This is a genomic window from Marinobacter halodurans (assembly GCF_004327985.1).
Lineage (GTDB): Bacteria > Pseudomonadota > Gammaproteobacteria > Pseudomonadales > Oleiphilaceae > Marinobacter_A > Marinobacter_A halodurans.
Genome location: NZ_SJDL01000002.1, coordinates 57672 through 170407, shown reverse-complemented (window position 1 = coordinate 170407; position 112736 = coordinate 57672). Strand labels below are relative to the sequence as shown.

Annotated in this window: 107 protein-coding genes and 3 tRNA genes (2 of these 110 cut by a window edge); 69 read left to right on the top strand and 41 right to left on the bottom strand. The window is 61.0% G+C overall.

What is annotated here, in order from left to right; translation table 11 throughout:
* A protein-coding gene (locus EZI54_RS02185; protein ID WP_131478657.1) for a hybrid sensor histidine kinase/response regulator crosses the window boundary here: on the bottom strand, nt 1-731 show its start. The gene continues 1531 nt to the left of window position 1, outside the view; the window shows 731 of its 2262 coding nt (coding positions 1-731); its start codon is at nt 729-731; its stop codon lies off the left edge, out of view.
* Nucleotides 732-837: 106 nt separating this feature from the next.
* Nucleotides 838-1614, bottom strand: a complete 777-nt coding sequence (locus EZI54_RS02180; RefSeq protein ID WP_131478570.1) for a hypothetical protein — start codon at nt 1612-1614, stop codon at nt 838-840.
* Nucleotides 1615-1830: 216 nt separating this feature from the next.
* On the opposite strand from EZI54_RS02180, the gene EZI54_RS02175 reads away from it, so the two are divergent.
* Nucleotides 1831-2841: a LysR family transcriptional regulator gene (locus tag EZI54_RS02175; protein ID WP_131478568.1), complete on the top strand. Its 1011-nt coding sequence runs from the start codon at nt 1831-1833 to the stop codon at nt 2839-2841.
* Here the strand turns inward: EZI54_RS02175 and EZI54_RS02170 are convergent.
* From EZI54_RS02170 to cspD, 8 genes are all read right to left on the bottom strand, one after another.
* Complete coding sequence (locus EZI54_RS02170; RefSeq protein WP_131478566.1) at nt 2830-3795, bottom strand: GNAT family N-acetyltransferase; 966 nt, start codon at nt 3793-3795, stop codon at nt 2830-2832. The genes EZI54_RS02175 and EZI54_RS02170 overlap by 12 nt on opposite strands.
* Complete coding sequence (locus tag EZI54_RS02165; protein WP_131478564.1) at nt 3786-4943, bottom strand: cupin domain-containing protein; 1158 nt, start codon at nt 4941-4943, stop codon at nt 3786-3788. Before EZI54_RS02165 ends, EZI54_RS02170 begins: the two co-directional genes overlap by 10 nt.
* Nucleotides 4943-6310 (bottom strand): adenylosuccinate lyase, encoded by a 1368-nt coding sequence (gene purB / locus EZI54_RS02160; protein WP_131478562.1) that lies wholly within the window; start codon nt 6308-6310, stop codon nt 4943-4945. Before purB ends, EZI54_RS02165 begins: the two co-directional genes overlap by 1 nt.
* A 105-nt stretch (nt 6311-6415) precedes the next feature.
* Entirely contained in the window at nt 6416-7057 is a 642-nt protein-coding gene (gene hflD / locus EZI54_RS02155) for a high frequency lysogenization protein HflD (RefSeq protein WP_131478560.1), read from the bottom strand.
* A gap of 83 nt (nt 7058-7140) precedes the next feature.
* Nucleotides 7141-8286: a tRNA 2-thiouridine(34) synthase MnmA gene (gene mnmA, locus EZI54_RS02150; RefSeq protein WP_131478655.1), complete on the bottom strand. Its 1146-nt coding sequence runs from the start codon at nt 8284-8286 to the stop codon at nt 7141-7143.
* 120 nt (nt 8287-8406) lie between these two features.
* On the bottom strand, nt 8407-8853 hold the full coding sequence (locus EZI54_RS02145) for an NUDIX hydrolase (RefSeq protein ID WP_131478558.1): 447 nt from the start codon (nt 8851-8853) through the stop codon (nt 8407-8409).
* Nucleotides 8854-9462: a pseudouridine synthase gene (locus tag EZI54_RS02140; protein ID WP_131478556.1), complete on the bottom strand. Its 609-nt coding sequence runs from the start codon at nt 9460-9462 to the stop codon at nt 8854-8856.
* A gap of 298 nt (nt 9463-9760) precedes the next feature.
* Nucleotides 9761-10081, bottom strand: coding sequence for a cold shock domain-containing protein CspD (cspD, locus tag EZI54_RS25255; RefSeq protein ID WP_131478554.1), 321 nt, complete (start codon nt 10079-10081; stop codon nt 9761-9763).
* Between the two features lie 509 nt (nt 10082-10590).
* Between cspD and clpS the strand changes: the two genes are divergently transcribed.
* Nucleotides 10591-10953 (top strand): ATP-dependent Clp protease adapter ClpS, encoded by a 363-nt coding sequence (gene clpS / locus EZI54_RS02130; protein WP_131478552.1) that lies wholly within the window; start codon nt 10591-10593, stop codon nt 10951-10953.
* Nucleotides 10954-10971: 18 nt separating this feature from the next.
* A complete protein-coding gene (clpA, locus tag EZI54_RS02125) occupies nt 10972-13239 on the top strand; it encodes an ATP-dependent Clp protease ATP-binding subunit ClpA (protein WP_131478550.1) in 2268 nt (755 codons plus the stop codon).
* A gap of 130 nt (nt 13240-13369) precedes the next feature.
* Here clpA and infA read toward each other — a convergent pair whose 3' ends face one another.
* The 9 genes from infA to EZI54_RS02080 all read right to left on the bottom strand — a co-directional run bounded on the left by infA (nt 13370) and on the right by EZI54_RS02080 (nt 20715).
* Entirely contained in the window at nt 13370-13588 is a 219-nt protein-coding gene (gene infA, locus EZI54_RS02120) for a translation initiation factor IF-1 (RefSeq protein WP_014421226.1), read from the bottom strand.
* 199 nt (nt 13589-13787) lie between these two features.
* Nucleotides 13788-14504: an arginyltransferase gene (locus EZI54_RS02115; protein WP_131478549.1), complete on the bottom strand. Its 717-nt coding sequence runs from the start codon at nt 14502-14504 to the stop codon at nt 13788-13790.
* Nucleotides 14505-14515: 11 nt separating this feature from the next.
* Nucleotides 14516-15229 (bottom strand): leucyl/phenylalanyl-tRNA--protein transferase, encoded by a 714-nt coding sequence (gene aat, locus EZI54_RS02110; RefSeq protein ID WP_131478547.1) that lies wholly within the window; start codon nt 15227-15229, stop codon nt 14516-14518.
* 140 nt (nt 15230-15369) lie between these two features.
* The gene (gene trxB / locus EZI54_RS02105) at nt 15370-16326 is read right to left on the bottom strand and encodes a thioredoxin-disulfide reductase (protein ID WP_131478545.1); all 957 of its coding nucleotides are present in this window, start codon (nt 16324-16326) and stop codon (nt 15370-15372) included.
* Between the two features lie 182 nt (nt 16327-16508).
* Nucleotides 16509-17420: an AAA family ATPase gene (locus tag EZI54_RS02100; RefSeq protein ID WP_131478543.1), complete on the bottom strand. Its 912-nt coding sequence runs from the start codon at nt 17418-17420 to the stop codon at nt 16509-16511.
* Between the two features lie 8 nt (nt 17421-17428).
* Nucleotides 17429-18343 (bottom strand): carbon-nitrogen hydrolase, encoded by a 915-nt coding sequence (locus EZI54_RS02095; RefSeq protein WP_131478542.1) that lies wholly within the window; start codon nt 18341-18343, stop codon nt 17429-17431.
* A complete protein-coding gene (locus tag EZI54_RS02090; RefSeq protein ID WP_278248696.1) occupies nt 18340-19383 on the bottom strand; it encodes an agmatine deiminase family protein in 1044 nt (347 codons plus the stop codon). Before EZI54_RS02090 ends, EZI54_RS02095 begins: the two co-directional genes overlap by 4 nt.
* A gap of 152 nt (nt 19384-19535) precedes the next feature.
* The gene (locus EZI54_RS02085) at nt 19536-19790 is read right to left on the bottom strand and encodes a hypothetical protein (protein ID WP_131478540.1); all 255 of its coding nucleotides are present in this window, start codon (nt 19788-19790) and stop codon (nt 19536-19538) included.
* Between the two features lie 352 nt (nt 19791-20142).
* Nucleotides 20143-20715: a PilZ domain-containing protein gene (locus tag EZI54_RS02080; protein ID WP_131478538.1), complete on the bottom strand. Its 573-nt coding sequence runs from the start codon at nt 20713-20715 to the stop codon at nt 20143-20145.
* Between the two features lie 205 nt (nt 20716-20920).
* On the opposite strand from EZI54_RS02080, the gene EZI54_RS02075 reads away from it, so the two are divergent.
* Complete coding sequence (locus EZI54_RS02075) at nt 20921-22162, top strand: lipoprotein-releasing ABC transporter permease subunit (RefSeq protein ID WP_131478536.1); 1242 nt, start codon at nt 20921-20923, stop codon at nt 22160-22162.
* The gene (locus EZI54_RS02070) at nt 22155-22874 is read left to right on the top strand and encodes an ABC transporter ATP-binding protein (RefSeq protein ID WP_131478534.1); all 720 of its coding nucleotides are present in this window, start codon (nt 22155-22157) and stop codon (nt 22872-22874) included. Before EZI54_RS02075 ends, EZI54_RS02070 begins: the two co-directional genes overlap by 8 nt.
* A gap of 64 nt (nt 22875-22938) precedes the next feature.
* On the opposite strand, the gene EZI54_RS02065 is transcribed toward EZI54_RS02070, so the two are convergent.
* A complete protein-coding gene (locus tag EZI54_RS02065) occupies nt 22939-23463 on the bottom strand; it encodes a DUF2062 domain-containing protein (protein WP_131478532.1) in 525 nt (174 codons plus the stop codon).
* 102 nt (nt 23464-23565) lie between these two features.
* Between EZI54_RS02065 and EZI54_RS02060 the strand changes: the two genes are divergently transcribed.
* The 9 genes from EZI54_RS02060 to murB all read left to right on the top strand — a co-directional run bounded on the left by EZI54_RS02060 (nt 23566) and on the right by murB (nt 32470).
* A complete protein-coding gene (locus EZI54_RS02060; RefSeq protein WP_278248695.1) occupies nt 23566-25911 on the top strand; it encodes a DNA internalization-related competence protein ComEC/Rec2 in 2346 nt (781 codons plus the stop codon).
* Between the two features lie 83 nt (nt 25912-25994).
* Nucleotides 25995-26627, top strand: coding sequence for a MotA/TolQ/ExbB proton channel family protein (locus EZI54_RS02055; protein WP_131478528.1), 633 nt, complete (start codon nt 25995-25997; stop codon nt 26625-26627).
* Nucleotides 26628-26632: 5 nt separating this feature from the next.
* Nucleotides 26633-27055 (top strand): ExbD/TolR family protein, encoded by a 423-nt coding sequence (locus tag EZI54_RS02050; RefSeq protein ID WP_131478526.1) that lies wholly within the window; start codon nt 26633-26635, stop codon nt 27053-27055.
* Between the two features lie 66 nt (nt 27056-27121).
* Entirely contained in the window at nt 27122-28870 is a 1749-nt protein-coding gene (gene msbA, locus EZI54_RS02045) for a lipid A export permease/ATP-binding protein MsbA (RefSeq protein WP_131478524.1), read from the top strand.
* Between the two features lie 5 nt (nt 28871-28875).
* Nucleotides 28876-29871 (top strand): tetraacyldisaccharide 4'-kinase, encoded by a 996-nt coding sequence (gene lpxK / locus EZI54_RS02040; protein ID WP_131478522.1) that lies wholly within the window; start codon nt 28876-28878, stop codon nt 29869-29871.
* An 18-nt stretch (nt 29872-29889) separates the two neighbouring features.
* Nucleotides 29890-30078, top strand: coding sequence for a Trm112 family protein (locus EZI54_RS02035; protein ID WP_131478520.1), 189 nt, complete (start codon nt 29890-29892; stop codon nt 30076-30078).
* A 73-nt stretch (nt 30079-30151) separates the two neighbouring features.
* Nucleotides 30152-30949 carry a 3-deoxy-manno-octulosonate cytidylyltransferase gene (kdsB, locus tag EZI54_RS02030; protein WP_131478518.1) on the top strand — a complete coding sequence of 266 codons (798 nt, stop codon included), beginning with the start codon at nt 30152-30154 and terminating at the stop codon, nt 30947-30949.
* Nucleotides 30942-31415, top strand: coding sequence for a low molecular weight protein-tyrosine-phosphatase (locus tag EZI54_RS02025; RefSeq protein WP_131478516.1), 474 nt, complete (start codon nt 30942-30944; stop codon nt 31413-31415). The genes kdsB and EZI54_RS02025 overlap by 8 nt, the downstream gene beginning before the upstream one ends.
* Entirely contained in the window at nt 31412-32470 is a 1059-nt protein-coding gene (gene murB / locus EZI54_RS02020; RefSeq protein WP_131478514.1) for a UDP-N-acetylmuramate dehydrogenase, read from the top strand. Before EZI54_RS02025 ends, murB begins: the two co-directional genes overlap by 4 nt.
* A gap of 102 nt (nt 32471-32572) precedes the next feature.
* Here the strand turns inward: murB and EZI54_RS02015 are convergent, their stop codons facing one another.
* Nucleotides 32573-33265: a TSCPD domain-containing protein gene (locus EZI54_RS02015; protein ID WP_131478512.1), complete on the bottom strand. Its 693-nt coding sequence runs from the start codon at nt 33263-33265 to the stop codon at nt 32573-32575.
* 31 nt (nt 33266-33296) lie between these two features.
* A complete protein-coding gene (locus EZI54_RS02010) occupies nt 33297-35438 on the bottom strand; it encodes an adenosylcobalamin-dependent ribonucleoside-diphosphate reductase (protein ID WP_131478510.1) in 2142 nt (713 codons plus the stop codon).
* Between the two features lie 589 nt (nt 35439-36027).
* Here EZI54_RS02010 and EZI54_RS02005 point away from each other — a divergent pair.
* Nucleotides 36028-36840: a DUF6160 family protein gene (locus tag EZI54_RS02005; RefSeq protein WP_131478508.1), complete on the top strand. Its 813-nt coding sequence runs from the start codon at nt 36028-36030 to the stop codon at nt 36838-36840.
* Between the two features lie 361 nt (nt 36841-37201).
* On the opposite strand, the gene EZI54_RS02000 is transcribed toward EZI54_RS02005, so the two are convergent.
* From EZI54_RS02000 to EZI54_RS01985, 4 genes are all read right to left on the bottom strand, one after another.
* Nucleotides 37202-37996: an ABC transporter ATP-binding protein gene (locus EZI54_RS02000; RefSeq protein WP_131478506.1), complete on the bottom strand. Its 795-nt coding sequence runs from the start codon at nt 37994-37996 to the stop codon at nt 37202-37204.
* A 3-nt stretch (nt 37997-37999) separates the two neighbouring features.
* Nucleotides 38000-38896 (bottom strand): ABC transporter permease, encoded by an 897-nt coding sequence (locus EZI54_RS01995; protein WP_131478505.1) that lies wholly within the window; start codon nt 38894-38896, stop codon nt 38000-38002.
* A gap of 22 nt (nt 38897-38918) precedes the next feature.
* Nucleotides 38919-39884, bottom strand: coding sequence for an ABC transporter substrate-binding protein (locus tag EZI54_RS01990; protein WP_131478504.1), 966 nt, complete (start codon nt 39882-39884; stop codon nt 38919-38921).
* Nucleotides 39885-40099: 215 nt separating this feature from the next.
* Nucleotides 40100-40468, bottom strand: a complete 369-nt coding sequence (locus EZI54_RS01985; protein WP_131478503.1) for a hypothetical protein — start codon at nt 40466-40468, stop codon at nt 40100-40102.
* Nucleotides 40469-40792: 324 nt separating this feature from the next.
* Between EZI54_RS01985 and EZI54_RS01980 the strand changes: the two genes are divergently transcribed.
* Together EZI54_RS01980 and EZI54_RS01975 are read left to right on the top strand one after the other, a co-directional pair.
* Complete coding sequence (locus tag EZI54_RS01980) at nt 40793-42460, top strand: AMP-binding protein (RefSeq protein ID WP_131478502.1); 1668 nt, start codon at nt 40793-40795, stop codon at nt 42458-42460.
* 147 nt (nt 42461-42607) lie between these two features.
* Nucleotides 42608-43066 (top strand): thioesterase domain-containing protein, encoded by a 459-nt coding sequence (locus tag EZI54_RS01975; protein ID WP_131478501.1) that lies wholly within the window; start codon nt 42608-42610, stop codon nt 43064-43066.
* A gap of 8 nt (nt 43067-43074) precedes the next feature.
* Here EZI54_RS01975 and EZI54_RS01970 read toward each other — a convergent pair whose 3' ends face one another.
* Together EZI54_RS01970 and EZI54_RS01965 are read right to left on the bottom strand one after the other, a co-directional pair.
* A complete protein-coding gene (locus tag EZI54_RS01970; RefSeq protein ID WP_131478499.1) occupies nt 43075-44763 on the bottom strand; it encodes an ABC transporter permease in 1689 nt (562 codons plus the stop codon).
* A 58-nt stretch (nt 44764-44821) separates the two neighbouring features.
* On the bottom strand, nt 44822-45838 hold the full coding sequence (locus EZI54_RS01965) for a Fe(3+) ABC transporter substrate-binding protein (RefSeq protein ID WP_131478498.1): 1017 nt from the start codon (nt 45836-45838) through the stop codon (nt 44822-44824).
* 282 nt (nt 45839-46120) lie between these two features.
* Here EZI54_RS01965 and EZI54_RS01960 point away from each other — a divergent pair, with 282 nt between their 5' ends.
* The 3 genes from EZI54_RS01960 to EZI54_RS01950 all read left to right on the top strand — a co-directional run bounded on the left by EZI54_RS01960 (nt 46121) and on the right by EZI54_RS01950 (nt 48530).
* Nucleotides 46121-46387 carry a PilZ domain-containing protein gene (locus EZI54_RS01960; protein WP_131478496.1) on the top strand — a complete coding sequence of 89 codons (267 nt, stop codon included), beginning with the start codon at nt 46121-46123 and terminating at the stop codon, nt 46385-46387.
* Between the two features lie 85 nt (nt 46388-46472).
* A complete protein-coding gene (locus EZI54_RS01955) occupies nt 46473-47039 on the top strand; it encodes a hypothetical protein (RefSeq protein ID WP_131478494.1) in 567 nt (188 codons plus the stop codon).
* A 189-nt stretch (nt 47040-47228) separates the two neighbouring features.
* Nucleotides 47229-48530: an HD-GYP domain-containing protein gene (locus tag EZI54_RS01950; protein WP_131478492.1), complete on the top strand. Its 1302-nt coding sequence runs from the start codon at nt 47229-47231 to the stop codon at nt 48528-48530.
* A gap of 33 nt (nt 48531-48563) precedes the next feature.
* Here EZI54_RS01950 and EZI54_RS01945 read toward each other — a convergent pair whose 3' ends face one another.
* Complete coding sequence (locus EZI54_RS01945) at nt 48564-49691, bottom strand: organic solvent ABC transporter permease (RefSeq protein ID WP_131478491.1); 1128 nt, start codon at nt 49689-49691, stop codon at nt 48564-48566.
* 237 nt (nt 49692-49928) lie between these two features.
* Here EZI54_RS01945 and EZI54_RS01940 point away from each other — a divergent pair, with 237 nt between their 5' ends.
* Genes EZI54_RS01940 through queF form a run of 3 tightly spaced genes read left to right on the top strand, consistent with a single transcriptional unit; the run spans nt 49929 to nt 52465 of the window.
* A complete protein-coding gene (locus EZI54_RS01940) occupies nt 49929-50864 on the top strand; it encodes an ABC transporter ATP-binding protein (RefSeq protein ID WP_131478489.1) in 936 nt (311 codons plus the stop codon).
* Nucleotides 50861-51634 (top strand): ABC transporter permease, encoded by a 774-nt coding sequence (locus EZI54_RS01935; RefSeq protein ID WP_131478487.1) that lies wholly within the window; start codon nt 50861-50863, stop codon nt 51632-51634. Before EZI54_RS01940 ends, EZI54_RS01935 begins: the two co-directional genes overlap by 4 nt.
* 12 nt (nt 51635-51646) lie before the next feature.
* Complete coding sequence (gene queF, locus EZI54_RS01930) at nt 51647-52465, top strand: NADPH-dependent 7-cyano-7-deazaguanine reductase QueF (RefSeq protein WP_131478485.1); 819 nt, start codon at nt 51647-51649, stop codon at nt 52463-52465.
* Between the two features lie 7 nt (nt 52466-52472).
* On the opposite strand, the gene EZI54_RS01925 is transcribed toward queF, so the two are convergent.
* Both EZI54_RS01925 and EZI54_RS01920 read right to left on the bottom strand, forming a co-directional pair.
* Complete coding sequence (locus EZI54_RS01925) at nt 52473-53885, bottom strand: adenylate/guanylate cyclase domain-containing protein (RefSeq protein WP_423226977.1); 1413 nt, start codon at nt 53883-53885, stop codon at nt 52473-52475.
* The gene (locus EZI54_RS01920; protein ID WP_131478483.1) at nt 53886-54197 is read right to left on the bottom strand and encodes an Mpo1-like protein; all 312 of its coding nucleotides are present in this window, start codon (nt 54195-54197) and stop codon (nt 53886-53888) included.
* Between the two features lie 267 nt (nt 54198-54464).
* Here EZI54_RS01920 and EZI54_RS01915 point away from each other — a divergent pair, with 267 nt between their 5' ends.
* The 18 genes from EZI54_RS01915 (at nt 54465) to secF (ending at nt 72839) form a co-directional block, all read left to right on the top strand.
* Nucleotides 54465-55022 (top strand): nitroreductase family protein, encoded by a 558-nt coding sequence (locus tag EZI54_RS01915; RefSeq protein WP_131478481.1) that lies wholly within the window; start codon nt 54465-54467, stop codon nt 55020-55022.
* Nucleotides 55023-55176: 154 nt separating this feature from the next.
* Entirely contained in the window at nt 55177-55596 is a 420-nt protein-coding gene (flgB, locus tag EZI54_RS01910; RefSeq protein ID WP_423226976.1) for a flagellar basal body rod protein FlgB, read from the top strand.
* Between the two features lie 28 nt (nt 55597-55624).
* A complete protein-coding gene (flgC, locus tag EZI54_RS01905) occupies nt 55625-56074 on the top strand; it encodes a flagellar basal body rod protein FlgC (protein ID WP_131478477.1) in 450 nt (149 codons plus the stop codon).
* Between the two features lie 21 nt (nt 56075-56095).
* Complete coding sequence (locus tag EZI54_RS01900) at nt 56096-56773, top strand: flagellar hook assembly protein FlgD (protein ID WP_131478476.1); 678 nt, start codon at nt 56096-56098, stop codon at nt 56771-56773.
* A 21-nt stretch (nt 56774-56794) separates the two neighbouring features.
* A complete protein-coding gene (locus tag EZI54_RS01895) occupies nt 56795-58750 on the top strand; it encodes a flagellar hook protein FlgE (protein WP_131478474.1) in 1956 nt (651 codons plus the stop codon).
* Between the two features lie 119 nt (nt 58751-58869).
* Entirely contained in the window at nt 58870-59625 is a 756-nt protein-coding gene (gene flgF, locus EZI54_RS01890) for a flagellar basal-body rod protein FlgF (RefSeq protein ID WP_131478472.1), read from the top strand.
* Nucleotides 59626-59706: 81 nt separating this feature from the next.
* Nucleotides 59707-60495 (top strand): flagellar basal-body rod protein FlgG, encoded by a 789-nt coding sequence (gene flgG / locus EZI54_RS01885; RefSeq protein ID WP_131478470.1) that lies wholly within the window; start codon nt 59707-59709, stop codon nt 60493-60495.
* 32 nt (nt 60496-60527) lie between these two features.
* A complete protein-coding gene (gene flgH / locus EZI54_RS01880; protein WP_131478468.1) occupies nt 60528-61202 on the top strand; it encodes a flagellar basal body L-ring protein FlgH in 675 nt (224 codons plus the stop codon).
* A complete protein-coding gene (locus EZI54_RS01875; protein WP_131478466.1) occupies nt 61199-62296 on the top strand; it encodes a flagellar basal body P-ring protein FlgI in 1098 nt (365 codons plus the stop codon). Before flgH ends, EZI54_RS01875 begins: the two co-directional genes overlap by 4 nt.
* Nucleotides 62297-62305: 9 nt before the next feature.
* The gene (gene flgJ, locus EZI54_RS01870; RefSeq protein WP_131478464.1) at nt 62306-63319 is read left to right on the top strand and encodes a flagellar assembly peptidoglycan hydrolase FlgJ; all 1014 of its coding nucleotides are present in this window, start codon (nt 62306-62308) and stop codon (nt 63317-63319) included.
* 5 nt (nt 63320-63324) lie between these two features.
* Entirely contained in the window at nt 63325-65358 is a 2034-nt protein-coding gene (flgK, locus tag EZI54_RS01865; protein ID WP_131478462.1) for a flagellar hook-associated protein FlgK, read from the top strand.
* 23 nt (nt 65359-65381) lie between these two features.
* Entirely contained in the window at nt 65382-66929 is a 1548-nt protein-coding gene (gene flgL, locus EZI54_RS01860) for a flagellar hook-associated protein FlgL (RefSeq protein WP_131478460.1), read from the top strand.
* Nucleotides 66930-67030: 101 nt separating this feature from the next.
* A tRNA-Leu gene (locus EZI54_RS01855) sits at nt 67031-67117 on the top strand.
* 80 nt (nt 67118-67197) lie between these two features.
* A complete protein-coding gene (gene queA / locus EZI54_RS01850) occupies nt 67198-68271 on the top strand; it encodes a tRNA preQ1(34) S-adenosylmethionine ribosyltransferase-isomerase QueA (protein WP_131478458.1) in 1074 nt (357 codons plus the stop codon).
* Between the two features lie 14 nt (nt 68272-68285).
* A complete protein-coding gene (gene tgt, locus EZI54_RS01845; protein WP_131478649.1) occupies nt 68286-69410 on the top strand; it encodes a tRNA guanosine(34) transglycosylase Tgt in 1125 nt (374 codons plus the stop codon).
* Between the two features lie 77 nt (nt 69411-69487).
* Nucleotides 69488-69856 carry a preprotein translocase subunit YajC gene (gene yajC / locus EZI54_RS01840; RefSeq protein ID WP_131478456.1) on the top strand — a complete coding sequence of 123 codons (369 nt, stop codon included), beginning with the start codon at nt 69488-69490 and terminating at the stop codon, nt 69854-69856.
* A gap of 156 nt (nt 69857-70012) precedes the next feature.
* Nucleotides 70013-71890 (top strand): protein translocase subunit SecD, encoded by a 1878-nt coding sequence (gene secD / locus EZI54_RS01835; RefSeq protein WP_131478454.1) that lies wholly within the window; start codon nt 70013-70015, stop codon nt 71888-71890.
* Entirely contained in the window at nt 71883-72839 is a 957-nt protein-coding gene (gene secF, locus EZI54_RS01830; RefSeq protein WP_131478452.1) for a protein translocase subunit SecF, read from the top strand. The genes secD and secF overlap by 8 nt, the downstream gene beginning before the upstream one ends.
* Nucleotides 72840-72937: 98 nt before the next feature.
* On the opposite strand, the gene EZI54_RS01825 is transcribed toward secF, so the two are convergent.
* Nucleotides 72938-73738 carry an inositol monophosphatase family protein gene (locus EZI54_RS01825; RefSeq protein ID WP_131478450.1) on the bottom strand — a complete coding sequence of 267 codons (801 nt, stop codon included), beginning with the start codon at nt 73736-73738 and terminating at the stop codon, nt 72938-72940.
* 187 nt (nt 73739-73925) lie between these two features.
* Between EZI54_RS01825 and trmJ the strand changes: the two genes are divergently transcribed.
* From trmJ to der, 13 genes are all read left to right on the top strand, one after another.
* The gene (gene trmJ, locus EZI54_RS01820) at nt 73926-74738 is read left to right on the top strand and encodes a tRNA (cytosine(32)/uridine(32)-2'-O)-methyltransferase TrmJ (protein ID WP_131478448.1); all 813 of its coding nucleotides are present in this window, start codon (nt 73926-73928) and stop codon (nt 74736-74738) included.
* Nucleotides 74739-74741: 3 nt separating this feature from the next.
* Nucleotides 74742-75515, top strand: coding sequence for a serine O-acetyltransferase (gene cysE, locus EZI54_RS01815; protein WP_131478446.1), 774 nt, complete (start codon nt 74742-74744; stop codon nt 75513-75515).
* A 127-nt stretch (nt 75516-75642) separates the two neighbouring features.
* On the top strand, nt 75643-76128 hold the full coding sequence (gene iscR, locus EZI54_RS01810; protein WP_131478444.1) for a Fe-S cluster assembly transcriptional regulator IscR: 486 nt from the start codon (nt 75643-75645) through the stop codon (nt 76126-76128).
* A gap of 52 nt (nt 76129-76180) precedes the next feature.
* Nucleotides 76181-77350: an IscS subfamily cysteine desulfurase gene (locus EZI54_RS01805; RefSeq protein ID WP_131478442.1), complete on the top strand. Its 1170-nt coding sequence runs from the start codon at nt 76181-76183 to the stop codon at nt 77348-77350.
* 128 nt (nt 77351-77478) lie between these two features.
* Nucleotides 77479-77907, top strand: coding sequence for a nucleoside-diphosphate kinase (ndk, locus tag EZI54_RS01800; RefSeq protein ID WP_131478440.1), 429 nt, complete (start codon nt 77479-77481; stop codon nt 77905-77907).
* Between the two features lie 62 nt (nt 77908-77969).
* A complete protein-coding gene (rlmN, locus tag EZI54_RS01795) occupies nt 77970-79082 on the top strand; it encodes a dual-specificity RNA methyltransferase RlmN (protein ID WP_131478438.1) in 1113 nt (370 codons plus the stop codon).
* A gap of 37 nt (nt 79083-79119) precedes the next feature.
* Complete coding sequence (pilW, locus tag EZI54_RS01790; protein ID WP_131478436.1) at nt 79120-79923, top strand: type IV pilus biogenesis/stability protein PilW; 804 nt, start codon at nt 79120-79122, stop codon at nt 79921-79923.
* Nucleotides 79916-80968, top strand: coding sequence for a RodZ domain-containing protein (locus EZI54_RS01785; protein ID WP_131478434.1), 1053 nt, complete (start codon nt 79916-79918; stop codon nt 80966-80968). The genes pilW and EZI54_RS01785 overlap by 8 nt, the downstream gene beginning before the upstream one ends.
* Nucleotides 80969-80992: 24 nt before the next feature.
* A complete protein-coding gene (gene ispG, locus EZI54_RS01780; RefSeq protein ID WP_131478432.1) occupies nt 80993-82111 on the top strand; it encodes a flavodoxin-dependent (E)-4-hydroxy-3-methylbut-2-enyl-diphosphate synthase in 1119 nt (372 codons plus the stop codon).
* Nucleotides 82112-82244: 133 nt separating this feature from the next.
* The gene (gene hisS, locus EZI54_RS01775; protein ID WP_423226975.1) at nt 82245-83498 is read left to right on the top strand and encodes a histidine--tRNA ligase; all 1254 of its coding nucleotides are present in this window, start codon (nt 82245-82247) and stop codon (nt 83496-83498) included.
* Nucleotides 83499-83543: 45 nt separating this feature from the next.
* The gene (locus tag EZI54_RS01770) at nt 83544-84194 is read left to right on the top strand and encodes a YfgM family protein (RefSeq protein WP_131478428.1); all 651 of its coding nucleotides are present in this window, start codon (nt 83544-83546) and stop codon (nt 84192-84194) included.
* The gene (gene bamB / locus EZI54_RS01765; RefSeq protein ID WP_131478426.1) at nt 84194-85357 is read left to right on the top strand and encodes an outer membrane protein assembly factor BamB; all 1164 of its coding nucleotides are present in this window, start codon (nt 84194-84196) and stop codon (nt 85355-85357) included. Before EZI54_RS01770 ends, bamB begins: the two co-directional genes overlap by 1 nt.
* A 54-nt stretch (nt 85358-85411) precedes the next feature.
* Nucleotides 85412-86830, top strand: a complete 1419-nt coding sequence (der, locus tag EZI54_RS01760; RefSeq protein WP_131478424.1) for a ribosome biogenesis GTPase Der — start codon at nt 85412-85414, stop codon at nt 86828-86830.
* A 73-nt stretch (nt 86831-86903) separates the two neighbouring features.
* On the opposite strand, the gene EZI54_RS01755 is transcribed toward der, so the two are convergent.
* Nucleotides 86904-89324 carry a bifunctional diguanylate cyclase/phosphodiesterase gene (locus tag EZI54_RS01755; protein ID WP_131478422.1) on the bottom strand — a complete coding sequence of 807 codons (2421 nt, stop codon included), beginning with the start codon at nt 89322-89324 and terminating at the stop codon, nt 86904-86906.
* Between the two features lie 392 nt (nt 89325-89716).
* On the opposite strand from EZI54_RS01755, the gene ald reads away from it, so the two are divergent.
* Nucleotides 89717-90844, top strand: a complete 1128-nt coding sequence (gene ald / locus EZI54_RS01750) for an alanine dehydrogenase (RefSeq protein WP_131478420.1) — start codon at nt 89717-89719, stop codon at nt 90842-90844.
* Nucleotides 90845-90876: 32 nt separating this feature from the next.
* Here ald and EZI54_RS01745 read toward each other — a convergent pair.
* The 4 genes from EZI54_RS01745 to EZI54_RS01730 form a co-directional block, all read right to left on the bottom strand.
* Nucleotides 90877-90952, bottom strand: a tRNA-Glu gene (locus EZI54_RS01745).
* Between the two features lie 108 nt (nt 90953-91060).
* A complete protein-coding gene (locus tag EZI54_RS01740) occupies nt 91061-91621 on the bottom strand; it encodes a hypothetical protein (RefSeq protein ID WP_131478418.1) in 561 nt (186 codons plus the stop codon).
* An 89-nt stretch (nt 91622-91710) separates the two neighbouring features.
* On the bottom strand, nt 91711-92616 hold the full coding sequence (locus EZI54_RS01735) for a TIGR01777 family oxidoreductase (protein ID WP_131478416.1): 906 nt from the start codon (nt 92614-92616) through the stop codon (nt 91711-91713).
* A 17-nt stretch (nt 92617-92633) separates the two neighbouring features.
* Nucleotides 92634-93011, bottom strand: a complete 378-nt coding sequence (locus tag EZI54_RS01730; RefSeq protein WP_131478414.1) for a sirohydrochlorin chelatase — start codon at nt 93009-93011, stop codon at nt 92634-92636.
* Between the two features lie 132 nt (nt 93012-93143).
* Between EZI54_RS01730 and EZI54_RS01725 the strand changes: the two genes are divergently transcribed.
* The 7 genes from EZI54_RS01725 to EZI54_RS01700 all read left to right on the top strand — a co-directional run bounded on the left by EZI54_RS01725 (nt 93144) and on the right by EZI54_RS01700 (nt 98811).
* Nucleotides 93144-93749, top strand: coding sequence for a DUF924 family protein (locus EZI54_RS01725; RefSeq protein WP_131478412.1), 606 nt, complete (start codon nt 93144-93146; stop codon nt 93747-93749).
* 203 nt (nt 93750-93952) lie between these two features.
* The gene (locus tag EZI54_RS01720) at nt 93953-94714 is read left to right on the top strand and encodes a TetR/AcrR family transcriptional regulator (protein WP_131478410.1); all 762 of its coding nucleotides are present in this window, start codon (nt 93953-93955) and stop codon (nt 94712-94714) included.
* Between the two features lie 10 nt (nt 94715-94724).
* On the top strand, nt 94725-94850 hold the full coding sequence (locus EZI54_RS25250; protein WP_278248694.1) for a hypothetical protein: 126 nt from the start codon (nt 94725-94727) through the stop codon (nt 94848-94850).
* A gap of 228 nt (nt 94851-95078) precedes the next feature.
* Nucleotides 95079-95154 (top strand) — tRNA-Gly (locus EZI54_RS01715).
* Nucleotides 95155-95256: 102 nt separating this feature from the next.
* The gene (locus EZI54_RS01710; protein WP_242674316.1) at nt 95257-96069 is read left to right on the top strand and encodes an MOSC domain-containing protein; all 813 of its coding nucleotides are present in this window, start codon (nt 95257-95259) and stop codon (nt 96067-96069) included.
* Nucleotides 96070-96072: 3 nt separating this feature from the next.
* The gene (locus tag EZI54_RS01705) at nt 96073-97977 is read left to right on the top strand and encodes an ATP-binding cassette domain-containing protein (protein ID WP_131478409.1); all 1905 of its coding nucleotides are present in this window, start codon (nt 96073-96075) and stop codon (nt 97975-97977) included.
* Between the two features lie 147 nt (nt 97978-98124).
* On the top strand, nt 98125-98811 hold the full coding sequence (locus EZI54_RS01700) for a DUF6901 family protein (RefSeq protein WP_131478407.1): 687 nt from the start codon (nt 98125-98127) through the stop codon (nt 98809-98811).
* 27 nt (nt 98812-98838) lie between these two features.
* On the opposite strand, the gene EZI54_RS01695 is transcribed toward EZI54_RS01700, so the two are convergent.
* Nucleotides 98839-99270 (bottom strand): universal stress protein, encoded by a 432-nt coding sequence (locus EZI54_RS01695; RefSeq protein ID WP_131478405.1) that lies wholly within the window; start codon nt 99268-99270, stop codon nt 98839-98841.
* Nucleotides 99271-99379: 109 nt separating this feature from the next.
* Here EZI54_RS01695 and EZI54_RS01690 point away from each other — a divergent pair, with 109 nt between their 5' ends.
* Nucleotides 99380-99829 carry a hypothetical protein gene (locus EZI54_RS01690; protein ID WP_131478403.1) on the top strand — a complete coding sequence of 150 codons (450 nt, stop codon included), beginning with the start codon at nt 99380-99382 and terminating at the stop codon, nt 99827-99829.
* Nucleotides 99830-99846: 17 nt separating this feature from the next.
* Here the strand turns inward: EZI54_RS01690 and EZI54_RS01685 are convergent, their stop codons facing one another.
* The gene (locus tag EZI54_RS01685) at nt 99847-100665 is read right to left on the bottom strand and encodes a hypothetical protein (protein WP_242674315.1); all 819 of its coding nucleotides are present in this window, start codon (nt 100663-100665) and stop codon (nt 99847-99849) included.
* 580 nt (nt 100666-101245) lie between these two features.
* On the opposite strand from EZI54_RS01685, the gene fadB reads away from it, so the two are divergent.
* From fadB to topA, 3 genes are all read left to right on the top strand, one after another.
* Nucleotides 101246-103393: a fatty acid oxidation complex subunit alpha FadB gene (gene fadB, locus EZI54_RS01680; protein ID WP_131478399.1), complete on the top strand. Its 2148-nt coding sequence runs from the start codon at nt 101246-101248 to the stop codon at nt 103391-103393.
* Between the two features lie 33 nt (nt 103394-103426).
* Entirely contained in the window at nt 103427-104602 is a 1176-nt protein-coding gene (gene fadA, locus EZI54_RS01675; RefSeq protein WP_131478397.1) for an acetyl-CoA C-acyltransferase FadA, read from the top strand.
* Between the two features lie 337 nt (nt 104603-104939).
* Nucleotides 104940-107588: a type I DNA topoisomerase gene (topA, locus tag EZI54_RS01670; RefSeq protein ID WP_131478395.1), complete on the top strand. Its 2649-nt coding sequence runs from the start codon at nt 104940-104942 to the stop codon at nt 107586-107588.
* Nucleotides 107589-107643: 55 nt separating this feature from the next.
* Here topA and EZI54_RS01665 read toward each other — a convergent pair whose 3' ends face one another.
* Both EZI54_RS01665 and gltA read right to left on the bottom strand, forming a co-directional pair.
* Nucleotides 107644-108528: an NAD(P)-dependent oxidoreductase gene (locus EZI54_RS01665; protein ID WP_131478393.1), complete on the bottom strand. Its 885-nt coding sequence runs from the start codon at nt 108526-108528 to the stop codon at nt 107644-107646.
* 121 nt (nt 108529-108649) lie between these two features.
* Nucleotides 108650-109924 (bottom strand): citrate synthase, encoded by a 1275-nt coding sequence (gltA, locus tag EZI54_RS01660; protein ID WP_131478391.1) that lies wholly within the window; start codon nt 109922-109924, stop codon nt 108650-108652.
* A 704-nt stretch (nt 109925-110628) separates the two neighbouring features.
* Here gltA and sdhC point away from each other — a divergent pair.
* The 3 genes in view from sdhC to sdhA are tightly spaced (at most 3 nt apart) and all read left to right on the top strand, a layout consistent with a single transcriptional unit that may run on beyond the window.
* Nucleotides 110629-111003 (top strand): succinate dehydrogenase, cytochrome b556 subunit, encoded by a 375-nt coding sequence (sdhC, locus tag EZI54_RS01655; protein ID WP_131478645.1) that lies wholly within the window; start codon nt 110629-110631, stop codon nt 111001-111003.
* The gene (gene sdhD, locus EZI54_RS01650; protein ID WP_131478389.1) at nt 110997-111341 is read left to right on the top strand and encodes a succinate dehydrogenase, hydrophobic membrane anchor protein; all 345 of its coding nucleotides are present in this window, start codon (nt 110997-110999) and stop codon (nt 111339-111341) included. Before sdhC ends, sdhD begins: the two co-directional genes overlap by 7 nt.
* Before the next feature lie 3 nt (nt 111342-111344).
* Nucleotides 111345-112736: the 5' portion of a succinate dehydrogenase flavoprotein subunit gene (gene sdhA / locus EZI54_RS01645; RefSeq protein WP_131478387.1), read on the top strand. The gene runs 381 nt beyond the window's last position; 1392 of the gene's 1773 nt are visible here — the first part of the coding sequence; its start codon is at nt 111345-111347; the stop codon falls past the right edge of the window.

The following is a 112736-nucleotide window of genomic DNA, read 5'->3' as shown; positions in this document are numbered from 1 at the left end:
GAGATTTCCCGCGTGCGGTCCTCGACTTCCCGTTCCAGTTTGGACGAGTAGTGCTTCATCTTGCTTTCGGCCAGGCGGACCTGATCGAGACTGCTGTCGATGGTGTCGAGGTGCTGGTTGATGATGCCAACCATCTGGCCGATTTCGTCGGAGCTGTGATTCCGGGGTACCGGCAGGCGGATTTTCTCGGGGGTTTTCGGATCCACTTCATGCAGCGCCTGGATCACCCGCATCAACGGCTTGGTCAGGATGAAATAGAAAATGAACAGCAGGATGACGCTGAGAATCAGGCTTTTCAGGAACCCGCTGACCAGGGTGTAGGCCGCCCGGCTCAGGAAGGCCGTGCCATAGTGGTAGGTATCGATGCGCACTTCCAACTGGCCCAGCGGGATTTCCTCGAGCTGGGGGACCCGCAGGTTCTCGCTGTACTCCCGGTTGGGTCCGAACAGGAAATCACTGAGGAAGCGGTATGCGGAGTCGGTCGATGGACGCGTGGAAGCCGCCAGGATGCGGCCATCCGGGTCGACGATGCGCGCGTCGACGATGGCCGGATGGCGCAGGAGGCCGTCGAGCAGCTCCTTGGCCAGCCGGGTATCGATGTTATAGGCAATTTGCGAAGCGGGACTGAAGCTGATGTCCATCAACGCCCGGATCTCTTCGTCCATGCTCTCCCGGGCGCTGAAATAGTCCAGGGTCACCTGGATCATGTTGAGCAGGATACCCAGTGCCATGGCCAGCAGGACCGTGTTGCGGGTCAGCCGGAATGACAGGCGTTTGGTGAAGGGCGTACTCACAGCTTAAACAATCCCTGTTGCACTGATGACGGAGGCCGGTGCACTAATCGTCGTAATCGGCCTTTTTTTTCCATTCTTCTTCGTGCAGGAAAGAATCCCATTCCTTGTCGAGGCGATGCTTTTCCTGGTCCTTGCCCGGGTCGCCTTCCTGGGCGCTGGCCATGGCTTCCAGCTCCTTGATACGGGTGCGGAAGCTCTTGATGGCCTTGACCGCCATCGGGTTGTCCTTGGCCTTGCCCAGTTCGGTGGACGCGAGGTGGTAGGCGTGAATCGCCTTTCGGACCTGATTCTGCCGGATCATCTCACGAGCTTGTGAGACGTGGTAGTCAGCCTGGGTCTTGTGGACCAGGAACAGGACAAGTTTCAGGTTCTTGCGGGCGACTGTCGACTCGATCCGGTTGCGTTGCTGCATGCCCTCGATCAGCCGGAACAGGGATTGCAGCAGGCCTTTCACCTCGGCCGCTCGACCGGGCGTGTCGATGCGCTGGGGAGAGCGCTCGTCGGCGCCATCTTCCAGGCGCTGGCGGCGAGTCCTGGTCTCGTCCGCCCATTGCTTGACCGGCAGGTCGGTCTTCAGGTCGGCCAGACTGCGGCAGACTTCGTCGGCCCGCATCAGCATGATGGATTTCAGGTCCTGGGTCAGATACTGGGGCGGCAACTCGTCCAGCAGGCGCTGGGTCAGCCGGAATGTGTCTTCAAGCGTCTTGGCCCGTCTTGCCCGTTCTATCCTGGCCTTTTCCCGGATTTGCACGAAGACAATAACGGCGATGGAAAGAAGGACGATAACTGCGAAAAAGATGACGATGGTGGTTGTATCCATGTTTCAGACTGCCGTCTCTCTATGATTCTGATACGCGCCGATTATGCCGCTTTCGAGTATAGCGCAATACGCACTTTCAAAGGGTTAAGTTATGTGTGCGAGCAACCTGCCTGATTTGGGGCGGGAAGCTTTGATTTATCAGGGTAATGAAGTCTGGGTTTTGCATTTTTTGCATGAATGGTACTCTGGCTCTCAAACCGGTGACTGGATGACTTCATGGACATTTCGCGCGTTGATCTCAACCTGTTGGTCTACCTGGATGTGTTGCTCCGGGAAAAGAACGTGACCAAGGCGGCCAACCACCTGGGCATCACGCAACCGGCGATGAGCAATGGCCTGCGCCGCCTCCGGGACCTGTTCGGTGACCCGCTGCTGGTGCGCACCAGCGAAGGCATGACCGCAACCGAGCGCGCCCGTGAACTCAAGCCCCTGGTACGCAACGTGCTGGCGGATATCGAGCGGGCGGTCCAGGCCAAATCGGAATTTGATGCGGCCCAGAGTAACCGGGTTTTCCGGATCATGGCCAGTGACTATGCGGAATCCTGCCTGATTCCCCGGGTGCTGCGCCGCATCCGCCAGGAAGCCCCCCATGTCACGCTGGATGTGTTGACGCCCAGTGATGTCAGTTTTCCGGATGTGGAGCAGGGGCGCCTGGACATGGCGATCAACCGATTCGACAAGCTACCCCAGTCGTTTCACCAGAAAACGCTCTGGACCGAATACTTTGCCTGCCTGATGAACGCCAAGAACCCGATCCTGCGCGAGCCGTTTACGCTGGACACCTACCTGGACGCCAGCCATATCTGGGTGAGCAAGACCGGGTTCGGTGTCGGCGTCGGGGTGAACCCCCAGGACGTGCAGCGCCTGGGCTGGGTGGATGAGGCCCTGTCCCTGATGGGCCGCAAGCGCCGTATCTCGGTTTTCACCCGGCACTACCAGGTGGCGATGCTGCTGGCGGAGCAGCACGACCTGATTGCCACCCTGCCCAGCCGGGCCGCCTGGCTACAGCGGGAAAACGCCAACCTCGTGGTGAAGGTGCCGCCGTTCACCATTCCGCCGTTCGAACTGAAGATGGCCTGGAGCCCCTTGCTCCAGCACAATCCGGACCACCAGTGGCTGCGTCGGCTGATCGCCGAGGTGGCGGCTGAAGTCGATGTGGAGTTTGCCGACTTTGGTCGTCCGTTCGAGGATCAGGGCGTTAGACCCAGTATGCAGTCAGAGCGGTAGCTCGCGCAGCTCCAGGGAGGGTCTGGCGGTATCCCACATGCGCTGGAAGGCCTCGGCCTGGAGCTTGACCCGGCCGGAATCGGCGAACCGGGCCCAACCCTCGAGACTGTCGAACCGGTGCCGGTAGGCCAGGGCGTCCCGGTCGGCGAGCAGGAACGCCTGTTCCTCGCTGGGGTAATCCGGGTTCACCAGCCGCAGTTCGATCTTGCTGGGAAGCCGCTTCATCAGTTGGACAAGCTGGTGCCGGCGCTGGACCAGCGGCTTGTCGTCGTGGACCAGCAGGCGGATCTCGCAGACGCGATGGCGGCGCGCCATCTCCGAGAAGATGTCGCGCAGGCGCTGGCGGTCATAGAGGTCATGCTCCAGCAGCCGGTCATAGAGCCAGATGCGCTGGCTGGCCTGGCCTGCGACCGTATCCAGCAGGTTGTGGTACTCACCTTCCTGGGCAAAGTGCCAGGTGCTGTCATCCCGGCCGAGAATGGTTGGGTTATGCGTTCTGCTTCCGCCGGCCAGGATCTGGGGGGCGGCCAGGCAGCGCATATCCAGGTGAGGAATGCCGGCATCGTCGTAGGGTGTGGAGCAGACGTGGAAGCCCAGCTTTTCGTAGAACGGCACCGCGTATTGCTGGGCGCTCAGGTGTAACTGGTCGAACTGGCTGGCGGCCTCCTGCATGATGTGCCGAAGCATCTGCTCGCCATAGCCCCGGCCCCGGTGCTCCCTGAGGATCGCCATGCGGCCGATGTGCCCGACATCCGTTACCGATGGCACAAGCCGTGCCACGGCGACCGGGGTATTGTCCGGAAGTACACCGATGAAGTGGTCTGAGATCTCGTCCGTCTCGTCCCACTCCAGGTCCGCCGGCACGCCCTGCTCGTCAATGAAGACGGTCTGGCGAATGTCGCGGATGGCCGACGGGGCCAGTTGCCAGCTGTACTTGCGGATTTTCAGTTCCATTCGAGATAAAGACTGCCCTGGTTGATCAGTGTCGTGAGCAGACCGCCCAGAGCCTCATCCCGGGCCAGTTCGGCCATCCGCTCCGGATCCGGCCGATGGCCGGCGCAGAGGAGGGGGGCGATGCCGCGGGCATCGCCGCTCAGCATGTAGCGTTCCCCGTCGACGAACAGCGCCGTCTGCTCTTCCAGATTATGGTAAGCAAAACGGGAGCCTTCGTTCCAGCGCAGCCAGGCGCCGTTGTCCAGGGCGCTGCAGAGGCTGTCGGCATCCACCGGCTCCTCGGGTGGCACCACGATGTGGGCGTTCTTGGGCGCGGTCGTATACTGACCCAGCCAGAGGGCCAGGAGGTCCCGGCGTTCCAGCGCCGACTCGACGATGCGGCTGACGCCGTCGATGGCGGCCGGCGTGATTTCGCCCGGATTGTCCTGGGTTGTCAGGTCCGGGTCCCGCAGCAGCTGTTCGGCACCGGGCTGGTTGCACAGGAAGTCGCTGAAGCCGGTCAGGATATCGTCGTAACTGGGTGCGCGGAAGCCGACCGACAGGGTGATGCAGTCGCCGCGGGCAATGCCGTGATGGCCGATGCCCGGTGGCAGGTAGAGCATGTCGCCGGGTTCAAGGACAACGGTTTCCTCGCCGCGCCAGTCGCTCAGGATGCGCAGCGGCGTGCCTTCGACCCGGGGTGACGTTTCATCACAGGGGCCGCCGAAGTGCCACTCGCGACTGCCTTCCGCCTGCAGCAGGAACACATCGTACTGATCGTAATGCGGGCCTACGCTGCCGCCTTCGGGGGCATAGCTGGCCATGATGTCGTCCAGCCGCCAGTTGGGCACGAAGCGAAAACGGTCCAGCAGTGGCGCCAGCTCCGGCACCCAATGGTCCAGCCCCTGGACCAGCAGGGTCCAGTGGGTGGCCGGCAGCGATTCGAAACGCTCCGGCGCGAACGGACCGTTTTCCAGTTGCCAGGGGCGGCCGCCGTCGTCCTCGATCACGATGCGCGACTCCACCGCTTCCTCGCAGGCCAGGCCGGCTAGCTCGTCGGCGGAGACCGGTGAGGTCAGGTCCGGAAAGGCCTGACGGATCACCAGTGGCTTCTTCTGCCAGTAGTCACGCAGGAAAACGTCGGCATCGAGTCCACCGGGGATCTGCATCAGATCGCCTTGGCCTGGTCGGCCGCATTGCCGGTGTAGGTGGCCGGTGTCAGGGCCAGCAGTTCATCCTTCGCCGCCTGGGGGATGTCCAGGTTGCGTACGAACTCCTGGATCAGCTCCGGCGTCATCGCCTTGCCCCGGGTCAGCTCCTTGAGCTTCTCGTAGGGCTTCTCGATGTTGTAGCGGCGCATCACGGTCTGGATCGGCTCGGCCAGGACTTCCCAGGCGTGATCGAGATCGTCGTCCAGGCGGCCGGGATTCACTTCCAGCTTGCCCAGGCCTTTCAGGGTCGCTTCATAGGCGATCAGGCTGTGGGCGAAGCCAACCCCCAGGTTGCGCAGCACGGTGGAGTCGGTCAGGTCACGCTGCCAGCGGGAAACGGGCAGCTTGGCCGACAGGTGACTCAACAGGGCGTTGGCGATGCCCAGGTTGCCTTCGGAGTTTTCGAAGTCGATCGGGTTGACCTTGTGCGGCATGGTGGACGAGCCCACTTCGCCGGCGACGGTCTTCTGCTTGAAGTAGCCCAGGGAGATGTAGCCCCAGATGTCCCGGTCCAGGTCGATCAGGATGGTGTTGAAACGGGCCACGGCATCGAACAGCTCGGCGATGTAGTCGTGGGGCTCGATCTGGGTGGTGTACGGATTCCAGTTCAGGCCCAGGGAGGTGACGAAGGATTCGGCATTGGCCGCCCAGTCCACACTCGGGTAAGCGGACAGGTGGGCGTTGTAGTTGCCCACGGCGCCGTTGATCTTGCCCAGGATTTCCACGGTCTTGACCTGGTCCAGCTGGCGGCGCAGGCGGTAGACCACATTGGCCAGTTCCTTGCCGACCGTGGAGGGGGAGGCGGTCTGGCCGTGGGTGCGGGACAGCATGGGCTGGTCGGCGTGTTCGCGGGCCAGCTCCGTCAGACGGTCGATGACTTTCTGCATCGCCGGCACCAGGCCCAGGTCGAGCCCCTCGCGCAGCATCAGGCCGTGGGACAGGTTGTTGATGTCCTCGGAGGTGCAGGCGAAGTGCACGAACTCGGTGATGGCGTGCAGCTCGGGCGTGCCGGCGATCTTTTCCTTGATGAAGTACTCCACGGCCTTGACGTCGTGGTTCGTGGTACGTTCGATCGCCTTGATGCTCTCGGCGTCGGCCAGGCTGAATTCGCTGACCAGCTTGTCCAGCACGGCGTTGGCGCTGTCGGACAGGGCCGGGACTTCGGTAATGTCCGGATGGGCGGCCAGTTGCTGCAGCCAGCGGATCTCCACGGTGACGCGGTTCCTGATCAGGCCGTATTCGCTGAAAATCTCGCGAAAGACACGGACTTTTTCGCCATACCGGCCGTCCACCGGTGAAATAGCGGTCAGGGCAGTCAATTCCATCAGAAACCTCTCAACTCGATCAGATGCTGTCAGCGGCTTGTGCCGGGCCGGTCAAATCGCCGCGTGGGAAAATGGCGCCTATGATACACCACCCGGCGCCGGGAATCAGTGGAAAACGGCCTGGTTGGCCTGCTCCGAAAGCCGCTGCGCCACCTCGATGACCCGCTTGCGGAAGAACACCAGGTGCCAGCGGCGCCCGCCCAGCTGACGCCAGAGGACCGCAGAGCGGATGCCGGCCAGCAGCAGTGCGCGGATACGGGCGGCATTTTCCGGGACCTGCAACTGGTTGGGGTCGCCGGTGACCTGGATGCGCAGGCGGAAGGTGCTGATGGTGTCGGTGTAGATGGAGGCGAGGTTGTTGATCAGGTTGACGTGGTTGTAGCCAAAATGATCGGCAGTGTGCCGGGCCTGATCGATGCGGCTGCCGATAATCTCCATCATATCGGGACGTTTGCGCAGGCGGGCTTCCAGGTGCACGAGGTTGAGGGCATAACGCAGGATTTCCACATCCTGCTGACCGTCCTGCTTCTTCAGCAGGCCGCAGAGCACCGCCAGTCCTTCCCGCAAATCCCGCAACTCGCCGTAGACGCTGAGCGTGTCCGGCGGATCGGTGATGAACAGGGAGCGGATACAGGTTTCGAACGTGGACGGCGCGCACTGGCCCCGATGGGCAATCTGCTGAACCAGTTCGGCAGCCTGGAATACGCCTGCCAGGGCTTGTGTCTGTTCTTCCAGGGATCGGCTCAAGGTGACCTCACAGCGTTATCAGATGGCCGGTTTGTTGTTGGAAAGTCTTGCACGGGAATGGTTCGCGACCGGTGGACCGACGGTCAGGAAGCCGAGCGATCCAGGGCCGGGGACTGGTCTCGCCAGGTGGTTTCGATCACCCCGCCGCCCAGGCAAACGTCGCCGTCGTAGAACACCACGGATTGTCCGGGCGTGACGGCTCGCTGGGCGTCGTCGAAGACGACCCGGCAGCCTTTGCCCGTGACGGTGACGGTGCAGGCCTGGTCGGGCTGACGGTAGCGCGTCTTGGCGTGACAGCGGAATTCGCTGGCCGGCGCGTGCCCGGCCACCCAGTCGATGGGGCCGCTGGTCAGCCCACGGGAGAACAGCAGGGGATGCTGTTTGCCCTGGACCGCGATCAGCACGTTGCGGTCCAGGTCCTTTTCCGCCACATACCAGGGGTCGTCGCTGTAATGGCTCAGGCCGCCAATACCCAGTCCCTGACGCTGGCCGATGGTGTGGTACATCAGGCCCTGATGGCGACCGATGACATCGCCGTCCGGTGTTTCGATATCGCCCGGTTGGGCCGGGATATACTGCTTGAGGAAATCGCGGAACTTACGCTCGCCAATGAAGCAGATCCCGGTGGAGTCCTTCTTGTCGTGCGTCACCAGACCGGCTCTCTCGGCAATCCGGCGCACTTCCGGCTTTTCGATTTCGCCCACGGGGAACAGCGTGCGGGCGATACGTTCACCGGAAACGGCATGCAGGAAATAGCTCTGGTCTTTGTTGTCGTCCAGGCCCTTGATCAACTGCGCGACACCATCGCCGTCCACCCGGCGGCGGGCGTAATGGCCGGTGGCGATGTAGTCGGCGCCCAGGGTAATGGCATAGTCCAGAAAGGCGCGGAATTTGACTTCCTTGTTGCACAGGATGTCCGGGTTCGGTGTGCGGCCGGCCTTGTACTCCGACAGGAAGTGCTCAAACACGCGGTCCCAGTATTCCGCGGCAAAGCTGGCGGTGTGCAGCTTGATGCCAATGCTGTCGGCAACCGCCTGCGCGTCCGCGAGGTCCGTCATCGCGGTGCAGTACTCGGTGCCGTCGTCCTCGTCCCAGTTCTTCATGAACAGGCCTTCGACCGCGTAGCCCTGTTCCTTCAGCAGCAGGGCGGCGACGGACGAATCAACACCGCCGGACATGCCGACGATGACGCGGGTGTTCTGGTTGTCTCTGGTTGTGGACTCGGTCATGGCGCAGACGAACCGTGTTTCATGGGACATGTACCGGGCCTTGCTGGCCCACGAATGTCGCGCATTCTAACAGGTTTGCCGCGCCAGCGTGATCCGTAGATGCCGGGAGACCGGGCCGGCTCAGGCGGCCGGATCGACAATCACCGACAGCGGGAAGCGCCGGCCGGCCAGGTAGTCCTCGACACAGCGCAGGACCAGCGGACTGCGCAGGGATTCCTGGCGTTCCCGCAGCTCGTCGTAGGTCAGCCAGTGCGCGGCGATGATGTCGTCGTCCAGCTCCTCGGTTTTGTGCTGGAGGGCTTCGGCGACGAAGCACATGCGGTAGTAGGTGCGACCGTTGGCCGGCGCGAGATAGGTATACAGGCCCAGGAAGTGGCGGGGTTCAACGCTCCAGCCGGTTTCCTCGAGGGCTTCGCGGCGTGCCGCGTCGAGGATCGTCTCGTGCTCCTCGACATGGCCGGCCGGCTGATTGAAGACGATGCGGCCATTGCTGCGCTCCTCCACCATCAGGAAACGGCCATCCTTTTCGGTAATCACGGCGACGGTAGCGTGGGGTTTCCAGGTCATTTATCGGTTCCTTTTCTTGGCTCTGGGCCTGCCCTGGCCACGAGAGGTTTTTGCTGCCGCGGCAGGCAGGTGAATGCTGAGTGAGCGACTTTCCCCGGGGGCCAGGTTATCGATGCTCCAGTCACCGACAGCACGGCGGATCAGCCGCAGCGTCGGGAAGCCGACGGCAGCGGTCATCCGTCTGACCTGCCGGTTGCGGCCCTCGGTAATGGTCAGCTCGATCCAGCTCGTCGGTACATTGGCCCGGTAACGCACGGGCGGATGGCGCGGCCAGATCTCGGGTTCGCCCAGGTGTCGGGCCGTAGCGGGGCGTGTCGGACCATCCTTCAGGTCAACACCTTTCTCAAGCCGCTCCAGTGCCGCGTCGTCGATCTCGCCGTCGACCTGCACCCAATAGGTCTTCGGCATTTTCTGCCGGGGAGAGGCGATGCGGTGCTGCAGCTGCCCGTCGTCGGTCAGCAGGACCAGCCCCTCGGAGTCATAATCCAGGCGGCCAGCGGGATAGACGCTGGATTGCCCGACGAAATCAGCCAGGGTCGAGCGTCCCTCATTGTCGGTGAACTGACATAGCACATTAAAGGGCTTGTTGAGCAGGATCAGAGTGGCCATGGGATGACGTTCCGGCATTAAAGGGTAATTCTGGAGTAGGTACCGATATACGCCAGGATGTTACAGGAGCCGGATCGCGACCACTATGACGGGATCGTTAGTAAGCCAGGATGGCCGTCGGACCGCGCGGGGCAATAAAAAAGCCGACGCCCCCAGACCGTCGGCTTTTTATGGGAATTTATAGGCTTCCTGTGCCCCGTTCAGTACGGGGCGTGGCACAAACGGCCACACTGACCTGCCTTTGGCAGGCCCCGAAGACCACCCCAGCCCATTCGTGAGGTGGTTATGCTGCGCTCCGTCAGGCGTGGGCTGTCCGGAGCGGATTGTCCTGGGTGGCGTCGGAGGTTTCCGAGCCGGCCTCATCGTGTTCTGCGTTGGCGGCCTTTTTCGGAGGCGCGTCACGTTTTTCGAGGCGATCCAGGGGAACGATATTAACGGCATGCGTTCCCTTGTCGCTTGGCTTCTTCTCGAAGCTGACGGTCTGGCCGGCCTTGAGCGTTTTGTAGCCATCCATCTGTACAGCTGAGAAGTGAGCGAACAGGTCTTCGCTGCCCCCGTCTTCTATGATAAAGCCGTAACCCTTGGCATTATTGAACCACTTCACTTTGCCTTGAGGCATGATTCACTCCCTTGTTTTCCTGCTCGTCTTATTATTGATTTTCATTAACTTAAAAATCCCGATCCAGAACAATACAGTCCTGGTAACGGCTCCGGACCAGGTTCTATCCTGGCTTTACATAATTTTACATTGCCAAATCTACTGTTGACCAATATTCGCACAGAGTCAATAGGCAAAGTGCTGGTTGACCGGGCATCGTAAGCGTTAATATGAAACGGGTCGTGGGTGGAGCCGATCGGGGCTGGACAAGGTCCCGGTGGACGGGTTGAAAGTGGTGCTCCAGAGCCTGCATATCCGTGTGTTACCGATTCCGGTAACGTCTTTTTGCAGGGCATTGTAGGGTAGCCAGCCTTCCATTTTATGCGGGAAACTGCACATTCAATGCGGAATACTCCAAAAGATACCGCTTTATAACCGCAGCGTCTTGAAAAGGCGCCGGTCGGCATCCACCTTGAGTGAAGGAGCGGAACTCGGCAACGTCCCGAGTATCTAAAATCCGGTAAAGAACCATGCGGAACATCGAAAATTCTCGACTAATATTGAATCAGGGGGACAGTGATCAGGACCCGGATCGCGAAGACGGTCTGGCTGTATCCCCTGAGAAGCCAGCCCTCAAGCGCCCGGCGCGATACCGGGTGGTGCTTCTCAACGACGATTACACACCGATGGACTTCGTCGTTGATGTCCTGATGAAATTCTTCGGTATGAACGAAGAAAAGGCGACGCAGGTGATGCTGCTCGTCCATACGCAGGGAAAAGCCGTATGTGGGGTATACACCCGTGACATCGCGGAGACCAAAGCAGCCCAGGTGAACCAGTATTCCTCGGAGTGCGAACACCCACTGCTTTGCGAGATTGAACGTGCGGACTGATAGACCTTGGGGTGGCCCATGCTTAGTAAAGATCTCGAAATCACGCTGAACACTGCGTTCAAGAACGCCCGGGACAAGCGTCACGAGTTCATGACCGTAGAGCACCTGTTGTTGGCTCTGCTGGACAATGACTCGGCCGTTGGCGTCCTCAAGGCGTGCGGCGCGGATCTTCAGCGGCTCCAGGAAGAGCTCCTGGAGTTCGTGGATTCAACCACGCCCCTCATCCCCCACAACGACAGCGAGCGCGAAACCCAGCCGACACTGGGCTTCCAGCGTGTGTTGCAGCGGGCCGTCTTCCATGTGCAGTCCTCCGGCAAGAAGGAAGTCACCGGAGCCAACGTGCTGGTTGCTATCTTCAGCGAACAGGAAAGCCAGGCGGTTTACGTCCTGAAGAAGCAGAACATTGCCCGTATCGACGTGGTGAACTACGTCTCCCACGGCATTTCCCGCGTCCAGGGCAGCGAGGATCAGGAGGGTGCCGACCACACCCAGGAAGAGGTCGGTGAGGACGGTACATCCTCCAAACCTCTGGAAAGCTATGCCACGAACCTGAACGAACAGGCTCGTCTGGGACGGATCGATCCGCTGATCGGCCGCGAGCATGAAGTCGAGCGGGTGGTCCAGATCCTGGTGCGCCGCCGCAAGAACAACCCGCTGCTGGTCGGGGAGGCCGGCGTCGGCAAGACCGCCATCGCCGAAGGGCTGGCGAAGCGCATCGTCGACGGCCAGGTGCCGGATGTGATTTCCGACGCCGTGGTCTATTCCCTGGATCTTGGCGCGCTGTTGGCCGGTACCAAGTATCGCGGCGATTTCGAGAAGCGGTTCAAGGGATTGCTGGCGGAGCTCAAGAAAGAGGATCACGCGATCCTGTTTATTGACGAGATCCATACCATCATCGGGGCGGGGTCGGCTTCCGGTGGCGTGATGGACGCCTCCAACCTGCTCAAGCCGTTGCTGAGTTCCGGTGAAATCCGCTGCATCGGCTCAACGACCTTCTCCGAGTTCCGTGGCATTTTCGAGAAGGACAGCGCGCTGGCCCGTCGCTTCCAGAAAATCGACGTCAATGAGCCCAGCGTGGATGACACCTATCAGATCCTGCGGGGCCTGAAGTCGCACTTCGAGAAGCACCATGATCTCAAGTACACCGACAAGGCCCTGCGTGTGGCGGCGGAACTGGCGGATCGGTACATTACCGACCGGCACCTGCCGGACAAGGCGATCGATGTGATCGACGAGGCCGGCGCCCGTCAGCGTTTGTTGCCGGCCAACAAGCGTCGCAAGGTGATCGGTGTGTCGTCCATCGAGGACGTGGTCGCCACGATCGCGCGGATTCCGCCGAAGAACGTGTCCACCAGCGACAAGGACCTGCTGCGCAACCTGGAGCGGGATCTCAAGATGGTGGTCTTCGGTCAGGATCGCGCCATCGAGAGCCTGTCCACCGCCATCAAGCTGGCCCGTGCCGGCCTGAAAGCGCCGGAGAAGCCGGAAGGGGCCTTCCTGTTCGCCGGTCCGACCGGTGTGGGCAAGACCGAGGTGACCCGCCAGTTGGCGAAGATCCTGGGGATCGAACTGGTTCGCTTCGACATGTCCGAGTACATGGAGCGCCATACCGTGTCGCGGTTGATCGGCGCGCCTCCGGGCTATGTCGGGTTCGACCAGGGTGGTTTGCTGACCGAGGCGGTCAACAAGCAGCCGCACTGCGTGCTGCTGCTGGATGAGATCGAGAAGGCGCATCCGGAAGTGTTCAACCTGCTGCTGCAGGTGATGGACCACGGTACGCTGACCGACAACAACGGCCGCAAGGCGGACTTCCGCCACGTGATCCTGGTGATGACCACCAACGCGGGTGCGGAAACCATGACCCGCCGGTCCATCGGCTTCAGCGAGCAGGACCACAGCACGGATGGTATGGAAGTCATTACCAAAACCTTCACGCCGGAATTCCGCAACCGCCTGGACGGCATCATCCAGTTTGCCGACCTGCAGCGCGATACGATCACGCATGTGGTCGACAAGTTCCTGACGGAACTGCAGGCGCAGCTGGACGAGAAGCGGGTTGTCCTGCATGTGGATGATGAGGCCAAACTCTGGCTCGCCGACAAGGGTTATGATGTGACCATGGGCGCTCGTCCGATGTCACGCCTGATCCAGGACAAGATCAAACGGCCGCTGGCCGAGCAGATCCTGTTTGGCGCCCTCGCCGAGAGTGGGGGTGAGGTTCACGTTCACCTCAAGGACGACGAGCTGGTCTTCGAATACGAGAACGAGCCGGCCGAAGCCGTGTAAGTCCCCCAGCCCTGAAAACCCGCTTCCGCGGAAGCGGGTTTCCTATGTGACCAGCAATAAAAAAACCCGTGCCTATACGGGGTTTTTTATTGGCGCACGAACGACCTGGTGCGTTCGGCGTCGGAGCGTGTTAGCGGGCGCGGTATACGATGCGGCCTTTGCTCAGGTCGTAGGGAGTCAGCTCAACCTTGACCTTGTCGCCGGTCAGGATACGGATATAGTTTTTCCGCATCTTGCCGGAGATGTGTGCAGTGACAACATGGCCGTTGCTCAATTCGACACGGAACATGGTGTTCGGAAGGGTGTCGATGATGACGCCTTCCATTTCAATGACATCAGATTTTGCCATTCAGTAGAAACCTCACAATCATTAACGTATGGGGTGCGATTCAGTAACGTCGGGTCGATACGGAAAAAATCAAGGGTACCCCGACGCCCGTCGCCATAAATGTGCGCAATTCTGCCTGAATTATGAACGTATGGCAAAAATCGCGCGTCTGCCGCGGCAAATCCTGCCTTGCCGGCTGGAGCGGCCCCGCGGGCCGGGATCAGCCAGTGGCTATCAGCTCCTGCCAGTGGCCGCCGATCAGGGCCTCCAGTGGCTTGAAGCGTGCCTTGTAGTTCATCTTGCGGCACTCGCGTATCCAGTATCCCAGGTAAAGGAAGGGAAGTCGCCGCCTGCGGGTTTCTTCGATCTGCCAGAGAATCGCCAGGGTGCCCAGGCTGCGGTCCTCTTCCTGGGGGTCGAACAGGGTGTAAATGGCCGACAGACCGTCATCGAGGGCATCGACAACGGCCAGTCCAACCAGCGTGTCGTCCCGCCACATTTCCAGGAATTCGCTCTGGTTGGCACCTTCTACCAGGAACGATGTGAACTGTTCCCGGGATGGCGGGTACATGTCGCCATCGTAATGCCGCTGCTCAATATAGCGCGCATATAGGCGGTAGTAATTTTCCTGGAAGCGGGCCGGTGCCAGCCGGAACGTAATGTCTTCGTTACGCTTCCAGACCCGTCTTTGGGAGCGGTTGGCCCGGAACGCCTCGGTATTGAGCCGTACCGGGATACAGGCATTGCAGCTTTCACAATGCGGGCGGTAATAGTGGGATCCGCTTCGCCGGAAGCCGAGTGCCGTCAGTTGGCTGTACAGCCGCTTGTCGACGCGCGCCCGGGGGTCGACGAACATCGTCGTTGCTTCGCGGTCAGACAGGTAGCTGCAGTCGTGGGGGGGCGTTGCGAAGAATACCAGTGTTTTGAGGCTGCTCATCACACCTCCTGCTACCGATCGCTTCGAGTCCAGTGCCATTCCAGGTTCCACTGGCGATGACCGGGCGTTTGATCGATGTTTTCCCCCAGTATAGATAAAAATCGGGAACGCGGGATACATCGTGCCCCGAGGCTGATCAAGTGATTGTTCTCCACCTGGCAATCCATCATGGCGTAGCCCCACTGCTCGAGTTGGCGCGCGACGTGAACGAAGACGATCTTGGAGGCGTCGGTTTCTCGCGTGAACATGGATTCACCGAAGAAGCAGCGACCGATGGCGACGCCGTAGAGTCCGGCAACCAGCTCGCTGTTGTCGTTCCAGGCTTCGAAGGAATGGGCCAGGCCCCGGCGGAAAAGCCGCTTGTAGGCCTGCTCCATTTCGTCTGTAATCCAGGTTCCTTCGTCCCTGACGTCGGCGCAGCCGCGGATGACCCCGGAAAAGTTGCGGTCGATGGTAATCCGGTAGCGCTCCTGGTTCAGTGTCCGTCGCAGGCGACGGGCGATATGCACTTCGCCGGGGAAGAGCACGCAGCGGGGATTGGGCGACCACCAGAGGATCGGTTGCTCGTCGCTGAACCAGGGAAAAATGCCTTTGCGATACGCCAGTTCCAGACGTTCGGGCGCAAGATCCCCTCCGATGGCCAGCAGGCCATCCGGTTCGTCCAGCGCTTCGTCTGGAGACGGGAACCAGAGTTCATCGGGATCAAGCCAGGGCAATGAGGTCATCTTGGGATCGGCTGCTCCAGGGAATGCCGGGGGCTCCTTGATTCAAGCGTAGCATGGGCTCGATGCGGCGACACGGTAAAGCGGCAAGCTCAGGGGAGACCGGGGCAGGCCCGTTCGGCTTACCCCGGTGTTGATGGCGATCAGTCGCCCAACTGGTCCAGGAAGCGCTCCGCGTCGAGCGCGGCCATGCAACCGAAGCCGGCGGAAGTGACGGCCTGGCGATAGACGTGGTCGGCCACGTCGCCGGCGGCAAAGACGCCTGGCACGCTGGTCTGTGTGGCCATACCCTCCAGGCCGGAGCGGATGCGCAGGTAGCCGTTCTCCATGTCCAACTGGCCCTGGAACAGGTCGGTGTTGGGCTTGTGGCCAATCGCGATGAAGACGCCAGCGAGTTCCATCTCCTGGGTATCGCCGGTCTTGGTGTTCCTGATCCGCATGCCGGTGACGCCGGTGGCATCGCCCAGCACCTCATCCAGGGTATGGTCCCAGACAATGCGAACGTTGCCGTTCTTTTCCTTCTCGAACAGCTTGTCCTGCAGGATCTTCTCGGCCCGCAGTTTGTCGCGGCGGTGCACCAGGGTGACTTCGTCGGCAATGTTGGACAGGTACAGCGCCTCCTCGACGGCCGTGTTGCCGCCGCCGATCACGGCGACTTTCTGCTTGCGATAGAAAAAACCATCGCAGGTGGCGCAGGCGGAGACGCCCTGGCCCTTGAACTTCTCCTCGGAATCCAGGCCCAGGTACATGGCGGACGCACCGGTGGCGATGATCAGGGCATCGCAGGTGTACTCGCCGCTGTCGCCCTTCAGTCGGAAGGGGCGCTGATTCAGGTCGGCCTCGTTGATGGTGTCGTAGACCACCTGGGTTTCAAAGCGCTCCGCGTGTTTCAGCATCCGCTGCATCAGTTCCGGGCCCTGGACGCCGTCGTTGTCGCCGGGCCAGTTGTCCACGTCGGTGGTGGTGGTGAGCTGGCCACCCACTTCGATGCCGGTGATCAGGGTCGGCTTCAGGTTGGCGCGGGCTGCATAGACCGCTGCGGTGTAGCCCGCCGGGCCCGAACCCAGGATGATCAGTCGGGAGTGCTTAACGTCGCTCATGATGCCTTCTCTCTTGAAACGTGACTCACGGGGTTCATGACCCGTTCAGTAAATGGGGGCGAGAATAGCACGAATGCAAGGCTCGCCTGAATTGATTGCCCCAATACGGATTATTGCGCCGGGCTATGGTCCTGGCACGGCGGAGTCGCCCGACAGGATATCCGCGCCGGGGCATAGACTTGTCAGGCCAGGACCGGCACCAGCTCGAGCAGTTGCCGGACCCGCTGGCGGCTCTGGGCGGGATCGCCCTGTTCCAGGCGGTGCCGGGCAACGGCCGGGAAGACCGCCTGGACGTCGTCCGGCAACACATGGTGGCGCCCATCCATCAGCGCCCAGGCGCGGGCTGCACGGATCATGCCCAGCCCGGCGCGGGGCGAAAGACCGTAGAGCAGGCCGGGCATCTGCCGGCTCTGCTGAAGGATGCGCTGGACGTAGTCCAGCAGCGGACCGCTGGTTTTGACCCGGTCGACCGCCTGTTGCAGGACCTGCAGGTCGTCGCGGCTGACAATGGGCCGGAGTTTTTCGGTCAATTCCCGGCGGTCGGAACCTTCCAGTAACGCCCGCTCGGCTCGCGGGTCAGGGTAACCGAGTTCGATACGCATCAGGAAACGGTCCAGTTGCGACTCCGGCAACGGGAACGTGCCTCCCTGTTCCAGCGGGTTCTGGGTGGCGATGACGAAGAACGGATCCGGCAGCGGCCGGGTCTCTCCCTCGATCGAAACCTGGCGTTCTTCCATCGCCTCCAGCAGTGCGCTCTGGGTCCTCGGTGATGCCCGGTTGATCTCGTCGGCGAGGACCACCTGTGTGAAGATCGGGCCCGGGTGAAAGACCAGGCTGCCGGCTTCCCTGTCGTACATGGAAAAGCCCAGGACGTCGGCCGGAAGCAGGTCGTTGGTGAACTGGATGCGGGTGTAGCTGAGATCCATTGCCCGGGCCATGGCGTGAGACAGGGTGGTCTTGCCCATGCCGGGGATGTCCTCGATCAGCAGGTGCCCGCGGGCAAGCAGGCAGCAAACGGCCAGGCGGACCTGGTGATCCTTGCCCAGGAGGATGCCGTTGAGTTGCCCGACCGTGGCATCGATCAGCTTCTTCATGGGAGCCCTCAGTCCCGCACGCGCTGCATGATGTCACCGTAGGCGTCGATGCGCCGATCCCGCAGATAGGGCCAGATCCGACGGATGGACTCGCTGCGGTCACGGTCGATCGTGGCATGCAATATGGTTTCTTCGGTGTCGTCGGCTCGCGCCAGGAATTCGCCTTGCGGACCACAGATAAAACTGTTGCCCCAGAAGCGGATACCGCCGCCGACCCCTTCCGGGTGGGGCTCGGTGCCGACACGGTTGGGTGCGATGACCGGCAGGTTGTTGGCCACAGCGTGGCCCCGCTGTACCGTGACCCAGGCCTCCAGTTGGCGCTGCTGCTCGGCGGGCTCGTCGGTCACGTCCCAGCCAATGGCGGTGGGATAGATCAGGATTTCCGCGCCGGCCAGGGCCATCAGGCGCGCGGCCTCGGGATACCACTGGTCCCAGCAGACCAGCACGCCCAGCTTGCCCACGGACGTCTGGATGGGGGTGAAGCCGCTCCGGCCGTCGTTGAAAGTGGCGTCCCCCGGCGTGAAGTAGAATTTCTCGTAGAAGCCCGGGTCGTCGGGAATGTGCATCTTGCGATACAGGCCGGCGAGGGCGCCGTCCGTATCGAACACGACGGCCGTGTTGTGGTACACGCCGTTCATGCGCCGCTCGAATATCGAACCCACCAGAACGATGCCCAGTTCCCGGGCCAGGCCGGCCAGTCGCTCGGAGGTCGGGCCGGGAATGGGCTCGGCCAGGTCGAAGGTGTCCGTGTCCTCGTTCTGGCAGAAGTAAAGTGTGGCGTGCAGTTCCTGCAGGACAACCAGTTGCGCCCCGTCGGCTGCCGCCTGGCGAACCCGCTTTTCCGAAGTGGCCAGGCTTACGTTCTTGTCGTTGCTGCAGGTCTGCTGGATAGCGGCGACCTGTAGCTGGCGTTGTGCGCTCATGGGCGGACGACTCCCTCGGGCAATTGCATGGTGACGCAGTGGAGGCTGCCATGCTGGTGAATCAGGGGCTGGCAGTCGATGGCGATGACCTCCCGGTCGGGGAACAGTTCCTGCAGCACGCGGCAGGCCTCGTCATCCCCTGGAACACCATAGACCGGCAGCAGAACGGCACCGTTGATGATCAGGAAGTTGGCGTAGGTGGCCGGCAGGCGCTCGCCCTCATCGCCGTAACAGGCCTGCGGCCAGGGCAGGGCGGTCAGGGTGTAGGGGCGGCCATCCGCGGTGCGGAACTGGCGGAGTTCGTCTTCCATGGCGGTCAGTGCGGCATAATGCTCGTCGCTTTCGTCATCGCACCGGACGTAGCAGATGTGATCGGGGGCCACGAAACGCGCCAGGGTGTCGATATGGCTGTCGGTATCGTCACCGGCCAGATAGCCGTGGTTGAGCCATAGAACCCGCTCCGCACCGAGGGTATCGCGCAGGATGCCTTCGATCTGGTTGCGGTCATAGTCCGGATTGCGGCTGGGGGAGAGCAGGCATTCGCTGGTCGTCAGGATCGTGCCCTGGCCATCGGATTCGATCGAACCGCCTTCCAGCACGAAGTCGATCGCTTCCAGCGGTGTGCGGCCGAACAGACCCGCTTCGCACAGGGCGCGGTTGAGCGCATCGTCCTTGTCCCAGGGAAACTTGTCGCCCCAGGCGTTGAAGCGGAAATCCAGCAGTCTCAGCCCGTCGTCAACAACCGCGATGGGGCCATGATCCCGGGCCCAGGTGTCGTTGGCGGGCAGCGTGCTGGCCAGCACCTGTCCGGGCAGTCCATGGCGACGGGCCCAGTCGTTCAGGGACTCGGCCAGAGTCCGGAGCCTTTCCGGATCCTCGCAGCTGATAACCAGGTGTTCAAAGCGCAGGACGGCCTTCGCGATGGCTTCGAAAACGGGGTCGACCAGGCCAAGCCGGTCCTGCCAGTCGGTACCGGCATGGGGCCAGGTCAGCATGACGGCGCTTTGGGGCGCCCACTCGGCGGGCATACGGCGGGACATACTCAAGATTCTGCTCACTCTGTCCAGTCGGGGCGGCCGCTCCAGTGGTGTCAGACCCGGTCTCGGGCCGCCTGAAAAGTCGCTATTCTACCGGGTACGAACCTGTACGCCAGCGTGCTGGATCCGTATTCGGATATTACTGACGAGCGCTGCTATTTCGACGCCGGTTTCCTGACCGAATGGATGACGTGGTCGTATTCGAAGTAGACGGTGAAGTCGTCGTAGATCCACTGGGTAATGGGTGGATCGCCAACCGGTCCCTTGATGGCCTGGGGCTGTCCGTAGTGCTGACGGACCTGGTCCTGGAGCTGGCCATGCCTGGGCATGTCAACCGTTCCGCGCTCGGTACCCTGTTGCATCACCGGGGTCTTGAGTTCGTCGGCGCTTGTGACCAGGGGCGCTGTCATCAGCAGACCACCCAAGATCAGGCCAAGTACTGTCCGACTGGCCAGATGGCGCCAGGAAGTGCTGGAAGTAACGGTGTTCATCGATCGGATTACCTTATGGTTACTGCATGGAAGGCGGCCCTTCGCCACGCTCAGGACGCCCGGGAACCAGGGGGCATTCGTCCTGTCCTGAGGGGTAATGCTACCGCTGATAAGGGGCGTGTCGTTCCTCATTGACAGTCCGGGCTTGGCCGGCAGTTCCCTGAATTACGTAAATTTATTATCAGTCCAACAGTACTACAGGTTATGGTCCAGAGAAACTTTTTGGTGCCCGGTTGGATAACCATGACGATGAGCGGTGATGGTCGGCGGCTCAGGCCTGGTCCCGCTGGCGTTGACGGATCTGCCAGCGCATGACATGACGGGCGATCATCTGGCGGTCGGCATCGTCCAGCCTGGTGAATTCGGCGTGGAGCCAGCGTTCCCCGTCATCGTCTTCACTGATTGAAACGATGGTGGCCGTGCCGCGGGGCATGAACAGTTCCGGCGGCAGGGTGAGGCGGACAGCCAGCCGGTCCCCCTCGTGCAGGGTGGGATCCGGGGCGGGGAAGGCGATGCCGCCTTCGCTGAGCGTTACCTTGGTCCATCGCTCCGGTTGCAACGGATTTTGCTCAAAGGCCATAATGCGCGCCAACGTGTCGACCTTGGAATTAAAGGATTTCATCAGGTTGGCCAACAGGCGGTCCTTTTCGGCAAGTCCGGCGAGCTGGTTGCGGATGTCCACGTCGATTCGGCGCAGCTCTTCGTGCAGCGGCTCCAGGATGTCGTCGCCGAAAGGGTGGCCCGGGTCCCCGTCGGTCCCGGAATCCAGGCGCTTTATCTCGAGACCGACATGATCGTGGATCCTGAAGTAGTCACGCCGGTCCTCGTCGAGAGGTGGAACCATAGCTAACCTCGCTGAGTGCCTTGAACAGGCTGGTGTTGTTTTGAGTCTGCGCCTTTTCCAGCATTCCTGCATCACTTGCTGCGACACCATCGAACAACGGGAAGGGTGCCGGCGAGATCGCCCGGTGCCCTTCAAGTTTAACAGCTCGGCGCGCCCCATGTGGCGAGCGTCGACACAGACTCCAGGGAAGTGGTAGGCCCTCTACATGTTCAAACCCTTATCTTTCTCGATTGGCATGCGGTACACCGCGGCCAAACGTCGCAACCACTTTATTTCCTTTATTTCGTTGATGTCGATGCTGGGCCTGATGCTGGGCGTGGCGCTGCTCATCATCGTGCTGTCCGTCATGAACGGTTTCGACCGGGAGTTGCAGACCCGCATCCTGGGTATGGTGCCGCACGCCACTATCCAGGGGCAGAACACCATCGATGACTGGCAGCGCATCGATCGCCTGGCGACACAGGATCCGGAGGTGATTGCCGCCGCACCCTACATCCAGGGGCAGGGCATGATGACCGGGCGGGGCAATGTCCACGGCATCCTGCTCAACGGCATCCTGCCGGACCAGGAGCGGGAGGTGTCCATCATCGACAAGCATATGGTTCAGGGCTCGCTGGATGATCTCAAGTCCGGCGAATTCGGCATCATTATCGGCCGGTTGCTGGCGGCCAGCCTGAGGGTCCAGGTCGGCGACAAGGTGACTGTGGTCATGCCGGAGGCCTCCATTACGCCGGCGGGTGTGTTGCCGCGACTCAAGCGTTTTACCGTCAAGGGCATCTTCAAGGTGGGCGCCGAGCTGGACGCCAACTACACCCTGATCCACATGGACGACGCCGCCAAGCTGATGCGCACCAATGGCAAGGCTCAGGGTGTCCGGCTGCTGGTGAAAGACCTGTTCAAGGCACCCAGCGTTGCGGAGCGGGTGGCCCGCAGCCTCGGCGGCCGTTACTACGTGTCCGACTGGACGCGGACCCACGGCAACCTGTTCCAGGCCATCCGCATGGAAAAGACCATGATCGGCCTGCTGCTGATGTTCATCGTAGCGGTGGCCGCCTTCAACGTGGTGTCCACGCTGGTGATGGTGGTCACCGACAAGACGGCCGACATCGCCATCCTGCGCACCATGGGCGCGACGCCCGGGCGGATCATGCGGATCTTTATCGTGCAGGGTGCCATCATCGGCGTGATCGGTGTTCTGGTAGGGACGCTGCTGGGGATACTTGGCGCGGAAAACGTCAGTGCCGTGATTGCCTGGCTTGAGCACGTGACCGGGCACCAGTTCCTGAGCCCGGATGTGTACTTCATCAGTTACCTGCCGTCGGAGCTGCAGTGGGAAGACGTGTTTATCATCAGTGGTGCCGGTCTGGCCATGAGCCTGCTGGCGACAATCTACCCGGCATGGCGTGCATCCCGTGTCGATCCGGCGGAGGCCCTGCGCTATGAGTGAAGTAGCTGAGAATATTCAACGTGCGGAGGATCGACCGCTGGTGATCGACTGTCGTGCCCTGACCCGGATCTATAAGCAGGGGCCGGTCGAGCTTACCATTTTCTCCGATATCTCCCTGGCTGTCGGTGCCGGGGAAACCGTGGCGATCGTGGGCAGCAGCGGCGCTGGCAAGACCACCCTGCTCAATCTGCTCGGCGGGCTGGACAAACCCTCCGGTGGTCACATCGAGATCTGCGGTGTGGATATCCACGGCCTGAACGAGAAGGGGCGTGCCCGCTTCCGCAACCGGCAATTGGGGTTCGTTTACCAGTTCCATCATCTTCTGCCGGAATTCACGGCCCTGGAAAATGTAATGATGCCCGGCGCTCTGGGCGGCCTTTCCATGGCGGAGGCCAAGGAGAAGTCGCGCCTGATCCTCGACAAGGTCCGCCTGGGTAAACGCCTGAATCATAAGCCGGGGGAACTGTCCGGCGGCGAGCGCCAGCGGGTGGCCATCGCCCGCGCCCTGGTCAACGAACCGGAGTGCGTGCTGATGGATGAACCCACCGGCAATCTCGATGAACATACCGGTCGTGAGGTGCAGGGGTTGATTGAATCGCTGCGCGACGAGCTGGGTACCGCCTTTGTCGTGGTGACCCATGACATGGGAATGGCGCGCCGACTGGGGCGGGTGCTGCACCTGGAGGAAGGCCAGCTCTTCGAGGATCGTTGATCGCCTGGGAGTCGGGTCTACGGCGGTGGGCGGCTCGTTCAGGGCGCCCGCCGCCCCTGATCGATCAGGCCGATTGCTGTCGCAGCATCCGCCGCTTGCGCCAGTCACTGCGGACCTTGCGGCGCCACAGGTACTGGATGATCAGATAGCTGATGCAGGCGCCGACCACGCCGACGACGACTGAGCCGAAATAGAGTGGTACGCCGATATCGATCAGCTGTTCGCTGAGCCAGTGCCAGGACAGGTGAAACTCGAAGTCCAGCACGGGTCTCCCCAGCAGCCAGGCGCCAACCTTGTAATTGAAATAGAAGATGGGCGGCATGGTCAGCGGGTTGCTGATCCAGACCAGGGCAACGGACACCGGCAGGTTGGCGTTGAACCAGATCGCAAAGAAACCCGCAGCCAGCATCTGGAACGGCATCGGTATGAAGCAGAAGAAGACGCCGATCAGGAATGCCCGGCACACGGCGTGACGGTTAATGTGCCAAAGGTTGGGCTCATGCAGGACGTCGCCGAGGAAGTGCAGGGCTTTCATTTCCCTGATTCGCTCCGGTGTCGGCATGTGACGCTTGATGAACCGTTTGGGCATAGCGTTCCGGTCGGTTGTCCGTCCTGTTCGGCGTCAAGGCGATAAGTGCCGACTGTGCCGTAATTATGGTTGAAGGGGCAAGGATTGCCCGGGAGTTATACTGTGCGAGCAGGGATCGCTGCATTCGCGGGCGGCGTAATCTTACTGTATTGCGTCGGCGAAATACCACCGTGGCCCATACCCGTAATTGCCCTGATCATGGGCTTTTTTCTCGCCCGGCGTCGATCGGTGTTGCTTCGGCGCGCCGGCGTTCTCCTCTTCGGGCTGTCAACAGGATTGACCTGGGCGGCCTGGATGTCCAGTGATCGTCTTGCCACCCGCCTGCCTCACGCCCTCGAGCCAGGGACCCACCTCGTTGAAGGATATCGCTGCAGTCTGGTGGCTCCCGGCGCGTATCACAGCCTGCGGTTCGATTTCTGTGTGACGCGCTGGCCGGAGGCCGTGCCCGGCCACCCCATAGCCGCCCGTCGTTTGCGATTGGCTTTGTATGGCGCCGAACCATCGCTTGCCCTGCCGCGCCAGTTGCGTTTGAAGGTGCGCCTCAAGGTGCCTCACGGCTCAGTCAATCCCGCTGGCTTTCGTTACGAAACCTGGTTGTTCCGGCACGGCTTTGATGCGACAGGAAGTGTTCGGGACTGGTCCCCCCAGCGGGTGCCCTGTGGCTTGGGATGTCACTATCATGCCTGGCGCGAGCAGGTGGCGGGGATCCTGGCCGGCGCCTTTGGCAGGCTGGACAGCTATCCGTTGATCGAGGCGTTGCTGATGGGGGAGCGCCGACTGTTGAGCGCGGACGACTGGACGGTCTTCCGCAAGACCGGTACGTCCCACCTGATTGCCATCTCCGGTCTGCACATCGGGTTGGTCGGTGTGTTTGTCGGAGGCCTTGTTGGTGGATTGCTGAGGCGGTGGCCGGGTGGCCCGGGCGCACGCTGGCGACGGCGCCTGGTGTTTGGCGCGAGCCTGGGCGCCTGCGCGGTATATGCGTTGCTGGCCGGGTTCACCGTGCCCACCCAGAGGGCGCTGGTGATGGTGGCTGTCAGTGGGCTGGTCTACATGCGGGGTCGGCAGTCCGGTTACTGGACGGCCTGGCTGGCGGCACTGGCCCTGGTCCTGCTGCTGGATCCGTTCGCGCCCCTGGATGGCGGCTTCTGGCTGTCGTTCGGGGCCGTCGCCGGTTTGATCCTGATCTTCTCGACGCGGCTCAGGCCGCCCGGGCGGATCGGTACATTGCTGCTTGCCCAGTTGGGCGTGATGGCCGGACTGCTGCCGATCCTGATGGTGCTGGGGCTGCCTTTCTCGGTGACCGGATGGCTGGTCAACCTGGTGGCGATTCCGCTGATGTCGTTCCTGCTACTCCCTGGCATGTTCCTCCTGGTGCCGTTGGGTCTGCTGGTTCCGGGGAGCCAGCCGGTGGTGGATCGGTTGCTGGATTGGGGACTGGGCGGTTTCATGACCGGGCTGGGTTTTATCGCGGACCGGTCGCCGGAAGGGCTGGCGCTGCCGGCTTCATTGGCCGGACTGGTGGGTGGCATGGTGCTGGTGATGCTGTTCCCGGTTCGCTGGTGGACGCGGGCAGGTCTGTTGCTGGCGGCGGCCGGGCTGCTGTGTGGCCAGGTGACGGCTTTTGCCGGACCGGGCAGGGCAGCGAACGATGCGGTAACGGTTCCGGAACTCTGGATCTGGGACGTCGGTCAGGGGTTGGCGGTGACCTATCGTGATGGCAATAAAGTGTTGCAGTACGACACCGGACCAGGTTCGCCGGCCGGCTACACGGCGGTCAAGGAGGCTCTGCTGCCGGGGTTCCGGTCCACCGGTATCCGCGACCTGAACTGGCTCATGATCAGCCATGGCGATGCCGATCACGCCAGCGGGCTGGACGAGTTGCTCGCTCATATCCCGGTTGAGCGGCAAGGCAGCGGCGAGCCCCGGAGGGTGGAACAGCGTGCCGGACCCGGTGCGCGGGGCACGTTCTCTCCCTGCCGTAAAGGTGGCTGGCTCGGGGCGTCGTGGATCGATGTCTGGCAGGATGCCGGGGCCGGGCCGGGTAATGCCGCATCCTGCGTGCTGCGAATTCGTCGCAATGGCTACGCCATCATTCTGCCCGGCGACATTACCGAAGAACAGGAGCATCGGTGGTTGCGTTCGCATCCGCCCCTATCTGGTCTGCGTCGCATCGTGGTGGCGCCACACCATGGCAGTAGAACATCGTCCAGCCCGGACTGGGTGCGACAACTGGCCCCCGAGCTTGTCGTCTTCTCGGCCGGCTACCGTCATCCCTACGGCCATCCGGCACCGGAGGTCCGTCGACGCTATCGCGCCGTCGGCGCCCGGACCGTCAATACTGCGACGTCCGGGGCGGTGCACGTACGTTTGGAAAATGACGCGCCCAGTCTCCATGTCGAGCGGGCCGACGCCCCGTTCTGGATTGAATCGCCGCCGGATCAGTGACCTGGAGCCGGTTTCAGGGTGTGGCGAGCAGGGCCGGCTGTGCTAAAGTAGCGCGCGGCTGTTCATTATCAGGGAGACAAAGCGTGTTAGAGCTTCTAAAGGCGGGTGGCATCATCATGGTGCCGATCATTGCGTGTTCGATCCTCGCCCTGGCTATCATCCTCGAACGTTTCTGGTCACTGCGGGTGTCCCGCGTGGCGCCGGAAAGCACGATCAACGAGCTGTGGCGCTGGATCAAGAAAAAGGACCTGAATGCCCGCAAGATCAAGGCTCTGCAGTCTTCCTCGCCGTTGGGTCGTGTCCTGGCCGGGGGGCTGATGAACGCCAAGCATGGCCGGGAGATCATGAAGGAGAGCATCGAGCAGGAGGCCAGTCAGGTCATCCATGAACTTGAACGTTTCCTCAATCCGCTGGGTACCGTGGCCACCATTACTCCGCTGCTGGGCCTGCTCGGTACCGTCATCGGTATGATCAAGGTATTCGCCGAGATTCAGCTGGCCGGCGTCGGCAATGCGGGCAACCTGGCCGGTGGTATTTCCGAAGCCCTGATGACGACAGCGGCGGGCCTCAGCGTCGCTATCCCGGCGCTGATCTGCCATCGCTATTTCATCCGGCGCGTTGACGAGCTCGTTGTCAGCATGGAGCAGGAAGCCATCAAGCTGGTCGAAGTGGTTCACGGCGATCGTGAAATCGATGTAGACGCAGAGGGAGCCTGAGCGCCGTGAAGTTCAAGCGCCAGAGAAGTCAGGAAGTCAGCGTCGATCTTACCCCGCTGATCGATGTGGTTTTCCTGCTGTTGATTTTCTTCATGGTCTCGACCACCTTCACTCGGGAAAGTCACCTCAAGGTGGATTTGCCCGAAGCGAAAGGCGATGTGTCCGAAGCGCAGGCGAAGCAGGTGGATGTGGTGATTACGGCGGAAGGCCAGTACTCGGTCAACGACCGGCCGCTGGTCAACAATCAGCGGGCGACGCTGCAGAAAGCCGTGCAGGATGTGTCCGGTGGCAATACCCAACTGCCGTATATCATTACCGCGGACGCACAGACACCGCATGAGTATGTGGTGCGGGCGATGGATGTTGCCGGCCGGCTGGGTTTCGTCAAACTCAGTATCACCACCCAGCGCGAATCCGAGGGTGACTGACCGAACCTGCCCCGGTGGCTTCGGGGCAGGCGCAGTAACCGACCGATCATCGACCGGAACGGAATTATGAGTGCGGAGTCCGCGACCAACTGGCAGACCTACAGGCGTCTGCTGTCTTACGTCAGGCCTTTCTGGCTGGCGTTCCTGCTCGCTGTGGTGGGCAATATCATCTACGCCGCTGCCTCGACGGGCATGGCCGCGGCGATGGAATACGTCATCAAGGCGATCGAAAACCCCACCGACCAGAACCGGCTGATGCTGACCGGAATGATCGTTGGCGTGTTCGCCATGCGGGGGCTGGGTACCTTCCTGGGGCAGTACTTCATCAACTATGTCGGACGTCACGTGGTCAATGCCCTGAGAAACCAGGTGTTTGACCGCCTGCTGCGTTTGCCTTCCCGTTTCTATGACGACCACTCCAGTGGCCATCTGGTATCGAAGCTCACCTTCAATGTCGAACAGGTTGCCGACGCCACCACCAATGCGGTGACCATCACGCTGCGTGAAGGGCTCACGATCGTCGGCCTGATGGGCTTCATGCTGTACACGAACTGGAAGCTGACGCTGATCTTCCTGGCCTTGGGGCCGGTGATCGGGTTTGTCGTCAGCTACGCCAGCAAGCGCTTTCGCAAGCTCAGCCGGCGCATCCAGGGCTCCATGGGCGATATCACCCATGTGTCCTCGGAGACGATCAGCGGTTACCGCGTGGTGCGGATCTTCGGTGGTGAGCAATACGAGCGGGACCGCTTCCATGAGGTCAGCGGCCGTAACCTGACCCAGAGCCTGAAGATGGCTTCCACCCAGGCGATCAGCGTACCGGTCATCCAGATCCTGGTGGCGTTGTCCATTGCCGCCCTGGTGTGGGTGATGCTGGCGCCGGAAATCCGTGGCGGGATGACCACCGGACAGTTGGTGGCCTTTATTACGGCGGCGACCACCATGGCGAAGCCGATCCGTCAGGTGACCTCCGTGCATGCCAAGATCCAGAAGGGCGTTGCCGCGGCGCACGATGTCTTCGAGACCATCGATGAGGCGCCGGAAGAGGACTCGGGGACGTTTGCCCCGGAACGGGTAAAGGGCAACATCAGCTTCAGACAGGTGCGTTTCCATTACCGTGATCAACTGGACGATGTCCTCAAGGGTATCGACCTGGAGATCCCGCAGGGCCAGAGTGTGGCGCTGGTTGGCCGCTCGGGCAGCGGCAAATCCACGCTGGTCAGCCTGTTGCCCCGTTTCTACGACTACACCGACGGCGAGGTGCTGATTGACGGGGTGGCCCTGCCGGAATACACGCTGGCGGCCCTGCGCCGACAGATCGCCCTGGTCACGCAGAACGTGGTGCTCTTCAACGACACCATTGCAGCCAATATCGCCTATGGCGCCCTGCGCGAGTATTCCCGCGAGGAAATCCGCGAAGCGGCGGCCAAGGCCCATGCCCTGGAATTCATCGACCGCATGCCGAAAGGCATGGATACGCTGATCGGCGACAACGGGGTGATGCTGTCTGGCGGGCAGCGACAGCGCCTGGCGATTGCCCGGGCACTGCTCAAGGATGCCCCGATCCTGATCCTGGACGAAGCCACCTCAGCGCTGGACACCGAGTCGGAGCGGCACATACAGGACGCGCTGGACCTGGTCATGAAAGGTCGCACCACCCTGGTGATCGCCCATCGCCTGTCGACCATCGAGAAGGCCGACCGTATCCTGGTGATGGATGGCGGCCAGATTGTCGAAGCCGGTCGCCACGAGGACCTGTTGGGGCAGGGCGGTATCTACGCCCAACTGCACCAGACCAACTTCAGCGAGGCAGGCTAACGGCCATGGTGGATCGCCTCTGGTACGGTTCCGGCCGGCCGCTGTGGCCGCTGTGGCCGTTGGCCTGGCTGTACCGGTTTATCACGCGCCGCCGGCGTCAGGCGTTCCTGGGCGGTCGCCGGGTGGCAACACGGCCGCCGGTGCCGGTGATCGTGGCGGGCAACATAACCGCCGGCGGTACCGGCAAGTCCCCGTTAACCCTGGCGATCGTCGAGCACCTCAAGGCAAGTGGCTGGCGTCCGGCCATCGTCAGCCGGGGATACGGCGGTAAGGCCGATCATTACCCACTGCGGGTTCGCAACGATACCCCCGCCAATATCTGCGGTGACGAGCCGCGCATGCTGGCCGATCAGGCGCAGGTGCCGGTGATTGTGGACCCGATGCGTGCCAGGGGCGCGATCTGGGCGTACGATGAGGGTCTGGCGGATGTGCTGGTGTGCGATGATGGCATGCAGCATTACGCTCTGGGCCGGGATATCGAGATTGCCGTCTTTGATGGCGAGCGCGGCTTGGGCAACGGGGCTCCGATTCCGGTGGGTCCGCTGCGCGAGGACGCTTCCCGCCTGGGAGCGGTCGACGCGGTGGTATTCAATGGCCGGGGCATTGCGAATATCGACCACCGGCATACGGCGGTGATGCAGCTTGAGCCCGTCGGGCTCGCGAACGTGGTTTCCGGGGAGCGGCAACCGGTTGCGTGGCTGTCCGGACGAACCGTGAGTGCCATCGCCGGGATCGGTAACCCCGAGCGGTTTTTCCGCACGCTCCGACAACTGGGGGCCGAAGTATCGGCCAGGGCCTTGCCGGATCATCATGAGATCCAACAGGGCGACCTGGAGCGACCTGCCGGCCAACCCCTGATCATGACCGCCAAGGATGCGGTAAAGTGCCGGTTCCTGGCCGACGGTGATTGCTGGGCGTTGGAGATCCGCGCCAGCCTGCCGGGGACATTCTGGACTATGCTGGATATGCGGCTGGCGGAACTGACCAGGACGCCAGCCTGAAACCTGAGAGATGGAACCATGGACAAGAAACTGATTGCCATGCTGGCATGCCCTGTCTGCAAGGGTGAGCTGGCGCTCAATGAGGCCCGGGACGAGTTGATCTGCCGTCCCGACGGTATGGCTTTTCCGGTGCGTGAGGGCATACCGGTCATGCTGGCGAGTGAAGCACGCACCCTGACAACCGACGAGCGCCTGGAAAAGCGCTGACCGTCGTCTGAATTGCCGCCGGGTCTGCTGCCCGGCATGCCACTCCGGATACAGCGAAGAGTCAGGTACGACCATGTCATTTACCGTAGTGATTCCCGCACGCTATGCATCCACCCGCCTGCCGGGCAAGCCGCTCCTGGAAATCGGCGGGCAAACCATGATCGAACACGTCTACAACCGCGCCTGTGAGAGCGGGGCGGCCCGGGTCATCGTGGCCACCGACGACGACCGGATCGCATCCGCCGCCGAGGGTTTCGGCGCGGAAGTGGTGATGACAGCCGCCGACCATGCCTCGGGTACCGATCGCCTGGAAGAGGTGGCGCGGACACTGGGACTGGGTCCCGAGGAGCGTATCGTCAACGTTCAGGGCGATGAACCCCTGATCCCGTCGGCGCTGATCAACCAGGTGGCGGCCAACCTGGACCGCCATCCGGACGCCTCCATAGCCACATTGTGCGAGCCCATAGAGCGAACCGACCTGGTGCTGAATCCCAATGTGGTCAAGGTGGTCCGGGGGCATGACGGTTTTGCCCTGTATTTCAGCCGGGCACCGATTCCCTGGGCCAGGGAGGCCTGGCAGCATCTGTCGTCGGTGGCTGGGGAGGGCGTGCCCCAGGGCATCCAGTACCTGAGGCATATCGGCATCTATGGCTATCGGGTGAAGCTGCTGCACGATTTCGTCAGCTGGTCGCCGTCGCCGCTCGAGCAGGCCGAGTCCCTGGAGCAGTTGCGGGCCCTTGAGAATGGGGCGCGGATCCATGTGGACATCGCCAGCGAGCGGCCGGCAGGTGGCGTCGATACGCCGGAAGATCTCGAACGCATGCGCAAGGTCTTTGCCGACGGGCTGCTGGAGGTGGAGCAGGATGCCTGAGCCGGTTCGCGTGCTGTTTGTCTGCATGGGCAATATCTGTCGCTCACCGACCGCGCATGCCATTTTCCTGAAGCGGATCGAGGAGGCGGGGCTGGAGGACCGGATTGTGGTTGATTCCTGCGGCACCGGCGGCTGGCATATCGGCGATCCACCGGATCCCCGGGCGACGGAAGCCGGCGCCCGCCGCGGCTACGACCTGTCCCCGTTGCGGGCCCGGCTGCTCCGGCCCGGCGATCTGGATGCGTTCGACTACGTCCTGGTGATGGACCAGGACAATCTGGTGCGCTCCAGCGACCTCAATCCCGGGGGCCGGACCCGGCCTGAGCTGTTCCTGGCCTATGCGCCGGACAGTCCGGTGGACGAGGTGCCGGATCCGTACTATGGCGATGGCTTCGAGCGGGTGCTGGATCTGATTGAGTCGGCCTGCGACGGCCTGCTGGATCATATCCGGGAGCACCGGCTTTGAACGGCCGGGTGATCGAACCGACGGCAGACGTTTCCCTGCAGGCGCTCAATACGCTGCGGCTGCCGGCACGGGCCGCCTGGTTTGTGCGCGTCACGGACGTGACTTCGCTGCAGGCCGCGTTGGACTGGGCTGACGAGCGAAAGCTGTCGGTGCTGGTGCTGGGGGGCGGCAGTAACGTCATCCTGGCCGGAGACTTTGACGGGCTGGTGATTCGGGTGGGTATCACCGGTCGATGCTGGAGTGCGGTAAGCGGCGACATGGCGGTACTCGAGGTAGGGGCCGGCGAGAACTGGCACGAAACGGTAATGTACACCGTGAAATCCGGCTATCGGGGGCTGGAAAACCTGGCCCTGATCCCCGGTACCGTGGGCGCGGCTCCGATTCAGAATATTGGTGCTTACGGGGTTGAGTTGTCGGCCACATTGCTGGATGTGGAAGCCTGGGACCGTGACACCGGAGAAGTCCGGCGTCTGATGGCGGAGGACTGCGAATTCGGCTACCGGGACAGTGTATTCAAGCGTCATCCCGAGCGCTTCGTTATCCTGCGCATTCGTCTGCAGCTGTCCAGGACGGCCCCGCTCAACCTGGGGTACCGCGACCTCCAAGAGTACTTTGCCGACGAGGACATTGAGAACCTGACCGCCGAGGATGTGGCGCAGGCCGTTATCCGGGTGCGCTGCCGGAAGCTGCCCGATCCGGATTTCCTGCCCAACGTGGGAAGCTTCTTCAAGAACCCGGTGGTGGGTATGGAGCAGTACGACGCGTTAAAGACCCGGTTTCCGGAACTGGTTGCCTATGTGGGGGAGAGCAGCGCCAAGCTGGCAGCGGGCTGGCTGATCGATGCCTGCGGCTGGAAAGGGTATCGGGAATCCCATGTCGGCGTGCATAACCGTCAGGCGCTGGTACTGGTCCATCATGGCGACGGGCAGGGCGCGGAACTGCTGTCCCTCGCCGCCCGGATTCGTGACGATGTCCAGGCCCGCTTCGGCGTCACGCTGGAGGTGGAACCGCGGATTTTTCCGCTCGCCCTCAGGGAGGAATTCCGCTTCAGCTAGGCGCTGGTATACGGTCCTGGACGGGATATGCTTCCTGTCACGCATAAAAAAGCCACCCGATCAGGTGGCTTTTTTGGTTTCCGGCGTCTGTCCCGGTTCAGGTCAGCCGCACTTGCTGTCGCCGCAGGACAGGCAGGTGGCACAGCCGTCCATGACGATCACCGCCTTGGTGTTGCACTTGCCGCACAGGGTCGCGTTGGCCGGGTAGTCGTTGCTGTCCCCGTCGTTGGTGGACTCGGACTGGCGGGACTCGAACTCCGCGCGCTTTTCGGCCAGGACACGCTTGGCGACCTCGCCGATTTCCTCGCTTTCAATCAGGCCGATGGCCTTCATGTGACGCTCGATGACGGCGCCGATTTCGGCAACCAGTGACGGCATGAAGACGCCGCCTTTCTTGAAGTAGCCGCCGTTCGGGTCATACACGGAGCGCAGTTCCTCGACCAGGAAGGTGACGTCGCCACCCTTGCGGAACACCGCCGAGATAACGCGGGTCAGGGCGATGACCCACTGGAAGTGCTCCATCGACTTGGAGTTGATGAACACTTCATACGGCTGACGGCTCTCGTGATCCGTCCCTTCGTTGAGCAGGATGTCATTGATGGTGATGTACATCGCGTGCTCGGCGATCGGCGGTTTGATCTTGTAGGTGGTTCCCAGCAGGAAATCCGGCCGCTCGATGTTCTCGTTCATCTTGATCGGTGCCGGTTCCTTGTTCTCCGGCACGTCGGTCTTGGGGGTGTCGTCAGCCTTGGTGACCCGGTAGCCAACGATTTTCTTGTCGATCTTGACGGTCATCTTTCTATGTCCTGTGTGCTGTGGTGACGGTTCAGTACTTGCCGTAAGTGCCTTCTTTCAGGGCGTCGAACAGGTTCGCGGCGGTGTGGATCTCGCCGTCGTACTCGACCTCTTCGTGCCCTTTCAGGCTGACCTTGGAACCGTCGTCCAGGGTAAATTCATACAGCGTACTCTCCAGATCCTTCTGTTTGACCAGGACGCCCTGGAAGGCCTCCGGGTTGAAGCGGAACGTGGTGCAGCCCTTCAGACCCTTCTCGTAGGCGTACATGTAGATGTCCTTGAAGTCCGGATACGGGAAGTCGGTCGGGACGTTCGCCGTCTTGGAGATCGACGAGTCGACCCACTTCTGGGCAGCTCCCTGGATATCCACATGCTGTTTGGGCGTCACGTCGTCGGACGTGGTGAAATAATCCGGCAGCTTGGCTTCCGGGTCGTCGGAGAAGGGCATGGCCTTCGCATTGACCAGGTGGCGGTAGGCCAGCAGTTCGTACGAGAAAACGTCGACCTTCTCTTTGGTCTTGCGGCCTTCCCGGATCACGTTGCGCGCGTAATGGTGCGAGAAGCTCGGCTCAATCCCGTTACTAGCGTTGTTGGCCAGTGACAGGCTGATGGTGCCGGTCGGCGCGATGGACGTGTGGTGCGTGAAGCGACCGCCTTTCTCCGTCAGCTTGGCAACCAGTTCCGGTTCCACCTCGCCAATACGCTGCATGTAGCGGCTGTACTTGGCATGCAGGACGCGGCCCGGCACCCTGTCGCCTTCCTTGATGCCATCCTCGCTCAGCTGCGGGCACTTGGCCAGCATCTTGCCGGTCACCTCGAACTCGTCGTTCATGATCGGAGCCGGGCCCTTTTCCTCGGCCAGCGACAGGGACTGGCGCCAGCCCTCGACGGCCATCTCGCGCACGACGTTTTCAGTGAACGCGACAGACTCTTCGGAACCGTACGGCATGCGCAGCATCGCCAGGGTGGAGCCCAGGCCCAGGATGCCCATGCCATGGCGGCGCTTGTAACGGATCTCATGACGCTGTTCTTCCAGCGGCAGGCCGTTGATTTCCACCACATTGTCGAGCATGCGGGTGAAGATGCCGACGACCTGGCGGTACTTCTCGTAGTTGAAGCTGGCTTTCTCCGTAAACGGATAGTCGACGAACTTGGTCAGGTTGACCGAGCCCAGCAGGCAGCTGCCGTAGGGCGGCAGGGGCTGCTCGCCGCAAGGGTTGGTCGCGCGGATGTCCTCGCAGAACCAGTTGTTGTTCATCTGGTTGACCTTGTCGATCAGGATGAACCCCGGCTCGGCGTAGTCGTAGGTGGACGTCATGATGCTGTCCCAGATGAACTGGGCTTTCACGGTCTTGTAGATGCGGCAGGCCACTTTGCCTTCGTCGTTGCAGACGTAACCTTCCTGGACCGGGAAATCACGGTATACGAAGCTGGATGCGTCGTTCAGGTCCAGCCCTTCGGATTCCGCTTCCTGTTCGGTGACCGGGAAGGAGAGGTGCCAGTCTTCCCCGTTCTTCACCGCTTCGATGAAGTCTTCGGTGATCAGCAGCGACAGGTTGAACTGGCGCAGACGACCGTCTTCACGCTTGGCCTGGATAAAGTCGATCACATCCGGGTGGTGCACATCGAAGGTCGCCATCTGGGCACCGCGCCGGCCGCCGGCCGAGGACACGGTAAAGCACATGCGGTCGAAGATGTCCATGAAGGACAGCGGACCGGACGTCGTCGCGCCGGCACCGGCAACGTAGGCGCCTTTGGGCCGCAGGGTGGAGAACTCGTATCCGATGCCGCAACCGGCTTTCAGGGTCAGGCCGGCTTCGTGGTTCTTCTCCAGGATGTCGTTCATCGAGTCGTCGATGGTGCCGGACACGGTGCAGTTGATCGTCGAGGTTGCCGGCTTGTGAGCTTCGGCGCCGGCATTGGAGGTGATGCGGCCAGCCGGGATAGCGCCGTTCTGGAGAGCCCAGACGAACTCCTTGAAGTACTTCTCGCGTTTGGCCTTGCTGGTCTCCACCTGGGCGAGGGCACGGGCAACACGCGAATAGGTGTCCTCGATGGTCTGGTCAACCGGATCACCACTCTTGGTTTTCAACTGGTATTTGCTGTTCCAGATGTCCAGCGAGGCATCCTGCATGGGAATGGTTGTCATGAGTTCCTGTACTTTCGCGTTCATTGCCGCCCTCAAAGCTCCGATTATTCCTTGATCCAGGCTCCTGCAAGCCCGACCCCTGTTGCCGGGCACGCTATGGCCCGGATCAATAAGAAACACTACATCTGGTGTTTGCGTGCCTGTCGTACTGCGACACCGAAGCCGGCGCGCTATTGCCGGTCTGAACGGTGTTTCGACGGTGGACCTGCGCTTGATACTTACCGTTGTCGTCGGCTGGGTTGTACGAAATAAACCCAATATATCGGTCGATTTGTGAAAAGTATAACAGGATATTGTGGTCTGTGAAGGAAGCGGAAACTATCGATTGCTGGTCGATGGTCGATAATTTTCAATCTAACCGGTCTTGAAAAATGGTGATGAACGGCAATCGACCGTCTACGCGCCGTCCCTGGCCACGCCACAACATGTTGTGTCTGCCCTGGGTGATTTTTGAGCGGTTTTTGCCGCAGTCACGTTGGAAATGTGATCGCATGCACGTCGACGCAAGTGACGTGTCGCTAAAGTGGGATGATGGAGGGAATCTGTGAGTCGCCATAGAGCCACAGGCTGTATCGCTTCATAACACCCATAAAAGCAATAAGGGACTATAAAAATGCAAGGCCTGAAACTGAGTCCGCTAGCCCTGTGCCTGGCTTTTGCGCCAGTGACCAGCTTCGCGGAGATCCAAGCGCTCGACGAGAGCGAGATGGGCAATGTGACCGGTCAGTCCGGTGTGTCCATTGAGCTCGAAACCAAGGTCAATATCGACGAATTCCGCTATACCGATGAGGGAACCCTGGCGATCAGCGATATTGAAATCGGGGGGACCAACCGTACCAACCTGTTCCCGGAAATCGGCACCAACATGACCAGCCAACCGGCCAGCGACCTGCTGGACAACATCAGGATCAACATTGATGTGCTGGGAGACGGCGATGCGGTCATCAACATCCTGCCGAATACCTTCGGTGCGGTGGACTTCCGAATGAGTACCGGCCAATGGGAATTGCGGGGTGCGACCGACAGTACAACCATCCTGGATAACTTCCATATGGATGCACTGATCGGTTCCGCAACGATACGGGTGGATACCGCAACCGATATCCTCAACTTCAAGACGGACATTGCCATCGACGATATGGATTTCGACGCTCCCTTCCTGGCGGTTGGGGTCCGTGACCTGCGTCTGACCGGCGATGAGTACGATCCGGTGGCGCCGCAGCCCCTGGACGTGTTTGCCGGAGTCGAGATGGACGTGTATCACGGCACCCGCGCAGACGGTCAGAGTGCGCTCGCCATCGATCTGCGGGAATTCCGTTCCGATGTATCCATCGGTGGGGTCCTGGTCGGGGGTACCTCGATCGGATCGATTGCCCTGGATAACCTGGCGATCTCCAACACGTCCCTGCGCGTCTACGGGCACTGATTACTGTCCGGGAGGGCCGCGGCTTGAAGTCGCGGCCCTTCTTCCCTGTCTTTCCCGTTGCCGGCCGTGCGCTACCGGTAATAGCGCTGGCTGATGTTCTCCAGTCGCGTGTAGCCGTTCTCGTCAGCGGCGGTCTTCAGCCAGCTCCGGCACGTCAGCGAACAGCAGAGCCTGTGCAGCATGCGATGCTCGTTGCCATGCCACTTCCCGGTTGTCAGAACAATGGGTGTAAACGCCACAATGCCGCTTGGCGCCGATAGCAAGCTATCAACAGCGTTCTCCCCGGAAAGCTGGCGGGAAAGGGCGGCGATTACCCGCCCAGGCGACACAACGATCGGGCTGCATCGCCAGAATGGCCCGTTCAGCCCAGCAACAGGCTGTCGTCGGTGACTTCAATACCACGCTGCTTCTCGAACAGCTTCAGCAGATCGCTGACGGTCAGCCCCTCGCGATCCTGGCCGGCAATATCGAACACCACCTGGCCCTGATGCAGCATGACCGTGCGGTCGCCGACTTCCAGCGCCTGCTTCATGCTGTGGGTGACCATCAGTGCCGTCTTCTCCTGTTCGCGGATAATGCGTTTGGTGAGATCAAGCACGAATTCGGCGGTCCGTGGATCGAGCGCGGCGGTGTGTTCGTCCAGCAGCAGGATGCTGGAGGGGTTCAGGCTGGCCATCAGCAGGCTGACCGCCTGGCGCTGGCCTCCCGACAACAGCCCCATCTTGTCGCCCAGGCGGTTCTCCAGGCCCAGGTTCAGCGTCGCCAGCCCCTCCCGGAAACGGTCCCGGTAGCGGGTCTTGACCGCCGTGCCCAGGCCCCGGCGCATACCGCGCTTGATGGCCAGGGCCATGTTCTCCTCGATGGTCAGGTTCTCGCAGGTGCCGGCCAGCGGGTCCTGGAACACCCGCGACACGCGCCCGGCCCGTTTGTGGGTGGGCAGCTTGGTCACATCTTCGCCGTCCACTTCGATGACGCCGCTATCCACCAGGACTTCGCCGGAGAGGGCGTTGAGGAAGGTCGATTTACCGGCCCCGTTGCTGCCGATCACCGTCACGAACTCGCCCTGGTTGACGGTCAGGCTGAGGCCGCAAAGCGCCGGATTCTCCAGCGGCGTTCCCTTGCCGAATGTGAGTCTGAGGTTTTGTGCTGCAATCATGGCTCAGCTCCGGGCGAAGAACGATTTCACCGAATGGCGGGCACCCGGCAGGACGATGGCAAGGGTCACCAGCACGGCGGTAATCAGGTTGAGGTCCTGGGTTTTCAGGCCGATGAACTCCGCATTCAGCGCCAGGGCAATCGCCAGGCGATAGAGGATGGCGCCGATCAGGCAGGCCAGCAGGGCCCGCAGCACCGAGCGCGGCGAGAGGACGGCTTCACCGCCGATCAGTGAGGCGAGGCCCACCACAATCACGCCAACGCCCATGGTCACGTCCGCGGCACCCTGGCTCTGCGCAAACAGGGAGCCGGCCAGGGCGACCAGGCCGTTGGAAAGGGCAACACCCAGGATGATCATCCAGCCGGTGGCGATCCCCTGGGCTCGTGCCATGCGGGGATTGGCGCCGGTGGCACGCATGGCCAGGCCGGTTTCGGATTCCATGAAGCGCCAGAGGAGGATCAGTACCACGACGGCAACGATGAAGAACAGCACCACCGGTACCTGATGGAACGCCAGCCCCATGTCATACCAGGGGGTCAGTACTGTCTCCTCGGACAGCAGGGCGATGTTGGGGCGCCCCATGATGCGCAGGTTGACCGAGTACAGCGCGATCATGGTCAGGATTGAAGCCAGCAGGTTGAGGATCTTCAGCCGGACGTTGAGGGTTGCCGTGACGGCGCCGGCGGCCATGCCCGCAATAATCGCCGCGCCGGTGGCCAGCCAGGGATTCCAGCCGTTGATGATCATGACGGCTGAGACGGCCGCTCCCAGGGGGAAGCTGCCGTCGACTGTCAGGTCGGGAAAGTCGAGTACCCGAAACGACAGGTAAATCCCGAAGGCAACCAGGCCGTAGATCAGCCCGGTTTCAAAGGCCCCGTACAGGGCGATTTCGCTCAGCATGGTGGTCCTACTGCACTATGGATCAGTTTTCGATGACTTTCTCGGCGTCCGCGATCACGTCCGGCGCCAGCTCGATACCCATGCGCTTGGCGGCGCCCGGATTAACATACAGCGACAGGTCCTCGACGCCGCCGACCGGAATGTCACCCGGTTTCTCGCCCTTGAGGATGCGCCCCACGATTTTGCCGGTCTGACGGCCGACATCGTAGTAATCGAAGCCCAGGGCGGCGACGGCACCGCGGGAAACAGTGGCGGTATCCGCGGCAAAGACAGGGATCTTGGCGCGCTCGCCTACGGAGATGACCGCTTCGGCGGCGGAGATCACGGTATTGTCCGTGGTGAGGTAGATGGCGTCGGCCTTGCCCACCAGTGACCGGGCGGCGCCGAGTACTTCGGAGGTCTTGGTGGCTGCGGCTTTGACCAGGGTCAGGCCGCGGGCCTTGAGGCGTTCTTCCAGGTCGTTGACCAGTGCCACGGCGTTGGCCTCGCCCGGGTTATAGACGGTGCCGATGGTCTTGGCATCCGGCACGACCCGCTGGACCATGTCCAGGTGTTTGTCGAGCGGCAGCATGTCGCTGACACCGGTGATGTTGCCGCCAGGATGATCCAGGCTCTTGACCAGGCGGGCGCTTACCGGGTCGGTTACCGCAGAGAATACGACAGGGATGTCACGGGCTGCTGCGGCCACGGTCTGGGCGGACGGGGTGGCAATGGCCACGATCACGTCCGGCTGGTCGCCCACGAACTTGCGGGCGATCTGGGCCGCGACAGCGGTGTTGGCCTGCGCGCTTTCATGCATATAGCTGACGTCGCTCCCCTCGGCGTAGCCTTCCGCCGTGAGCTCATCCTTGACGCCCTGGTAGACGGCATCCAGGGCCGGGTGTTCGACGATCTGCGTCACGGCGACGACACGTGGGTCGGCATGCAGGGCGCCGGCCACAAGCAGCGCCAACGCGGAAAGCACAACTCTCAGGATAGAACGATTCATGCAGTGATACTCCCGATCCTCTGGTGGTTGTTGGTGAGCCGTCTGAAGCGGAAATCAGCTGGCGGGGCCGCGTGAGCCATGATGGATGGCCCCGCCGAATCAGCGGCTCTTCATTATTTCATTGCCCGGGATAAATCGCTGGGCCGCAGAAAAACGCCGGATTTTACCACAGAATGTAAGGGTTACTCTCTACGGGGTAGCCGCAGTGCACGCCCTCACGAAGATGGACGGACGTGCCGGTAGCGAAACTGGGTCCGCAGGTTGTGACCGGCGCGCAGGATGGTGTAGCCGAAGCTCGCGGTAAAAAGCAGGGCGAGGGCAGAGAGTAGCACGTCGGAAGTCATGTCGCCGTGCAGGCCCAACTGGAAGGCCTTCAGGGTTCTGCCAACGTGCTGGAGCAGCAGGTAGAGCGTAAAGCCGAGTCCCAGGATGCAGGACAGGATCTGGGTCACGCTGATCATCAGAGGCGGTATGGTTGCCCGGTGGCCGCAGTAGCTGCATTGGTAACGGTCGGCCGCATCCGGCTCGTCAAGGCGCGACACCGGGTCCATCAATCCCTTTCGGCAGTCAATGCAGACGTACATGATTTCCTTCCTGTTTCTCGTCTTCATCGCATTATGCTCATGTTGTCAGGGAGCTGTCGGGGCCTGGATCACGTTTCCCGGATTCCTTCCGGCGAAGCGCGCTTGAGCCGGTGTGCGACTGCCGCTATCGTGATTTAGTTGAAGACCTGTCACATTCTGGCGAAAGGGGCTGTGTTGAAATAACCCGTGACAGGACAGGCCCCGAAGGCCACCGGTGTCGGCGGGCGCAGCGTGGTGCTCCGTTGGACCGGTTTCAGCGCATCCTAGCCGTGTTGGCCGGGCTGCGCAAAGATCAATAACAACCGACATCAGACAAGGACCTCCATGGACACCAAGAATAAACTTCCCCTTGATAGGGTCTACCACTGGGAAACGGCCCGGGCCGGTGATGTGTATATGACCCAGCCGATGGGCGGCGATACCGTGATTGATTTCACCTGGCGCAGGGCCGTTGGCGAGGCCCGTCGTATGGCATCCTACCTCAAGTCGCTCAACCTGCCCGAGAAGAGCCGCATCGGCATTGTTTCCAAGAATTGCGCCCATTGGATCCTGTCCGATTGGGCGATCTGGATGGCCGGCCATGTATCGGTTCCCCTGTACCCGACGCTGAATGCCGAAACGGTGCGCTACGTGCTCGAGCACAGTGGCTGTGAGGTGCTGTTTGTGGGAAAGCTGGATGACTGGGACAGCATGAAAGCCGGCGTGCCGGATGGGGTTCACTGCCTGTCCTATCCCCTGAGCCCGCCCAACGACTTCAAGACCTGGGACGACATCGTGGCCAAGTACCCGCCCATGAAGGAGAATGTGGAAAGCGACCCCCATGAGCTGGCCACCATCGTCTACACCTCCGGCAGTACCGGCCGACCCAAGGGGGTCATGCTGAGTTTTGAAAACCTCGGTTATGCCTCGATCGGTGGCACGGAAGCGCTGGATATTACGGCCAACGAACGGATGCTGTCCTACCTGCCGCTGTCCCATGTGTTCGAGCGTTTCGTGGTTGAGCTGGGATCCATGTATCGCGGGTTCCACCTGTATTTCGCGGAATCGCTGGATACCTTTGTCGAGGACCTCAAACGGGCCCAGCCGACCCTGTTCCTGGCCGTGCCGAGAATCTGGACCAAGTTCCAGCATGGCGTGTTCCAGAAAATGCCCCAGGAGAAACTGGCGCGATTGCTGCGCATCCCGCTGCTCAACCGCATCGTCAAGCGCAAGATCCTGACGAACCTGGGCCTGCAGCACGTGAAGTTTGCCGGTAGCGGTTCGGCGCCGCTGTCCCATGACATTCTGGAGTGGTACCGGGGGCTGGGGCTGGAGTTGCTGGAAGGTTACGGCATGTCCGAGAACTTCGCCTATTCCCACATGACCAAGCCGGGCCGGGCGCGGACCGGGTACGTCGGAGAGCCGCTACCCGGTGTCGATGTGCGCATCAGCGAAGAGGGCGAAGTCCAGGTCAAGAGCCCGGCGACGATGATGGGGTACTACCGCGATGACGAGAAGACCCGGGAAACCTTTACTGAGGACGGTTACCTGCGGACCGGCGACAAGGGCGAGATCGACGAGCTCGGGCGCCTGCGCCTGACCGGTCGCATCAAGGAGATGTTCAAGACCAGCAAGGGCAAGTATGTGGCCCCGGCGCCGATCGAGAACCGCCTCATGAGCCACCCGGATATCGAGATGGTCTGCGTGTCCGGCGCCAACCACCCGCAGCCGCATTGCCTGGTTATGCTGTCGGAAGAGGCGCAGCGTAAAACCGCCGACGAGGCCTTCCGCAAGGAGCTGGAGCAAAGCTTCAAGACGCTGCTGAGCGAAGTGAACGGTGCCGTGGATCCCCACGAGCAACTGAAGTTCATGGCCGTCGTGCGGGATGGGTGGAGCATCGAGAACGACTTCCTGACGCCGACCCTCAAGCTCAAGCGCAATGTGGTCGAGGACGCCTATAAGGAGATGGCGGACCACTGGTATAACGAGAAGCAGGCGGTTATCTGGCAGTAATTGGCTTCAGGCCTGCCCGGCGCGTGCACGGACGCGTCGGCGCAGGCCGGACTTTTCCTTCCGACTCCGTGTTCTCCTGTGCATCCTTTAGTCGAATTGGGTCCTGGCGCCGGTCCGGCATAGACTGCCATTATAAGGAGGCGTCCCATGACCCAGCTTGACCGGCTGCAGACCCGCATCAACGAACACATCCCGCTCACCCGGGCACTTGGTGTCACGGTGGCCGATTACACGGGTGACCAGATTACGGTGAAAGCCCCGCTGGCGCTCAACCACAACCATCAGGGTACGGGATTCGGTGGCAGCGTCTATGCGGTGGCCGTTGTCGGGGCCTGGTCGCTGCTGGAGCTCTGGCTGGAGGATCGTGGCCTGAAGGGCAACGTCGTCATCCAGTCGGGCGCCATCGATTATGGCCTGCCCGTCAACAGCGACTTTTTCGCCCGCTGCGCCTTGCCTTCAGCGGAGGACATGGCCCGGTTCGAGCGCAGCATCGAACGCCGGGGTAAGGGGCGGGTTGTGCTGGAGGCTACGGTTTTCGTGGCGGAAGGCCGCACCAACTTTCCGGCGGCCACGTTCAGCGGCCGTTTTGTGGTGGTGCGGGATTAGCCTCCCGCTCAGTGGAACTCCCGTGAGGCCGCGATCGAACGGCTCATCAGCACCACGGGAATGATACCCGCCACCACGATCACCAGCGCTGGTAACCCGCTTTGACGCAGCATTTCATCGGAGGCGTACTGGTACACATAGGTTGCCAGGGTCTCGAAGTTGAACGGCCGCAGGATCAGTGTGGCCGGCAATTCCTTCATGCAATCGACGAACACCACCAGGGCCGCCGTCAGCAGCGTGCCTTTGAGCATCGGCAGGTGCACCCGCAGCAGCGTCTTTCCCGCGGGCATCCCCAGGGAACGGGCCGCCATGTCCATACTCGGCGTGATTTTCTGCAACGCACTTTCCAGGCTGCCGGCGGACACCGCCAGGAAGCGGACGGTGTAGGCAAAGACAATGGCAAAGGCCGTTCCGCTCAGGAGCAGGCCCGTATTCCAGCCCAGCCACCGCTCCATGCGCAGGTCGAGCCAGTTGTCGAAAGCGGCCAGGGGAACGATGACGCCGACCGCCAGCACGGCACCGGGCATCGCATAGCCCAGACTGGATAGGCGCATCAGCACCCGCATACCGGCCGTATCGTGCAGGCGGCGACTGTAGGCCAGCAGCAGGCCGATCAGCAGCGTCGACAGGGCTGCCGTGCCGGAAAGGAACAGGCTGTTCACGGCGTTTTCCAGGAAATCGTCGGTCCAGCTCTCGGCAAAGTATTCCACGGCGTAGTAACCCAACACGGCAGCCGGTACCACGAAACCGAGCAGCAGCGGAAAACTGCAGGCAACCAGGCAGGCGGCCTGTCTGGGGCGGGACAGCGCAAAACGCTGCAGGGGATCTCGCATGTCCCGGGCGGCGTATTGCTGCTGGCGCCGCCGCGAGTAGCGTTCCAGGGTTACCAGGATCAGCACGAAGGCGAGCATGATACTGGCGATCTGCGCGGCACCGCCCAGGTTACCCAGGTTCATCCAGGTGTCGAACAGGCCCGCCGTCAGTGTATTTACCGCGAAAAAGTCGACCGTACCGAAGTCGTTGAGTGTTTCCATCAAGACCAGCGACAGACCGACGGCAATGGCCGGCCGGGCAATCGGCAGTACCACCCGAAAAAACGTACCCAGGGCGGACTGGCCAAGGCTTCGGCTGACGGCGAACAGTGATGGAGACTGCTCCAGGAACGCGGCCCGGGCCAACAGGTAGATGTAGGGGTACAGGACCAGTCCAATCATCAGGATGGCGCCGGGCAGGCTGCGGATCGCCGGAAACCAGTAATCGCCGGCATTCTGCCAGCCGAACGCGTCGCGCAGTGCCGCCTGGACCGGTCCGGCGTAATCGAGCAGGGCGGTGTAGACATAGGCAATGACGTATGCCGGTACGGCGAAGGGCAGCAACAGGGCCCACTCGAAGAAGCGCCGGCCGGGAAACTGGCACATGGTGACCAGCCAGGCGGTGCCGACACCAATCACCAGCGTGAGTACGGAGACGCCCAGCATCAGCTTGATGGTGTTCGTCAGGTAGATCGGGAGCGTCGTTTGAACCAGGTGAGGCCAGATGTTGTCATCCGGAAACAGCGCCAGCACCAGTACGGCCCCCACGGGCAGGGCCACCAGCAGCGTGGTCAGGGTTGCGGCAAGCAGCCAGCGTCGGGAGGTGCCTGACTTCAGGGCTTGCTGTTCAACCGGGGCGGGTTGGGCGTCGGCGGCCTGGTTCATGGTGGTCCTTCGGTGGGAAAGGGCTGACCGGAACCGGCCCGGGCAGCCCCTTCGGGCGTCAATTATCGTAATTGACCCGGTCGACCATCTTTACGGCGGCCTCGCGGTTTTCGGCAATCGTATTCAGGGGCAGGTCGTCCGGGTGCAGCGTTCCCCAGCCAGCCACGACGTCAGAGGGTGGGACCTCGGGATTGGCGGGATACTCATAGTTGACGGTGGCGTAGATGGTCTGGGCCTCGGGCGTGGTCAGGTATTCCATCAGCTTGATGGCGTTGTCGCGATTGGGCGCGCTGTGGGTCAGCGCCATGCCGCTGATATTGATGTGGGTGCCGCGACCCCCGGCATTCGGGAAAATCAGGTTGACGGATTCGGCAGCGGCGCGCTGGTTCTCGTCTTCCAGCATCTTGCCGTAATAGTAGCTGTTGCCCAGGGCGATATCGCAGACACCTTCGGCGATCGCCACGATCTGGTCGCGGTCGCCGCCCTGGGGCCGGCGGGCCAGGTTATCCTTTAGGCCCTGTAGCCACTGCTGGGCCTTGGCTTCCCCGTGATGGGCGATCATCGAGGCGAACAGGGCGACATTGTAGGGGTGCTTGCCGCTGCGGGTGCAGATGCGGCCCTTCCACTTGGGATCGGCCAGTTCTTCGTAGGTCGTAATCTCCCCGGGCTCGACACGGTCCTTGGCCGCGAAAATCAGGCGGGCGCGGCTGGTGAGCCCATACCACTTGCCCTCGGGGTGACGCAGGCTCGCCGGGATGTCCTGCTCCAGCGTTGCGGTGGTGACCGCTTCGGTCAGATCGCGTTCGACCAGTTCGTTGAGACGGGCGATATCGACCGTCATGACCAGGTCGGCGGGGCTGTTACGGCCTTCACGCTGCAAGCGTTCGGCCAGACCATTGCGGGCGAAAACGACGTTCGCCTCGATGCCGGTCTTGCGGGTAAAGGCGTCCAGCAGGGGTTCAAGCAGGTAAGGCTGGCGATAGGAATAGATGTTGACTTCGCCGGCGGCCATTGCCGCCAGGGGGAGGTTCAGCAGGATGGCCAGAATTGCGATGGCGGTAAGGCGACTGCGCATGGTGGTCTCTGTCTTCGAATCCGTTGATCTGGGAGATCCGATATGACCGGATCACTGATACCGATTATTAAACCTGAATTTTAATGCTGTTGCGAAAAAGAATTATTACTGGGCGGGAGAAAGACAGAAACTGTCGATCCTGCATTCACTTGGGCGTCACATTTAGTGCTATGCTCCATGTCCAGAAAGGGAAGTCTGGCGTTAGGGAGCCTCTGTTTCACTCCTGGGCCGCCTGAGGTCAGGCCTGTGTTCCATACAACTGAGCAGTAACCGAGCCCAGCGATGTCCAGTGATCGACGCACCTATCTTAGAACCGCGCTGAATGCCAAAGTCTGCGTGACCCATCCCACGCTTGGCGAGCGGCTCTACAATACCCGGGATATTTCCGATGGCGGCATTTTCGTCGTTTCCGAGGAGGGCGAGCGTCCCGACATTGGCGACCGGGTCCAGGTCCAGGTGCAGGGATTGCCAGTGCCGGCTCCCGTCCTGGAGATGGAGGTCGTCCGCATGACGGTAGACGGTTTCGGGCTCCAGTTTGTGAACGAGTAACTGTTCCATCGCCGTGCGATGTGGGACATTGCTGTCCTGGCGCGGCCCCGCGCCTATTTCAAGTCATCCTGCTTCCAGGTCAGACATGCTTCGGATTCCAGTCTGCGCGTTCCTGCTTGTGGCATTGCCCGGCTGCGCCTCGTATCAGAGCCACTACGGTGTATTCAGTGCCGCCAATGCCAGCGGCGAGGAGCGCCAGTTCCGGGTGACCTGGGAGACCGTGGACTATCCGGACTGGTGGCTGGCGAACGACCGGGCCTCTCCGATCCGTCTCGAAACCCAGTGCAGCACCCGCGTCTGGGAACTGCGGGATTCCACCTCCGAGGGGGGCGTCCAACCCTGTGGCGAGGGCATCAGGGCCTGCGCTTCAACCACCAGCGACAGGGCCGTGCCGTCGCAACAGGTCGCCGGACCCGAGACGACCTGCATGGAAGTCCTCAACGCCCGGAAGATTGTCGAGCTGGACCGCCGGCTGGATCTGGTGGTGTCCTGCCGTCCCCGTCAGACCACGATCGAGGTCGATGGTGAAACGGAAAACAGGGATTACCTCCGGGCTTCGGTGGTGCCCTATAACATCCGTGTCCGGGAGGCGCCCCGCGACAGCCTCTCCGCGAAACCGCCGGCGCTGGATGAGAAAGTCTGTGGGAGCTGATTTTCTGTGACGGAAGTCGCGCTTTGACTGTTATTGATGTCTCATCGCTACCTTTTGTTGCTGTCTGATAACGAACAGTAACCTTATGTGGGTGAAAGGTTACCGTCTGGTACGCAAATGTTATTGTCGCTGGCTGCCGTCCGGTCAGAATGGAATCATCGACGTCGTTTCCAGGAGTAGAGGTCTGCCGTGGGTGTCCGCCAAAAGAAAGTAGCGGTGCATGATTTGTCGTTGGGCGCGTTCGTGTCTGACCTCGATCGTCCGTGGCACGAAACTCCTTTCCCGATCCAGGGATTCCACATTCGCAGCCAGGACGATATCCGGACGCTGACGTCCTACTGCAAATGGGTGATGATCGACGTGGCCGAGGCCCGCGACACATCGGAGTACGAGGCGTCCAATGCGCCGATTTTCGCCCGTCGTAACGCCAAGCGCACGCGGCAGGAGATCATCGAGCTGCCGCCGATCCAGGTCCGTAATCCGCAGGATTATCCGGTTTCCTCCACACTTAAACGGGAAGTGCGCCAGGGCAAACGTCTGCTGGTGGACGTGGACCGGGCGTTGGTCGAGGTGGAACGGCGTATCCGGGCCGGTGAGGAGCCGGATTTCTCCGGTGTCCATCGCGTTGCCCGGGGGATGGCCGGCAGTGTCGTTCGGCACCCCGATGCCATGCTCTGGGTGGCCCGCCTGCGTCAGCACAACAACAGGACGTACCGGCACGCCCTGAATACCTCGATATGGGCCCTGGTTTGTGGTCGTCACATGGGATTGGAACCTGCCGCACTGGAGAACCTGGCGCTGGGCACCTTGCTGTGTCATGTCGGCAAGCTGGAGCTTCCGCCGGCATTGCTGCGCAATGAGAACAGGCTGGAAGCGTCGGACTTCGAGCGGTTCCGCACCTATGTCGAGAAGGGGGTCCGCCGCCTCCAGTCTGCCGACATGCCGCGTGCGGTGATCAATATCGTCCAGTATCACCGGGAGCGTCATAACGGATCCGGTTTCCCGGCGCGCGTCCGCGGTGATCGCATCCCGCTGCTGGCCAAGATCGCCGGCCTCGTGGACTATTACGAAGCCCTGGTGGAAACCCGGGACGACCAGACGCCGATGACGCCGGCCCAGGCTGTCGCCCACCTCTATGAAATGCGCAACATCGAGTTCCAGGAAGATCTGGTGGAGCGCTTTATCCAGTCGATCGGCATCTACCCGACCGGGACGCTGGTGGAGTTGAGCTCCGGTGAGCGCGGTGCCGTGGTGTCGCATACGCCGGGTCGGCGTCTGTGGCCGCGGGTGATGGTGATGACCGATCAGCAACGACGCCCGCTGAAAGTGGCCCGGGTCGTGAACCTGGCGGAAGTCAACGAAGGACGCCAACCCGATCAGGTTATCTCGGTCAACGGCTGCCTGCCGTTTGGGGCGGAGGGGCTCGACCCGCGCCATTTCGAGGTCACCGGCGCGGCTGCCCGCTGGAGCCTGAAGCACCTGCTGGGCTGATCTCCGGTCGCCCCGGTCGGGGCGATCTTACCGCTACTGGATAACCACGCGCAGCGGCTTCCTCAGCCAGCGGTAGTCATCGTCCGGTTTGAAGTTCACGATCAGTTCCGCGTCATCCCCCGCCTCGCCGTCAATGAAGTACTCCGCCGAGTGGGTCTGGGCACTGTAGCTATGGACGACCAGGGCGTTTTCGTCGGTGCTGATGGCTTCGATGCTCTCCAGTGATACCTTCTGGCCGACCCGGCGTACCGTCACTTCGTGAATGGCTGTATCCGAAGCTGGCAGTTCCTGGGTGACCTGGCTGAGGTAGTACTCGTTGGCGATGTCGGTGGTGATGCGGTCCAGCTCGCTGGTGAGGTATTCGTCGATATCGTCGGAATCAATATCCTCGACCTTGCGGATGGCGTTCAGTATCCGGTTGCGCTTGCTTTCCAACTCGTCGCTGTAGACGACGTCCGGATCTCTTGCGGTGCCGTTCTCAGGCGGTGTCGGCGCGGCATCGATGTCCGCCTGGGTGGGCGGGTCTTCGCAGAGTTCGTCGCCCTCCGGGTAGAAGCAGATGGCCTTGAGCAGGCGGTTGGCCGGGGTCAGGTCGGCGTCGGCGGTGGTCTCCCTGTCCTCGGTGACCTCGTTGATAAACTGGCTTTCCGGCACCGTGAAGTCGATGGGTTGGTCCAGTGTCGACAGCGCGGCGTTCAACTGGCTGATGACCCGGTCGGTGAATACCAGTTGGTTGCTGTCGGCCGTGGTTCCGTCTTCATCGAGGGCCAGCAGGAAGCGGGTCATGTTGCGCAGCGTGGTGTTTGCGATGGCCTGTTGTTCCGCCGGTCGGTGGCTCAGCAGGCCCAGGTCGTCGACCGTCGCATTATCCAGGAGCCTGCGGGTCTCCGGCAGGAACTCCAGCGGGGTAACGACCTCGTCGGCAGGCACGCCCGACACCAACGGCAGGTTGCCGACACTGAGGGTCAGGGTTTCGCCGGCGTAGTAGTGAAAGCGGCCGCGGGCGTCGGTTGTTCCGGTCTGGCTCCGGGTCTGGTAGGACAGGCCCTGGATGCCGCTCAGGGTGAGTTGTCCGGTGGCCGTGTCATCGCCGCCATCACCACCGCCACAGCCCTGGATCAGGGCCAGCGGAGCAAGCAGCAGAAAGGGCTTGAGGTTCATAGGCTCGTCTGTCTTTCCATGGTGGGCCGGTGTGCATCAGGCCTTCATTGTTATGGGGCTGATTATAAGAGCCAGCGCAACGGGCTTGTTGGACACCTGTCGCAGTTTGCCAAAGTCACACGCCGGGGCTGCGGGCTGGCCCAATCCGCCGGAAGGGGTTGAATTTTCAGGTCCCGGCACAATTTACAGACGATCTCAAGGCGCAATCTCCCATCAGAAAAAGCAGGCTGGGCACCCATGATGGATGCACTGAAGATAGAAAATCTCCGAAAGACGTACGATTCAGGCTTCGAGGCGCTCAAAGGTATCGACCTGACAGTCCGCCAGGGCGATTTCTTCGCGTTGCTTGGACCCAACGGAGCCGGCAAGTCCACTACGCTGGGGATCGTCTGTTCGCTGGTGAACAAGACGTCGGGCAAGGTGTTCGTGTTCGGTCACGACATCGACCGTGATCTGTCCGGTGCCAAGATGAATCTGGGGGTGGTGCCTCAGGAGATGAACTTCAACCAGTTCGAGAAGGTTATCGACATTGTCGTCACCCAGGCGGGTTATTACGGTATTCCTGCCAAGCGGGCGCGGGTGTCGGCGGAGCATTATCTGAAGGAGCTGGGGCTGTGGGACAAGCGTAATGAGCCGGCCCGTATGCTCTCGGGCGGCATGAAGCGCCGCCTGATGATTGCCCGGGCCCTGGTGCACGAGCCGAAACTGTTGATCCTGGACGAACCCACGGCCGGTGTCGATATCGAACTGCGTCGCTCCATGTGGACCTTCCTGCAGGAAATGAACCGCCGTGGAACCACCATTATCCTCACCACCCATTACCTGGAAGAGGCGGAAGCGCTGTGCCGCAATATCGCCATTATCGACCACGGCAGCATCCTGCAGAACACCAGCACGCGGGACCTGCTCAAGCAGCTGAGCGTGGAGACATTCCTCCTCGATCTGGCCGAACCGGTCGATGCAGCGCCGCAATTCCCTGACTTCGAGACCCGCCTGGTCAATGACAGCCAACTGGAGCTTGACGTACGCCGGGGGCAGGACCTGAATTCCGCGTTCGGCCATCTGGATGACAAGGGAATACGGGTGGTGAGCATGCGCACCAAGGCCAACCGACTGGAGGAGCTCTTCATTCGTATGGTTCAGGAAAACAGCCAGGCAGGAGGTAAGGCATGAGTCCGGACGCCAAGCTGACCGCCTTTTCGACCATCGTTGTCCGGGAAGTGCGCCGCTTCACCCGTATCTGGCCGCAGACGCTGCTGCCTCCGGCGGTCACCATGACGCTGTACTTCGTGATCTTCGGCAACCTGATCGGCTCGCGCATCGGCCAGATGGACGGGCAGGACTACATGGCCTTCATCGTGCCCGGGCTGATCATGATGTCGGTGATCACCAGTTCCTACGCCAACGTGGTGTCGTCCTTCTTCAGCATGAAATTCCAGCGCAGCATCGAGGAGCTGCTGGTCTCGCCGGTGCCGAACTACATCATCCTGGCCGGTTATGTGGCCGGCGGCATGGCGCGGGGTCTGGGCGTCGGCCTGATCGTGACCATACTGTCGCTCGGCTTTACCAACCTGACCCTGCACCACCCGGGAGCGACGATCCTGACGGTGGCGCTCACGTCGATGCTGTTTTCCCTGGGCGGCTTTATCAACGCGATGCTGGCCACCAAATTTGACGACATCTCCATCGTCCCCACCTTCGTGCTGACGCCGCTGACCTACCTGGGGGGCGTGTTCTATTCCATCCAGCTGCTGCCGGATTTCTGGCGGGCGATCTCGATGGCGAACCCGATCCTCTACATGGTCAATGCGTTCCGCTATGGCATTCTGGGGATATCGGACGTAAATGTGGGCGTTTCGCTGTCCATGATCGTCCTGTTTATCGTTATCCTGATCGTACTCTGCCTGCGCATGCTCGCGCGTGGTCGCGGCATCCGCCACTGACAGGAACGGACTATGGCTCTGCAGAATGCACCGCTGGGGAAAGCCAGCGAATACCCCCAACACTATGCGCCGGAGTTGCTGTTTCCGGTGCCGAGGCTGGACAATCGCCAGCGCATCGGGCTGGAAGACGGGCGCTGGCCCTGGTTCGGCGGTGACGTCTGGCAGGCCTGGGAGCTGTCCTGGTTACGCCCGAACGGGGTTCCGGCCGTGGCCTGGGGGATTTTCAGGATTCCGGCAGCCTCTCCAAACCTCATCGAATCCAAGTCCTTCAAGCTGTACCTGAATTCGCTGAATCAGGAGACTTTCTCCGACCGGGCACAGGTGATCGAGCGGCTGGAGCGGGATCTGTCCAGCGCCTCCGGTGCCGCGGTGACCTGTGAACTCTGTTCCGTGGACGAGACCGCCCACATCGCGCCCCAGCCGTCCGGCTACGAGCTGATCGACGACGAGCCCATCGAGGTGACGGGCTATGAGCCGTGTCCCGACAAGCTGGTGGCAGCAGGCGAGGTGGTGACGGAATCCCTGTGCTCACACCTGCTCAAGAGCAACTGTCCGGTCACCGGACAGCCGGACTGGGGCTCCCTGTTGATTCACTACACCGGTCCGAAGATCGATCGGGCCGGATTGCTGCATTACGTGGTGGGCTTCCGCCAGAAGCAGGACTTCCACGAGCACTGCGTGGAGACGGTGTTCACGGATCTGATGGCGCGTTGCCAACCCGAGTCGCTGACGGTGAGTGCCCATTACACGCGGCGTGGTGGCCTGGATATCAATCCGTGGCGCAGTACCGAAGCCAGCGCACCGGCCATGCTGCGCCTGATTCGACAGTAACCGGGGGCTAATCTTCGCCTTGTCGCAGCCGCTCGGCGGCGTCCTCAAGGGCTTGCAGGATGGCCGCGCGCTCGTAGCCGCGGACTTTTTCGGAATCCAGGTACATGGCAAAGCCGGCTTTCTCATGTTCCATGAAGCTGCGCTCAGCGCCCAGGTCCCGCCGGAAGTCGATGACTTCATAGATCGGCACCGGCCGGCCAAAGCCTTTTACGGTAATCTCGCCCTTGTCGCGGCACATGATCTTGTCCTTGATCAGCGAGAAGGTTTCGTAGGAGACCAGGATTTCGCCGGGGTCGGCCAGGGATTCCAGTCGGCTGGCCAGGTTCACTTCCTTGCCGATGATGGTGTAATCCATCCGGTTTTCGGCGCCGAAGTTGCCCACGGTGGCATAGCCGGCGCTGATCCCCATACGGATTTCCAGCGGGGTCTTGATCCCCTGGCTACGCCACTTCTGGCGCATGATCTTCATGTGTTTGCGCATGTCGATAGCCATCGATACGCAGGCCAGCGCATCCTCCCGCGGCCCCCGGCTGGTGGGGTCTCCGAAGAAGATCATGATCGAGTCGCCCACGAACTTGTCGATGGTGCCGCCATACTTGAGCGCGACCTGGGACATCTCGTTGAAGTAGTGGTTGAGCAGCTCGGTGAGGGCTTCCGGCTCCATTTCCTCGGACAGTTCGGTGAACCCCTTGATATCCGAGAAGAAAATCGAGAGTTTTTTGCGCTGGGTTTCCAGACGCACGTCACGCTCGCCGGTAAAGATGGACTGCCAGACCTGGGGTGACAGGTACTTGGACAGCTTGTGGGAAAGGGCGATCGACTGTTCCCGCTGGTACTGGATCTGGGTCTTGGCGGACATCAGCGCACGGGCCTGCTGGTGCGCATAGAAAGCGGTTATGCAGATGAATGTGGCTGTCGCCAGGATCGCGACCACACTGAGCACGAGTGGTGCCTGCAGTGAAACGGCCATGCCGTTCATGGCCAGTCCGGCAACGGCCGCCAGGGCAAACCAGAAAATGCCGAACAGCCACTGGCGCAGGCCGCCGAGCAACATGCAGCTGAACATGAGCATCATCATGATCGACAGCGATGGTGTCGCCACCAGTCCGATGGTGCCGGCAAACGCACCGCCGAGCGCGCAGTCCACGTGAAGCATCTTGTGGCGGACGCGGCTGTAGCGCCTGAGGAATGTCTGGCGGGTAAGGAAATGGACCGCATGGGGCCAGAGCAGGGCGCCCGGCACCAGCCAGATCAGCCAGTCCGCAAAGGTGTGGCTGAGCAGTCCGGTGAAGATAACCGCAGCCGCGCCAACATACGCCAGCACCCGCCCGTTGTAATCCGGCATCGGGGGAATGACGACCGGTTTGCTTTGTGTTTCGAGCAGCAATGACTTGCCGCTGGCCAGGGGAGCATTCATCATCTAGAACCGAATCCGACCCGTCAGCATGTCCTTGAGCATGACCCAGTCGCCCATCAGACTATACAGCGGGTATTGGAACGTCGCCGGTCGGTTTTTCTCGAACAGGAAATGGCCCAGCCACGCAAAGCCATAGCCCACGACGAGGAGCAGCAGCAGGTAAAGCCACTGCGACGTGGTCACGGCATACAGCAGGATGGCAAGCACCAGGATACTCCCCAGATAATGCAGGCGACGGCAGGTGACGTCGCTGTGCTCTTCCAGGTAGTACGGATAGAAATCCGCAAAACGGTTGAAACGGCCTTGTTCTGTCATCGCTTTCCGCCGGCAGCTTGTTGTTATAGTGTTTGGGGCCAGGCTGACCCCGGACCTGCACTTCGGTCCATTGTCATCAGGTGTCGGAGCGGGTCGCCCGGACGGGCAGCCACCACTCTGTAAAGCGCTTTATAAAGATTAGCAGTATTGCTGAACTGCCACAATTACCAGCTGAACGTCGGCGATTTTGTCGAATGTGCATGGGAACAGGCCGTCCGGCACACGTCCGTTCCGGCCATCGGCTTCAACGTTTTTCCGGGAATGAATATGAGTAAGACCATCGAATCGATCCTGGCTCGCACGTCCGAGCCCCGTTTGACGACGCCGGCGCCTGGACCGGACGTTCTGGAAGAGGTTTTCGCCTGTGCGGCCCGGGCGCCGGATCATGCGTTGTTGCGGCCATGGCGATACCTGGTGATCGAAGGCGAGGGCCTGACGGCCCTGGGTGAAGTGTTCGCGCGTATCGCCGACGCCGATGATCCGCTGATGCCGACGGTGGAAAAGTTGCAACAGATGCCCCGGCGGGCGCCGATGATCATCGTTGGTATAACGTGCCACCAGTCCCATCCCAAGGTCCCTGCCATCGAGGAATCGATTTCCACCGGTTGCGGTATGGCCTACATGCTGCTGGCGCTCCAGGCCCGGGGCTTTGCCGGGATGTGGCGCACAGGCCCCGTGGCCTACCATGAAGCGGTCAGGGAAGGTCTGGGCCTGGCACCGAATGAGCGCATTGCCGGTTTTCTCTATGTCGGCACGCCTGCCACCCACAAACCGGCGCTGGAACGCCCGGACCCGGCCAGCTTCGTCTCCCGCTGGCCGTCCTGAAGACGACTGCCGTGATCGGGGGAAAGCTCTTGCCGCTTTCCTCCTGAAACCTCTCTCCGATATTGCCTTACCTCTCCGCCAGGCCAGTAATGACGGCGACTTCGCCAAACTGGCACCACTGTTGCTTTGACTCCTCCAACATCGTTTTGCGGCAATGCCGTGGAGAGATTCAATGGCGATCAGTTTTGAAAATGCGCTGGGAATTCACGAGAAGGCACTGAATGTTCGTGTCCAGCGTGCCGAGATCCTGGCCAACAACCTGGCCAACGCCGATACGCCCGGGTTCAAGGCGCGGGATATCGACTTCAAGGCGGCACTGGGTGAGGCTCAGGGCCAGTCCGGTGAACTGGCCATGGCCCGTACCGAGCCCGGCCATATCGATCCGGATGCGGCCATGAGCGACCGCGCATTGTTGATGTATCGCAACCCCTACCAGCCTTCGCTGGATGGCAATACCGTCGATGCACAGCAGGAGCAGGCCCGTTTCATGCGTAATGCCATGGACTACCAGGCCAGCTTCCAGTTTCTCAACAGCAAGTTCGCCGGCCTGACCAAGGCCATCAAGGGCGAATAACGGGACCGCAGGGTAGAGGAGAGAGGTCGTGTCACTAGGAAACATTTTTGATATCGCCGGCTCCGGTATGACAGCCCAGTCCCTGCGGCTGAATACCACGGCATCCAACCTGGCCAACGCCGAGACGGCCAGCTCCAGCACCGACAGCACCTACCGGGCCCGCAAGCCGGTCTTTGCGGCGATCCAGCAGGATGCCATGAACGCTGCCGATCCGTTCGGTCGCAGTTGGGGCCCGGAAAGCGGAGCCTCCGCCGGCGTGCAGGTGCAGGGGATCGTCGAGAGCGACGAGGACCTGCAGATGCGTTACGAGCCGAACAACCCCCAGGCCAACGAAGACGGTTACGTGTTCTACCCGAACGTCAACGTGGTCGAGGAAATGGCGGACATGATGTCGTCGTCGCGCAGCTTCGAGATGAATGTCGACGTCATGAACACCGCAAAATCCATGATGCAGCGCATCCTGACCCTCGGTCAGTAATGACTCAGTAAGGAGCAGAGTATGAGTACGGTCAATGGTACCTCCGCAGCCGACGTACTGAGTCAATACCGGTCGCAGGACAGCAGCAGTACCAAATCCACGAGCGACATGGGCAAGAACGAGTTCATGGAACTCATGATCGCCCAGCTCAACAACCAGAACCCGCTCAAGCCGCAGGAAAACGGTGACTTCCTGGCGCAGTTGGCCCAGTTCAGCTCACTGGAGGAGATGCAGGGCATTTCCGACAGCGTCCAGGATGTGGCCGGGCAGTTCCGCTCCACCCAGGCGCTGCAGGCCTCCGCCATGGTGGGGCGAACCGTGATGGTGCCGTCGCAGACGGCCATTCTCGGGGCATCCGGCGAAGTGAAGGGTTCGGTCGAGGTGCCGGCGGCCACATCCAGCCTGCGCGTGGACGTCCTGAACACGTCCGGCGAACTGGTGCGACAGCTGGATCTGGGATCAGCGACTGCCGGCCAGAAATCGTTCAGTTGGGATGGCAAGGATGCCAACGGCAATGATCTGCCGGAGGGCACCTACCAGTTGAAAGCCAACGCCGGATATACCTCCGGCACCGAACAGCTTGGCACGATGATCAGTGCCAATGTGGACAGCGTGTCGCTGGGTACCAGCGGCAAGGTCACTCTGAACCTGGCGGGCATGGGCTCTGTGGGCCTGTCCGACGTGCGGCAGATTAACTAACAGCATTTCAAGAGGTGAAGTATGGCGTTCAATATCGGTCTCAGCGGTCTGCGGGCCGCGTCCGTGGATCTGGATGTCAGCGGCAACAACATCGCCAACGCCAGCACGGTCGGGTTCAAGGGCAGTGAAGTCCAGTTCGGCGATCTCTATGCCAGTGGCTTTCTCTCCGGTGCCACCAACGCGATCGGCGATGGGGTGAAGGTCCAGTCGGTCAACCAGACGTTCGGGCAGGGCAATATCAGCTTTACCGACAATGGGCTGGATATGGCCATCGATGGTGATGGCTTCTTTATCCTGAACAACAACGGTGAAGTGCGCTACAGCCGCGCCGGTCAGTTCAGCATCAACAAGGACGGGTTTGTCGTCAACAACCAGGGCATGCGCGTCCAGGGCTTCCAGGCGGATGACGACGGCAACCTGTCGGGCGTGCGGGGCGACCTGATGATCGACAGCGACAACCTGGCCCCGCGTCGGACCACGAACGTGGCATCGCAGCTCAACCTGGATTCCCGGGAGAGTGTGCTGGCCACCAGCGGAACCCGCATCCAGACGCGGAGTTTTGCGCCGGATGAATCCACCGGTGAGCAGAACTTCACCATCACCTATGCCGATGGCAGCACCAGCACGGTCAACGTCCCGGCAGGCAGCTCGGCCCGGGAGATCGCCAATGCCCTGAGCCAGGAGGAAAATGTCAGCGCCTCCGGCCGCACCGAGGTTTTGCTGGACGGTTCCGGCATCCAGGCGGACGATGTGCTGACCCTGGAAGGCGTCGATTTCACCATTGCCGATACGGATTCCAGCGGTAACCCGCTGACCACGGCCCAGCGGGTGCAGAAGCTGGCGGACGACATCAACGGCTCATCGCTGAGCAGCATCAATGCCACGGTGACGGCCTCCGGAGAGCTGCGCCTGATCTCCAGCCGGGGGGACACCCTGCGTCTGGCCTATCAGGACACCAACAGCGACGGCGGGACCATGACGTTCTCGGGGGGAGCAGCGCTCTCCAACGACAGCACCAATCCATCGACCCAGGTCGGTGAAGTCAGCATCACGCTCGATGGTGAAACCCAACTGGCGGCATCGGCGGTGGCACCTTCCACCACCACGATCCTCGATGGCGTGACACCGACGGCATTCACCAGCAATACCTTTGATCCCACCGACCAGGGCACCTACAACCACGCGACCTCCAGCACCATCTATGACAGTCTGGGTAATCCGCACGTGATGACCCAGTACTTCGTCAAGGAACCGACCACGTCGGCCAGCCAGGGCAACGCCTGGAGCATGTACGTGCAGATCGATGGCGAGAACGTCGGGGACCCCCCCAACTCGACCGGTCAGCCGACCATGGCCCAGTATGACCTGGTGTTCGATGAAGAGGGTAACCTGCAGAGCATTGACGGTGATCCTGACGGTGAAGTGCTGATCTCGAACTGGACGCCGCTGGACCAGAATGGCCAGCCTAACGGTGCCGATGGTCCGCGGCTGGTCAGTGCCGGGGGAACGACGCCGATTCCGGATCCCCCCGAGAGCTCCAATTTCGTGATCGGGATGGGGGACACCACGCAGTTCGGCAGCGAATTCGCCGTGAACGACCAGACCCAGAACGGGTATACCACCGGCCGCCTGTCCGGTCTGGACGTGTCCGATGAGGGGGTGATCTTTGCCCGTTACTCCAACGGTCAGTCCCAGTCGCTGGGGCAGGTGTCGCTGGCGACGTTCAAGAACGCCGAAGGCCTGTCGCCGGTTGGCGATACCACCTGGGTGGAGACGTTCGAGTCCGGCCAGCCGATCATCGGCTCACCCGGCAGCGGGACGCTGGGCTCGATTGCGGCCAGCTCCGTTGAGGAATCCAACGTCGATCTGTCCGAGGAACTGGTCAACCTGATCATCGCCCAGCGTAACTATCAGGCCAACGCCAAGACCATCGAAACCTCCGACGCGGTCACCCAGACCATCATCAACCTCCGCTAAACCTTCCCCACGCGTCAGTCCTGAGCCGTCCAGGCCAGGGCTGACGCGGTTTTAGCTCCTTCTGGCACGACTTCTGCTTTATTCACTGCAAGAGTCAAAAATCCGGCAGGAGTTTTCCCATGGATAAATCCATCTACATCGGTATGTCCGGCGCCAAGCAGTCGATGCTGGGTCAGCAGGCCCATGCCAACAACCTGGCGAATGTGAACACCACCGGGTTCAAGCGGGATTTCGCCCAGGCCCGGAGTATGCCGGTTTTCGGGGAAGCCTATCCGACCCGGGCCTACGCCATGACCGAAAGGCCGGGCACGGATCTGTCCGCCGGGGCGCTGATGGAAACCGGACGGGATCTTGACGTCGCGGTCAATGGTGACGGTTGGCTGGCGGTCCAGGCGGACAGCGGGGAAGAGGTCTACACCCGCTCCGGCAGTCTGAGCGTCGACGTCAACGGGATGCTGCGCACGGCCTCCGGCGAGCCGGTACTGGGCAATGGCGGCCCGGTGGCATTACCGCCCTACGACAGCCTCACGATCGCGCAGGATGGCACCGTGTCCATCGTGCCCGCCGGCGGCCCGCCCAACCAGTTGGTGCAGATCGACCGGCTGAAGCTGGTCAACCCCTCGCAGGACAGTATGCATAAAGGCACCGATGGCTTCCTGCGCAGCGGTCCGGAAGGGCAGGCAGGCACGGTCGCTCCGGCGGACCCGACCGTGCGCATCGAACCGGGCTTTCTCGAAGCCTCCAACGTCAACGCGGTCGAGGAGATGATCGACAACCTCCAACTGGCCCGCCAGTACGAGATGCAGGTCAAGATCATGCGCACGGCGGAAAGCAATTCACAGGCGACGGCACGGCTGTTGCAGAATCTGGGTTAACAGTCGGAGTCATCGCTGAGGCGGGGCAAAAGCGGCAATTTCTCGCCGCCCGCCGACGGATTCTTTGCAGGAGTATAGAAAATGCATCCAGCACTTTGGGTCAGTAAAACCGGTTTGAGCGCCCAGGACACGAACCTGGCGACCATTTCCAACAACCTGGCCAATGTCAACACGACGGGCTTCAAGCGTGACCGTGCCGTGTTCCAGGACCTGCTGTACCAGATCCATCGGCAGCCTGGTGGCATGTCATCGGAAAATTCGCAGCTGCCATCGGGCCTTCAGCTCGGTACTGGTGTCCGTGTGGTAGGAACCGCCAAGCAATTCACCCAGGGGAACCTGCAGGTCACGGACCAGCCGCTGGACATGGCCATCGATGGCCGGGGTTTCTTCCAGGTGCTGAAGCCGGACGGCAACATCGCCTACACCCGTGACGGTCAGTTCCAACTCAACTCGGATGGCGACATTGTCACCGCCAACGGTTATCCGATCGAACCCAACATCAATGTGCCGGACAACACCACGCACATCACCGTCGGCACGGATGGCACCGTTACCGCAGTCGTGAACGATTCGGCCAATCCGGTCCAGTTGGGGCAGATCACGACGGTGGATTTCGTGAATCCGCAGGGGCTGCAGGCCATCGGGAACAACATGTTCGTGGAGACCAATGCCAGCGGTGCGCCCCAGGAAGGCGATCCGGGAATCGACGGGCTGGGCGCCATCCAGCAGGGCATGACCGAGTCGTCCAACGTCGAAGTGGTCGAGGAGCTGGTGAACATGATCACCACCCAGCGCGCCTATGAAATGAATTCCAAGGTGGTGTCCACCACCGACCAGATGCTCCAGTTCCTGACCCAGAACGTTGGCTGACGTTGACGGACGGGTAGAGGAGGTATAAGCCAATGCAATCCAGACTGACACCGTTACTGATCGTCATCCTGGCGGCCCTGCAGGGCTGCCAGGCTGTCAGCCGCCCCCGGGCCGTGCCCGATGATCCGGACTACGCGCCGGTCATGGCCCAGTCCATGATGCAGCGGGATCCGTCATCCGGTGCGATCTACCAGACGTCGCGCAATTTCAATTTCTACGGCGACCGGGTGGCCCTGAACGTCGGTGATGTGCTGATGGTCAATCTGGAAGAGCAGACGCAGGCCTCGAAGAGCGCCGACAACAAGATCAAGAAAGAAAACCAGGTGGATTTCAACGACGGCGCGATCCTGGGTCTGGACAAGCTGAACCTGGCCACCAACCCCCAGTTTGATCGCGACTTCAAGGGGCAGGCGAGCGCGGACCAGAGCAACAGCCTGGCCGGCAGCATTACGGTCACCGTGACCGACGTCTACCCGAATGGTGTGTTGCGGATTCGCGGCGAGAAGTGGATCTCCCTGACCAACGGCGATGAATACATTCGCCTGACCGGTCTGGTCCGGCCGCAGGATATTTCAACGGATAACACCGTGTCGTCCAACCGGATCGCCGATGCGCGGATTGCCTACGGCGGTACCGGCGACTTCGACGACGCCACACGCCAGGGCTGGCTGTCCCGCTTCTTCAACAGCGAGTGGTTCCCGCTATGAGTCTGAAACGAGCCTTCCTGACACTGCTGGCGATGGCCGTCCTGGCGCAGCCGGTCATGGCGGACCGCCTCAAGGATCTGGCCCGGGTCGCGGGTGTGCGTTCCAACCAGTTGGTAGGCTATGGCCTGGTGGTTGGGCTTGACGGTACCGGCGACTCCGCGCCGTTCACCGACCAGACCTTCCGTAACCTGATGAACCAGTTCGGCATTACGGTACCGGCCAACGTCAATCCCAAGCTGGACAACGTGGCCGCGGTGACCGTACACGCCACCTTGCCGCCGTTTGCCAAGCGCGGCCAGGAAATCGACATTACGGTGTCCTCCATCGGCAACGCCGACAGTCTGCGCGGCGGCAGTCTGCTGATGACGCCGCTCAAGGGTGCTGACGGCCAGGTCTATGCCATGGCCCAGGGCAGTCTCGTGGTGGGCGGTTTCGGCGCCTCCGGTGCCGACGGATCCAAGATCACCGTCAACCTGCCCAGTGTCGGCCGCATTCCCAACGGCGCGTCCGTCGAGCGCGAAGTGACCTCGCCGTTCGATCGGGGCGACACCATCACCTTCAACCTGATGCGTCCGGACTTCACCACCGCCCGCCGGGTGGTGGACGTCATCAACGATACCCTCGGGCCGGATATGGCCTATGCCCACGATGCGAGCTCCATCTCCGTCAAGGCACCAAGGGATCCGTCCCAGCGGGTCAGCTTCCTGTCGGTGCTGGAGAACCTGGATGTGAACCCGGCGGAGGAGGCGGCCAAGGTCGTCATCAACAGCCGTACCGGGACGATCGTGGTGGGCCAGAACGTGCATGTCAGCCCGGCGGCCATTACCCATGGCAACCTCACGGTGACCATTGAAGAGAACCCGAACGTCAGCCAGCCGGGACCGCTGTCCGGAGGCGACACTGTGGTGACCCAGGACACCACGATCACAACCACCCAGGAGCCGGCGCGCATGTTCAAGTTCGGCCCGGCCGTCACCCTCAATGAGATCGTCGAGGCGGTGAACCAGGTGGGCGCGGCACCCAGTGACGTGATGGCTGTGCTGGAGGCACTCAAACAGGCCGGCGCCCTGCGCGCCGAGCTGATCGTGATCTAGGTGTGAACGATGCAGGATTCCCGGCTCGACACGGCGCAGTACTACACCGACTTCAGTGGCCTGAATGCCCTGAAGACGGAAGCGCACAAGGACAAGAAAGCGGCGCTGGAGCAGGTGGCCAAGCAGTTCGAGAGCCTGTTCCTGGCGCAGATGCTCAAGTCCATGCGCAAGGTCAACGACGTCTATGCCGAGGGCAATTACCTGCACAGCAGCCAGTCGAAGTTCTATCAGCAGATGTTCGACAGCCAACTGACGCTGACGATGAGCCAGAAGGGCGGTTTTGGCCTCTCCGAGACCCTGGTCCGACAGCTGTCGAAGCAGATTCCGGGGATGCAGGCTGAGGGCGACAGATCCGGCACGCACAAGGCCAGCATTACCGATTACGAGCGCAGCCTGCCGGCACTCTCGCCGCGCCTGCCGGAAGAGGTGGCCCAGGTTCGGGCACTGGCTGAAAACACGAAAACGGAAGCCTCCCCGGTGGCAACCGAGGGCGCTGGCGATGCCATGCCCGAGACGTTCGACTCGCCGGAACAGTTTGTCCGGACGCTGCTGCCGCTGGCGGAAAAAGTCGCCGGGGATTCGGGCATCGATCCCAAGGTGATGGTGGCGCAGGCGGCGCTGGAAACCGGTTGGGGGCGCCACATGATTCGCGGTGACGGCGGCGAGGCCAGCCGGAACCTGTTCGGCATCAAGGCGGACAGCCGCTGGCAGGGTAACTCTGTGGACATCGTGACCACCGAATACCGTGACGGCATTCCGCTCAAGGAGCGGGCCGCATTCCGGTCCTACCCGGATTACCGGTCCAGCTTCGAGGATTACGTCGGCTTCCTGCAGGACAACCCGCGCTATCGAGACGTGCTGTCGGTGGCGGATGATCCGGAAGCCTTCGCCAACGGCCTACAGCAGGCCGGCTACGCCACGGATCCGGCTTATGGCGCGAAGATTCGCGGCATTCTTAACAGTGACATGTTCGATGCGGTCACAGGGCAGTCCCTGTCCCTGAACCAGGGTACTGAGGAGTAATTGTCATGGCGGGCCTGATCAATATCGGTCTTTCCGGCATTCTGGGGCATCAGTCCGCCCTGAATACTACCGGCAACAACATCACCAATGCCAACACCGATGGCTACAGCCGGCAGCAGGTGACCCTCGAAGCCCGGAACGGTCAGCGCAGCGGCGTGGGCTCGGTGGGCACGGGGGTCAATGTCAGCGACATCCGCCGTATCACCGACCAGTTCGTGGTCAACCAACTGCGTTCGGACACCTCCCTGTTCAATGAGCAGGATACCCTCAATACCGAGCTGACCAACCTGGACAACCTGTTGGGTGGTGAATCCACCGGCCTGAACTCGGCACTCAACAACTTCTTCACCAGTATCCAGAGCGCGGCGGAAGACCCGGCCGCGTTGCCGCAACGCCAATTGGTGCTGAGCGAGGCCCAGGGGCTGGTCAACCGCTTCCAGTCGCTGCACGAGCAGTTGATCCAGCAACGGGAATCGGTCACCGGGCAGATGGATCAGGCCACCTCGGATGTGAATTCGCTGCTGTCCAGCATTGCCGACCTGAACGAGCAGATCGCCCAGAGTCCCGGTATTGCCCAGGGCAAGATGCCCAACGACCTGCTCGACAAGCGCGACGAGAAGCTGCGGCAGCTGTCTGAAATCATCCAGGTGAAGGTCTCGGAGGCCGACGGCTACCAGGTCAACGTCTCCCTGACCAGCGGTCAGGCCCTGGTCGTGGGCGCCCAGGCCGCCAGTCTGTCGACCGAGACGTCGGATTCCGATCCGGCCAAGCTCAGCTTCAAGCTGACCAACGGCAACCGGGTGACCGATGTTACCGACCAGATCATCGGTGGCTCGCTGGGCGGACTACGCACCTTCCAGAACAAGGTGCTGGAACCGGCGTTTGACCAGCTCGGCCGTATTGCACTGGCGGTGTCCGATCGGGTGAACAAGCAGCACAGCATCGGTATGGACCTGGAAGGCGACCTGGGGGGGATGTTCTTTACCGATATCAACAGCCGCTCCACGCAGTTGGACCGGGTGACGCCCAACGCCAACAACGGCGCGCCGCAGGATGGGGTGGTGTCGGTGGAAATCACCAACACCAGCGATCTGGCGGCCAAGTCCTACACCCTGAAGTTCAGTGGTGCCAACGGCGAAAACTTTGAAGTGGTCGACGTGGATACCGGCAAAACCGTTCGCCAGGGTCAACTGCCGGATCCGCTGCCGGCCGAAATCGAGATGCCCGGGTTCAATGTCCACATCGAGTCGGGCAGCTTCCAGGATGGCGACAGCTACCTGATCCGGCCCACGCGGAACGCAGCGGCCAATATCGAGCTGCAAATCGATCGGGAGGAGGATCTGGCGTTTGCGACACCGGTCTCGGCAGAGGCCGATGAGGGGAATACCGGCGATGCCAGCATTTCCCAGGGGACGATGTTGAGTGTCAGGAATCCGCTCACCAACGTACCGCTGGATGGCTTCAGCCAGCGCGGCCAGCTTTCGCCACCCCTGATGGTGCGGTTTACCTCCGACACCAGTTACGAAATCCTGGATGCCTCGGACCCGACCAATCCCCAGGCCCTGAACCCGCCGGTCACCGGCACCTACCAGCCGGGGGTGAGCAACAAACTGTTTTCGGAGGACCCGTCCGATCCCAACTACCGGGGCTTCCAGTTCGAGATCACCGGTAACCCGCAGGCCAACGACGTGTTCATGATCGATTACAACACGGACGGGGTTTCCGACAACCGCAACGCGCAGTTGCTGGGCAGTCTCGGCACGGCCAACACCATGAACGGCGGCAGCCAGAGCTTCAGCGAAGCCTACGCCGGCCTGGTGGAAACCGTGGGGACGACGACCCGCCAGAGTCAGATGGATCTGGAGGCCGGCCAGGCCCTGCTGGAGCAATCCACCAACCAGCGGGAGTCCGTCTCCGGCGTTAACCTCGACGAGGAGGCTGGGCGGCTGATCCAGTACCAGGCGGGCTATAACGCGTCGGCGCAGGTCATCAGCGTGGCGCAGGATCTTTTCGACACCCTGTTAAGTACCTTCCGATAAGGCAGCCGAAGGCAGGAGCAAGCATGCGTATATCCTCACAGCAAATCTTCAACGGGGGCGTCAACCGGCTGCAGGACCTCAACACCCAACTGCAGAAGACGCAGCAGCAGATATCGACCGGCAAGCGCGTGATCAATCCCTCGGACGATCCGGTGGCGGCCGCCCGGTTACTGAAGCTGGATCAGCAGAACGCGCAGATCGACCAGTACCAGCGCGGGATCGACCTGGCAGAAAACCGCCTGCAGCAGGAAGAGAGCACCTTGTCGAACATCACCGACGTCATCCATCGGGTGCGGGAGCTCACGGTGGAAGCGGGGAACGGTGCCCTGTCGGCGGAGGACCGGCGCTCGGTTGCCGCGGAACTCAAGGAGCGGCTGTCGCAGCTGGCCGGCCTGGCCAATACCCGTGATGCGTCCGGCGAGTACATCTTCAGCGGTTTCAAGGGCAACACCCAGGCGTTCCAGCAGAATGTGTCCGGCAGTTGGGTTTACCAGGGCGATGAGGGGCAGCGGGAGCTGGAAATAGACGCTGGCGTGAAAGTGGCGATCAGCGATAACGGCAAGGCGCTGTTTTCCAACGTGGCCAGCAACCATCCGGCGTTCTTCACCACGGCCAGCAGGACCAATACCTCCACCCCGCCGGCAACCATCAGCACCGGCATGATGCTGGATCAGGAGGTATTCAACGGCGTCTATCCGGACGACCTGATCGTCGAAGTGAACGCGACAGCCGGCACCTATACGGTGACCAACCGATCGACGGGCGCAGATCTCACGCCGGCGGACAACACCTATACCAGTGGTGACAGCATCGAAGTGGCGGGTATCCAGTTCGAGATCACCGGCGCGGCCGATGGCGACAAGTTCCTGGTCAAGACCTCGGACAGCCAGTCGGTGTTCAACACCATCGAGAAACTGATCTACGGGTTGGAGACGCAACCGAAAAGCCCCGCCGTCGCCACGGTGAGTGACTTCTCCGCGCAGGCGGGGGGAGACTCGCTGACCATCAACGGCGTCACGTTCAGCTTTGACAACACCGATGGACTGGCCGACCTGGCCGATGCGATCAACACCAGTACGGATAAAGCCCTGCAAGGGGTCAGCGTCAATACCGATGGCCTGCCGGGATCAATCCAGATCGAGTCGACCCATGGTAACCTGGCGATCGATGCCGGCGGGTGGGGCGGCAACCTCGATATTTCCGGGGCCAAGTTCCAGGACATCGACATCAACGGAGGGGCCATCCAGGCGGACAGCACCGATTCCGCTACCTTTGCCAGCGGGCAGCAGGCGTTCGACGAGCTGATTGCCGACTCCCTCAAGAACCTGGACAACGCCCAGGAGAGCATCCTGGTTACCCAGACCGACATCGGCGGTCGCCTGAATGCGGTGGAGTCGACCCGGGATTTCCTGTCGGATTCGTCCATCTATACCGACAAGATCACCTCGCAGCTGCGCGACGTCGACTACGCCGAGGCGGTCAGTACGCTGAGCTACCAGAGCTTCGTGTTGCAGGCGGCCCAGCAGTCTTTTGCGAAGGTGTCGCAACTGTCGTTGTTCGACCGTCTGTAGGGCGCGCGCCAGGGTCCGGATTTCGCGGATTCTGGCGTATTTCCAGCGGTTGCCGGTTGACGCTGGGATTCGCCTCAGTATAATCGCGGCACTCTCCAAAAGCCGGGGTGGTGAAACTGGTAGACACGCGAGACTCAAAATCTCGTGCAGGCGACTGCGTGTGGGTTCGAGTCCCACCCCCGGCACCATTTTCCAATACGTTGTGTATCCTCCGGGACCTGAATGCCAGCCGTTGGTGAGTCCCCTTGCCAGATCAGGTTGAGCCGCCATGAAAGTCTCTGATTTCCATTACGACCTCCCGGACGAACTGATCGCGCGCTATCCCCTGGAACAACGCAGCGCGAGCCGCCTGTTGCATCTCGATGGGCCCACCGGCGCGATCGACCATCGCAGGTTTCGCGATATCCTCGATCTGCTGCGTCCCGGCGACCTGCTGGTTTTCAACAACACCCGCGTGATTCCCGCCCGCCTGTTCGGCCAGAAGGAGACCGGCGGCAAGCTGGAGATCCTGGTGGAGCGGGTCCTCGACCAGCGGGAACTGTTGGCCCATATCCGCTCGTCCAAATCGCCCAAACCCGGCCAGCGTATCCTGGTGGAGGGCGGCGGTGCTTTCCGGGTCAAGGAGCGCCAGGATGCGCTGTTTCATCTCGTCCTCGACAGCGGCGCCGAGTCGGTGCTGGCGCTGCTGGAGGCGGTCGGGCACATGCCATTGCCGCCCTATGTCGATCGCCCGGATGAGGGCAGTGACCGGGAGCGCTACCAGACCGTCTATGCTTGCGAAGCCGGTGCCGTAGCCGCGCCGACCGCTGGACTCCATTTCGACGAACCGCTGCTGACGGAACTGGAGGAGCGGGGCATCGAGCAGGCGTTCGTGACCCTGCATGTGGGTGCCGGCACCTTCCAGCCGGTGCGAGTGGACAGCGTCGAAGATCACCAGATGCACAGCGAAGTGGTCGACGTTCCGGCCGAAACCGTCGAAGCCGTGGCGCGCACGCGGGCTCGTGGCGGCCGTGTCGTCGCCGTCGGGACCACGTCCGTGCGGTCGCTGGAATCGGCCTCCCGGAGTGGCGAGCTGGTCGCATTCCAGGGCGAGACGGACATCTTCATCTATCCCGGCTACCGCTTCCAGTGTGTGGACGTGCTGATCACCAATTTCCATCTGCCTGAATCCACCCTCATCATGCTGGTCAGTGCCTTTGCCGGTTACGACGGTGTGATGGCGGCCTATCGGGCGGCGGTTGCCGAGCGCTACCGGTTTTTCAGTTATGGCGATGCCATGTTTGTGACCGGCGAAAAGCTGTCGGTGCAGGCAGAGCGCGCCCTGCAGGAGTCAACGCGATGAGCGATCGCTGTTTCATGTCCTTCAAGACTTTCGCCACCGATGGGCGGGCCCGACGGGGCACGCTGACCTTCCCGCGGGGGGAGGTACAGACCCCCGCCTTCATGCCGGTCGGCACCTACGGCACCGTCAAGGGCATGCTGCCGCGGGATATCAAGGAGATCGGCGCCGAGATCATTCTCGGGAATACCTTCCACCTGATGCTGCGCCCCGGCACCAACGTCATCAGCGAGCATGGCGACCTGCACGATTTCACCCAGTGGCAGGGGCCGATCCTGACCGATTCCGGCGGATTTCAGGTCTTCAGCCTGGGAGAAATGCGCAAGATCACGGAGCAGGGCGTCAGGTTCCGCTCCCCGGTGGACGGTTCGCCGGTCGAGCTGTCCCCCGAGATCTCCATGGAGGTCCAGCGCAAGCTGGGCTCGGACATCGTCATGATTTTCGACGAGTGCACGCCGTATCCGGCCACCGAGAAGCAGGCGAAGGACTCCATGGAAATGTCCCTACGCTGGGCCCAGCGCAGTCGTGATGCCCATGGCGACAGTCCGTCGGCACTGTTCGGCATCGTCCAGGGCGGCATGTATCCTCAGCTTCGGGAACAATCGCTGGATGGGCTGGTCAATATCGGGTTCGATGGCTACGCGATCGGTGGTCTGTCCGTCGGTGAGCCCAAGGAGGACATGGTCCGCATCCTGGATTTCCTGCCGCCGAAGATGCCGGCCGACAAGCCGCGTTACCTGATGGGCGTGGGCAAGCCGGAGGACATCGTCGAGGCCGTCCGGCGCGGGGTGGATATGTTTGACTGTGTGATGCCGACCCGCAACGCACGCAACGGTCACCTGTTCACCAGTGAAGGCGTGATCAAGATCCGCAACGCGCGGCATCGCAACGATACGGGCCCGCTGGATGCGGACTGCGACTGCTACACCTGTCAGCATTTCTCCCGGGGCTATCTGCACCATCTTGACCGGTGCGGTGAAATGCTGGGGGCACAGCTCAATACCATCCATAACCTGCGGTATTATCAGAACCTGATGGCTGGATTGCGTGGGGCTATTGAAGCAGGTACATTGTCGGACTTTATCCACCAGTTCTACGCGCGTCGGGGCCAGACCGTGCCGCCGCTGGCTGGCGAATCCTGAAACGGATTTGCGGGAATTGAGCGCCGCCGTGCGACCCTTGGCAAAGGGCCGATATCAATCAATAACGGAGTACACGAATGAAAGCTTTGCGTAACGCGCTGTCTATCTGTCTGGCTGCCTCCCCGGCGGTGGCGATGGCCCAGCAACCCGGCGGCGCCGGACAGGGCATGGGCGTCATTGGCCAGGTGATTTTCTTTGCCGGCTTTATCCTGATCTTCTACCTCCTGATCTGGCGTCCCCAGTCCAAGCGTGCCAAGGAGCACAAGAACCTGATGTCGGGCCTGAGCAAGGGCGACGAGGTGGTCACCTCAGGTGGCATGGCCGGACGCATTACCAAGGTCACCGACGACTTCATCGTCATTGAAGTGGCGGACAACGTTGAGGTGAAGGTCCAGAAGGTGGCTGTTGCGGCCGCGCTGCCGAAAGGCACTCTGAAGGACATCTGATCGGTCTGACAAGGGGCACTCGAGTGCCCCTTCGTATATCAGGCGGTCGCCGTCCGGCGGCTGGCTGAAACAGGCGTGCGGCGAAGCCCTTCGCCGTGTGTCACGGTTCAAGAATGATACAGGGCTGGTGTACGCCAGCAGATAACAAGGCATTCCATGCTCAACAAATTCCCGCTCTGGAAAAACATCGTGATTCTGGTCGCTGTGGTGATCGGTTTCATATACGCGTTGCCCAACCTCTATCCGGATGACTACGCCATCCAGATCACCGGTGCGCGCAGCAGTACGCAAGTGGACCAGGCCACGCTGGACAAGGCGGTCGATGCGCTCAAGCAGGAGGGTATCGCCGTCAAGGAAGCGACACTCAATCCGCCCAACGGCCTGATCCGGGTCAACAGTGCAGAGGCGCAGCTGAGCGCCAGGCCGGCCATCCAGGAAGCGCTGGGTCGCGACTATCTGGCCGCTTTGAACATGGCGCCGACCACGCCGGACTGGCTGCGCAGCATTGGCGCGGGCCCGATGAAGCTGGGCCTCGACCTGCGCGGTGGTGTCCATTTCCTGCTGGAGGTGGATATGAAGAGTGCCCTGCAGAAGCGGCTTGAGGTCTATTCCAGTGAGATCAAGCGCCAGTTGCGGGAAGAGCACATCCGTTATCGCGGCGGCGACGTAGGAGAGGGTAACACCATCCAGTTGGTGTTCCGTGACGACGCGTCGCAGAACCAAGCCTTCGACCTGATCCGTGACCAGTACAACGAGTTCCTGCTCGACAAGACCACCGATGACAACGGCCAGCAGGTGCTGACCCTGCAGCTCTCCGAGAAGAAGATCAAGGAGATTGAGGAGTACGCCCTCAAGCAGAACCTGACCACCATCCGTAACCGGGTCAACGAGCTGGGCGTCGCCGAGCCGTTGGTGCAGCGCCAGGGTCGCGATCGTATCGTGGTTGAACTGCCGGGGGTCCAGGATACGGCGCAGGCCAAGCGGGTACTGGGGGCTACGGCCAACCTGGAATTCCGTCTGGAAGCGCGCCAGGATGCGCCGTCCAGCGCCACCGAAGTCTATCCGTTCCGGGATAATCCGGACCGCACGGCGCGTCTTGAGCGCGAAATCATCGTTACCGGTGAGAATGTGGCGAACGCGCAGCAGGCCTTCGATCAGAACGGCCAGCCGCAGGTCAACATCACGCTCGACAGCACCGGCGGCGACCGTATGACCCGTGCCACCCGCGACGCCATCAAGCGTCGTATGGCCGTGCTGTTCATCGAGTACCGGACCGAGACCGTCAAGAAACGTATCGACGGCAAGATCCAGGAAGTGGAAGAGCGCAAGGTCAATCGCAGCATTATCAGCCTGGCGACCATCCAGTCGACCCTGGGCAGCTCGTTCCGCATCACCGGGCTGGACTCCACGGCCGAAGCCGGCGAGCTGGCGTTGCTGTTGCGTGCAGGCTCCCTGGCGGCGCCAATGTACTTCGTGCAGGAGCGGACCATCGGGCCAAGCCTGGGGCAGAAGAACATCGACTCCGGCGTAATGTCGGTAACGGTCGGCTTTGCCCTGGTCCTGCTCTACATGCTGCTGTACTACCGTTTCTTTGGTCTGGTGGCCAATGTCGCCCTGGCGGTCAACCTGATGCTCCTGGTGGCGTGTATGTCGATCCTGTCGGCGACGCTCACGCTGCCCGGCATTGCCGGTATCGTGCTGACCGTGGGTATGGCGGTGGATGCCAACGTATTGATCTTCGAGCGAATAAAGGAAGAGTTAAGGTTGGGGGTTCCGCCCCAGAGCGCGATCAATGCCGGTTTCTCCCGGGCGTTTGTGTCCATCTTTGACGCCAACATCACCACCCTGTTGGTGGCCGTCATCCTGTTCGCCATGGGCTCCGGTCCGGTGAAAGGTTTCGCCGTGACCCTGTGTATCGGCATCCTGACGTCCATGTTCACCGGGCTGCTGGTCAGCCGCGCAATCATCAATCTGATTTACGGCGGTCGCAAGGTCGAGAAGCTTGCGATCGGGGGGAAGCTCGCCAATGGCTAAACTGACCGAGAACACCATTAATTTCATGGGGGTCCGGCGCCTGGCGTCCTTCGGGTCGCTGACTGCGGTTATCCTCTCGATCATTATCCTGGCCATCAACGGCCTCAACCTGGGGCTGGATTTTACCGGCGGTACATCCATCGAGTTCGCCTACGAAAAGGCGCCTTCCCTGGATACCGTTCGCCAGACGCTTGACGATGCCGGCTACAAGGAATTTGTGGTCCAGAACTTCGGTGACGAGAAGTCCGTCCTGGTGCGTCTGCGCCAGGATTTCGACAACCAGCTGGCGGAGAATATGGCGGCGGATCTGCGTGCCAACGGCGACAAGGTCGAGATGGTGCGTGCCGAGTTTGTCGGCTCCCAGGTGGGCGATGAGCTGAAGGAGAGCAGCGGGCTGGGTATGCTGCTGGCCCTGTTCGTGGTGCTGGTGTATGTCGGCATGCGTTTCCAGTTCAAGTTCGGTGTGGCTTCCGTGCTGCCGCTGGCACACGATGTGATCGTGGTCCTCGGTGTGTTCTCATTGTTCCAGTGGACGTTCGATCTTAGCGTGCTGGCGGCCTTGCTGGCCGTTATCGGTTACTCGCTGAACGATACCATCATCGTGGCCGACCGGATCCGGGAGAATTTCCGCAAGCTGCGTACCGGCAACAGCGAGGAGATCATCAACCACTCCATCACCGAAACCATGAGCCGGACCCTGAACACATCCGGTACGACGCTGGTGGTGCTGCTGGCACTGTTCCTGCTGGGTGGCGAGGCGATCCACAACTTTTCCATCGCGTTACTGATCGGCATCCTGGTGGGTACGTATTCGTCGATCTATGTGGCGGCAAACCTGTTGATCATGATGGGGGTCAGTCGCGAGGACCTGATCGTACCGGCAAAAGAGGGTGAGGTCGGTCAACAGTCAGAGGAAGAAGAACCGCCCGAATGGCTGAACCGGATGTAAATCCCGTTCAGGGCAGTTCAAATACAAAAAAGGCCGCAATCGCGGCCTTTTTTGCGGGCGCCCGCACGTAAACGGGGCGCAGGGTAATGACGAGGTGCCTAGCGTGGCAGGCGGCCGCGGAACGGGTGCAGTGTCTTGAGCAGGTCCTTGAACAGCTTGGGGTTGGCGATGGCCAGTTGGCGGCTGCTTTCCTGGCTCGACGGGTTGCCGGAAAAGTCGCCGGACAGTCCGCCGGACTCGTGTGCCAGTAGCAGGCCCAGGGCCTGTTCGACCGCGGTCGGACGGAAGACGACAATGCCGTCAAGGTGGCCCGCACTGGCGCGCGCCATATCCAGCAGGGTGCAGCCGCAGGTTCGCGTCTGCCGGGTTTCCCGTGCCAGGGTGCTGATCAGTTCGCCCCAGACCAGCGGGTCCTCGGTTTCACGGGTGAATTCAAGCACGTTGGTGGACAGGATCGCCTTGCTGATCTGCTGGGCGCCGTTCATGCGGATGCGGCGACTGTTCAGGGCGGCCCCGTGGCCACGGCTGGCGGAGTATTCTTCCCCGGTAACCGGGTTGACCAACAGCATGTGCTCGGCACGGTTGCCTTTCTTCTGGACCAGGGCCAGCACGAATTCGGGAATACCGCGCAGGAAGTTGTCGCTGCCAATGAGCGGGAAGATGTGCCAGCTCAGTTCATGCCCGGCGGCGTCAATATCGCCGGCCGGTGCAATGTAGTGATCCTTGTAGGCTTTCTGCAACTGCTCCGAGAAGTTGGCGTAGACCGAGGCTTCGGCCCGGTCCAGTTGTGAGCGGGCAGCGTCGTCGATAGTGGCAGGATCCTGACGTTCAAAATGGGCCTTTAGGTACTCGGAACCCTGGCGCGCAATGCGCAGGGCCATCTTAATCGCTGGTTGCATGGATCTCTCTGACGCCTGACTGGTTAAAGGGCGCGTATGATAGCAAAACAAGGGCCCTGCTTGTACGTTTTTTGGGAGGGCGGCCTATACGGGATTACCCGGTCCGCAGCGCGGCGGCGCATCATCATGGCGCGCTTTCTGGTATCATTGCCCGCCTCGTTGAATTCGACACGCCAGAGGCGCTTGAATGACCCAGCAAGATCCACACGCCCATATCCGCATCGTCCTGGTGGAAACATCCCACTCCGGCAATATCGGTGCTACGGCCCGTGCCATGAAGAATATGGGGCTTTCCAATCTGTACCTGGTGAATCCGGCGTCTTTCCCCGACGAGGCGTCCTACGCCCGGTCCTCGGGGGCGTCGGAGATCCTGGATCAGGCGACGGTGGTGGACACGCTGGATGAGGCGATTGCCGACTGTGTCCTGGTGATGGGAACCAGTGCCCGGGGCCGCAAGGTGCCCTGGCCGGTGATTGCGCCGGCCGATTGCGCCGAGCGGGCTGCAGGGCAGGCCGGAAAAGGGGAGGTGGCCCTGGTCTTCGGCCGGGAAAACCATGGCCTGAGCAATGAAGAACTGCAGCGATGCCATTACCATATCCATATACCGTCGAATCCCGACTACAGCTCCCTGAACCTGGCGATGGCTGTCCAGGTCATCTGCTACGAGGTGCGAATGCATCACCTGAGGCAACTGGAAGCCGGTGGCGAACAGGCGGCGTTGCGCCCGATGCTCCAGCCGGGCGACGATGGTTGGGATATCAAGGCGGCGTCGGTGAACGATGTAGAGGGGTTCTTCGGGCATCTTGAGGATGTGCTCGTGGATATCGATTTCCATCGGCGGGAAAATCCCCGGCAGTTGATGACCCGTTTGCGCCGCCTGTTTCAGCGGGCTCATCTGGACCAGATGGAAATCAACATATTGCGCGGTATCCTGACAGCCGTGCAGAAAAGTGCGGGGGCTACGGAGCGTGGCCCCGAGGCGAAGCAGGAACAGGAATAGACTATGTTCGAGCGTTTGCGTGAAGATATTGGCAGCGTGTTCCACCGCGATCCGGCGGCCCGGAATACCTTTGAGGTGCTTACCAACTATCCGGGGCTCCATGCGCTCCTGTTCTACCGTGTCGCGCACTCGCTCTGGTGTCGGGGTTTCAAGTGGCTGGCGCGGACGATTTCAACGCTGGCACGCTGGCTGACCGGTATCGAGATTCACCCTGGGGCGGTGATCGGGCGACGCTTTTTCATCGACCACGGTATGGGTGTGGTCATTGGTGAGACGACGGTGATCGGTGATGATGTGACGCTCTACCAGGGCGTTACCCTGGGTGGCACCAGTTGGAACAAGGGCAAGCGCCATCCGACCCTGGGTAACGGTGTCGTCATTGGTGCCGGTGCCAAGATTCTCGGGCCGTTCGAGGTGGGGGACCGGGCCAAGATCGGTTCCAATTCCGTCGTCACCAAGGCCGTTCCCGCCGATGCCACGGTTGTGGGCATTCCGGGGCGCGTGATCGTCAAGCGCGATAAAGAGGCTGAAAAGGACAAGCGCCGCGAGATGGAGCAGCGCATGGGCTTCGATGCCTATGGCGTGACCGAAGAGATGCCGGACCCGGTGGCCCGTGCCGTGCGCAGCCTGCTCGATCATATGCATGTGGTGGACGAGCGGATCGAGAGCATGTGCAAGGCGCTGCAACGGGTCGACAAGGAATACCGTAATGGCGCGTTGCCGGCCATCGACGAAGAGGATTTCGACTGCGTCAGGGATGACAAGGAGTCGTCCTGACTTTGGTGGTAAGTTCGCGAGCTATAAGCGATTTTACCGTCTTTCTTAATACTTGACTGAAATAGTCGGTCAATTCATACTTTGAGATCGGTGGAACCCATTTCCCGATCTCTCGAGGCTGTTATCCATGCGATTGACCACCAAGGGGCGCTACGCAGTCACTGCGATGCTGGACCTTGCGCTGCATGCTGAGGATGGTCCCGTCACGCTGGCGGATATCTCCCAGCGCCAGGATATCTCGCTGTCCTACCTCGAGCAGCTGTTCGCCAAGCTCCGTCGGCACAAGCTTGTCGTCAGCGTGCGCGGCCCCGGAGGCGGTTATCAGTTGGGGCGGCCCTACGATGCGGTTTATATCTCGGAGGTCGTTGATGCGGTCAACGAGTCCCTGGATACCACCCGCTGTCACAACAAGGGTGATTGCCAGAACGGAGAAAAATGCCTGACCCATCATCTGTGGTCGGATCTCAGTGATCAGATTCATGCCTTCCTGAGTGAAATCAGCCTGGCCGACCTGATGCGAAAACGGGAAATCCAGGTTGTGGCCGAACGCCAGAACGTAAAGCAGGCTGAGGCCGTAAATACACAGCGTCTGACGCAGGGCGATCCAGTCTGACCAACCTGTCCCGGTCCGTACCAGGGCCTGAACGATTCAATCCCAGAGTCCTATGAAAAAACCAGTCTATCTTGATTATGCGGCAAGTACGCCGGTGGACCCCCGGGTTGCCGAGCGTATGGCGGAACACCTGACACTCGATGGTGTGTTCGGAAACCCGGCCTCGAGATCCCATGGCTATGGCTGGCAGGCCGAGGCGGCGGTGGAAGGCGCGCGTCGTCAGGTTGCCGACCTGATGGCGTGCGATCCGCGTGAACTCGTCTGGACGTCCGGGGCCACCGAGTCCGATAACCTGGCCATCAAGGGCGTGGCGGTCCGCTATCCGGACGGCCATATCATCAGTTCCGCCATAGAGCACAAGGCGGTGCTGGATACGTGCGGCTGGCTCGAAAGCCAGGGTATGCAGGTGACCTACCTGCAGCCGGATTCCCGGGGGCGTATCAGCCTCGAACAGGTTCAGGAGGCCGTGCGCCCGGATACCTGTCTGGTCAGCCTGATGTGGGTCAACAACGAAATCGGAACGGTGACCGACGTCGCCATGATCGGCAGTTGGCTTCGGGAGCAGGGTATCCTTTTCCACGTGGATGCCGCCCAGGCCGCCGGGAAGCTCGCTATTGACCTGTCCGGGACGCCCGTGGATCTGATGTCGCTGTCGGGGCACAAGGTGTACGGCCCCAAGGGCATCGGCGCGTTGTACGTGCGTCGGGATCCGGCGGTGAGGATTGAGGCCCAGATTCATGGCGGTGGCCATGAGCGGGGCATGCGGTCCGGAACATTGCCGACCCACCAGATTGTCGGCATGGGTGAGGCTTTCCGGATCGCGGGTGACGAACTGGAAGAGGAGCGCACGCGCCTGCTGTCCCTGAGGCAGCAGTTCCTGACGGGGATCGCCGGGCTTTCCGGTGTGAGCCTGAACGGGGATGCGGAACTCTCGGTGCCCGGTATTGTCAATCTCAGTTTCGAGGGTGTCGACGGTGAGTCGCTGATGCTCGGGCTGCGGGACCTGGCCGTGTCATCCGGTTCCGCCTGTGCGTCGGCGTCGCTTGAGCCCTCCTATGTGCTACGGGCTCTGGGTGTGAGCGATGAGCTGGCTCACAGTGCGCTGCGGTTTTCCTTTGGTCGTTTCACGACCGCCGAAGAGATTGATTTTGCCGTCCGCGAGATCGGTACGGTCCTGGAACGGTTGCGGGAGCGACAGCGCGCCCGCTCAGGGGTCCGGTAGGCAGTCGCCGGCTTCCCGCGTATAATCGCCGTTTAGTTTTTAGGGAGCCTCGGAGAATATGTCGGCCATGATCGGTGGCCGGGATGTTTTTCGAGGCTCCTTAACCTATAACCAACTGGAGATTTAGCATGTCTAACGAGCGCACGCTCTCTATCGTCAAGCCGGACGCTGTTGCCAAGAACGTCATCGGCGAGATCTACAGCCGCTTCGAGAAAGGTGGTCTGAGCATCGTGGCTGCCAAAATGATGCACCTGACCCAGGAGCAGGCGGAGGGCTTCTACGCCGAGCACAAAGAGCGTCCTTTCTTCCCGGATCTGGTGGCGTTCATGACGTCAGGCCCTGTGGTCGTCCAGGTACTGGAAGGCGAGGGTGCCATCGCCAAGAACCGTGACCTGATGGGTGCCACCAACCCGAAGGAAGCGGAGCCGGGCACGATCCGTGCCGATTTCGCCTCGTCCATCGACGCCAATGCGGTTCACGGATCCGACTCTCCGGCGTCCGCCGAGCGTGAAATTGCCTATTTTTTCAACGACAATGAGATCTGTCCCCGCGGCTGATTCATTGGTGGGCGGCGGCTTCGGCCGCCGGCCCGACGGGTTATCTGATCGAGGTTATGACCATGACATCGCCGGCCGAAAAAACCAACCTGCTGGGGTTGCCGAAGGCCAAACTGGAAGCCTTTTTTGAATCGCTGGGCGAGAAGAAATTCCGGGCGACCCAGGTCCTGAAGTGGATCCACCAGCAGGGTGTGGATGACTTCGATCAAATGACCAACGTCAGCAAGGCTTTACGCGAGAAACTTAAGGAAGTTGCTGAAATCCGTGGTCCGGAGGTGGTCTACGACGAGACGTCGAAAGACGGTACCCGCAAGTGGGTCATGCGGATGGACAGTGGCAACAGTGTCGAAACGGTCCTGATTCCCGACGGTGAGCGGGGCACGCTTTGCGTGTCCTCGCAGATTGGTTGCAGTCTGGACTGTACCTTCTGCTCCACCGGCAAACGGGGGTTCAACCGCAACCTGTCTGCGGCCGAGGTCATTGGCCAGGTCTGGGTCGCTCGGCGCTCGTTCATGCCCTTCGAATCGGCGGCGGACCGCCCCATCACCAATGTGGTCATGATGGGCATGGGCGAGCCCCTGCTCAATTTCGACAATGTGGTGGATGCAATGGACCTGATGATGGAGGACCTGGCTTACGGGCTCTCCAAACGGCGCGTGACCCTGAGCACCTCCGGGGTCGTACCGGCGCTGGACCGGCTGGGGGAACTGACGGACGTCTCGCTCGCGATTTCACTGCATGCGCCCAACGACGAACTCCGTAACCAACTGGTCCCGCTCAACAGGAAATATCCGATTGCGGAGCTGCTGGCTGCCACGCGGCGTTATCTCTCCCGGTTGCCCGACAAGCGCAAGGTCACCATCGAGTACACGGTGATCGAAGGGGTCAACGACCGTCTCGAGCATGCCCACGAACTGGCCCGGTTGCTCAAGGGGCTGCCCTGCAAGATCAACCTGATTCCGTTCAATCCGTTCCCGGAAAGCGATTTCAAGCGTCCCAAGGCCATGGCGACGCGGCGGTTCCAGGGCATCCTGAATGAGGCAGGTTATGTCACTACCGTGCGCACGACCCGCGGCGATGATATTGATGCGGCATGCGGTCAACTGGTTGGACAGTTTGAAGACCGGACCCGTCGCAGCCAGCGTTATATACCTGTCCATCATGTTGCCCCATGATGATTTGCCCATGGAAAAATAGAAGGATCTGTGTCGCGTGAAAGTCCCTGGTTACCCTGTCTGTGTTGTCAGAGCGCTTGTCGTACTGGGTCTTCTGGCACTTGCCGGTTGTGTTACGACGACCGATAGCCCGTTTGCAAAGGAAGCCAATAAGCAGAAAGCCGAGGAGAATTACGTCAAGCTGGGGATGGCTTATATCGGGCAGGGCAATTATGACCGCGCCCGGGACCACCTGGAACGGGCGTTGCAGATCAATCCCGATAGCCCCGGAGCCCTGTCCGGCATGGGGCTGATCTATCAGACCGAAGGCGAACCGGATCTGGCCGAGAAATCTTTCCGGGAAGCGCTGGATAGCGACAGCGGCTATACCCGTGGGCGCGTTTTCTACGGTGCCTTCCTGTACAACCAGGGGCGTTACAAGGAGGCTGAAACCCAGTTCAGCCGGGCCTCCCAGGATACCGAGTACGATGATCGCGGTTCGGTCTTCTACAACCTGGGGCGGACCCAGGACGAACTTGGGCACTTCGAGGATGCGGTGGCGAGTTACAAGCGCGCGGTCGGGCTCAGTCGTGGCAACGCCAATTATCTGCTGGCGCTGTCCACGTCACTGGTGCGTCAGGGGGATTATGCCTCTGCTGAACATTACTATAATCAGTTGGTTGGCATGATGCAGCACAATCCCAAGCTGAAACACTCGCCGGAAAGCCTGCTCACCGGCCTGCGATTGGCGCATCACTTCGGGGACGAGAACCGTGAAGCCAGCCTGGCTTTACTTCTGCGCAAGCAATACCCAGAATCAGAACAACTCAAACAGTATAGAGCACTGATTTCGAATGATTAATGATGATACCCAGGAACAACCGGAGGCAGCGCCGCTGACCGGAGAGGTCGGGCATCAGTTGCGTCGGGCGCGGGAGGCCAAGGGCATTACCGTGGCCGATGTGGCAGACAGTCAGCATCTTCGTCCATCAGTGATCCAGGCGATAGAAGACGGCCAGTACGACAAGATTGGCAGTGAGCTGTTTCTGAAAGGCTATGTCCGGGCCTACGCCGAGCAGGTCGGCCTGAACGCGACGAGCCTTGTGGAAACGCTCGATATGGAGCTCGAGCCGCTGCGCCAGGAAGCCGAGCAGGCCCGCCGGGAAGACCCCCTTGAATCCATCGAGCGCAAGAAGCGGCAGAAACGCCGTGTGGCCCGTTGGGTGATCTGGATCCTGCTGATCGCAGCCGTCGCCGTGATTGCCTCGCGAGTGGTGGAAATGGAGCTCTACTCCGGAATCGGGGGCAGCGACGAGGGCGTCCCGGCATCCGCCGAACAATCAGGTGACAGTCCCGCAGAGAACCCGGCGCCAACTTTCGGAGGCGAAACGGAAGCAGGCAGCGCTGATGCGGTGGCCCCCCAGGCCGAAAGCGGCGCGGAAGCCAGCGAGCCGGCTCCGATCGGCCAGGGTGACTCTGCATTGGACGGGCAACAGCCGACCCCGGACTCGGCGGCGAGGGACGAAAGCACAGCACCGGCAACGCCTGATGAGGGTTCCGTTAGCGCGCCGGCGGATAATACAATGGCCACTGTCGCCCCGGAAGCGGATGTCAGTGAACCCGAGCCGGCACCCCCGGTCGAAGATCAGCCGGCCGCTGCGGCGGGCGATGTCTTGAGTGCCACCTTTACCGGCGACTGCTGGGTGTCTGTGAAGAACGCCGAGGGGACGACGGTTGTGGCGTCCCTCAAGCGTGCCGGTGAGTCGCTGCGCTACGAAGGCCATGGGCCCTTTCAGGTGGTGTTGGGCGCCGTTGATGTCGTCAACCTGAGTTACAACGGCGAACCCGTTGATCTGTCGACCTATCCGGCTTCCAACAACCGCGTATCCCTGACGCTGGGAAACTGATCCAGACCACCGATTCAGGAAACTATGAAACACGAATCTCCCATTAAAAGACGCCAGTCCCGCCAGATCCATGTCGGTTCCGTGCCAGTCGGCGGTGATGCGCCGATTGCCGTACAGAGCATGACCAACACCGAGACCTGCGATGTCGACGCGACAGTCGCGCAGATCGAAGCGTTGCAGCAGGCCGGTGCGGATATCGTCCGTGTTTCGGTTCCGACCATGGACGCCGCCGAGGCATTCTCGAAGATCCGGCCACGCGTGTCGGTTCCGCTGGTGGCCGATATCCATTTCGATTACCGCATTGCCCTGAAAGTGGCTGAGTACGGTGTTGACTGCCTGCGCATCAATCCTGGAAACATCGGCCGGGAAGATCGGGTACGCGCCGTCATCGATGCGGCCAAGGACCGTAATATCCCGATCCGGATCGGGGTCAACGCCGGGTCGCTCGAGAAGGACCTGCAGAAGAAGTATGGCGAGCCCACCCCGGAAGCCCTGGTAGAGTCGGCCATGCGCCACATCGACATTCTCGACCGCCACGACTTTCAGGACTTCAAGGTGAGCCTAAAGGCATCTGAAGTGTTCATGACCGTGGCGGCGTACCGTCAGATTGCCTCCCAGATCGAGCAGCCGCTGCACCTGGGAATTACCGAAGCCGGCGGGTTCCGCTCCGGCACGGTCAAGTCCTCGATCGGCCTGGGCATGCTGTTGATGGACGGCATCGGCGACACCATTCGCGTGTCCCTGGCCGCCGATCCGGTGCAGGAAGTGAAGGTAGGCTACGACATTCTCAAGAGCCTGCGCCTGCGGGCCCGGGGCATCAACTTTGTCGCCTGTCCAAGCTGCTCGCGGCAGAATTTCGACGTCATCCAGACCATGAATGACCTGGAAGCACGCCTGGAAGACGTCAACACATCGCTGGATGTGGCCATTATCGGCTGCGTCGTCAACGGTCCCGGCGAAGCCAAAGAGGCGGATCTGGGGCTGACCGGCGGAAGCCCGCGCAACCTGCTCTATGTGGGCGGCAGCCCCAACCAGAAACTGGACAACGAAGACCTCGTCGATAACCTCGAGAGACTCATCCGGGCAGAAGTCGAGCGCCGCAAAGAGCAGGACGACGCCATCATCGCCCGGGCCCATGACTGAGTGGTGGGTCCGGGTCTGATCCCGCTACGCCGGCCCTGACGTTGCGGGCCGGTCTGTTCCCCACTGTATTCGACTAGCCGAAAGACGATTTAACTGGATTAGCACCTTGGCAAAGATCAAAGCAATTCGAGGGATGAACGATATCCTGCCGGACCAGTCGCCGGTCTGGCAGTACCTGGAACAGACCGTCAGCGGCGTATTGCGCAATTACGGTTATCAGGAAATCCGCATGCCGATCGTCGAGCAGACCGACCTGTTCAAGCGTTCGATCGGCGAGGTGACCGATATCGTCGAAAAGGAAATGTACACCTTTGAGGACCGCAACGGCGACAGCCTGACACTGCGTCCCGAGGGGACGGCGGGTTGCGTGCGGGCTGCCGAGGAGCATGGCCTGCTTTTCAACCAGACCCGCAAGCTCTGGTACACCGGCCCCATGTTCCGGCATGAGCGTCCGCAGAAAGGGCGCTATCGCCAATTCCATCAGATCGGGGTGGAATGTTTTGGCATGACCGGCCCGGACATCGACGCCGAACTGCTGATGCTGACGGCCCGGCTCTGGAAAGCGTTGGGGCTTGCGCCGCACGTGCGCCTGGAGATCAATTCCATCGGCACCAGCGAGGCCCGCAGGGCCTACCGCGAGGCGCTGGTGGCGTACCTGTCGAATTACCGGGACCGGTTGGACGAAGACAGTCTGCGCCGTCTGGAGACCAATCCGCTGCGCATCCTGGACTCCAAGGTACCGGAGACTCAGGCCATCCTGCAGGATGCTCCGGACCTGGTGGACTACCTGGATGAGGAATCCATCGGGCACTTCGCCGGACTGAAGCGGCGCCTGGAGTTGGCCGGCATCGAATACACGGTCAATTCGCGGCTCGTGCGGGGACTGGATTATTACGGCAGGACCGTTTTCGAGTGGGTGACCGATAGCCTCGGCGCGCAGGGAACGGTTTGCGCCGGCGGCCGCTATGACGGGCTGGTTGAACAGCTGGGCGGCAAGCCGACACCCGCCGTCGGTTTTGCCATGGGCATTGAACGTCTTGTGCTGATGCTGGAAACCCTGGAGCTGGTGCCGGCGTCCGTCAGCGGCGATGCGGATGTCTATGTCATGGGGATGGGGGAAGCCGGCGAGGCGGAAGCGCTCAGGATCTCCGAAGAGCTGCGGGATTCCCTGGTACAGCGGGTTGTCGTGCTGCATTGCGGGGGCGGCAGCTTCAAGAGCCAGATGAAGAAAGCCGATCGCAGCGGTGCGCGTTACGCGCTGATCATCGGTGACAGCGAGGTCGATAGCCGGACCGTCAGCCTCAAGCCCTTGCGCAGCGAGGGCGAACAGCAGGCGGTCAGCCAGTCTGAACTGGCCGGTAAGCTGGCGGGTCTGCTGGCTGACTGATCCCACACACTGAATCAATCGTTATCGTTTTACGGAGTAACTGACGTGGAATTGCGTACCGAAGAAGAACAAATCGCGGCGATCAAGGACTGGTGGAAGAGAAACGGCAGCGCCCTGCTGATTGGCATCGGCGCTGCACTGGCTATCGTCTTTGGCTGGCAGGCGTGGCAGAACCACCAGGCAGCCGAACGGAGTGCAGCCGCCTCCCAGTACCAGCAATTGCTGGGTGCGCTGAACCAGCAGGCGGGTGACGAGCGCGAGAAAACCATCGAGTTCGTGACCAAGGAGCTCCAGGACGAGTACAGCGATAGCGCCTACGCGGTCTACGGGACGCTGATCCTGGCCTCGCACCAGTTTAGCGAGAAGAACGACCCAAAGGCGGCGGCCGAATCCCTCAAGTGGGCGCGTGAGCACGCCGCGAAAGGACCGCTCAATATCATGATCACCGAGCGCATGGCCCAGGCACAGTTTGCGGCGGACCAGGCGGACGCGGCCCTGGAAACACTGCGCTCGATCAAGGATCCGGGGGCCTACAAGGCCCTGTATGCCGAACTCGAGGGCGATATTCTGCGCTCCCAGGGCGACCTGGAGGGCGCGCGTAAGGCCTACGCCGCAGCGAACGATGCCGCCGGCGATGCACCGAATCCGCTGCTCCGCCTGAAAATGGCCGATATGGCCGTTGGGGAGGACGCTTGATGCGGAGCGTGCGCCTTGTCCGTCAGTGCCTGATCGGCATTGGTCTGCTGGGGCTGCTGGCAGGATGCAGCTCCAACGACACGTTTGAGCAGCCCAAGCCGTTGCCGGAGGTTGAAAGCAGTGTCTGGCTGGATGAAGTCTGGGACACCTCGGTCGGCGATGGCGATGACGAACAGCTGCTGTTCCTGCAGCCGGCCCTGTCCTATGGCGAGCTGTTTGCTGTCTCCAGCGATGGCGAACTGGTGTCCCTGAATCCGCAGAACGGCGATTACAACTGGGAAATGGAGTTGGATCGATCCATCCTGGCGGGCGTCGGGGCGGATGCCGATCACCTGTACCTGGGCACCCGCAGCGGCGAGTTGCTGGCGCTTTCGCGGGAGAAGAAGGGAGAGGAAGTCTGGTCCGTCAAGCTGCCGAGCGAAGTCCTGGCACCACCGCAATCCAATGGTTCGGTCGTCGTTGTGCAGACCATCGACGGCAAGGCCCTGGCCTTCGATGCCGATACCGGTGAAAAGAAATGGCAATACGATGGCGTGATCCCGGTTCTCAGCTTCCGGGGAACCGCAACGCCCTGGGTGGGCCCTGAAGTGACGCTGGTGGCTTTTTCCAGCGGCCAGCTGTATGCGCTGCTGACGGATACCGGGCAGCCTATATGGCAGTATTCGGTGGGTGAACCCAGCGGCCGGACGGAGCTGGAGCGACTGGTGGATGTGGATGGCTCACCGGTGGTTCGGGATGGCGTGGTCTACGTGACGGGGTACAAGGGTAACGTGGCCGCGGTCGACATGCGTACCGGCCAGGAAATCTGGAAACGCTCGGCCAGCAGCTTCCAGTCGCCGACCCTGGATTATGGCAACCTGTACATTTCCGGATCGAATGGTGTGATCAGTGCGTATAGTCTGTTCAATCGCAAGGAGATCTGGTCGCAGGACAAGCTGGAATGGCGTCAGACGACCGGGCTCGCGGCAACGAAAGGTTACCTGCTGACCGGCGATTTTGAAGGTTACGTGCATATCCTGTCGCAACTCGACGGCTCCCTGCAGGGGCAGCTCCAGGTTGACGACGAAGGGTTGCGCGTGCCGATGATCGTCGATGGCGACCTGATCTATATTTATGGCAACAGCGGCGAGCTTGCAGCCTTCAAGCTGCGTGAAGCCAAATAATTCCGATCCCGGCGGTATCCGCCGGGATTCCACTCTCTGACTGACGAACACTCTATGACCCCTGTAATCGCTCTGGTTGGACGCCCCAACGTGGGCAAATCGACGCTGTTCAACCAGATGACCCGCACCCGGGATGCGTTGGTGGCCGACTTCGCCGGCCTGACCCGTGATCGCAAGTACGGTGAGGGCCAGTACGAAGGCCAGCGCTTTATCGTGATCGACACCGGCGGCCTGACCGGGGACGAGGAGGGGATCGATGCCGAAATGGCGCGTCAATCGATGCTGGCCGTGGAAGAGGCGGACATCGTGCTTTTCCTGGTGGACGGCCGTGCCGGCCTGACCTCCGGCGACGAGTTGATCGCTAACCAGCTTCGCCGTACGGGTAAACCGGCGCACCTGGTCGTCAACAAGACCGATGGGCAGGATCCCGATGTGGCCGCCTCCGAGTTCTATCAGTTGGGCTTCGAATCGGTTTACCTGATTGCAGCTTCCCACAACCGGGGCATCCGCTCGATGCTGGAGGACCTGTTGCCGGCAGCCGAGGAGGTTGAACAGGACAGCGCGGAACGCTATCCGGGCATCCGCATCGGTGTCGTCGGCCGGCCCAATGTGGGCAAGTCCACATTGGTCAACCGGATGCTTGGTGAAGAGCGGGTAGTGGTCTATGACATGCCGGGCACTACCCGGGACAGTGTCTACATCCCCTATGAACGCCAGGGCCAGGAATACACGCTGATCGACACGGCGGGTGTGCGCCGTCGCAAGAGTGTCCGCGAGACGGTGGAGAAATTCTCCATTATCAAGACGCTGCAGGCGATCGAAGATTCCCACGTGGTAATCCTGGTGATTGATGCCCGGGAAGGGCTGGTGGATCAGGACATGCACCTGATCGGCTTTGTGTTGGATGCCGGGCGCTCGCTGGTCATCGCGGTCAACAAGTGGGATGGCATGGACAGTGATCAGCGCGGTCGCGTCAAGGAGCAACTGGCCCGCCGGCTGGACTTCCTCGACTACGCCGACAAGCACTATATCTCGGCCCTGCACGGTTCCGGTGTGGGCGTGATGTACGATTCCATCGGCGAGTGCTACGAATCGGCCATGGCCAAGTGGCCCACCAACCGTTTGACGGCCATCCTCGAGGATGCGCTGACCCAGCATCAGCCGCCGTTGGTCAACGGCCGTCGGATCAAGCTGCGCTACGCCCACCAGGGCGGCTCCAATCCGCCGCTGGTCGTAGTTCATGGCAACCAGACCGATGCGTTGCCGAATGCCTACAAGCGCTATCTGGAGAATACTTTCCGACGGGTGCTGAATGTGCGGGGGGCGCCGATCCGCTTCGAATTCCGCTCCAGTGAAAATCCATTTGCCGGCCGGGTGAACCGCCTGACACCACGGCAGCAAGCCAAGAAGCGGCGGATGATGCAGCACGTCCGCAAGACGAAAAAGAAAGAGAAGTCCAGGAAGTCGCGCTAAGCGGCGCGCACTGGCAGAGCGTGATAGAAGATAGAAAAGGTGCCTTTTTCGTTGGTCCTGCTGTCGGAACCGCTTACGCGCCAGATACCCGGTGATTGCTGCGGATCCACGCCACGAACGAATCGGCGGAAGCCGGACGGCTGTAAAAATACCCCTGCGCGTAGTCGCATCCATGGGCCTGGAGGAAATGGGTCTGGGCTTCCTCCTCCACACCCTCGGCGATGACCTGTAGCCCAAGGCTGTGGGCCATGTTGATAATGGCCCGGACCAGCGCGGCGTCACCCGGCTCAATCATCACGTCCCGGATGAAGGACTTGTCGATCTTGAGCGTGTCGAAGGGGTAGGACTTCAGGTAGCTCAGGGCCGAGTAACCGGTCCCGAAATCATCCACGGACAGACGCACGCCCATCTCATCCAGTCGCCGAAGGATGTCGGCGGTCTCAATGGTGTTGTCCAGTATCAATCGCTCAGTGATTTCCAGCTCCAGGCAGACCGGATCCAGCCGTTGTTCGATGAGGGCGCGGCTCACGGCATCCACGAACGAGGGATCCCGGAACTGGCGCGGCGAGACGTTGACGGCAATGCTGAGTTTCAGCCCCGTGGTCTCCTGCCACTGCCGGGCCGCCGCGCAGGCCTGCCGGATGACCCATTCTCCGATAGGAATGATCAGGCCGGTTTCTTCGGCCAGTGGAATAAACTTGTCCGGCATCATCAGACCCATGGTGGGGCTGTTCCAGCGGATCAGGGCTTCGGCGCCAATCAGGTGGCCCGAGGCGGTTTCCACAATGGGTTGGAAGTAAAGATCGAACTCATCCAGCTCCAGCGCCCGGCGGAGTCGGGACTCGATCTGCAGGCGTTCATGGGAAACCTCCTTCATCTCCGGGGCAAACCGCTCGTAAGCGCTCTTGCCCTTGCTTTTCGCCTGGTACATGGCGGCGTCGGCGTGCTGCAGCAGGTTACCGCTGTTGTCGGAATCGGTCGGATAGATGGCAATGCCGATACTGGTGCTGACGAAGACCTCCTGGCCATTCAACTGGAAGGGTGGGGCGAAGGTCTGCAGAATACGGTCGCCCACCTGCTCGGTCGCATCCGGTTCGTGCAGGCCGGGCAGGATGACCAGGAACTCGTCACCGCCCAGCCGGGCCACAGTGCTGGTGCCCCGCAGACAACTGGAAATGCGGCGGGAGGCTTCGATCAACAGGCTGTCGCCCGCTTCATGGCCCATGGTGTCGTTGATGTGTTTGAAATTGTCCAGGTCGAGGAACATGACGCCGACCAGGGTTTCCTCACGGCGGGCCTGGGCCAGGGCCAGTTTGAGGCGATCCAGCGCGAGCATTCGGTTGGGCAGGCCGGTCAGGATGTCGTAGTTGGCCTGACGCAGTAGTTGCTGTTCGTATCGCTTGCGGATGCTGATGTCTTCCCCGAGGATCAGGAAGTGAGTCGGGTTGCCTTCGGCGTCCTTGATGGGCGTGACGATGACCTGTTCCCAGAAGCGTTCGCCGCTGCGCCGGGCACTGTTGATTTCCCCCTGCCAGACGCCGACCCGCTGGACCTGCAGCCGGATATTCTGCCAGAGCTGCTGGTTCTCCCTATGGGAGAAGGTGTCACTGGTCAGCATACCGGGGTGCTTGCCGCGGATCTCGCCCAGCGTGAAGCCGGTCAGTTGGGAGAACTTGTGGTTCACAAACTCAATGCGCCAATGACGGTCGCAGATGATGACCGAAGAAGGGCTCTGCTCAATGGCCATCGACAGCTTCCGTATCTCTGAAGCGTCCTCCTCCTGACGCTGGATATCGTCATTGAGCCGTTCCCGCATCTGGTTGAAGGCATCGACCACCTGGGACAACTCGTCGCGACGATTGGTCTCCGTGTCCGGCCGGTCCAGCGCAAGCGGTTGCTGCAGGTTCCGCAGCGAGAAACTGCGGGCGTAATTGGCCATGGTGGTCAGGTGGCGTGTCACAAAATACTGGAAAATCCAGATGATCAGCACCGATATGAAGAAGGTCTTGAAAAACTGGGTGGTCAGGATCACCAGGACCTTGCGGCGCAGATCCTGATAGATGTCGGCAAGACTGGCGGTAATGGTGAGCTCACCCAGCTTGTAGAGTTCATCACCTTCGTGGGTGAGGACGAAAGTACGGGTCATGGTGGAGGTTTCGCGGGGAATGTCACCCATGACGACTTCGGAATCCGGATAGATTTTCAGGCGCAGGTGCACAATGTCCGGAAGGCTGAGGATACCTTCCATCTGGACCTGCAGCAGCTTCTGGTCGAGGGCCCACAGGCTGCGCGAGAGGCTGCTGGCATAGCTGGTCTCGATGACGGACATGCGCTCGTCAACCAGGGAAACGTCCTTGCGGAAATCGGTGTATACCTGAATGGCTGAAGCAAACAGCGTGAAAAGCGAGCTGAATAACAGGATATACGCCAGCAATCGAAATGACAGCGGCGAGCTGGCCTTGAACTGGCTTAGTCGTGTCGACAAATTGGACATGTTGTCGAGTTCGTTGAATCCATAGATCGGGGTCTCGCCGAGTATCTACCGACGGCCTGTGGCAGGAGCGATTACTGAAAGCAACAGCGTTCTGCCAGCAGCAACGTAAGAGAAAGTTCACTATCGGCGTGTCAAAAGTTCTTTAACGGACTATAGCAGTTGATTTTCTTGAATGCGCTTGGGCTTCATGAATTAACTGCGTGATTTTGCAAAAGTTGAGATATGAACGTTTGTTCACTGTTCGGTTTCTGATCGGTTTTCAGTGATCTGCCCGTAGGCCGTATTTTCCGAAGGAGAGATGCGAGTCAGCCCTGCGTAATTTCGTGACTCTCCTATACTGAAGACACCTTTTCCAGACACTCATTCATTCGCGGCGCGTTCGGGAGGACGTAATGACAACAGTCGGCGTACTCAAGGAAATCAAGAATCACGAATACAGGGTTGGGCTGACGCCGGCGGGGGCCCGGGAGCTCACCGAACACGGCCATGAGGTGCTGGTCGAGCGCAGCGCCGGCGAAGGAGCCGGATTTTCAGACGAGCTGTATGAAAGGGCCGGAGCGCGTATCGTGGCCGACGCCGGGTCGGTCTTCGAGGAAGCGTCGTTGCTGGTCAAGGTCAAGGAGCCGCAGGAGCAGGAGCGGGCTCTGCTGAAGCCGCATCACGTGCTGTTCACTTTCCTGCATCTGGCGCCGGACCAGGCCCAGACCCAGGATCTTCTGGCTTCCGGAGCAACCTGTATTGCCTATGAAACGGTCACGGACCGGCATGGCAGCCTGCCACTTCTGGCGCCCATGTCGGAAGTGGCCGGTCGGCTGGCAATCCAGGCCGGTGCGCAGGCATTGGAGAAAGTCTGCGGTGGCCGTGGTGTGCTGCTGTCCGGGGTGCCGGGCGTTCATCCGGGTAATGTCGTTGTTATTGGCGGCGGCGTGGTTGGACGCAATGCGGCGCAGTTGGCGGTTGGTCTGGGGGCGCGGGTTACCGTACTCGATCGGTCGGTTCCGGTACTGAGGGAACTGGATCAGCATTACCGGGGGCAGATTACGACACTGTACTCGACGCGGGACGCGATCGAGTCGGTCCTGGCGGAAGCGGACCTGGTGGTCGGGGCCGTATTGATTCCAGGGGCATCGGCGCCGCGGCTGATTACCCGCGACCTGCTTGAGGTCATGCCCGAGGGGGCGGCACTGGTGGATGTCGCCATCGACCAGGGTGGGTGTGCGGAAACCTCCCATCCCACCACCCATGACGATCCCACCTATGTCGTCGATGGCGTGGTGCACTATTGCGTAGCCAACATGCCGGGAGCGGTGGCCCGGACCTCGACGCTGGCGCTGACCAACGCCACGCTGCCTTATGTCGTCAAGCTGGCGGATCGGGGGGTCAGGGCGGCGCTTGAGCAGGATGCCGGCTTCCTGCCGGGTCTGAACGTGGCTCAGGGCAAACTCACCTGTGAAGGCGTTGCGTTGGCTCAGGATCTGGAATTCATCGCCCCGGACAGGATGTTGTCAAAGCTGGGGTGAGGGATTGTTTCCCGGAAGCGGGAAAGGGAAAGTGGCGTCCCCTAGGGGGTTCGAACCCCTGTTGCCGCCGTGAAAGGGCGGAGTCCTAGGCCACTAGACGAAGGGGACGCATCTGCTTGAAAAGCTTGCCTCGTCGAGGTGGCGCGTATATTAAGTAAGCCCTTCGGCGCTGTCAAACCCTTTTTGAAAAAATCTCCGATGGTCGGATATTGGCATTTAGCTGGTCCCGTTCAGGCAGTATTTCAGTTCGTCACCAATGGCATCGAAGGCCGCGAGGGTGCCTTTATTCGCCTGGAGCCTGAATATCGCCCGGGCGATCCGGTGGCGACCGGTCGGGACCTGCGCCAGGACATCGTTGATATCCGCATCGAGGGTAGCCGCCACAAGGATCTCGTAGCGCAGCTTGTTTTCTCCGGCACAGAAATAGAAATGCCCTTCGCGGCTGTCGGGCTTCGGTTTGCCCCCCCGTTGGTAGACACGCTGGCTGCAGCGGGCGAACTCGGCATTGACTGCCGAGAAAGTGTCGACCAGCCCGTCCTCCCTGGCCGCCGCCTCCAGCAGGCGCACCCGCTTGGCGCCCTGCCTGTCCAGACCGGGCAGGTTGCGGGTCAGCTGTTCTCCGGAAAAGCCCCGGTTGATCAGTTGCAACACGGTGATGTACTCGCTGGTTACCATGCTGCAGGTCTCGAAACTCTGTTCCCCGCGAGGGTCTGCCTGGGCCGATATGGAGAAGAGCAGGCAGGCGGCAAAGGCAAACTGACGAACAGGATGAGTCATGGAGCGACCAGCGTTGCAACGAATGCACCCAGCCTATCAAAGCCCCAGCCATGCGGATGTGAGGTAGGGCGCAATCTGGCCGGCGACGGTCATCCGCCGATGATGCTGCGCAGTGCATCCTCCAGGTCCGGGTGGGTAAAACCGAAGCCCGCCTGTTGCAGGCGCGCGGGCATGACACGCTGGCCTTCAAGGAGCATGGCGGACAGTTCGCCCAATGCCGTACGCAGGACGAACGCCGGGACCGGAAACGGAGTCGGACGGTGCAGGACCCGCCCCAGCGTCCGGGTAAACGTGCGGTTGGTCACCGGATGCGGGCTGACCACATTATAGGCACCACTGGCATCGGGTGTTTGCAGCATCCAGATCAGGGCATTCACCACATCGTCACGATGGACCCAGGACAGGTACTGCTGACCATCGCCAAGCCGGCCGCCGAGACCGAGCCGGAAAGGCAGGAGCAGGCGCTCAAGCATGCCGCCGTCCGGACCCAGGACCACACCGGTCCGCGACAGACAGACCCGGCAACCCAGCTGTCTGGCCCGACGGGCCTCGGCTTCCCAGTCGGCGCAGAGCCGGTGCGCGAAGTCATCGTTGACCGGCGCATCTTCGGTCACCGGTTCGCCCCCGTGGCTCCCGTAGTACCCGATTGCCGAACCGGATATGAATGTGGCCGGGCGCAGCGGGCTCTTTTCCAACTGGTCGATCAGCTCGCGTGTCAGGTCGATCCGGCTTTCACGTAAAACCCGTTTGCGTTTTTCCGTCCAGCGCGCGCTGGCCAGACCTTCCCCGGCCAGGTTGATGACGGCGTCAAGGGCATCGAGGTTGCGCAGGTCAGCCAGGGTGTGCAATGTATTCACCCGGCCGCAACGGGCGCGCACATCATCGTCAGTCCTGCGGCTGAAAACGGTCAGGCGATAACCCCGTTTCAACAGCTCAGGGCACAGTCGCTGACCGATGAAGCCGGTTCCGCCGGTGATCAGGATATGCTGCGTCATGATCGGTGGCTCCAGCGCTAGTGGGACGGCGTGCCTGTCAGGCTTTCTTCCACGATATGTCGGATGGCATCCCCCAGTAAAGGATGCTCACCGACCGGGCCGGCGAGCGTGATCTCGACCTGGTGTTCGCTCGACAAGCGCTCCAGCATGGCCGGAACATCCTTGCGGAGGTGTCGGCCAGCGGCGAGGAAAAGCGGCAGCACCGTAATCCGTGATACGCCTTCCCGTGCCGCCCGTGCGATTTCGTCATCCAGCGAAGGTTCGCTCAGCTCCATGTAGGCGATGGCCGAGTCGGGTACCGAGGCCAGACTCGGCGCGGCCAGTCTTTCGAAAGTCTGGCACCATTTGGGGTCGCTGCTTCCATGGGCGAGCAAAAGGACGCGGTGATCGGACATTCTGCAGGTCACTCCTTATTTAGATGGGATGGCGGGCCATGGCCGGCCCGAACTGACGTTTCCCAATGCTCTACGTATAGTATGCCGGATTGGCGCATTATGGACATGGTTGGTAGCGATAGGAGAAGGGTGATGCTGTCAGCGCAGGAAGTCATTCATTTCTGGTTCGGCGACCTCGATCACGATGGCGTGCCCGATACCAATCATCGCGGCCGCTGGTTCAGGTCGAGTCGCTCGTTCGATTGGGAAATCCGGCGTCGATTCCTGTCATTGGTGCTGGTCGCGTCCGAGGAAGGCCTGGCGGAATGGCGGGGAGACGCGACAGGAGCACTGGCTGAAATCCTGTTGCTGGATCAGTTCTCCCGAAACATTCACCGTGGCCGGGCAATGGCCTTTGATAACGATGCACTCGCCAGGCGTTGTTGCCTGGAGGGGCTGGACAAAGGGCTGGATGTACAGCTGCCGCTGATCCAGCGGGCTTTCTTCCTGATGCCGTTACAGCATTCAGAGCGGCTGACGGACCAGGCCAGGGGCGTGGCGTTGTACGAGCAGTTGATGGCGACGGCGGATGGTCGTTTGCGTGACGTGCTGTCATCCTTTTACCAGTCTGCATGCCAGCATCGGGATATCGTCGCCCGATTTGGCCGGTTCCCCCATCGCAATGCGTTGATGGGGCGGCGTTCCACGGAAGCGGAGGAGGCTTTCCTGGCCGATGACGGTCAACGATTCGGACAATGATGATCCCGGTCACTATTTTCTGTCGTAATTTTCGTCAGAATAGAATAGTGAGGGGTGCTACTGGGGGCCTTGCCCATTCCCGCCGGCTTGATCCACGATCAAGCGAGGCGATAATGGCTAAGCATTTCCCCATAAATCAACGGACAGGGCGTGCAGAAAAATAAAAATCCCCTGGACTCGACAAGCAAGAACGGAACGGAACGATGACGGACGACAAGCCGGAAGCTGAGTCTGTTGTCGGCGGGGCATTGCAGGAATCCATTCACTACCACGGCCGCAAGGCCGCACGAGCTAAAAGTGAAACCCGCCGACGCAAGATTCTGGAGGCAGCGCTGGAAATAGCCGCCCACGAGGGCGTAAGAGGTATCAAACACCGACCGGTTGCCAAGCGGGCGGATGTACCCCTGGCCTCGACGACATACTACTTCAAGGATATCGAAGAGCTGATCCAGGACGCTTTCATGCTGTTTGCAGAAAAGGCGAATCGGGAACTGGAAGCTTTCTATAAAGGACTCAACAGTCTGATCGACCGGGCCCTGGTGCGGGGCAGCCTGCATAGCCTGCAGGGGCGGGAGCAGCTGGCCGTGGAACTTGCCGCCTACATCGCCCGTTATTTCGTCCAGCAGATCCGGGATAACACCTCCTCGGTCCTGACCGAGCAGGCGTTCCTGGCGGAGGCCATGCGGGAACCGGGGCTGGAGTCGCTGGCGAAGGAATATCGCAAGGCCTGGCTGGACGGCGTTGAAGCCATCATGAAACGGCTGGGCACGAACAGTCCGCGCCGGGATGCGGCACTCCTGATCAGTGTGGTCTCGGGTATGGGATACGATGGCCTGCTGTTTCGGGAGCGGTTCAGTTCCAGCTTCGTCGAGGGATCCCTGCAGCGGGTCATTGGCATGTTGATGGGGGTGGCGCCTTCGGTATCATCGCCCGATGCCGGTAACCTGGGCGGTGCTCATTACTAAGGCGCCTCCGATGAACGCCTGGATCGCCTCTGGCATTCAGGGCGATTCACCATCATGGCGCGGCTTTGGAGACTCGATGCCGTTGCCCCGTGCCACGGTGGTTGTCCTGCAGAAAAAAGATCAAAAAAGTGGTTGACGGAAACGGTCGAATCCGTAGAATACGCAGCCGTTGACGGGGATAGCCCTCACAAAACGAGCGGGAATAGCTCAGTTGGGTGAGCTGCTCCGCAGCCAACGCCTGAGCCAATCGCTGATACCACAGCGATTGAAAAAGCGAAGGCAGGGATGAGCACGATAAAGAGCGTGCTCGATCGGATGCCCCGAAAGATCCGGTTCCGGACTTAATTGTCAGGTCCAATGAAAAGCGGGAATAGCTCAGTTGGTAGAGCACAACCTTGCCAAGGTTGGGGTCGCGAGTTCGAATCTCGTTTCCCGCTCCAGATTCCAGAAAAAGCCCGGCCTCGTGCCGGGCTTTTTCGTTTCTGCACTGACAGTTTATCCACGCCGCTGTTATCCTTCGTCTTTTGCACGGAGGCTACATCATGGCGCAGTTGACGGTTGAACAGCTCTTCTACTACCCGGTCAAATCGTTGCACGGCGTTGAAGTCGACGCCGTGACACTGGACGATTTTGGCCCGGCCGGTGATCGTCGCTGGATGCTGGTCGATGAAGACGGTCGCTTCGTGACACAGCGCGAGCAGCCAAGACTGGCCCAGGTGCATGCGGCTCTCCGGGATGGCGTGCTGACGCTGTCGATTCCTGGGCAGGAAGCCCCGGTACCGGTCATGGCCGGTGAGGACGAGCGTCGTGTGTTGGTATGGCGGGACTGGGTCAAGGCCCGGTTGGCCAAGCCGGGACCTGCCGAGTTGTTGAGTGACTGGCTGGGTCTCCGGGTGGCGTTGGCGTATATGCCCGAGTCCAGCATCCGCCCGGTTGACCGGAATTACGTATCGGAAGAGCGGCGGGTCAGCTTCGTCGACGGGTTTCCCTTTCTGATTACGCATACGGCGTCGCTGGCAGCCCTCTCGGAACGGATTGGCGAGCCGGTGGATATGCGTCGTTTTCGGCCCAATATTGTGGTTTCCGGAGGCGACGCGTTTGATGAGGACGGTTGGGCGGCGTTACATCGCGACGGCCTTTCGCTGGATCTGGTAAAGCCTTGCTCTCGCTGTCTGATGACGACGGTCCATCCGGACGAAGGCGTCCGTTCCGACAGCCTGCAGCCGCTGCGGGAGCTGGGGCGTTTTCGGCGAACCCCGGACGGTGTCCTGTTCGGTGTGAACGCCGTTCATTCCGGTCCGGCCACCATCCGCGTCGGCGATACATTCGAAGTAGCATTACGCGAGGATCACTAATTCATGCCATTGCTGAGTCTTGAGGGCGTCTCCCTGGCCTACGGCCTGCACCCGTTGCTGGACGACGCACGCCTGATCATTGAGCGGGGTGAGCGGGTCTCCCTGTTGGGGCGTAACGGGGAGGGCAAGTCGACCCTGCTGAAAGTGATTCTCGGCGAAGTCATCCCCGATGGCGGCACCGTTCGGCTTGAGGATGGCGCTGTCATGGCCGTGCTGCCGCAGATGCTGCCCTCCGATGATCAGCGCACGACCTATGAGGTGGTGGCCGATGCATTTCCGGAGACGGGGCTGTTGCTGGCGGAGTTCCATACCCTGTCCCAGCAGGCGGATGAGGCCAGCCTGAAGCGTCTGATGCAGGTTCAGGAAAAACTGGAAGTCCTGGATGGCTGGCGCCTGGACCAGAAAGTGAACGCTATCCTGGCGCAGTTCGGCGTTGATCCGGACCAGGTGCTGGCCACCCTGTCAGGCGGCTGGCAGCGCCGGGTGCTACTGGCCAAGGCCCTGGTGGCCGAACCCGACCTGTTGCTGCTGGATGAGCCGACCAACCATCTTGATGTACCGGCCATCGCCTGGTTGGAAGAGACGCTGCGGCAATACCCCGGTGCACTGTTGTTTGTCAGTCACGACCGGGCCTTTATCCGCCGGTTGGCGACGCGGGTCGTGGAGCTGGATCGTGGCCAACTGGTGAGCTTCGCGGCCACCTATGACCGTTATCTGGAGTTGAAAGAAAAGGCGCTGGAGGAAGAGGAGCGCCAGAATGCCGAATTCGACCGCAGGCTGCGCCAGGAAGAGGCCTGGATCCGGCAGGGCATCAAGGCACGGCGAACCCGCAACATGGGGCGCGTCCGCGCCCTCAAGGCGATGCGCGAGGAACGGCGCCAGAGACGTGAACGCGGAGGCAACGCCAGTTTCGCCATCGAGGACGCGGCCCGCTCCGGCAAGCTGGTGGTAGAGGCAAAGAATGCCGTGTTTGCCTATGGCGACCAGGATCCGATCATCCAGGATCTCAACCTGACGATCATGCGGGGCGATAAACTGGGCCTGATCGGTGAGAACGGCACCGGGAAGACCACGCTCGTCCGTCTGCTGTTAGGCGACCTGGAGCCCCGGGAAGGCCAGGTGCGCCTGGGTACGAACCGCTCGGTGGCGTACTTCGACCAGCTGCGCGGCGAGCTGGATCCGGAGCAGAATGCCCTGGAAAACCTGGCGGAAGGTCGTGAATTCATCGAGATCAATGGCCAGCAGAAACATGTCCTCGGCTATTTGCAGGACTTCCTGTTTTCGCCGGAACGGGCGCGCTCACCGGTGCGGGTGTTCTCCGGCGGCGAGCGGGCCCGGTTGATGCTGGCCAAGCTGTTCAGCAAACCGGCCAATATCCTGGTGCTGGACGAGCCCACCAACGACCTGGATGTCGAGACGCTGGAGTTGCTGGAATCGCAGCTGGTGGCCTTTAACGGCACGGTTATTGTCATCAGCCACGACCGTGAATTCCTCGACAACGTGGTGACCGATACGCTGTTCCTGGACGGTTCCGGTCGCGTGCGTACGTACGTCGGTGGCTATGAGGACTGGCGTCGGCAGGGTGGTGTTTTCCCTTCGGAACGACCGGCGCCGGAGAAGCCCAGGGCAGAGGTATCCGCGAAAGCCGAAGCGCCAAAGGCGAAGCCCTCCGGCGGTGGCAGCCGCAAGCTGAGCTATAAGCTCAAGCTTGAACTGGAAGGACTGCCGGAGCGGATCGCGGCCCTTGAGGGTGAAATCGAGTCGTTGCAGGCCACGGTGTCCGATACGGCATTCTACGCCCGTCCGCATGACGAGGTTTCAAAGACGCTGGAAGCCCTCGCCACCAGGGAGCAGGAGCTGGAGCAGGCGATGGAGCGTTGGATGGAACTGGAGGAAATGGCGGGCTGATCAACACGACGAATGTCGCATGATGGCTTGATTCAATTTTCAGGCCCGCAATTGCAAAATCAAACCAAATATCACGCTGTCGGCCGTTGTAATCCAGTACACTCGATTGGGTATTCCCGATGGCCAGAAGTTGATAAAGGGTCCTGAATGAGCATTACCTATTCTTTTGCCCTGCGCGAAGGCGACACCCGGGATTTCCAGGTGGATATGGATGCAAGGCCGGTGGCGGACACAGCCGGCCTGCCTGAATGGACACGTCTTGGGCACTGTCAGTGCAGTAATTGCCCCCTCAAGAAAACGGATGTCAGTCACTGCCCGGCGGCAGCGGATATGTTGCCGGTCGTCGATGCATTTCGAGACGAGAATGCCTACGAGAAAGTGACGGTTCGCGTGGACGACGGTCGCCGGCGTTACGAGAAGGAAACGACGCTGGAAGAGGCCTTGCGCTCGCTGCTGGGATTGATCATGGCCACCAGTCAGTGTCCGATCCTGGGCGAGCTGCGCGCCATGGCGGTCCATCACATGCCCTTCGCCAGTAGCGACGAGTTCATCATGCGCAGTGTCTCGCTATACCTGTTGCAGCAGTATTTCGGAAAGCGCCATCACCAGACGCCGGATTGGGAATTGCAGGGACTGGTAGAGCGCAACCAGCGACTGCAGTTGGTCAACCAGGCGCTCTGGCAACGGGTTCACACGTTCTGTCGGGGTGACAGCAACCTGAAGGCGTTGCTGAATTTCTTTTCCATGGCGTCGAGCGTCTCCTATTCACTGGAAACCCAGTTGCGCAAGCTCGAAGCCAAGCTGGATGAACACGGTATGGGTGTGGCGCCATAGATCCGGTACCACACCTCGGATGGGCGGTTAATTGATGCGCACGGCAAGCACATCGCACTTGGCGCCGTGAAGTACGCCATTGGCGGTGGAGCCCAGCAGCAGCTGTATACCGTGGCGGCCATGGCTGCCGACGACCGCCAGGTCCACACCGCGTTCCTCGCAGACCCGGTGGATTTCGGCTTCCGGCCGACCTACCGTAACCAGCAGGTTCCTGTCCTCGACACCGTGTTTGTGGCCGAGATCCGTCAGTTGATCCCGGGCCGATTTGTCCAGCTGCTCCTGCAGTTCGGTCAGGTCCATGGGAATGTCCCCACCATAGGCGTAACCAACAGGCTCGACGACATGCAGAAGAACCAGTTCGGCCTGGTGGATGCCCGCCAGTTCACTGGCACGGGTAATCACCTGATCGGCTTCTTCAGTCAGGTCGATCGCAGCAAGAATGGTCTTGTACATGGTCATTTCCTCTCGCTTCAGCGGGTTGCCGTATTATTATCAATCTAGATCACTGGAAGCGTGATATCACTGATATGCGTCAAATTTTTCAAGTTGTTCGTAAAAGGATAGTGCATTGACCAAGTGGCTTATAATTGTCTTGATCCTCGCATTCCTGATTGGTTCCTGGTCCTGGGTCAAACCGACGGCGGACGAACGGCGCAGGGTGCGCCTGCGGAACCGGGCCATCAGTAAGGGCCTGAAAGTGGAATCCGTCAAGGGGCAGGTGCGCGAGCGTTTTGCCAAGTCGGGGGAGGGCGGACTGCTGATGCTCTATTGGGCGCCCTGGTCGGCCGAGGCCGCGGTGGACCGGCGGGCGTTGCTGATCCCGCGGCGGATCGAGCCGGGTGAGGAGAACAGTGCCTTTCCGGGAGCCGGGGCATTGCCGGAGCTGTCCGGCGCCTTCAAGGGCTGGTTGGCCGATCAGCGGGGCATTGGGTTCGTCTGGGACGAATCGGCGACAATCGACGATCTGGAAAAGCCCATGAGCTGGGCGTTGAAGATTGCGGAAGGTGTCGGACACTGAGGCGTCCGGCACGGTCATCAATTGCCGGAGGCCTGGGCGGTCGCCTGTTGCGGTGCCCCTGAGTCGGTCATCAGGGCGATGGCTTCGGCCAGTTGCTTGAGTATTTCCTTGGAGTAACGGTCAATCACGAACGACACGTTGTTGTCGTTGTAGTTGATGTAGGAACCGCGGATAAAGGCCCACTTCGAGGCCACGTTGCTTAACGCGGCCCGCAACTCGCCGCTGGGGTTGCCCCGGGTCACTTTCGACATCTGCTCATCGAATGCATGGGCCTGTTCGTCCAGTGGCTGCTCGGTGTCTGCCCCCTGGAACGTCTGGGATACGGATGATGTGGAGCGGGCCGAATACTTGCTCATCATCTGGGCCATCAATACGGCGGCTGCACGGGCCGCCTCCACCCGTTCATCGGTCTTCACGTTATTGTTCGTCCGGACGATGTCGTAGAGTTCGGCCGATGTGCTGCTCAGCGCCTGGGCCTGGTTGGCCATATCCGATACCAGGCGTAGGTCGGGGTAGCCGTTCTTGCGCACATCGTTGATGTTCTGGCGCATCAGGTCCTTGTACTTGTCGAATTCAGTGTTGAGGCCGGCGATCTGGTCGGCTTTCAGGATATCGTCGGACACGGCATCGACCTGCTTGATCTGGCTGTTGGCGTCGTTGATGGCGGCAACGATTTCGTTAAGGGTGTCGGTATCGCCATTGACGCTGAACCGGTAGTAGGCATTCAGTGCCGTAAAGTTGCTGATCCGGAACTGGTGAAAGGCTGCAAGCAGCGGATTTTCGGCGGCATAGACCGCCATGGAAGCGAAAGGAACGACGCACGCGAGCAGCGCCATAACTGACGCCCTGAACCACTTACCGGGATGGACCATCGACTGGATCTCCGTTCTTATTGTCTTGTCTGTAGAGTCATTTGTTGTTGTTTTGCGTCCATGGCGTCGGGCAGGGATGCAAGCTTTTGGCCGCGTTGAATCCGTTGTTCTGGTTTGATCGTGCCATCGGCAGTTGGACGCTTGTTTGAATTCGAGGCTAAAGTAACTCCGCGTGCCAATCAAGCGCTTTTGACAGGCTTTTACAGCCTGGCACATCCCGTAAATCGCCCGTTTTCAGGAACGTGTGATTCCTCCTTGGCAGTTCGCTTGAGGCCCGTGGTCTAAGCCGCTGTAATCGCAATTTGTCTGGTCGTTTCTGCCGCTGTTTCGGTGATCCACAGGTTGACTCTGGGGGACGCCGGGCAAGAAACAAATTGACAAACGAACGGTTTTTTTTCATCGTGTGCGCACTCGATTCAAACGACTGTATGAATTCTGGATCGAATGATCGGGCAGTGACCGAAATCTCTCTGCATGAATCGGCCCGCCGGTATGCCGGATCGGGTCATTGGTGCAGTTCCAAACACAGACTGGAGATCAGTTGATGATTTACGAAGGTAAAGCCATCACGGTTAAAGAGATCGAAGGCGGGATCGCTCAGCTGAACTTCGACTTGCAAGGCGAGTCGGTAAACAAGTTCAATCGCCTCACCATCGAAGAGCTGGGCGCCGCGGCTGACAAGCTGAAGGCTTCGAAGGATATCAAGGGGCTGGTGGTGACCAGTTCCAAGGACAGCTTCATTGTTGGTGCTGATATCACCGAATTTACCGAGCTTTTCGCCGGTTCGGAAGAAGACCTCGTTGCCAACAACCTGAAGGCGAACGAGGTGTTCAACACGATTGAAGACCTGCCGTTCCCGACCGTGACCGCCATCAACGGCATGGCGCTGGGCGGCGGCTTTGAAATGTGCCTGGCCACCGATTACCGGGTCATGGACACGAAGGCGAAAGTCGGCCTGCCGGAAGTGAAGCTGGGGATTTTCCCGGGCTTCGGTGGCACCGTCCGCCTGTCCCGACTGATCGGTGTGGATTACGCTATCGAGTGGATTTCCGGCGGCACCGAGAACCGTGCCGACAAAGCGCTCAAAGAAGGCGCTGTCGACGCGGTTCTGGAGGGCGACAAGCTGGTCGATGCTGCGATCGACCTGATCAACCAGTGCAACGACGGCAAGTTGGACTACAAGGCGCGTCGTGAAGAGAAGCAGGGCAAGATCAGGCTGAACGCTATGGAAAGCATGATGGCGTTCGAGATCTCCAAGGCCTTCGTGGCCGGCAAGGCGGGCAAGAACTACCCGGCGCCGGTCGAGGCCATCAAGGTTATGCAGAAGCATGCCAGCCTGACCCGCGACAAGGCGATCGAAGTGGAAGCCAAGGGCTTCGCCAGGATGGCTAAGACCAACGTGGCGGCCTGCCTGGTTGGCCTGTTCCTGAACGATCAGGAACTGAAGAAGAAGGCCAAGCTCTGGGAAAAGGAAGCGAACGACGTGAAACTGGCAGCCGTACTGGGTGCCGGTATCATGGGGGGCGGTGTGGCGTACCAGTCCGCGCTGAAGGGCACCCCCATCCTTATGAAGGACATCAACCAGGATGGCATCGCCCTGGGGCTTAAAGAGGCCAAGAAGCTTCTGACCAAGCGCATCGACAAGGGCAAGATGAAGCCCGACCAGATGGCCGACGTGCTCAACAGCATCACGCCGACCCTGAACTATGGCGATTTCAAGAACGTAGACCTGGTGGTCGAGGCCGTCGTTGAAAATCCGAAAGTGAAGGATGCGGTCCTGCGCGAAACCGAGGAAATGGTTCGCGAAGACACCGTCCTCACCTCCAACACCTCCACCATCTCCATCAATACGCTGGCCCGGAATCTCAAGCGTCCGGAGAACTTCTGCGGCATGCACTTCTTCAACCCGGTGCACATGATGCCGCTGGTTGAGGTCATCCGTGGCGAGAAGACCAGCGACAAGGCGGTTGCGACCACCGTCGCCTACGCCAAGGCCATGGGCAAGACGCCGATCGTCGTCAACGACTGCCCGGGCTTCCTGGTCAACCGCGTCCTGTTCCCGTACTTCGGCGGCTTTGCCGGCCTGGTACGTGACGGCGCCGACTTCCAGAAAGTCGACAAGGTCATGGAGAAGTTCGGTTGGCCGATGGGCCCGGCCTATCTGCTGGACGTGGTGGGCATGGACACCGCCAGGCACGCCAACGAAGTCATGGCCGAAGGCTTCCCGGACCGGATGAAGGACGAGAACAAGTCCGCCATCGATGTGATGTTCGAGAACAACCGTTACGGCCAGAAGAACGACAAGGGTTTCTACAAGTACGAGACCGATAGGAAGGGCAAGCAGAAGAAGGTCGTCGACGAGGAAACCTACAAGCTGATCGAGCCGGTCGTTCAGGGCAGGAAGGAGTTCGAGGAAGACGAGATCGTCGCCCGCATGATGATCCCGCTGTGCCTCGAAACCGTCCGCTGCCTGGAAGACAACATCGTCGAAGCCCCGGCTGACGCCGATATGGGCCTGATCTACGGTATCGGCTTCCCGCCGTTCCGTGGCGGTGCGCTGCGCTATATCGACGACATGGGTGTCGACAGGTTCGTCGAACTGGCAGACAAGTATGCAGATCTGGGTCCGTTGTATCACCCGACCGAGAAGCTGCGTGAAATGGCCAAGAATGGCGAAACGTTCTTTGGCTAACCCTGAACGAGATTTCCGAACGGAGAAAGATCTATGAGCCTTAATCCGAGAGACGTTGTCGTCGTCGATTGCGTGCGGACTCCGATGGGTCGTGCCAAGAACGGATGTTTCCGCAATGTGCGTGCGGAAAACCTGTCGGCTGCACTGATCGATGCGATCTTCGAGCGCAACCCGGACCTGAACCCGAAAGAAGTGGAAGACGTTGTCTGGGGCTGTGTGAACCAGACCCAAGAGCAGGGCTTCAACGTGGCGCGTCAGATTTCCCTGATGACGCGTATTCCCCATGAATCCGCTGCCCAGACCGTCAACCGCCTGTGCGGTTCGGCGATGACGGCGATCCATACGGCTGCCCAGGCCATCCAGACCAACAACGGCGACGTGTTCATGGTCGGCGGCGTGGAGCATATGGGCCACGTACCGATGACGTCCGGCTTCGATCACAACCCGGCATCGTCCAAGTACTCTGCCAAGGCCTCCAACATGATGGGCCTGACCGCGGAAATGCTGGCCAAGATGCACGGCATCACCCGTGAGCAGCAGGATGAATTCGGTGCCCGCTCACACCGTCTGGCCCACGAAGCTACGCTGGAAGGTCGCTTCAAGAACGAGATCGTGCCCATCCAGGGTCACGACGAGAACGGTTTCGTGAAGCTGATCGAGGAAGACGAGACCATTCGTCCGGAAACCACGGCCGAGTCGCTGGCCCAGCTGCGTCCGGCCTTCGATCCGAAGAACGGCACGGTGACTGCGGGGACGTCGTCCCAGCTGACCGACGGCGCGTCCGCCATGCTGCTGATGTCCGCCGGGCGGGCAGAAGCCCTGGGGCTGAAGCCCATCGCCCGCGTTCGCAGCATGGCGGTTGCCGGTTGTGATCCCGCGATCATGGGTTATGGTCCAGTTCCGGCCACCAAGAAGGCGCTCAAGCGTGCCGGTCTCAAGGTCGAGGACATCGACTTCTGGGAGCTGAACGAGGCCTTCGCGGGCCAGTCGCTGCCGGTGCTGAAGGACCTTAAGCTGCTGAACGTGATGGACGAGAAGGTGAACCTGAACGGCGGCGCGATCGCCCTGGGTCACCCACTGGGCTGCTCCGGCGCCCGGATCTCCACCACGCTGCTGAATGTGATGCAGGCCAAGGGCGGTACGCTGGGCGTTTCGACCATGTGTATCGGCCTGGGGCAGGGCATCGCAACCGTTTGGGAGCGGGTCTGATCGCCTTGGCGTGAGTGACAGGAGCCCGGCCCAGCGCCGGGCTTTTTTATAGGTGGTCAGCGACGCAATGCTGTGTCCGATTGGGTTGTATTCCTGTAACGCGGCCCAATCATGGGTTGTGCTGATAACCTTGACCCTGTAAAACAGAGCACCTATAAGACCTGCGAGCGCCAGGGAGCGCTAGCGGCCTGATTTGTAGCCAGTATTGAGATGCACTGAAGAGCTGTTCTGCCGGCGATATTGGGCTGACACCTGTTCAGTGTTTCTCAAATCCAGAATTTCAGGTGGCCGATTCCGTTAGGGGGTCGAGCCGCATTTCGAGGAAACCGATTCCGATATGGGCAAAAGTCTCGTCATTGTCGAGTCACCGGCAAAAGCGAAAACCATCAACAAGTACCTGGGCTCCGACTATGTGGTGAAGTCCAGTGTGGGGCATATTCGCGACCTTCCCGTCAGTGGGAGTGGCAGCCAGAGCGATCCCAAGGAACGTGCGCGCCAGGCCGCCCAGACGCGGAAGATGAATCCCGAGGAAAAGGCGGAGTACAAGAAGCGCAAGGCGCGCGAGCAGCTTGTCAGCCGTATGGGCGTCGATCCGGAAAGGGATTGGGAAGCCAACTACCAGGTGCTTCCGGGCAAGGAAAAGGTGGTCAGCGAACTGAGACGCCTGGCCAAGTCTGCCGATCGCATCTATCTCGCGACGGATTTGGACCGTGAGGGGGAAGCGATCGCCTGGCACCTGCAGGAAACCATTGGCGGCGAGTCCGACAAGTATCGCCGCGTGGTGTTCAACGAGATCACCAAGCGGGCGATCCAGGAAGCCTTCAAGGAGCCGGGGCAACTGGATCGATATCGCGTCAATGCCCAGCAGGCCCGCCGCTTCCTCGATCGGGTCGTGGGCTACATGGTGTCGCCGCTGCTCTGGAGCAAGCTCGCCCGGGGGCTTTCGGCCGGTCGGGTACAGTCTGTGGCGGTGCGCCTGATTGTCGAGCGCGAACGCGAGATCCGCACCTTTGTGCCGGAAGAATACTGGCAGGTGCATGCGGATCTGAAAGCGAAAGGCGAGAAATCACCGGTCCGCTTCGAAGTGACCCGGGACGACAGCAACAAGGCTTTCCGGCCGACCAGCGAGAAGGAAACCCAGGCGCACGTCGACAAGCTGAAGGCGTCGGATTTCCGTGTCGCCAAGCGGGAAGACAAGCCGACCCGCTCGCGGCCAGGCGCTCCCTTTATTACGTCCACGCTGCAGCAGGCCGCCAGTAACCGGATGGGCTTCAGCGTCAAGAAGACCATGATGCTGGCCCAGCGCCTGTATGAGGCGGGTTTCATCACCTACATGCGTACCGACTCCACCAACCTGAGTCAGGATGCTGTCGCTGCGGTACGGGACTATATCGGCGACCAGTTCGGTCAGAAATACCTGCCGGAGAAACCCCGGGTCTATGGCAGCAAGGAAGGCGCCCAGGAAGCCCACGAGGCCATCCGGCCCACCGATGTGAAGCGTCGTCCCGCCGATATCAAGGGCCTGGAAAAAGACGCTGAGCGCCTCTATGAGCTGATCTGGCGCCAATTCATGGCCTGTCAGATGGCGGATGCGGAATTTATCAGTACGTCCATCACCGTCGAGGCAGGCGGATACGAGCTGCGTACCCGCGGGCGCATCATCCGCTTCGACGGTTTTCTCAAGGCCGCGCCGCAGTCCTCCAAGAAGGATGAAGACGTCGCGTTGCCGGATATCAAGGTGGATGAGGTGCTGGACCTGGCCAGGCTGGATCCGACCCAGCACTTTACCAAGCCGGCTCCGCGCTACACCGAAGCAAGCCTGGTCAAGGAGCTGGAAAAGCGGGGTATTGGGCGGCCTTCGACCTATGCGTCGATCATCTCGACCATTCAGGACCGGGGCTATGTACGGCTGCAGAATCGCCGCTTCTACGCTGAAAAGATGGGCGATATCGTTACGGATCGACTGTCGGAATCCTTCAAGAACCTGATGGACTACGACTTTACGGCTCGCCTGGAAGAGGAACTGGACGAGATCGCATCCGGCGAAATCGACTGGAAGAAGGTGCTCAACGGTTTCTACGGCCGGTTCAGGCAGCAGTTGGAAGAGGCGGGTAGTGACGCCGAGCAGGGTGGTATGCGTGGCAACACGCCGACAGAAACCGACATACCGTGCCCCAGCTGCTCGCGCCCGATGCAGATCCGTGTCGCCAGCACCGGCGTGTTCCTGGGGTGTTCCGGCTACAGCTTGCCGCCCAAGGAACGCTGCAAGACCACGATCAATCTGGTTTCCGGCGACGATGTCGTCAGCGCCGATGATGATGTGGAAGGCGAGGGTGAGAGCCGCCTGCTGCGCAAGAAACGTCGTTGCCCGAAGTGCGGCACCGCCATGGACAGCTACCTGATCGACGAGAAGCGCAAGCTGCACGTCTGTGGTAACAACCCGGATTGCTCCGGTTACGAGGTGGAAGAGGGGACTTTCCGCATCAAGGGCTACGACGGCCCGACGCTGGAGTGTGACAAGTGCGGCTCCGAGATGCAGCTCAAGACCGGCCGCTTTGGCAAGTACTTCGGGTGCACCAACAGTGAGTGCAAGAACACCCGTAAGTTGCTCCGCAACGGTGAACCGGCGCCCCCCAAGATGGACCCGGTCCCCATGCCGGAGCTCAAGTGCGAGAAGGTCGATGACACCTACGTGCTGCGTGACGGCGCATCCGGACTGTTCCTGGCGGCCAGCAAGTTTCCCAAGAACCGGGAAACCCGTGCGCCGCTGGTGAAGGAGATCAAGCCTCATCGCGACGAGATCGATCCAAAGTACGCGTTCCTGATGGAGGCACCTGAGCAGGATCCCGAAGGAAACCCGACAGTCATCCGCTACAGCCGCAAGACCAGGGAGCAGTACGTGATGAGCGAGAAGGACGGCAAGGCCACCGGCTGGAGCGCGTTCTACGCCAACGGAAAATGGCAGCCGAAAGACAAGAAATCCTGATCGCCACAATCAAAAAAGGGCCTTGCGAGGCCCTTTTTTGTTGCCCTGAATCAAGTTATTGAAGGCCGCCCAGCTTGCGCAGGCGGGCCAGCAGGCTGGAGGTATCCCAGCGCTCGCCGCCCATGCTCTGTACGTCCGCGTAGAACTGGTCCACCAGGGCGGTGACGGGCAGGGTGATGCCGCGCTCCCGGGCTTCGGTCAGGCAGATATCCAGATCCTTGCGCATCCAGTTGACGGCGAATCCGTGGTCGTACTTACCGGCAATCATGGTGTCTGCACGGTTCTCCATCTGCCAGGATTGGGCGGCGCCCTGTGAAATGACATCGATCACCTGGCGCTGGTCGAGGCCTGACTTTTCAGCAAAGTAGAGGCACTCGGACAGGCCCTGGACAAGGCCAGCTATGGCGATCTGGTTGACCATCTTGGTGAGCTGGCCCTTACCCGGTTCGCCCATCCGGGTAACGGCCTTGCCGTAAAGTTCCATCAAGGGCCTGGCCTTTTCGAAAGCCGCCGGGTCGGCGCCACACATGACCGTCAGTTTGCCGTTCTCTGCGCCTTGCTGCCCACCGGAGACCGGGGCGTCTATGAACGACTGGCCGCGCTCTGAGGCCGCCTGGGCGATCTCCGCCGTGACACCGGCCGAGACCGTGGTGTGATCAACCAGAATGGCGTGGTCCGGGGCGTTGGCAATGATGCCCCCGGGACCGAGATAAACCTGGCGCAGGTCGGGATCGGCACCGACGCAGGTCATCACGAAATCCGCTTCAGCCACCGCCTCGGCAATGCTGCTGCAGGCCTTCCCCTTGTACTCCCGGGTCCATTCCCCGGCTTTTGCGCTGGTCCGGTTGAAGACGGTGACGTCGTGGCCGGCGTTGGCCAGATGTCCGGCCATCGGGTAGCCCATGACACCCAGTCCGATGAAGGTCACCTTGCTGGACATGATTCTGCCTCCTGATATCCAGAGTTGCACCCCGGCGGGGGTGACGGTTGAGTCTCGAGTCTGTACCAACAAAAAAGGGCCGCACACTGTGCAGCCCTTTTCACCGGATCCTGCGAAGCGATTACTTTGCAGGATAGTCGCGCTTGCTGGCGCCGGTGTAAAGCTGGCGCGGCCGTCCTATACGGTAGCTGCCGCTGACCATCTCGTTCCAGTGGGAGAACCAGCCGATGGTACGTGCCATGGCGAAGATCACCGTGAACATGGAGGTCGGAATGCCGATCGCTTTCAGGATGATGCCGGAGTAGAAGTCGACGTTCGGGTAGAGCTTGCGCTCCACGAAGTAGTCGTCCTCCAGGGCAATTTTCTCGAGACGCTGGGCGATGCGCAGCAGCGGATCGTTTTCCAGGCCGAGCTCGGCCAGGACCTCGTGACACGTCTCGCGCATGACCTTGGCGCGCGGGTCGAAGTTCTTGTAGACCCGGTGACCGAAGCCCATCAGGCGGAAGGGGTCATCCTTGTCCTTGGCCTTGGCCACGAACTTCTCGATATTGGCTTCGTCGCCGATCTCGGCCAGCATGTCCAGTACCGCCTCGTTGGCACCGCCGTGCGCGGGGCCCCAAAGGGCGGCGATCCCGGAGGCGATACACGCGTAGGGGTTGGCGCCGGTGGAGCCGGCCAGGCGTACGGTGGAGGTGGAGGCGTTCTGTTCGTGGTCGGCGTGGAGGATGAAGATCTTGTCCATGGCCTTGGCCAGGACCGGATTGACCTTGTACTCCTCGCAGGGGTTGCCGAACATCATCTGCAGGAAGTTTTCGGAATAGCTCAGGTCGTTGCGCGGGTAGATGAAAGGCTGCCCGTTGGCGTACTTGTAGCACCAGGCCGCGATGGTCGGCATCTTGGCGACCAGGCGGTGAGCGGTGATCTCGCGCTGCTCCTGGTTGGTCACGTCCATCTGGTCGTGATAGAAGGCGGACAGGGCGCCGACCACGCCGCACATGATGGCCATTGGGTGCGCGTCACGCCGGAAACCGCTGAAGAAATGGCGCATCTGGTCGTGAATCATGGTGTGGTGCTTGACGGTGTCGCGGAAGCGGGCATCTTCCTCGGCTGTCGGCAGTTCACCATTGAGCAGCAGGTAGCAGACTTCCAGGTAGTCGGACTTCTCTGCCAGCTGTTCGATCGGGTACCCGCGGTGCAGAAGAACACCATTGGCACCGTCAATGTAGGTGATCTTGGATTCGCAGGCTGCGGTGGATACGAAGCCTGGATCGTAGGTAAAGACGCCTTCCTGGACGAGACCTCTGACGTCGATGACATCTGGACCTTCCGTGCCGGCATATACGGGCAGCTCAATTGACTTATCACCCACCGAAAGCTGTGCTTTCCTGTCGGTCATGGTGCTCTCCTATATCAGCATTTCCAGCGTTAGAAAGGTTTCCGGAGACGCCGCAGGCGGTGCTGCAGGACAGGCTGAATGGATGTTCTGCCCGCCGCCGGTTGCTCTCTTGAAAACGCATATTATTGCAACATCACTCCGTGAGGTCACGGACGGAACGCCTCTGGGCGCGGCATTCCGGGCTGCACCGGGGTGCAGGGGGTGAGTTGCTTGGTTATTCCGCAAAAACCGTCAGATCGGTGTTTCACGCCCAGCGTCGGGCACACACACAGTTTTGAAGCGTGGCGGCAAAATATAGGGAGTTGGCTTTTATTGTCAATGGATGAAGCAGGAATTCGCAATGATGTATAGTGGCGAAATGGGTAATTTGAGGGATCAGCGATAGGGAATTGCCGAGACTGGACCTTGGTCTGAAAAGTTTTGTAGGTTCCTAAATGTTAATGCAAGCCAGGAGGCTTGTTGGTGGCTAAATGCCCGCTCACTGAGGGGTTTCGGTCGATTGCCGGTTTGTAATTCAAGGGGCCACTCCTTATAATCCCTAGCCCGGAATCGGGGACATGCCAGTCTGGAACGCCAATGACGACGTTTCGTCAGTGTCGTGTTCTCCCTCCATTGTTCTGATCCACAAAAGAACACCCAACTACACCAACCATCCGTCCGGCGAGCTTACGGTGAACCGGACAAGAAGAGAGTGTGAGAGAGCTGTGAATAGCAAACGACCAGTAAATCTCGATCTCAGCAAGTTCCATTTCCCATTGCCAGCGATCACCTCGATCCTGCACCGAATCAGCGGAATCATTATCTTCGTCGGTATTGCGTTCATGCTGTACGGTCTGCAACTTTCCCTGTCGGGGGAGGACGGCTTCAATGCGGTTGGTAACTTGCTGGACAGCTTCCTGGCGAAGCTGATCATCTGGGGCATCCTGTCTGCTCTGCTGTATCACCTGGTGGCAGGTATCAAGCACCTGATCATGGACATGGGGTACTGCGAAGAACTGCAGTCCGGCCGACTGGCCGCGCAAGCCACCGTGGTTATTTCCGTCATCCTGATCGTTCTCGCGGGGGTTTGGGTATGGTAAGCAGCGTAACGAACCTGGGTCGCAGTGGTGTCTATGACTGGATGATCCAGCGCGTCACCGCCTACGTACTGGCGCTATACACCCTTTTTATGCTGGGTTTCCTGCTGTTCACTGACGTGGATTATGCCAGTTGGGCGGGTCTGTTCGATCAAACCTGGTTCAAGATCTTCAGCCTGATGGCGCTGTTTTCGATCGGCGGCCATGCATGGGTCGGGCTCTGGACCGTGACAACCGACTACATCAAGGCCACCGCGCCGCGCTTCCTGGTGCAGGCGTTCTGTGGTGCTGTGATGTTCGTCTATGTGGTTTGGGGTGTACAGATTCTCTGGGGGCTTTGATTTATGTCTAATATGAAGACAATTTCTTATGACGCAATTGTTATCGGCGGTGGCGGCTCCGGCATGCGCGCGGCGCTGCAGCTGACCGAATCCGGCGTCAACACGGCCTGTCTTACCAAGGTGTTCCCGACCCGTTCTCATACGGTCTCCGCCCAGGGTGGCATCACCTGTGCCATCGCCAGTGCGGATCCGAACGACGACTGGCGCTGGCACATGTACGACACCGTCAAGGGGTCCGACTACATCGGTGACCAGGACGCGATCGAGTACATGTGTTCGGTGGGTCCGCAGGCTGTCTTCGAGCTGGAGCATATGGGGCTTCCGTTCTCGCGCACCGAAAACGGCCGCATCTACCAGCGTCCGTTTGGCGGACAGTCCAAGGACTACGGTAAAGGCGGTCAGGCGGCCCGTACCTGTGCGGCGGCTGACCGTACCGGTCACGCCTTGCTGCATACCCTTTACCAGGCCAACCTGAAAGGCGGTACGACCTTCCTCAACGAGTGGTACGCCGTCGATCTGGTCAAGAACAGCAAGAGCCAGGTGGTGGGCGTTATCGCCATCGAGATCGAAACCGGCGAAGTGGCCTTCATCAAGGCCAAGGCCACGGTCCTGGCTACTGGCGGTGCGGGTCGGATCTACGCCTCGACCACCAATGCCCTGATCAACACCGGTGACGGCATCGGTATGGCGCTGCGCGCCGGCTTCCCGGTTCAGGATATGGAGATGTGGCAGTTCCATCCGACCGGTATCCACGGTGCCGGTACGCTGGTCACCGAAGGGTGTCGGGGTGAGGGTGGTTACCTGATCAACTCCGAAGGCGAGCGCTTCATGGAGCGCTACGCGCCCAACGCCAAAGACCTGGCGGGACGTGATGTTGTTGCCCGGTCCATGGTCATCGAGATCCTGGAAGGCCGCGGTGTTGGTCCGGACAAGGACCACGTTCTGCTCAAGCTGGATCACCTGGGTGAAGAGACGCTGAACCTGCGTCTGCCGGGCATCTGTGAGCTGTCACGAACCTTTGCGCATGTGGATCCGGTTAAGGAACCCATCCCGGTTGTGCCGACCTGTCACTACATGATGGGTGGTATCCCGACCAACGTTGGTGGCCAGGCGATTACCCAGGACGAGAATGGCAACGATGTCTTCATTGAAGGGCTGTTTGCCTGCGGTGAGGCCGCCTGCGTGTCTGTACACGGCGCCAACCGCCTGGGTGGCAACTCGCTGCTGGATCTGGTTGTCTTCGGTCGTGCTGCCGGTCTGCACATCGAGAAGCAGCTGCGTGAAGGCGCCGAGGTCATGGAGCCGACCGAGGAGGACATCAAGCGTGCCATGGCTCGCCTTGATCGCCTCAATAGCGCGTCCGAAGGGGAGAGTGTTGCCGAAGTCCGCAAGGAT

Excerpts from the sequence above, each read along its gene's own strand:
- EZI54_RS02180 (WP_131478570.1), bottom strand. The coding sequence starts at position 1,614 with ATGGATACAACCACCATCGTCATCTTTTTCGCAGTTATCGTCCTTCTT.
- EZI54_RS02175 (WP_131478568.1), top strand. The coding sequence starts at position 1,831 with ATGGACATTTCGCGCGTTGATCTCAACCTGTTGGTCTACCTGGATGTG.
- EZI54_RS02170 (WP_131478566.1), bottom strand. The coding sequence starts at position 3,795 with ATGGAACTGAAAATCCGCAAGTACAGCTGGCAACTGGCCCCGTCGGCC.
- EZI54_RS02165 (WP_131478564.1), bottom strand. The coding sequence starts at position 4,943 with ATGCAGATCCCCGGTGGACTCGATGCCGACGTTTTCCTGCGTGACTAC.
- purB (WP_131478562.1), bottom strand. The coding sequence starts at position 6,310 with ATGGAATTGACTGCCCTGACCGCTATTTCACCGGTGGACGGCCGGTAT.
- mnmA (WP_131478655.1), bottom strand. The coding sequence starts at position 8,286 with ATGACCGAGTCCACAACCAGAGACAACCAGAACACCCGCGTCATCGTC.
- EZI54_RS02145 (WP_131478558.1), bottom strand. The coding sequence starts at position 8,853 with ATGACCTGGAAACCCCACGCTACCGTCGCCGTGATTACCGAAAAGGAT.
- EZI54_RS02140 (WP_131478556.1), bottom strand. The coding sequence starts at position 9,462 with ATGGCCACTCTGATCCTGCTCAACAAGCCCTTTAATGTGCTATGTCAG.
- cspD (WP_131478554.1), bottom strand. The coding sequence starts at position 10,081 with ATGCCTCAAGGCAAAGTGAAGTGGTTCAATAATGCCAAGGGTTACGGC.
- clpS (WP_131478552.1), top strand. The coding sequence starts at position 10,591 with ATGCGGAACATCGAAAATTCTCGACTAATATTGAATCAGGGGGACAGT.
- clpA (WP_131478550.1), top strand. The coding sequence starts at position 10,972 with ATGCTTAGTAAAGATCTCGAAATCACGCTGAACACTGCGTTCAAGAAC.
- infA (WP_014421226.1), bottom strand. The coding sequence starts at position 13,588 with ATGGCAAAATCTGATGTCATTGAAATGGAAGGCGTCATCATCGACACC.
- EZI54_RS02115 (WP_131478549.1), bottom strand. The coding sequence starts at position 14,504 with ATGAGCAGCCTCAAAACACTGGTATTCTTCGCAACGCCCCCCCACGAC.
- aat (WP_131478547.1), bottom strand. The coding sequence starts at position 15,229 with ATGACCTCATTGCCCTGGCTTGATCCCGATGAACTCTGGTTCCCGTCT.
- trxB (WP_131478545.1), bottom strand. The coding sequence starts at position 16,326 with ATGAGCGACGTTAAGCACTCCCGACTGATCATCCTGGGTTCGGGCCCG.
- EZI54_RS02100 (WP_131478543.1), bottom strand. The coding sequence starts at position 17,420 with ATGAAGAAGCTGATCGATGCCACGGTCGGGCAACTCAACGGCATCCTC.
- EZI54_RS02095 (WP_131478542.1), bottom strand. The coding sequence starts at position 18,343 with ATGAGCGCACAACGCCAGCTACAGGTCGCCGCTATCCAGCAGACCTGC.
- EZI54_RS02090 (WP_278248696.1), bottom strand. The coding sequence starts at position 19,383 with ATGTCCCGCCGTATGCCCGCCGAGTGGGCGCCCCAAAGCGCCGTCATG.
- EZI54_RS02085 (WP_131478540.1), bottom strand. The coding sequence starts at position 19,790 with ATGACAGCGCCCCTGGTCACAAGCGCCGACGAACTCAAGACCCCGGTG.
- EZI54_RS02080 (WP_131478538.1), bottom strand. The coding sequence starts at position 20,715 with ATGGTTCCACCTCTCGACGAGGACCGGCGTGACTACTTCAGGATCCAC.
- EZI54_RS02075 (WP_131478536.1), top strand. The coding sequence starts at position 20,921 with ATGTTCAAACCCTTATCTTTCTCGATTGGCATGCGGTACACCGCGGCC.
- EZI54_RS02070 (WP_131478534.1), top strand. The coding sequence starts at position 22,155 with ATGAGTGAAGTAGCTGAGAATATTCAACGTGCGGAGGATCGACCGCTG.
- EZI54_RS02065 (WP_131478532.1), bottom strand. The coding sequence starts at position 23,463 with ATGCCCAAACGGTTCATCAAGCGTCACATGCCGACACCGGAGCGAATC.
- msbA (WP_131478524.1), top strand. The coding sequence starts at position 27,122 with ATGAGTGCGGAGTCCGCGACCAACTGGCAGACCTACAGGCGTCTGCTG.
- lpxK (WP_131478522.1), top strand. The coding sequence starts at position 28,876 with ATGGTGGATCGCCTCTGGTACGGTTCCGGCCGGCCGCTGTGGCCGCTG.
- EZI54_RS02035 (WP_131478520.1), top strand. The coding sequence starts at position 29,890 with ATGGACAAGAAACTGATTGCCATGCTGGCATGCCCTGTCTGCAAGGGT.
- kdsB (WP_131478518.1), top strand. The coding sequence starts at position 30,152 with ATGTCATTTACCGTAGTGATTCCCGCACGCTATGCATCCACCCGCCTG.
- EZI54_RS02025 (WP_131478516.1), top strand. The coding sequence starts at position 30,942 with ATGCCTGAGCCGGTTCGCGTGCTGTTTGTCTGCATGGGCAATATCTGT.
- EZI54_RS02015 (WP_131478512.1), bottom strand. The coding sequence starts at position 33,265 with ATGACCGTCAAGATCGACAAGAAAATCGTTGGCTACCGGGTCACCAAG.
- EZI54_RS02010 (WP_131478510.1), bottom strand. The coding sequence starts at position 35,438 with ATGAACGCGAAAGTACAGGAACTCATGACAACCATTCCCATGCAGGAT.
- EZI54_RS02005 (WP_131478508.1), top strand. The coding sequence starts at position 36,028 with ATGCAAGGCCTGAAACTGAGTCCGCTAGCCCTGTGCCTGGCTTTTGCG.
- EZI54_RS02000 (WP_131478506.1), bottom strand. The coding sequence starts at position 37,996 with ATGATTGCAGCACAAAACCTCAGACTCACATTCGGCAAGGGAACGCCG.
- EZI54_RS01995 (WP_131478505.1), bottom strand. The coding sequence starts at position 38,896 with ATGCTGAGCGAAATCGCCCTGTACGGGGCCTTTGAAACCGGGCTGATC.
- EZI54_RS01990 (WP_131478504.1), bottom strand. The coding sequence starts at position 39,884 with ATGAATCGTTCTATCCTGAGAGTTGTGCTTTCCGCGTTGGCGCTGCTT.
- EZI54_RS01985 (WP_131478503.1), bottom strand. The coding sequence starts at position 40,468 with ATGTACGTCTGCATTGACTGCCGAAAGGGATTGATGGACCCGGTGTCG.
- EZI54_RS01980 (WP_131478502.1), top strand. The coding sequence starts at position 40,793 with ATGGACACCAAGAATAAACTTCCCCTTGATAGGGTCTACCACTGGGAA.
- EZI54_RS01975 (WP_131478501.1), top strand. The coding sequence starts at position 42,608 with ATGACCCAGCTTGACCGGCTGCAGACCCGCATCAACGAACACATCCCG.
- EZI54_RS01970 (WP_131478499.1), bottom strand. The coding sequence starts at position 44,763 with ATGAACCAGGCCGCCGACGCCCAACCCGCCCCGGTTGAACAGCAAGCC.
- EZI54_RS01965 (WP_131478498.1), bottom strand. The coding sequence starts at position 45,838 with ATGCGCAGTCGCCTTACCGCCATCGCAATTCTGGCCATCCTGCTGAAC.
- EZI54_RS01960 (WP_131478496.1), top strand. The coding sequence starts at position 46,121 with ATGTCCAGTGATCGACGCACCTATCTTAGAACCGCGCTGAATGCCAAA.
- EZI54_RS01955 (WP_131478494.1), top strand. The coding sequence starts at position 46,473 with ATGCTTCGGATTCCAGTCTGCGCGTTCCTGCTTGTGGCATTGCCCGGC.
- EZI54_RS01945 (WP_131478491.1), bottom strand. The coding sequence starts at position 49,691 with ATGAACCTCAAGCCCTTTCTGCTGCTTGCTCCGCTGGCCCTGATCCAG.
- EZI54_RS01940 (WP_131478489.1), top strand. The coding sequence starts at position 49,929 with ATGATGGATGCACTGAAGATAGAAAATCTCCGAAAGACGTACGATTCA.
- EZI54_RS01935 (WP_131478487.1), top strand. The coding sequence starts at position 50,861 with ATGAGTCCGGACGCCAAGCTGACCGCCTTTTCGACCATCGTTGTCCGG.
- queF (WP_131478485.1), top strand. The coding sequence starts at position 51,647 with ATGGCTCTGCAGAATGCACCGCTGGGGAAAGCCAGCGAATACCCCCAA.
- EZI54_RS01925 (WP_423226977.1), bottom strand. The coding sequence starts at position 53,885 with ATGATGAATGCTCCCCTGGCCAGCGGCAAGTCATTGCTGCTCGAAACA.
- EZI54_RS01920 (WP_131478483.1), bottom strand. The coding sequence starts at position 54,197 with ATGACAGAACAAGGCCGTTTCAACCGTTTTGCGGATTTCTATCCGTAC.
- EZI54_RS01915 (WP_131478481.1), top strand. The coding sequence starts at position 54,465 with ATGAGTAAGACCATCGAATCGATCCTGGCTCGCACGTCCGAGCCCCGT.
- flgB (WP_423226976.1), top strand. The coding sequence starts at position 55,177 with ATGCCGTGGAGAGATTCAATGGCGATCAGTTTTGAAAATGCGCTGGGA.
- EZI54_RS01900 (WP_131478476.1), top strand. The coding sequence starts at position 56,096 with ATGAGTACGGTCAATGGTACCTCCGCAGCCGACGTACTGAGTCAATAC.
- EZI54_RS01895 (WP_131478474.1), top strand. The coding sequence starts at position 56,795 with ATGGCGTTCAATATCGGTCTCAGCGGTCTGCGGGCCGCGTCCGTGGAT.
- flgF (WP_131478472.1), top strand. The coding sequence starts at position 58,870 with ATGGATAAATCCATCTACATCGGTATGTCCGGCGCCAAGCAGTCGATG.
- flgG (WP_131478470.1), top strand. The coding sequence starts at position 59,707 with ATGCATCCAGCACTTTGGGTCAGTAAAACCGGTTTGAGCGCCCAGGAC.
- flgH (WP_131478468.1), top strand. The coding sequence starts at position 60,528 with ATGCAATCCAGACTGACACCGTTACTGATCGTCATCCTGGCGGCCCTG.
- EZI54_RS01875 (WP_131478466.1), top strand. The coding sequence starts at position 61,199 with ATGAGTCTGAAACGAGCCTTCCTGACACTGCTGGCGATGGCCGTCCTG.
- flgJ (WP_131478464.1), top strand. The coding sequence starts at position 62,306 with ATGCAGGATTCCCGGCTCGACACGGCGCAGTACTACACCGACTTCAGT.
- flgK (WP_131478462.1), top strand. The coding sequence starts at position 63,325 with ATGGCGGGCCTGATCAATATCGGTCTTTCCGGCATTCTGGGGCATCAG.
- flgL (WP_131478460.1), top strand. The coding sequence starts at position 65,382 with ATGCGTATATCCTCACAGCAAATCTTCAACGGGGGCGTCAACCGGCTG.
- queA (WP_131478458.1), top strand. The coding sequence starts at position 67,198 with ATGAAAGTCTCTGATTTCCATTACGACCTCCCGGACGAACTGATCGCG.
- tgt (WP_131478649.1), top strand. The coding sequence starts at position 68,286 with ATGTCCTTCAAGACTTTCGCCACCGATGGGCGGGCCCGACGGGGCACG.
- yajC (WP_131478456.1), top strand. The coding sequence starts at position 69,488 with ATGAAAGCTTTGCGTAACGCGCTGTCTATCTGTCTGGCTGCCTCCCCG.
- secD (WP_131478454.1), top strand. The coding sequence starts at position 70,013 with ATGCTCAACAAATTCCCGCTCTGGAAAAACATCGTGATTCTGGTCGCT.
- secF (WP_131478452.1), top strand. The coding sequence starts at position 71,883 with ATGGCTAAACTGACCGAGAACACCATTAATTTCATGGGGGTCCGGCGC.
- EZI54_RS01825 (WP_131478450.1), bottom strand. The coding sequence starts at position 73,738 with ATGCAACCAGCGATTAAGATGGCCCTGCGCATTGCGCGCCAGGGTTCC.
- trmJ (WP_131478448.1), top strand. The coding sequence starts at position 73,926 with ATGACCCAGCAAGATCCACACGCCCATATCCGCATCGTCCTGGTGGAA.
- cysE (WP_131478446.1), top strand. The coding sequence starts at position 74,742 with ATGTTCGAGCGTTTGCGTGAAGATATTGGCAGCGTGTTCCACCGCGAT.
- iscR (WP_131478444.1), top strand. The coding sequence starts at position 75,643 with ATGCGATTGACCACCAAGGGGCGCTACGCAGTCACTGCGATGCTGGAC.
- EZI54_RS01805 (WP_131478442.1), top strand. The coding sequence starts at position 76,181 with ATGAAAAAACCAGTCTATCTTGATTATGCGGCAAGTACGCCGGTGGAC.
- ndk (WP_131478440.1), top strand. The coding sequence starts at position 77,479 with ATGTCTAACGAGCGCACGCTCTCTATCGTCAAGCCGGACGCTGTTGCC.
- rlmN (WP_131478438.1), top strand. The coding sequence starts at position 77,970 with ATGACATCGCCGGCCGAAAAAACCAACCTGCTGGGGTTGCCGAAGGCC.
- EZI54_RS01785 (WP_131478434.1), top strand. The coding sequence starts at position 79,916 with ATGATTAATGATGATACCCAGGAACAACCGGAGGCAGCGCCGCTGACC.
- ispG (WP_131478432.1), top strand. The coding sequence starts at position 80,993 with ATGAAACACGAATCTCCCATTAAAAGACGCCAGTCCCGCCAGATCCAT.
- hisS (WP_423226975.1), top strand. The coding sequence starts at position 82,245 with ATGAACGATATCCTGCCGGACCAGTCGCCGGTCTGGCAGTACCTGGAA.
- bamB (WP_131478426.1), top strand. The coding sequence starts at position 84,194 with ATGCGGAGCGTGCGCCTTGTCCGTCAGTGCCTGATCGGCATTGGTCTG.
- der (WP_131478424.1), top strand. The coding sequence starts at position 85,412 with ATGACCCCTGTAATCGCTCTGGTTGGACGCCCCAACGTGGGCAAATCG.
- EZI54_RS01755 (WP_131478422.1), bottom strand. The coding sequence starts at position 89,324 with ATGTCCAATTTGTCGACACGACTAAGCCAGTTCAAGGCCAGCTCGCCG.
- ald (WP_131478420.1), top strand. The coding sequence starts at position 89,717 with ATGACAACAGTCGGCGTACTCAAGGAAATCAAGAATCACGAATACAGG.
- EZI54_RS01740 (WP_131478418.1), bottom strand. The coding sequence starts at position 91,621 with ATGACTCATCCTGTTCGTCAGTTTGCCTTTGCCGCCTGCCTGCTCTTC.
- EZI54_RS01735 (WP_131478416.1), bottom strand. The coding sequence starts at position 92,616 with ATGACGCAGCATATCCTGATCACCGGCGGAACCGGCTTCATCGGTCAG.
- EZI54_RS01730 (WP_131478414.1), bottom strand. The coding sequence starts at position 93,011 with ATGTCCGATCACCGCGTCCTTTTGCTCGCCCATGGAAGCAGCGACCCC.
- EZI54_RS01725 (WP_131478412.1), top strand. The coding sequence starts at position 93,144 with ATGCTGTCAGCGCAGGAAGTCATTCATTTCTGGTTCGGCGACCTCGAT.
- EZI54_RS01720 (WP_131478410.1), top strand. The coding sequence starts at position 93,953 with ATGACGGACGACAAGCCGGAAGCTGAGTCTGTTGTCGGCGGGGCATTG.
- EZI54_RS25250 (WP_278248694.1), top strand. The coding sequence starts at position 94,725 with ATGAACGCCTGGATCGCCTCTGGCATTCAGGGCGATTCACCATCATGG.
- EZI54_RS01710 (WP_242674316.1), top strand. The coding sequence starts at position 95,257 with ATGGCGCAGTTGACGGTTGAACAGCTCTTCTACTACCCGGTCAAATCG.
- EZI54_RS01705 (WP_131478409.1), top strand. The coding sequence starts at position 96,073 with ATGCCATTGCTGAGTCTTGAGGGCGTCTCCCTGGCCTACGGCCTGCAC.
- EZI54_RS01700 (WP_131478407.1), top strand. The coding sequence starts at position 98,125 with ATGAGCATTACCTATTCTTTTGCCCTGCGCGAAGGCGACACCCGGGAT.
- EZI54_RS01695 (WP_131478405.1), bottom strand. The coding sequence starts at position 99,270 with ATGACCATGTACAAGACCATTCTTGCTGCGATCGACCTGACTGAAGAA.
- EZI54_RS01685 (WP_242674315.1), bottom strand. The coding sequence starts at position 100,665 with ATGGCGCTGCTCGCGTGCGTCGTTCCTTTCGCTTCCATGGCGGTCTAT.
- fadB (WP_131478399.1), top strand. The coding sequence starts at position 101,246 with ATGATTTACGAAGGTAAAGCCATCACGGTTAAAGAGATCGAAGGCGGG.
- fadA (WP_131478397.1), top strand. The coding sequence starts at position 103,427 with ATGAGCCTTAATCCGAGAGACGTTGTCGTCGTCGATTGCGTGCGGACT.
- topA (WP_131478395.1), top strand. The coding sequence starts at position 104,940 with ATGGGCAAAAGTCTCGTCATTGTCGAGTCACCGGCAAAAGCGAAAACC.
- EZI54_RS01665 (WP_131478393.1), bottom strand. The coding sequence starts at position 108,528 with ATGTCCAGCAAGGTGACCTTCATCGGACTGGGTGTCATGGGCTACCCG.
- gltA (WP_131478391.1), bottom strand. The coding sequence starts at position 109,924 with ATGACCGACAGGAAAGCACAGCTTTCGGTGGGTGATAAGTCAATTGAG.
- sdhD (WP_131478389.1), top strand. The coding sequence starts at position 110,997 with ATGGTAAGCAGCGTAACGAACCTGGGTCGCAGTGGTGTCTATGACTGG.